Origin of the sequence: Streptomyces changchenzhani, assembly GCF_039766235.1 — a bacterium.
Classification (GTDB): domain Bacteria; phylum Actinomycetota; class Actinomycetes; order Streptomycetales; family Streptomycetaceae; genus Streptomyces.
In genome coordinates this window covers 1-115,343 of the sequence record NZ_JBDHNH010000009.1, presented here as the reverse complement: position 1 = coordinate 115,343, position 115,343 = coordinate 1, and the positions used below count along the sequence as shown (strand labels likewise).

The window sequence follows — 115,343 nt, the reverse complement described above, 5'->3', positions numbered from 1 at the left end:
TCAGCGTCGACCTTGACGGCGATCTGTGCCCGTGCGGATCGCGTGGCTGTGTGGAACGCATCGCCAGCGGCCCCAACATCGCGCGCAGGGCCCTCGACAACGGCTGGCAGCCGGGACCGGACGGCGATGCCACCGCCGCAGCGGTGGCATCGGCCGCCAGGGCCGGAGATCCGGTGGCCGTCGCCTCCTTCGATCGGGCAGCGCAGGCCCTGGCGGCCGGCATCGCCGCCACCGCGACGCTCGTCGAGATCGAGATCGCGGTCATCGGCGGGGGAGTGGCGGGCGCGGGTGATGTGCTCTTCACGCCCCTGCGCCGTGCGTTGCGTGACTACGCCACGCTCTCGTTCGTACGACGGCTGACCGTCGCCCCGGCGCTGACCGGCACCGACGCGGGTCTGGTGGGCGCGGCGGCGGCCGCGACGCTCGGCGGAAGGCCGGGCGAGACAGCCGCAGCCGCCCTCGGCTGAGCGCCGAACGGGACCGCCCGGCGGGGCCGCCGAAGCGAGTCGCCTACCGGGACCGCTTACCGGGACCGCCTACTGGGACCGCCTCCCGTCGCCGCCCTCCGGATGGACCGTATGAGGGGCTCAACCGCACTGTCAGTGCCCGCCGTTAGGCTGGCCGGAACAATCCCCTACCCAGGGCGTTGCTGCTGCTGTGGTGCCCCGCCCGTGATGCAGGCGGGGCACTGCTACGTGGGGATGCCCAGCGGGCCGAGCACTTCCGGGGTTTGCCGGTCGCGCCGACTCGTGCCAGCGTGGGCCGGCATGAGCGGTGATCAGGAGCGGGACGCGGCGCTGTCGCAGGCGGTGCGGCTGCGCGAGCAGGGGCAGACCGAGCGGGCGCGCGAGGAGCTGGTGGCGCTCGCTCAGCGGTATCCGCAGGACACCGAGGTCGCCTATCAGGCCGGGTGGGCGCACGACGTACTCGGCCTGGAGGCCGAGGCCGTCCCGTTCTACGAACGGGCCCTGAGCGGCCCCGGCCTCTCGGAGGAGGACCGCCACGGCGTCTTTCTGGGCCTGGGAAGCACCTACCGGGTGCTCGGCCGCTTCGAGCTGTCGCTGCGGACCCTGCGCGGCGGCCTCGCGGAGTTCCCGCAGGACCCGGCGCTGCAGGCCTTCCTGGCCATGGCGCTGTACAACGCGGGGCAGGGCAGGGAGGCCGTGCAGACCCTGCTCAAGACCCTGACGGCCAGCAGCGCCGACCTTCGCGTGCGGAGCTACCGCAGCGCGATCGACCACTACGCCGAGGACCTCGACGCCATGGAATAGGGCGCGGGTGCACCGGCCCGGACGGGCGTCAGCCCGTCGCGCAGGTCTCCACCCGCCGCGAACGCTGCTCCACGATCACCAGGAACGCGTCCGACTCCAGGTCCATCACCACCTTGGCCGGACAGCCCTCGGCGCGCCGTGCGTGGGCGAATTCCTCCGCCGGCCAACTGCCCCGCGGACCTCCGGCCGGGAACTGCTCCAACACCGTGCGGCTCATGCTGTGCCCCGTTTCCTTACGTGCTTGCGTACGTGCTGGCTTCCGTTGTCGCCGGACTCTGCTCGTGTGCCCCAACGAGACTCCGTGCGCATGCGTCACGGTTCCCCCGTCCCACCAGGGCTCCTTCCTCATATGGTTCGACGCCGCACGGGGGCCGGGACGTTGCCTCAGGTCGGCAACAGCCTCGGCACGGTTGTGTGCCCGAACGGTCGCAGGCACCATGCCGCGACCCCGGGTTTCCGTGGCAGGGTGTTGCGGGCAAGCCACTGGGGGCTACGGAGAAAAGGGGGAACCGTGATCGTCTGGATCAACGGTTGCGTCGACACAAGGCCAGGTCGGCGTCCTACCTGCTTCTATTCGCTCCGAAACCTAGCCCTACTTAGCTTTAGCTAGCCTTGATTGGGAAGATCTTTCTCCCATCCGTCTCCCATGGGGGGACGGATGGGAGACGGATGCGATGGAGTCCCAGATCCGGGACCGTTCGGTCAACCAGGGGCGCCGTGAGCTATCGCCGCCGAGGGGACTCGGGCCCGCCGGGCTACACCCAGGCCAACCGACACTCTCCGCTGGCCTGTGCTGATGAATCCCTCTGGAAGTGATCGTTCCCCACCAGAACAAGATCAGTTCCCAGGCGTCCGCTCATGGCAGTCGGCGTGCGCGGCGCTCAGGTGTTCGCGTCCGCACCTGACGTGTCCTGCGGCGAGAGCACCCGGGCCAAAACTGTCGTCGGCATCCCTGCCGCTCGGCTTCTTTCCTTCTGCCGATCGTGGAAGTGATGTGCAGGAGAGCTCACCTCCGCGAAACACGGGAAGACCAGGATTCAAAAGTCTGACCTGTTCGGGTGACATCCGTACGCGGGACCCATCCCGGCGAGGCTCTGGTGTGTCGGCGGCGGCTGAATCCTGGTTCTGGATCACTTTCAGTGCCGGGGCCACGGAGGGTCACCGAAACCGCGATCATGAACGGCTTGGGGCGCTGAGGAGGACCCGCTTGCGGAGGAGTTCGAAGTTGGCTCGGCCGTACATCTGTCTCTTCAACATTTTGATCTTGTTGTTCTGGCTCTCGACGGCGCCGGAGCTCCACTTCAGAGTGAGGCCGGCGACGACGGCGTCGAGGTCCTGGCCGAGGCCGGTGACGAAAGTGTGCAGGGCAGGCAGGTCGTCGTCCTTAACGCCCGTGATCCATTGGTCCAGGTACTTGCCCTGGCGGTTGTTCATGAGCTCGGCGAACGCGCGGACGTGATGCGCGGTGCGGTCGAGGTCGGGGCAGCGGACCAGGATTGCTTTGAGCTGCTGGGTCTGTTCGTCGGTGAGGCGGTCGGGATGGCGGGTGAGCCAGCTTGTCACGTTTCGCACGGAAGGTGCTTTGCGGGGCGGGTTGTGCGGAAAGCTCTCGCGGAGCTTGGCCACGTACTTCTTCACGACGTTCTCGCCACCGGCGTAGCCGCGCTCGCGGACTTCCTCGAACAGACGGCGGGCGACGGTGCAGCCCTCGGCCCAACGCTGGTGCAGGTAAGGCTTGTAAGGGTCGAGGATGCTGGCTCGGCCGGTCCACCGGCCGACCAGGAGCTCGTCCGGGTCCGCGGCGAAGGCGAAGCGGCGGACGGTATTGCGGGCCAGCCCGAGCTGGCGGGCGATCGCGCGCAGTCCGACGCCCTGGTCAAGGAGCGAGTGGACGTCCGCGTGTCGTTCCCGAACACGGTCAGAGAGTCGGCCCGTTGTCCGCAGCCCTGACGGAGAGGGCGGTTCGAGGTTCGCGTTTTCTATGGCCGCGATGACCTGAGCCGTGGCGGATTGGCGCGGCTCACGCAGCAGCGCGCGATGCTGGACGACTGTCTTCTCGACGGCTTCGGTCAGATTCGACCAGATGTGCCACCGGTCCGCGACGTGGATGGCGCTCGGGGCGCCGAGCCGCCCGGCCTCGGCATACGCCGTGGAGCGGTCACGGCAGATCACTGGTGGCGCCCGAGGCGTTCTCCGGACTCGATGCCAGGGCGGGCGATGCGAGGGATGAGACGCCGTCCGCGGAGCCAGACAAGGTGCTCGGCGGAGTAGTACGCCTTGTCTGCACGGATCTTGACTGGGCGTCTTCGTCGCGGCCCGCGCCGTGAGCGGACGGCGGGTATGCCCAGAATCAAGGGCTTGAACGCCTGGCTGTCGTGGAGGTTCGCCCCCGACACCGCGACGGACAGAGGGATCCCCTGCGCCTCGGACAGCACGTGCAGCTTGCTGCCCTTCTTGCCCCGATCGACCGGATTCGGCCCGGTCAGCGAGCCCCCCTTTTCGCCCGCACCGAGGCGGCGTCGACGATCGCCGAAGTCCAGTCCAGCTCACCGAGGGCACCGAGCTCGTCCAGCACCGCCCGATGCAGTCGACGCCACAGCCCCGCCTCGGTCCATACCGTGAACCGGCGATGAGCCGTCGCCGACGAGACCCCGAACGTCGGAGGCAGATACCGCCAGGCGCAACCGCTGGTCAGCACATACACCACCGCCGCGAACACCGCCCGCTCATCCACCGGAGCCGTACCACCGCCCTGTGGACGGGACTTGAACCTCGGCAACAGCGGAGCCACCAGTTCCCACAACCCGTCCGGGACAAGCCGGCGGGACAGATCAACAGCCACAGCACAGCATCATGCCGCATCAACAACCCGCCACGTGAGACATCCTCTAGCCTCGGGCTTTCGTGACGGGTGATGTCCAGTTGGTGACCGGGACAGCAGAAAGTGCTCCTGACCTGCAACGATAGGACTTACTGAGGGTCCTGTACGTGGCAAGGAAAGAAGCACTTCCCAGGTGAAGAAGAGTATCGGGTCCTATCCGCCTGTCCGTATCCAGGGCGGTGGCCGCTCGGTGGTCTCGCAGGCCGGATCGGTGCTGCTGGTCGAGACGGTCCGCAAGTCCGGGCTTGATCAGGCGATATCGACGGCCATGGCACCGTGGCGCAAGCCTCGGGCCGTGCACGATCCGGGCAAGGTCTTGCTGGATGTCGCGCTCGGAGTCGCTCTGGGCGGGGACTGCCTCGCCGATGTCGCCATGCTGCGGGCGGAGCCCGACGTGTTCGGCCCGGTGGCATCCGACCCCACAGTCTCCCGGCTCATCGACACCCTCGCCGCGGCCGGCCCGAAGTCCCTCACCGCGATCCGGTCGGCGCGGGCCCAAGTACGCTCGCACGTCTGGGAACTGGCCGGGGCACAAGGTCCGGCCGCCGACGGCCAGGTGATCGTGGACATCGACGGCGTGCTGGTCCTTGCGCACTCCGAGAAGCAGGACGCCACCGCGACCTGGAAGAAGACCTTCGGTCATCACCCGCTCGTCGCGTTCGTCGACCACGGCCAGGCCGGTTCCGGCGAGCCGGTGGCCGCGCTGCTTCGGCCCGGCAACGCGGGTTCCAACACCGCGAGCGATCACATCACCACCACGGGTATGGCTCTCGCCCAACTGCCCAAAGCCCTGCGGCGCGGGCGCCGGACGCTGATCCGTACCGACTCCGCCGGTGGCACCCATGCCTTCCTCGACTGGCTCTCCAAGCCGGGCCGGTGGCTGTCGTATTCCGTCGGAATGACCATCACCGACGCCATCCATCAGGCGGTGCTGAAGATCCCGAAGAAGGCGTGGACGCCGGCCTACGACGCGGGCGGCACCGAGCGGCCCGGTGCCTGGGTCGCGGAGATCACCGACATGCCCGACCTGAGCACGTGGCCGAAGGGAATGCGGCTGGTCGTCCGCAAGGAACGGCCACACCCCGGTGCCCAGTTGCGCTTCACCGACCTCGACGGACTGCGGCTGACGTGCTTCGCGACCAACACCAAGGGAGGCCAGCTCGCCGACCTGGAACTGCGTCACCGCAGACGGGCCCGCTGCGAGGACCGCATACGAAACGCCCGCGACACCGGCCTGCGCAACCTGCCCCTCCACGACAGCGCGCAGAACCGGATCTGGCTGGAGATCGTCTCCCTCGCACTTGACCTCCTCGCCTGGATGCCCATGCTCGCCCTGACCGGCGACACCCGCCGCTGGGAACCCAAACGCCTTCGCCTGCGGCTGTTCTCAACCGCCGCACGACTCGTCACCACCGGCCGCCGCCGCTGGCTCCGCCTGCCCGCCCGATGGCCCTGGACCAGCGTCCTCACTCAGGCGATCGACCGGCTCCAGGCCCTGCCGAACCCCGGCTGACCAGCCACTTCAACCACCCCAACAACCCTCACCACCACCCCGGGAAAGTGGAACCCGGCGCCCACCCGACGCGAGAGCCGGGCCCTCAACCTGCCACACCACCGGAAAACCGTCACTCCACAAAAGCAGAGCCCCCGTCAGCAGACCGACGAGGACTCATGAACGATCGAGGCTAAGGCGGTACGGAGACCGGGCGGCATCCATGCTGAGAAGACCGGAAGCGGCCCGATAGAGACCACTACTGAACATAGCAAGTGTCAACTGAACCGCGGTTTTGCTAATCCATTGCTGGCGAACAGCGTTCACTGCTAACGATCATGCGGATCCTAGAGCCGCTCAACCCCGCTGAATAGCTACGTCGAGAGAGGTGTCTAGCTCTCAACTCTCCAGCGTAGGAACCCTGTTGGTCCCGTATCCTGCCGCACGCACTGGTGGAGTGGGTGACGATGCTGGTCGTCACCCGTGAGGGTGACCGACGCTGCACACTCCGGCTCCAAGCGGGCGGTGATCGCTCTCGCGTACCTGTGCCGACACGACCCGCTGGCTCAACTCGCCGCGGGTTTCCGTGTCTCCGTCGGCACCGCCCACGCGTACGTCACCACCGTCGTCGGGCACCTGGCCGACTGTTGAGCGACGTCGGATTTGTGCATGGTGGCGACGTGTTGTTTGTCGACGTGGCGATGTGAATCGACCCCGGCGGCCGTCAGGCCGCCGGGGTCTTCGTGGTCATGGTGTCGGTTTGGTGGTTAGTCTGTCGTCATGATCTCGTTGATCGCGGCGCGGGTGGACGACTCGTCGACGATGCCTTTCTCCTCGGTGAAGGCGGCGATCAGGGCGGCCCAGGCGATGTTGTTCGCAGAGCGGGGCAGGCCGTGGCTGGTGAGGTGGATCAGGTCGATCGCGTCGTCGGAGAAAAGCGGGTCGGAGCGTCCGGCGATGGTCAGGTGGTGCTTGACGTAGCTGGCGGTCTCGGTGCCGGTCATGGCGGGCATCTCGTAGTTGATCGAGATCCGCTGGTCGAGGGCGGCCAGGACGCCGTGTTTCATCCGTTTGCGCAGGGTGGGCTGGCCGATCAGTAGCAGCGCGAACGGGGTGGTGGAGTCCATGTCGTAGTCGGTGAGCATGCGGATGGCGTCCAGCTCGCCGTGGTCCAGGAGATGGGATTCGTCGAGGACGAGCGCGGGAGTACGGCCTCTCTCGTCGAGTTCGGCGGCCAGGACGTCGGCGGCCTGGACGGCGAGGGCGGAGGAGTGGAATTTCGGGGTGCCGCCGAGGCTGGTGACGATGCGGTCGTAGAAGCCGCGCATGCCGACCTCGGGGTTGGGCTGGTAGATCACTTTGAAGCGGGCCGGATCGAGGGAGGCGACGGCGCCCTTCAGGGCGACGGTCTTGCCCGCGCCGACCTCGCCGGTGATCACCCCGATGGCCCGGTTGTTGATGCACCAGGCGACGCGGGCGGCGGCTTCTTTGTGGGCATTGTGCTGGTGGAGCATCGAGGGGGCCAGGTTCCGGCCGAAGGGGATGCGGGTGAACCCGAAGAATCCCTGAACACGTTCGATCACGGAATGCTCCTTGTAACGGTGTCGCGGCAGGCGGTCGTCTCGGCCCGGCGGGCCAGCCGCAGCACGAGGTCGACCGCGCGGAAGGCGGTGCGGACGGCCGCCATCTCGGACGGCCCGCTGGTCTTCGAGGCCCGGCGGCAGCAGCGGTCGGCGAGGGCCAGGGCCCGCTGGGCGAGCTGGCCGGGGGTGAGCATGAACAGGTCGAAGTCGACGTCTGCGTCGAATTCGTGGGCCGCCTTCATGAGCGATCCGGTGAATTGTCCATGAGGGAGGCGTAGTTGATGCCCTTGGCGGTGCGGGCGGTGTGTTCGCCTTCGAGGATCTTCAGGTAGTCGATGCCGGTCCGCGGGGCGGGTTCCTCGGGGGTTGCCTTGGGGTGGGTGTGGCGGCCGATGTGGTGCGGCAGGGCCTTGCCCAGCACCCGGTTGTGAGCGCGTACTTCGAATTCGGTCAGGTCGAACGGGTCGAAGACCAGCTCGACGCGCATGCCGACCAGCATCGGGTCGACCTCGTAGGTGTTGCCGTGCAGGCTGACCGTCCTGGTCTTGGTCACCGTGCGCTTCTCCGACCACAAGAACGCCTCGCGCAGGTCGGCCGGGGAGGGCAGCGGCAGCGGTTTGGGGATCGCGGCGAGCCACCGCTCGATCGGCGGCTGCCCGGTCTCGGAGTGCACCGTGCGGTGATAGACCGTCTCCACCCACGCGGTGAACAGCCGGCTCAGCTCACCCAGCGACTCGATGCGGCCGGCGCCCTCCTCGTCGAGCTCGACGAGGAACTGGTCACGGACCGTGCGGAAGAATCGCTCGATCTTTCCCCGGCCCTGCGGACGTCCGGGCCGCGAGTGCGTCAGCTTGATCGCCAGCGTCGCGCAGGCCCGCAGCAGCCAGGCGTCCACGAACGCGGAGCCGTTGTCGACGTAGACCGACTCGGGGACCCCGCGTGAGGCGAGGGCCGGCCGCAGGGCCGCGGCCAGGCGGACGGTGTCCTCCGCGAACCCGAAGCGGTGCCCCACGATCGCCCGGGAATGGTCGTCGATGAACGCGAACAGGTACGTTTTCCGCCCGCCGATCTTCGGCCCGTGCAGGGCGTCCCCGGTCCACAACTCGTTGCCGCGGACCGCCTCGAACCGCCCGAACACACTGCGCTGACCACTCTCACCCGCGCCGGTCAGCCCGGCGTTCACGAAGTGCCGCTGCAAGGTGCGGTCGGTCGGCGACCAGCCCTGCGTCGTGCGCAGGATCCGCTGGATCTGCGCGGCCGTCCGCGCCGGGTTCTCCTTCTTCAGCGCGGCCGCCAGGTCCAGCACCTCCACCGGTGTGCGCGGGGCGACCTGCCGTGGCTCGGGCACCAGGGCGGCGAAGCCGCCCTCCCGATAGGCCCGCGTCCAGCGGTCGATCGTGCCCCGCGAGAGCTTCACCTGCCGGCCGAACGGGTCGGTGTGCTCGCGCTCGGCGACCTCCCGGGCCCGACGTCCGCGCTGGCGGGTCGTCAGCTTCGACTCGATCAGATCCTGGATCAGGCCGTAGCGGAACAGGCCCACCTGCCGGGCCTTGTCCGCCCGGCGGCGGTCCTCGTCCTCACTCGATGACATGCGGTACTCCACCTCGCCTCTCGATCGGCGTCCGCACCTCTGCGGCCGACAGGATCAAGATTTGCGGGACCTCCCTCCCGGGCCCAGGGGCGGCCCGTGTTGATCAACTCGGTGAAGAAGCACAGGTCAGAAGGGAGCCCGCTATCACCCGGCCGGCGAACTCCCACCGCGACACGGTGTTCACGCCCGCCCACTTCGCCCCGGCCGCCCGATGCGCGGCCACCACCGCGCTCACCGCGTCCGCCAGCGTCGAGGCGGACGCCTCCGGGACCACCGGCTCATCGGCGAGCGCGACCAGCGCAACGGTGAAATGCCGTCGCACGTCCTCCGCCCGGAAGGGGAACCGGCGGACCCAGCCGCGAACGGTGCCCTCCGCCAGCCCCAGCTCCGCCGCGATCGTGCGGTGCCCCATCCCGCGGGCCGCTATCTCCAGTCCCGCTCCGATCACCGAAGCCGCATCCATCCGCCGCGGCAACACCACCTGCGCGAGCAGGACATGCGTGATCCCGCACCCCGAACACCGTGCACGGCGCGGACGCAGGAACAGCCGGGCACCGAGATCACCCCGTACCTCCCGAGGCCGCCCGTGCCCCCACGGCGCCAGGACCGCACCGCACGACGGGCACTCCAACCGGCCCTGCCGCAGCTGCTGTTCCACCCGTACGACATCGGTGTCGACGATGAGCACACCCACCTCCGCCTCGTGCACACGCTGTCGTCGTGCACGAACAGAGATCACCCTGCCCACCAAGATCAACACTCATGTTTACCGCGAGTGTCGCCGGCCCCCGCCTACGTACTCATACAGAGATTCGTCCAACAGCCGACAAGGCGCCGGGCCTGCTGAAGGTCCTGCGCGAGACAGACGCCGACCTATGTTCTCGTGGACGGCACACTCGCCGAGTGCGACCGGGTCGGTGACGGGCGCGCGGACTACTCGACGAAGTGCCAACGGCACGGCGTGAACGTGCAGGTCATCACGGAGCTGGCCGGTCGCACCCTGTGGCTCTCACCCGCCCCGCCCGGCCGAACGCACGACCTGACCGCCGCCCGCACCCACAAGATCATCCAGATCTGCGAGCGTCAGGGAGTCCCCGTCCTCGCCGACATGGCCTACATCGGCGCGGGCGAGTGGGTCACCACTGCCAAACGCCGGCCGCCCCAGGGTGAACCCACCCCGACCGAGCAGACGGCCAACCGGGCCTTGTCCGCGGTGGCTATGTACGTGAGTCTGGGCTCTGGTCCACTTCGTGTGGTCGCGTACGCAGGGTAACTGTTGATCTTTTTGTGATGCGGGCTGAGGTCGCCCGAAAATCGCTGGGCTGGAAGGCGGCGTGGTCGACAGTCCTGTCGTGAGCGAAGTGCTGCCGCTGTTGGATGAGTTGCTGTTCCGCTCGGTCGACGGTGTGTCGGTGGTGTCGGTCGAGGTGACCGACACTGCCGTTGTGGTCGAGGCACGTACGACCGCCAAGCGGGTACCCTGCCCGGGATGCGGGTGCTGGTCAGGGCGGAGACACGGCTCTTATCTGCGGTTTCCTCGTGATCTGCCAGCGGCCGGCAAGCCCGTGGTGGTGTCTCTGCGGGTGCGTCGATTCGTCTGCGCGCAGGAGACCTGCCGGCGCAGGACGTTCGCCGAGCAGGTGCCGGGGCTCACCCGCCGGTTCGGCCGGCAGACCGAGCGACTGCGCTCCGAACTGGTCGCGGTCGCCCTCGCGCTCGCGGGCCGGGTCGGCGCCCGGATGACGGACATTTTCGAGGCGCCGGTCAGCCGGAACACTCTGCTGAGATTGGTCGCCTCGCTGCCGGATCCTGTCGCCGCGACGCCCCGGGTGCTCGGCGTGGATGAATACGCCCAGCGAAAGGGGCGAATCTACGGAACTGTGCTGGTCGACGTCTAGACACGTCGACCGGTGGACCTCTTGCCGAACCGGGAGGCTGACACGCTCGCTGCCTGGCTCGCCGAGCGTCCCGGCGTCGAGATCGTCTGCCGTGACCGTGCTCCCTTCTTCGCCGAAGGCGCCACTCGCGGGGCCCCGCAGGCTCTCCAGGTCGCCGACCGCTGGCACCTCTGGCACAACCTGGGCGAGGCCGCCGAGAAGTGTGTCTACCGGCACCGTGGCTGTCTCCGGCCCACCCCGGCGCGTCCGGACAATCAGCACGAGAAAGCAGTGCCTGCGACACCATCGCCCTGGCCGACGGGCCACCGGTTCGCCGAACGTACGCGCGCCAAACACGCCACCATCCACGCGCTGCTGGCCGCCGGGCACAGCAAGAGGTCCGTTGCCCGACAGCTCGGCATGACCCTCAACACGATCCTGCGCTTTCCCGCGCCACTACCCCAGAGGAGATGTTCACCGGTCAGTGGCAAAGCCGCGCGACCAAGCTCGACGCCTACAAGCCCTACCTCGACCAGCGCTGGCAGGAAGGCTGCACCAATGCCTGGAAGCTGTGGGAGGAGATCAGCGAGCGGGGCTACCCGGACGGTTACGGCAACGTTCGCGACTACGTCAGCCGGAGGTTGCGCGGCAAGCCCCAACCGGTCGGGCCTCGGCCGCCATCGGCTCGCGCCGTCACGCGCTGGATCCTCACACACCCGGACGCCCTGACCGAGAGCGATCGGCTCCACCTCAAAGCCGCACTGGCGAATTGCCGTGAACTGACCACCCTCGCCGAGCACGTGCGCTCCTTCGCCCACATGGTCACCCACCTGCAAGGCGACCAACTGCCGCAGTGGATCGAATCGGCCAGAGCCACGACCGACCTGATCAGTCTCAGCCGGTTCGCCCAATACCTCGAACGCGACCTCGCCGCCGTCACCGCCGGCCTCACACAGCCCTGGAACTCAGGCGTCGTTGAGGGACACGTCAACCGCATCAAGATGCTCAAGCGCCAGATGTTCGGCCGCGCGGGATTCGAACTGCTCCGCAAGCGGGTTCTCATTGCTCCGTGACCGATGTCAGTGGCTGCTGGAATGCTGCCTTCGCCAGCGACACCGATACCAGGAGCAGTGCATGGGAACGTGGGGAACCGGCCCGTTCGACAGCGACCTCGCCGCAGACTTCGTCGATGGACTTGAGGGGATGTCCACCCAACAGGTCATCGATGTGCTCGCGCGAGCATTCCAGCGAGTCACGAACGCCAAGGCACAGGTAGAGAGCGGCGATGGCATTGAAGCAGTTGCTGCCGCAGCTCTCGTCGCCAGCACCGTCCCGGACGCTCAGATCCAGATCGACCCTGATGACGGCCCCAGAGAACCGCTGCCGGACCTTCCGGCCTCGCTCCGTCTGCCAGCCAAGCTCGCACTCCAACGGATACTGCACGATGGATCAGGGGTGGCGGCAGGCTGGGTGGACAGCGACGAGGCCATCCAGTGGCGCTACGAAGTCCAACACGTCATCGAGGCGCTCGAACCACCCGCCGACCACTGCAAGTGACCGCATCACACGAAGTGGACCAGAGCCTGAGTCTGGGAGCCACTTGTCGGTCAGCTCTGGATCCAGTGGTCTGCGGGCGAAGTTGGTGTTGGTGAGTTTCGACTCCAGTGGCGTACGGGCGGTGGGAGGATCGATGCACTCCGCGTGGTGAGGGGCACGCGTGCAGCCGATGTCCAGGATCGAGTTGTACGCGGCGATACCCCGGGACGCCCCGGGTTGAGGGGCTGTCCAACAGGGAGTTGGCGCGGAAGTACAAGGTAGGCCGGAAGACGGTGGCCCACGCTCTGACATCGGTGTGGCCCGAGCCCCGAAAACCGCTTCCGCCCCGTGCCTCGCGGCTCGATCCGTACAAGGTGGAGATCGACCGGATCCTCCGGGAAGATCTCGATGCTCCTCGCAAGCAGCGGCACAGCACCAAGCGGATCGCTGAGCGGATCGTGGCGGAGCACGACGCCTCCGAGATCAGCTATTCGATGTGCTCGGCGGGGTGCGCACCGGGCAGGTCCGCTACGACAACCTGACCTCGGCGGTGGCCCGGGTGCTCGGCTTCACCCGGGCGAGGGTAGAGACCGACCGGTGGACCGCGTTTCGCTCCTGGGCGGGTCTGGACCCCTTCTACTGCCAGCCCGGTCTCCAGGGCGCTCACGAGAAAGGCGGCGTGGAGGGGCAGGTCGTGACGGGCAGCGGACCGACGGATCCATCCCGGCTGACCCCGCAGTCGCGAACGCCGGTGAACGTAGCGCCGGTCACGTTCCGGCTTCCGTTTTCCGTGTCCGTTTCCCGTGACCTCGGGGTGTCTCTCAGCTCGTCCGGGTGCCGCGGTGTGCCTGGATGACCAGGCCCGGTGACCTGCAGAACGGCCTCGCGTTTCTTCTGGGAGTTGCCTTCCAGCTCCTGCATCACGAACATCCCCGCGTGTAGCGTGACCTGGCGCTGACACAGCGGACCTGGTCGACGAGGCGGAGCCTCCCGGTCGATGAAGATGCCCCTGAGGTCGCGCATCCGGTCCTTGGAGGTGTCGCCGATGCGCAGCTCCCGTACCGCCGCCTGGCTCTGCATGAACCGGAAGAGCGGTTCCGCGCCGGCCAAGGCCACGCCGTAGCGCCGTACGAACTCCTGCTTGGCATCCAGGGTGTGCGGCTGGTCCCTGCCCCACTCGATCAGGTCCTGGACCGGCTGCGTCACATCCTCGAAGAGGCTGACGATGATCTCTTCCTTGGTCCTGAAGTTGTCGTAGAGCGCCGTCATGGTGACGTCGAGCCGCTCGGCGATCCCTCTCAGGGACGTCTTCCCGTTGTCCTGCTCGGCGAAGGGTTCGAGCGCGACGTCCTGGATGCGCTGGAGTTGCCGCGACGCTGCTGCTTGGTGCCGTCCATGGTGACGCCCATCCTCGTACTCCTCGCATCGCCGTAGATACTTCAGAAGTGGTGTACGACGACGGCCGTCGAGAGCAGGTCCCGGTGTGCGGTCCAGCGGCCGTCGAAGGCCTCGATGCGATGTCCGTCGACCAGCGGGCCCGGGACCAGAAGCCGTGCCCGGAAGGTCCCGGAAGCTTCCGCGGTGGCTGCTGGGGCGATCTCTATGTCGGCCTCCAGGAAGTCGAGCGACTTTCCGGTCAGGGGAAACCACGCCTTGTAGACGGACTCCTTGGCGCTGAACAACAGCCGGTCCCAGTGGACAGTGGGGTGGCTGCGGGCGAGATTCCGCACTCTGGTCTGCTCAGACGGCAGCGCCACCGCTTCCAGGACACCGTCGGGGAGACGGTCGTGACGTTCAGCGTCGATGCCCAGCGAAGCCAACTCTTCGGCGCGCACCAGCGCCGCCGCGCAGTAGCCCTCGCAGTGCGTCATGCTGCCGACCAGCCCGTCGGGCCAGCGCGGTGCGCCACGCTGGCCGGGCAGAACCGGCTGCGGCGCCGTGCCGAGCTTCTCCATGGCGAGCCGTGCGCAGCCCCGAACGGCGGTGAACTCACGGCGCCGTTTCTCCACGGCCCGCGCTATGACCGCCTCCTCCTCGGGGTAGAGGATGACGCCGTCGCCGAGGGCGTCACTGCCCAGCGCCTCCACGACCGCGACCGACCCCGGGAGCAACTCCTCGAACACGTGCTTGGACCTCCCTCGGAAGAATTTGACGCAGCCTTCCGGGCGGCTGTGCGCGCGGGCCCCATTCTCGGGGGTAGCCCAGCGACACCTCTTCGAAGCGGACGCCTTCGTGGTGGGTGGTCCGCGGAATGTGCAGATGACCGTAGACCATGCATGCGACCCGGAAACGGCGGTGCCAGTCGGCGGTCAGGCGGGTGCCGCACCACATGGCGAACTCCGGGTAGCGCAGGACTCGCGTGGGATGCCGGTCCAGCGGATAGTGGTTCACCAACACCACGGGGAGATCGCCGGGGATCTCCTCCAGCCTGCGTTGGGTCGCAGCCACCCGGGCCCGGCACCACGCCTCGCGGCTGGGATAGGGATCGGGGTGTAGCAGGTACTCGTCGGAGCACACGACCCCGGTGTCGTGCGCGTACGCGAGTCCCTCCTCCTTGGTCGTGCAGCCATCAGGGAGGAACGAGTAGTCGTAGAGCAGGAAGAGCGGTGCGATGGCTGCGGGTCCGTCCGGGCCGGCCCAGACGGGGTAGGGGTCCTCGGGTGTGGTCACACCCATTTCCCGGCACATGGCGACAAGGTGCTCGTACCGTTCCACGCCGCGCAGGGTGATCGTGTCTCTTTGGTGGGTCCACAGCTCGTGGTTGCCGGGTGCCCAGATCACCTTGCGGAAGCGGCCGGCCAGTAGTTCAAGGGTCCAGCGGATGTCGGCGACGGTTTCGGCGACATCACCGGCGACCAGCAGCCAGTCCTCGTCCGACGTGGGCCGAATCTTCTCCACGAGGGCGCGGTTCTCGGCGTAGCCGACATGCAGATCGCTGATGGCGAGCAGGCGTCCACGGCCGTCCGTCGACTCCACCTTCACCCCTTCCGACAGTCGAATGGCACCACGAAACACATTGGCCCACCGTAGGACACCCGACCCTGAGCTGTACCTGGCGGATCACTTCCCGCGGAATGCGCTGCCCGAGCCAGCCGTAGTCCAGGAGCCCATCAGTACAGCGGCGGGCCCAGACCAAGCTCGGTGCTGGGAGATGCCTGTCGAGCTGCGCATGATGCCAAACCTACATGCCGTCTTCATGGGTCTCATGCCTTCGGTCAGGAGCTACCAGATCAGGGGATGTCTTGCGAAGACCGCACTGTCTAGCGTCGTGTAGGTCTGCTCTCGATTTTCGCGGACCAACTGCGGTCTTGACGAACTGCCCATCAAATTTCGGGGGTCTTTGTGTCTTCTCTTCTTCACATCGATGCGAGCATCCGCCATGAGGGTTCCACGTCGCGTCAGCTGACCTCGTACTTCGCGACCCAGTGGCGGCAAAACCACCCTGACGCCGGCTACGTCTACCGCGACCTGGCTGCCCAGCCCATCCCCCACCTCACCCATCCCGTGCGCGAGTACCTTCTGGACCCCAGCCGCGATCACGGTCAGACGGACGAGGAGAAGGCGCTCGTCGACACGGTGGTGTCTGAGGTGCACGACGCCGCCACGATCGTGCTCGGCGTGCCGATGTACAACTACACGATCCCGTCAAACGTCAAGGCCTGGATCGACCTGCTGGTCAGCCCGGCCCACGCGATCCTCCCGGGGGCCGATTCCGGTCCGCTCAGCGGCAAGTCGGTCATCGTTGTGACCGCGCGCGGCGGCTCCTACGCTCCGGGCACCCCGCGCGAGGGCCAGGACTACCAGGAGCCCTACCTGCGGGACATCCTGAAGTCGATCGGTCTCGCGGACAACCTCACGTTTGTGCACGCCGAGTTGACCATGGCCGCGATCGTGCCGGCCATGGCGGAGCTCAAGCCGCTGGGGGAGAAGTCCCTGGCAACTGCCCAGGAGACGCTCGGGAAGCTCGCTGCCTGATGCCTGCACGCCCGCAGATCTCTTAGGAGTTCGCACCCGCTTGCCGCAACCCGCTGGAGACCGCGGGCGGGCGGAAGCGCATCGCCAGTCGGCCGAGGACAAAGGTCTTCCGAGGCGGCCACTTCTTCCTCGCCGACCGTGCAGCCGAGGTCGGGGCAATGTGGTGCGCCGGGACGACACCGCGATGTTCGAGGGGATGGACTCGAAGGCGAAGGATCCCCGTAAGTCCCTGCGGGTGCAGGAGGTCGCGACACCGTAGCCGGGTCCGGGCGAGGCTTTGATCGCCGTGATGGCGAGCGCGATCAACTACAACACCGTGTGGTCGCGGGGGTGGTGCTGCGCATCGGCCCTGGCGTGAACCGGTGGCGCCCCGGGGGCCGGGTCGTGGCGCACTGCCTCTCCGTCGAGCTGGAGAGCTCCGACGGCCACGACGACACAATGCTCGATCCAGAGCAGCGCATCTGGGGCTTCGAGACCAACTTCGGCGCGCAGCTGAAGCAGGGCGACAATGTTCTGATCTGGGGCGCGAGCGGCGGACTTGCCTCGTACGCCACCCAGTTGGCGCTCGCCGGGGGAGCGAACCCGATCTGTGTGGTCTCCTCGCCGCAGAAGGCGGCCGGCTGCCGCTCCATGGGAGCCGAAGCGGTCATCGACCGCAGCGCCGAGGACTACCGGTTCTGGAAGGACGAGACCACCCAGGACCCGCGCGAGCGGAAACGGTTCGGCAAGCGCATCCGCGAGCTGACCGGCGTCGAGGACGTCGACATCCATGCCAACCTCCACCAGGGCAAGGGGGGCATCCTCTGCCTGGCACCTCAGGAGGGCCTCGGCGTACGCGACCACGCACTGCGGGCGAAGCACATCGACGCCATCAACCGCTTCCGCGAACAGAAAGTTTGCGGAACGCCATGACGACAGATCTGCGGCCCGTCACCGGCATCGTCGGCCTCGGCACAGTCGGCGAGGCGTTCCTGCGCTTGGCCCACCAGGCCGGCCGTCGTATCGTGGCCGTCGACACCGACCCTGACGCACTCGTCCGGGTTGGCAACCGCCGAAAGGCACTCACCACGGATGCGGCGGAATCCGTCGTCTTCACACACGAGGTGACCGAACTCACCGACGCCGGCCTGGTGATCGAGGCCGTTCCCGACGACCTGGCCGTGTCCCGCCCGGCCCCGGAGGCGCGGTGGAGCCGGTATCCACCGCGCTGACCTCCCCGGCCGTCGAGAGCGCCACCGACGCGCTGATCAACGGGCTGGGTCTGACCCGGGTCGAGATCGGCGCCGGACCGGCGGCGGATGCCATCGCGCTCGTCATGGCCTACCTGAACCAGTCCGTGGCCTTCCTCGACACCGGCCACTCCACCCGCGGCGACATCGACACGGCGATGCACCTCGGCTGCGGTCTACCTTCGACCGGGACCTACCAGAGCAGGGGATGCCCCGCGAAGGCCGTCCTGTCTAGTGTCATGGAGGTCAGTCCTCGACCTTCGCGGACCATCTGGAGTCTTTCGGCCCCGCTCAGGCTGCGCCAGCCGGTCCAAGACATCGCAAGCTCGGAAGCCGACCATCACACGGTCGAGCTGACTCACCCCTATAGACATACACGCTTGCCGAAGAGCAGTTGTTAGGAGTTCGAGCCGAGGTGCTTCCCGACCTGATCACCCCGCTTCCGGTCATCCTGAGTGAGAACGCGAGCCGGTTCCCGGACAAGATCGCTTTCGAGGACGACCAGTACGCGGTCACCTACAGGGAACTCGACGCACGGACGAGGAGACTGGCCGGTCACCTGGTCGGCCTCGGTGTCCGGCGCGGCGACCGGGTGGCTCTGTGTCTCGGCAACTCGGTGGCGATGGTGGAGAGCTACCTCGCCGTGGTACGGGCTGGCGGCATCGGCGTACCGATCAACCCGCAGGCCGCCCCGGCGGAAATCAAATACCTCCTGGCCGACAGCGCAGCGGCGTTCGCCCTCACCGGCACTGCACACGCAGAAACCTTCCTTCAGTCAATTCCCCGTGCAACCCGCGGGGTGTCCGTCGTCGTGGTCGGCGCCCTCGGCGCCGGTGCCGGGCACATGCTGCCCCCGGGCACCGTACCGTTCGAGGAACTCGCCGCCACCGAGCCCGTCAACGATGCCCCGGACGACCTCGGCCTTGACGAGGTGGCCTGGATGTTCTACACCTCGGGTACCACCGGCCGCCCCAAGGGCGTCCTTTCCACCCAGCGCAACTGCCTCTACTCTGTTGCCTCTTGCTACATTCCCGTGCCCGGCCTCTCCGAGCATGACCGCGTGCTGTGGCCACTGCCGCTCTTCCACAGCCTGTCTCACATTGCCTGCGTCCTGTCCGTCACTGTCTCCGGCGCCACCGCCCGGATCATGGACGGCAGTTCGGCCGACGACATTCTGACTGCCCTACGCGAGGACCGGTCCACCTTCCTGGCCGGCGTCCCCACCACCTACCACCACCTGGTCGGCAGGGCCCGCGGCACCGGCCTCTCTCTGCCCGATCTCAGGGTCGGCCTCGTCGGCGGTGCCGTCACCGGCCCTGGACTGCGCCGCTCCTTCGAGGAGACCTTCGGCATCCCCCTCGTCGACGCCTACGGCAGCACCGAGACCTGCGGGGCCATCACCATCAACCCGCCCGACGGCCACGTGGTCGAGGGCTCCTGTGGCCTTCCCGTGCCCGGTGTCGGAGTCCGGATCGTCGACCCCCGCACCGGGCAGGACGTGCCCGCCGGGCACGAGGGCGAGGTCTGGGTCAGCGGGCCGAACGTCATGGTGGGCTACCACAACAACCCACAGGCCACCGCCGAGGCCCTGCAGAACGGCTGGTTCCACACCGGCGACCTGGCCCGGCGCGACGAAGCCGGCTACTTCACCATCTGCGGCCGTCTCAAGGATGTCATCATCCGCGGCGGTGAGAACATCCACCCCGACGAGATCGAGGCCGCCCTGCGCGTGGCCGAGGGCGTGGCCGACGTCGCAGTCGCGGGCATTCCCCACGACACCCTCGGCGAGGTCCCCGTCGCCTGGGTGGTCCCTGGTCCGGCCGGCGTCGACCTCGCCCGGGTGCTCGACCACTGCCGCACCCAACTCTCCCAGTACAAGCTCCCCGAGCGCATATACGAGGCCCGGACCATCCCCAGGACCGCCTCGGGGAAGGTTGTCCGGCGCCTCCTCGCCGACTTGCCGGCCCGGCTGCGATACGCCGCCGACGGTCACCACGAGGGACTGATGCTGAGGGACTGGAGCAGGGTGGCAGTCTCCCCTGACGCGCCGGAAGAGCTGCGCTGGGCAGTGGTTGGTCGGACCGCCGTCACCGACGGCCTGGTCGCCGCTCTTCGGAAGGCCGGCGTCGCCGACGTACGGCAATACGCTGACCTTTCAACGTCACGCACCACCCCTGACGCGGCCACCGACGTGACGGTCCTCGCAGAGGCAGACGCGGACACATTGACGCCGACCTGCGCTGGAGGGGGCAAGGAGACCGGGTCCCGGCTCGTCGTCCTTACCCGGGGCGCGATGGGCGTCACCGACCGGGACGAGACGCCAGATGGCGCCGAAGTTGCGCTGTGGGCAGCCGCACGCGCTGCACAGGCCGATGGGGGTGACGGCGCGCCGCTGACAATCGTCGACGTCGAAGCCTGCACCCCGGAGTCCGAGTACGCTGCGGCGCTGATCGCCGCCGTCTCCTCGGGCCTGCCCCAGCTCGCCGTACGGGACGGGGAACTGATGCGGCCCAGGCTCGTGCGCCTCCCCGTCGCCGACAGGCCGGATCTTGCCGCGCCGGGGATTGACGGCGTCGTGGTCGTTACAGGTGCCGACACGAAGACTGGCTCGGTCCTCGCCCGCCACCTGGTCACCGAGCACGGAGCACGACACCTCGTGCTCGTCCAGGCAACGAATACCTACGACGAGTGGAGCCAGGACGAGCCACTGCCGGAGGGGGTGGATATCGTCCGCGTCGTGGCCGACGGCTCGGATTCGCTGGAGTTGCATGAGGCGCTGACCAGGACCGGTCCAGTGACCGCGGTCGTCCACACCGCTGATGATCCCGAACTCGCCCGAACGCTGCATGACTTCACCGCCGACGATGATCTCGCCGCGTTCGTCGTGGTGACCGACGCTGCCGCACTGGTGGGCGCGCAGTCCGACGGCCTCGCCTCGACGGTGGTCACCGCCGCCCTCACAGAGGCCGTGGTCCGCAACCGCCGACGGCACGGATTGCCCGGCTCGCTGCTGGCCCTCGGCCGGCCGGACGAGGGCCCCGCCGCCTTCGACGCGCTGATCGAGACCGGATCCCCGGCCCTGCTGGCGCTTTGGCCGAGCACCATCAACCCCGGCGACCGAGTGCAGACGCTACTCGACACTCTGACGGAACAGGAGCCCCGCGCCACCGCCCAGGCCGACGAGGCGATCACCGCCGCCCTACGCGCGCGCCTGGCCGACCTGGACGAGCGGGCCCAGCTTGCCCTGCTCGGCGAGATGATCCGCAAGGAGACTGCCGCCGTCCGCACCCACACGAGCACCGAACCAACCCCGGCGGGCCGGTCCTTCCGCGACCTCGGCCTCGGCTCCCTCGCCGTCGTCGAGCTGCGCAACCGGCTGACCGAACGGACCGGGCTGCGTCTGCCCACAACCGTGACCTTCGACCACCCGACTCCCGAGGTCCTTGCCGCACACCTTCGGGCCAGGATCCTGGGTCTGCACGACACGGCCAGGGAGGCGACGGCTGACAAGGATCGGACCGGGGCCGCCGACCTCGCGGAGCCGATTGCGATCGTGGGTATGGCGTGCCGCCTTCCAGGCGGTGTGGCGAGCCCCCAGGACCTGTGGCAGCTGGTCAGTGAGGGCCGGGACGGTGTGTCCGGCTTCCCGGAGGACCGAGGCTGGGATCTGGACGGCCTGTTTGATGCTGACCCGGAGAAGACCGGCACGTCGTATGTCGATCAGGGCGGCTTCCTACACGAGGCGGGCCTGTTCGACGCCGGGTTCTTCGGGATCTCACCGCGTGAGGCACTTGCCATGGATCCGCAGCAACGGCTGCTGCTGGAGACCTCGTGGGAGGCGCTGGAGCGGGCCGGGATCGACCCATGGACGCTGAAAGGTCGTGACGTCGGGATCTTTTCAGGCCTGATGGGACGAGGGTACGGGCTGTCGGGTGTGGCTCCGGCGGAACTCGAGGGCTTCGGCGAGACGGGCACGGCGTCGAGCGTGGCATCCGGGCGCGTGTCGTACGTGTTCGGTTTCGAGGGCCCCGCGATCACCGTGGACACGGCCTGCTCATCCTCCCTCGTGGCTATGCACCTGGCGGTCCAGTCGCTGCGCCAGGGCGAGTGCGCCATGGCGCTGGCGGGTGGAGCCACGGTGATGGCGAACCCCTCCACGTTCGTGGAGTTCTCACGCCAACGTGCACTGTCCTCGGATGGCCGGTGCAAGTCGTACGCGGATGCCGCGGATGGTACGGGCTGGGCCGAGGGCGTCGGGGTGGTGGTCCTGGAGCGGCTGTCGGAGGCGCGGCGTAACGGGCACCGGGTCCTTGCGGTGATCCGTGGCAGTGCGGTGAATCAGGATGGTGCCTCGAACGGGTTGACTGCGCCGAATGGTCTTGCGCAGCAGCGGGTGATCCGTAAGGCGTTGGCGTCGGCCGGTCTCTCGGCGGTTGAGGTGGACGTGGTGGAGGGGCATGGGACGGGCACGGTGCTCGGTGATCCGATCGAGGCGCAGGCGCTGCTGGCGACGTACGGCCGTGACCGGGAACCCGAGCGCCCGTTGTGGCTGGGTTCGCTGAAGTCGAACATCGGGCATACCCAGGCCGCGGCCGGTGTGGCTGGTGTGATCAAGATGGTGCAGGCGCTGCGGCACGGCGTGATGCCAGCGACGCTGCATTTCAATGCTCCATCGGCGCAGGTGGACTGGTCATCGGGTGCCGTCGAGGTGCTGACCGAGGCTCGTGCGTGGCCAGAAACCGGCCGGCCCCGCCGCGCTGGTGTGTCGTCCTTCGGTCTCAGCGGGACCAACGCGCACCTGATCCTGGAGCAGGCCCCGGAGACGGAGCCCGTCAATGCGGAGCCCGTCGCGTCTGAGTCGACGGTAGACGTCGTCGATGGTGTGGTGCCGTTGGTCGTGTCCGCCGCCTCTACGGCATCCCTGGCGGGGCAGGCGGGGAGGCTGGCCTCCTTTGTGGAGTCGAGTGAGGTGTCACTGCCTCACGTGGCGGGTGCGTTGGTTGCTCAGCGGGCGATGTTGTCTGAGCGTGCGGTGGTGGTGGGTTCGCGTGCTGAGGCGTTGGCGGGGCTTGGTGCGCTGGCGCGGGGTGAGTCTCATCCCGGTGTGGTCACTGGCAGCGTGTCGGCTCTGGGCGGGGCCGGAAAGGTCGTGTCCGTCTTCCCGGGGCAGGGTTCGCAGTGGGTGGGGATGGGTCGTGGGCTCCTGGACTCGTCGCCGGTGTTCGTGGAGCGGATCGGGGAGTGCGCGGCGGCGTTGGAGCCTTGGGTGGACTGGTCGCTGGTGGATGTGCTGCGGGGGGATGCTCCGGCCGATCTCCTGGAGCGCGTGGATGTGCTGCAGCCTGCGAGCTTCGCTGTGATGATCGGCCTTGCCGCCGTCTGGGCGTCGGTGGGTGTGGTGCCGGATGCGGTGGTCGGTCATTCGCAGGGTGAGATCGCTGCCGCGTGCGTGTCGGGCGCGCTGTCCCTGGAGAACGCTGCTCGCATTGTGGCCGTACGTAGTCAGGTCATCGCCGCAAGTCTGGCGGGCCGTGGCGGTATGGCGTCGGTGGCGCTGTCCGAGGCAGAGGCCGTCGAGCGTCTGGAGCGGTGGGCCGGCCGGGTGGAGGTGGCGGCGGTCAACGGTCCCACGTCGGTGGTGATCGCTGGTGATGCCGAGGCTCTCGACGAGGCGCTGGAGGTTCTTGCGGCGGATGGTGTGCGGGTGCGTCGGGTGGCGGTGGATTATGCCTCCCACACCCGGCATGTGGAGGCGATCGAGGAGATCCTGGGTGAGGCCTTCGCCGACATCCGTGCCCAAGCCCCGCTGATTCCTTTCTACTCGACGGTGACGGGTGAGTGGGTAAAGGAGGCGGGTGTCCTGGACGGTGGTTACTGGTACCGGAACCTGCGTGGCCAGGTCCGTTTCGGTCCCGCCATCGCCGACCTCCTGGCCAGCGGCCACACCGTCTTCGTGGAGTCCAGTGCCCATCCGGTTCTGGTCCAGCCGGTCAATGAGATCGTCGACCAGGCGGATGACACGGTCCGGCTGCGTGCTGTCGTCGGCGGCACGCTGCGCCGTGACGAGGGCGGTCTGCACCGGCTGTTCACCTCGATGGCCGAGCTTTTTGTCCGGGGTGTGCCTGTGGACTGGGCGGCAATGCTGCCGGCCGGTGCCGGTCCCGGCGCCACTCAGGTCGATCTCCCGACGTATGCCTTCGATCACCAGCATTACTGGCTGCGTTCGACTCCTGCCGTTGACGCTGTCGCGCTCGGTCAGGCGGGTGCTGATCATCCGCTTATCGGGGCGATCGTCGGCCGGCCGGACTCCGGCGGTTTCATGACCACCTCGCGGTGGTCGGTGGACGCGCACCCCTGGCTGGGCGATCACACCGTCGGTGACGTCGTGGTCGTGCCGAGCGCGGCGTTGGTCGAGGTGGCCATCCGGTTCGGTGACGAGGTGGGCAGTCCGGTGGTCGAGGAGCTGACCGTGGACCGGCCCGTCCTGTTGCCGCTGCGCGGGGGCAGAGCTGTACAGATGATTGTCGGGGAGGCCGACGGGCAGGGGCGGCGGCCGGTCGAGGTGTACTCCCGCCCGGACGACGCCGGCCTGGAGGCGGTGTGGACACGCCACGCGCACGGCACGTTGGTGCCCGGCCCGGTGACCCCGCCCGCTTCCGGCGCCGCGTGGCCTGCCGGCAGCCCCGCCACCGATGTGGCCCTCGACAAGGCGGTCGGCGACGCCGACCGCTACGGCCTGCACCCGGCACTGCTCGACGCAGCGGTCCGAACGGCGTTCCCTGATGAGGACGTGATCGCGACCCGGTGGAGCGGGGTGGCCTTGCTGGCCTCCGGCGCGGCGGCGGTACGGGTACGCGCAGCCCGTGAGACCATGGGGGTGACCCGCTTTGAGCTGGTGGATGCCACCGCAGCGCCGGTGCTGACTGCTGATGCCGTTGTCGCCGAGCCGTTTTCGCCCGAAAGGGCAGAGACCGAGGACGCGTCGGCCCCCGGTGCCCTGTTCGTGGTCGACTGGGTTGAGCTTCCCCTTGCCTCGGGTGAGGTGGCTGAGGGCGCCGGCGCTACGGCGACTGTCGTCGATGCCGAAGACGTTGCTGCCCTCGCGGCGGACGGTCCGTCGGTACCGGGCCTGTTGGTGTACGAGGCCGGGCACGCGCCCGCCGGCCCGCGCGAGGCCGTCGCCGCCGTGTTGGCCGTTGTCCAGGCATGGCTGGCAGCACCGGCCTTGGCGCACACCCGCCTCGTCGTGGTCGTCCCCGATGCCGAGGACGATGTCACCGTAGCGGCCGTGTCGGGCCTGGTGCGTTCGGCACAGTCGGAGCACCCGGACCGCATCGTCCTTGTCGAGAGCGGCCATGCCGAGCACTGCGGCAGTGCGGTGGCCTCAGAGCGCTCGACGGCGGTGAAGGCCGTGCAGCTCGCGGTGGCCACAGGCGAGCCCCGGGTCCGTGTGCGCGGTGGCGTGGCCTTCGTCCCTCGGCTCCGGCGCGCCCCGCTTGCCGAAGGTCCCCGGCGCGAGCTCAACCTTGACGGCACAGTCCTTGTCACTGGCGGCACCGGGACGCTCGGCAGTCTCGTCGCCCGGCACTTGGTGAGCGAACACGGCGTACGGCACCTGCTGCTGGCCAGCCGGAGCGGACCGGATGCCGAAGGAGCTGCGGCGCTGTGTGAGGAACTGACCGACCTCGGCGCGACCGTCACTATCGCCGCGTGCGACACCGCGGACCGGGACGCTGTCGCGGCGCTTCTGGCCGCGGTACCGGATGCACACCCGCTCACCGCGGTCGTTCACACCGCCGGAGTCCTCGACGACGGTGTGGTCACCGCTCTGACCCCGGGGCGTTTCGACACCGTCCTGCGGCCGAAGCTTGATGCGGCACTGCACCTGCACGAGCTGACCCGGGACATCGATCTTGCGGCGTTCGTCCTCTTCTCCTCTGCTGCCGGAGTCCTGGGCAACCCCGGCCAGGGCAACTACGCCGCTGCCAATGCCTCCCTGGACGCCCTCGCCCTGCACCGCCGCCGCTCCGGCCTGCCCGGCGTCTCCCTCGCATGGGGGGTGTGGGACCAGACCGGCACTAGCGGGAACCTGGGCATGGCCAATCAGCGGAGGACGGTCCCGCAGGGCCTGGTGGCACACTCCAGCCAGGAGGGTCTGGAGCTGTTCGACGCGGCGCTGCAGTCAGACGACGCGGTGCTCTTGGCGGCCAGGCCGGACTACGCCGCGCTGCGCGCCCAAGCCGGGTCCGAATCCGTACACGTACTGCTGCGGAGCCTCGTGCGTGCCGGCCGTCGCACCGCTCGGCACGTGGCCCCCCGTTGGGGCGGCCTCGCTGAACAGCTGGCCGCCACGCTCCCGGTCCAGCGAGAGCAGATGCTGCTGGATCTGATCCGGCGCGAGGTCGCTGCGGTCCTGGGCCATTCGACACCCGGCAAGGTCGACGCCGACCGGGCTTTCCAGGAGGTCGGCTTCGACTCGATGTTGGCCGTTGAACTCCGCAACCGACTCACCGGACTCGTAGGGATCCGCCTCCCTGCCACGATCGTCTTCGACCATCCCACACCCCGGAGCCTGATGCGCCATCTGCTCGCGGAACTGTGCCCTGAGGCCGTTGGCGAGTTGGCGGGTCGGGAGGACGAGATCCGGAGGGTGCTGGTCACCACGCCTCTGTCCCGGTTCCAGGAACTCGGCCTCATGGAGCAGCTCCTGCAACTGGTGGCGAGTGCCGGTGGTGAAAGTGCCACAGCGCCGGACACCGCCGAACCGAAGCAGGACGGCAAGCTGCTGATCGAGGAGATGGGCGTTGACGACCTGGTGGAGCGCGCGATGAGAAAAGCCCGGAAGCAGTAGCGGACGCGCGACCGGAACGAATGGAGACAGGGAATGACCAGCTCAGAGGCAAAGCTTGTCGAAGCGCTGCGGGCTTCACTGATCGAGAACGAGCAGCTGGAGAACGAGAACAAGAAGATCCGCGACAGCTTCACTGAACCGATCGCGATCGTGGGCATGGCGTGCCGGTTCCCCGGTGGGGTGTCGTCACCTGAAGAGTTGTGGGAGTTGGTCGCCGAAGGTCGTTCCGCGGTCGGCGCATTCCCCACCGACCGGGGCTGGGATCTTGAGAACCTGTACGACCCGGAACTCGATCGGGCCGGCACGACTTATGTACGGGAAGGCGGGTTCCTGCACGACGTGGGCGAGTTCGACGCCGGTTTCTTCGGCATCTCACAAAGCGAGACGCTGGTCATGGACCCGCAGCAGCGTCTGATGCTGGAGACGTCGTGGGAGGCGATCGAACGGGCGGGCATAGACCCGGCTACTCTGCGTGGCAAGAACGTCGGCGTGTTCGCCGGCGTGGGCGGGCACGATTACGCCACCGGTTTCCACAGCGTCCCCGACGAGCTCGAGGGCTACCTGATGACCGGCGGCTTGGCGAGCGTCCTGTCGGGACGGGTTTCCTACACTCTCGGGTTCGAGGGGCCCGCAGTCACGATCGACACGGCCTGCTCGTCGTCCCTGGTAGCCCTGCACATGGCAGTGCAGTCCCTGCGTTCGGGAGAGTCGTCGTTGGCGCTGGCCGGGGGCTCCAGCGTGATGTGCACTCCTGCTGGCTTGGTGTTGGCCTCGCGTATGCGGAGTCTTGCGACGGACGGCCGGTGCAAGGCGTTTGCGGCATCCGCAGATGGAACGAACTCTTCCGAGGGCGTGGGCGTCCTGCTGTTGGAGCGGGTTTCCGATGCCATCCGTGACGGACATGAGATTCTCGGCGTCGTACGGGCCACTGCGGTGAACCAGGATGGCGCGTCCAACGGACTCACCGCGCCGAACGGGCCCTCGCAGCAGCGGGTGATCCGCCAGGCACTCGCTACCGCTGGTTTGTCGTCCGCCGATGTCGACATCGTCGAGGCGCACGGCACCGGAACCCCCCTGGGCGACCCGATCGAGGCACAGGCCCTGCTCGCCACCTATGGTCAGAGCCGTGACCCCGGACTGCCGCTGTGGCTCGGTTCAGTGAAGTCGAACCTTGGACACGCGGGCCATGCGGCTGGCGTCGCTGGTGTGATCAAGATGGTGATGGCCATGCGGCATGGTGTGCTGCCGCAGACTTTGCACGTGGACGAGCCCACGCCTCAGGTCGACTGGTCTGCTGGAGCGGTTGAGTTGCTAACCGAGGCGCACGAGTGGCCCGAGATCGGCCGTCCTCGTCGTGCGGGGGTCTCCGGCTTCGGCGTCAGCGGCACCAACGCGCACGTCATCCTGGAGCAGGCGCCCGAGCAGACATCCGTGAACCCGTCCGACGAGAAGGCGCGGGTGCTGGGCGACTCGGTTGTGCCACTGGTCCTCTCGGCCCGTGGCGAGGCGGGTCTCGCCGGCCAGGCCCGGCGCCTTAGTTCGTTCCTGAGGCAACGTCAAGAGCTGGACCCGCTTGAAGTCGGCCGGTCGCTGGTGCAGAGCCGGGGTCTTCTCCCCGACCGTGCGATCGTGCTCGCCGAGGACCGGGAAGAGGCGCTGACCGCATTGGACGCCGTGGCCAACGGCGAGTCGGCGACCGGTGTCGTCAAGGGAACGGCCGAGAGCGTAGTAGGCCGGACTGTCTTCGTGTTCCCCGGCCAGGGCGCACAGTGGGCGGGCATGGGAAGGGAACTGCTTGAGTCGTCGCCCGTGTTCGCAACCAGCATGGCCGAGTGCGCCGAGGCGCTTGACCCGCTGACCGGCTGGTCGTTGCTCGATGTGGTGCGGCAGGTGGAGGGCGCCCGGTCCCTTGAAGACATCGACGTCGTGCAGCCGGTGTCGTGGGCGCTGATGCTGTCGCTTGCCGCGCTGTGGGAAGCGTGCGGGGTCGTCCCGGATGCGGTCGTGGGTCATTCCCAGGGCGAGATCGCCGCTGCCTGCTTTGCCGGTGCGCTGTCCCTTCCGGACGCCGCCCGCCTCGTGGTCTACCGGGCCAAGGCCATCCGCGCCGAGTTGTCGGGACGCGGAGGCATGGCGTCCCTCGTTGCCGGTGTCAAGGCCGCCTCCGTGCTGGTCGAGGAGTTTCCGGGCCTGGAGATCGCCGCAGTCAACGGCCCCTCCTCAGTGGTCGTGACCGGTGAACTGCCCGCCCTGGAAGAGCTGCTCGCCCGGTGCAAGGCCGAGGGCATCCACGCCCGCATGATTCACAGGGCCAACGCCGCCGGACACTCCTCACAGATCGATGTGCTGCGCGACTCTTTCCTTGAGGCACTTACAGCGGTCTCCGGCGGGCCTTCGCGCGTGCCGCTGTACTCCACGGTGACCGGGCGACTCCAGGACACCACGGAGCTGGACGCCGAGTACTGGTATCGCAACCTGCGGCAGACCGTGCAGTTCGACCCGGCCATTCGGTCCCTGGCCGGTGATGGACATGGAGTGTTCATCGAGGTCAGCTCGCACCCTGTGCTGGCGTCGAGCGTCCAGGACGTGCTGGAGGAGCTCGAGGCACCCGCTGTCGTCACCGGGTCGCTGCACCGCGACGAGGGCGGCCCACGCAGGTTCCTTGCCTCGCTGGCCCACCTGCACACCCACGGCGTTCAGGTCTCCTGGGGGGCCGTCCTCGGCCGCGGTACGGAGCGGCCCGTAGATCTGCCCACGTACGCCTTTCAGCGCCAGCGCTACTGGTTGGCTCCGGCAGACTCCGGTGGGGACGCACCAGGCCTCGGTCTCGAGGCGGCGGACCATCCCCTGCTTGGCGCGGTCACCGAAATCCCCGGCTCGGACGGCGTGTTGTTCACTTCCCGGCTGTCGCTGCGCACGCACCCCTGGCTCGCCGATCACGCGGCCGCCGGGGTCGTCCTCCTGCCCGGAGCAGCCTTCGTGGAACTCGCGGTCCGCGCCGGCGACGAGATCGGGTGCAGCCTGGTCGGCGAACTGGTGATCGAGCGCCCCCTACTGCTGCCCGAGAGCGGCGGTGTCCAGGTACGGGCTCTGTCCCGTAATCGGTGGTAACGAAGAGTGACGGTTGTCGTTGGCATGGTGTGCGCGATGTCAATGAGCTTGTGGCGGTGGTGTTTTCAGGGTTGTCGGCCCTGGTCATCGAGGGGGTGACGGGCGAGGCTGAGTTCATCCGGGTGTCGGCGCGGACCCGGGACGATCCGGTGCCGTGCCCCGCGTGCGGGACGCGAACAGCACGGGTGCACGGGTTTCATGGGCGGGTGCTCGCGGACGTTCCGGTGGACGGACGGCGGATCGTCGTTTCGGTGCGGGTCCGCCGCCTGGTGTGCCCGGTTCTCGGCTGCCCGCGGCAGACGTTCCGCGAGCAGGTTCCCGGCGTCGTGGAGCGCTACCAGCGCCGCACCAACCGCCTGACCAACCAACTGAACTCGGTGGTCAAGGAGTTAGCGGGCCGGGCGGGCGCCCGCCTGTGCCGCGTTCTGGCCTGCGCGATCTCCCGCTCGACCGCCCTGCGCATGCTCATGTGCCAGGTGGTGACGCCGCTGCGTGTCCCGCGCGTGCTCGGCGTCGACGACTTCGCACTCAAACGCCGGCACCGCTACGCCACCGTGATCATCGACGCCGAGACCGGCGAGCGGATCGACGTCCTGCCCGACCGTACCGCCCAGACCCTGACCGCGTGGCTGCGCGCGCATCCCGGGGCCGAGTACGTCTGCCGCGACGGCTCCGCCACCTACGCCGAAGCGATCCGTCAAGCCCTCCCCGAAGCGGTACAGGTCAGCGACAGATGGCACCTCTGGTCCAACCTGTGCGGCAAGGTCCTGGCCGAAGTCCGCTCCCACGCCGCCTGCTGGGCCACCGCTGTGAACCCCACCCGCCCCGGGGGCGTGCGCGAGCAGACCACCCGCGAGCGCTGGCAGCGGGTCCACCATTTGCTCGACCAGGGCGTCGGCCTCCTCGAATGCGCCCGCCGCCTCGATGTCGCCCTGAACACCGTCAAGCGGTACGCCCGCATGAAGGAGCCCACCGGCGACCGCCGCGCACCCCGCTACAAGCCCACACTCGTCGACCCCTACCGCGACCACCTGCGCCGACGCCGAAGCGACGACCCGGCTGTGCCCGTCACTCACCTCCTGCGCGAGATCAAGGAGCGGGGCTACACCGGCAGCGCCAACCTCCTGGTCCGTTACATCACTCAAGGCCGCGCCGAGGGCGACAAGCCAGTCACCACCCCGCAGCGTTTCGCCCGCCTCCTGCTCACCCGCCCCGAGAACCTGCGCGACAAGGACACCGCACTACTGCGGGAACTGACCAAGGCCTGCCCCGAGATGAGCGAACTCGCCCGCCTCACCGGCGAGTTCGCTCAGCTACTGGCACCTGCGGAAGGCAACGACACCAAGCTCACCAACTGGATCGCCACGCTTCGCGCCGCCGGCCTGCCCCACCTGCACTCCTTCGCGAACGGCCTCGAACTCGACCGTGCCGCCGTCGATGCCGGCCTCACCCGCCCGTACCACAACGGCCGCACCGAGGGCGTCAACACGCGAACCAAGCGGATCATGAGACAGATGCACGGCCGAGCCGGGTTCCCCCTGCTCCGCCACCGCATCCTCCTCCAATGATCACCACACAGCGTTACCACCGATTACGGGACAGAGCCCAGGTACGTGTGTGGGTGGGTGAGCCCGACGAATCTTGCCACCGCACCGTCCAGATTCACTCCCGCTGGGAGGAAGCCGGTCCACGTGGGAGCTGGACCCGTCATGTCTCCGGACGCCTGGTGCCGGAGGAGGGTGGGGCCGATTTCGACCTCACCCAGTGGCCGCCGCCCGGCGCCACCGCCGTCGACCCGGACGTACTCGCCCACGTCTACGACGGCATGGCACAGGCGGGATACGGCCACGGTCCGGCCTTTCAGGGCCTGCGCGGGGCGTGGACGCGCGGCGAGGAGGTGTTCGCCGAGGTCTCACTGCCCGAGGCAGCAGGCAAGGGCGATGACTACGGGCTGCACCCGGCCCTCCTGGACGCGGCCATGCACGCCTGTGTCTTTCGCGCCGATATGGCCGGCGAGAGCCCGAAGCTGGCTCTGCCATTTGTCTGGCGCGATGTCAGACTGCACGCCAGCGGAACCTCCACACTGCGGGTTCACCTCACACCGCTCGCCCCCGACACGATCCGCTTGCGCCTGGCCGACGCCTCCGGCGCACCTGTGGCTGCCGTCGACTCGATGGTCTTGCGACCGGTGGTCCCGGAACTGCTGCGTGTCGGCTCAGGTGCGTCCAAGGAGCAGATGTTCCGTGTGGCCTGGGAGCCCATCTCCGTCAGGAGCGTGCATGACGAGCTGAATGCCGTACCCGTGACAACTGCCGAGGACGTTCGTGCCGTGGCCGGAACGCCCCCCGGCATGTTCCTCCTCGATGTGGCCGGCAACGGACGTACGGACCTCGCCGCCGTCCGGGACCTCACCGGGCGAGTGCTGGAGGTAGTCCAGGCGTGGCTCGCAGAACCCGCCTTCCAGGACACTCCTCTCGTCGCTCTCACACAGGTCGGTGCGGCCGTCCGGGACGGGGACCCGGCTCCCGATCTGGCCGTTGCAGCGGCTGCCGGCTTGCTGCGTTCGGCACAGTCCGAGAACCCGGGCCGCATCATCCTGGTCGACACGGACGGCACGGAGGCGTCAGCCCGGCGCCTTCCCGATGTACTCGCGTCCGGGCAACCTCAGGCGGCACTTCGCAGAGGCGCGGTGGCAGTGCCGAGGCTCGTCAAGGCCGCCCCCGCCGATGCCCATGGCCGTCCACTGAACCCCGAGGGCACGGTCTTGATCACCGGCGGTACCGGTAGGCTGGGTCGCCTGGCGGCCAGGCACCTGGTGTCCAAGCACAAGATCAGAAACCTCATCCTGGTCAGCCGGAGGGGACCGGACGCACCGGGCGCGGCCGAGTTGGAAGCCGAACTCGAGGGGCTCGGGGCGCTCGTCCGAGTCGTAGCGTGCGACGTGTCCGACCGAGACTCCATGGTCGCGCTTCTGGCCTCGGTTCCCAAGGACACCCCCCTTACCGGTGTGATCCACGCAGCCGGAGCGCTGGATGACGGTGTGGTGACGTCCCTGACGCCCGAACAGCTCGACGCGGTGCTCCGTCCGAAGGCCGATGCGGCACACATTCTGGATGAACTCACGCGCGATCTCGACCTCGCGGCCTTCGTCCTGTACTCCTCTCTTTCGGGGATCTTCGGTTCGGCGGGTCAGGGCAACTACGCTGCCGCGAACTCCTACCTCGACGCGCTGGCTGTACGCCGTCATGCTTTCGGATTGCCGGCGACCTCACTGGTGTGGGGATGGTGGGGGCAGGGATCGGACGCGCTGGATCAACTCGCCGAGGTCGAGCTGAAGCGTTTCGACCGCTGGAACAGTGCCGAACTCACGGCGCAAGAGGGCATGGAGCTGTTCGACCTCGCGCTGCTTGACCGTGACGCTGTTCAGGTCCTGACGAAGTTGGAACTCGAGGCGCTATGGGACCAGGCCAACTCCGCATCCGTCCCCCCACTGCTGCGCGGCCTCATCCGCGTCAGTCGGCGGCCTGCCCGTGATGGGGCGACCGGGGCCGACACGCTGGCAGATCGGCTGGCCGAGGCGTCCCCGGACCAGCGAGGAAAGATCTTGGTCGACCTGGTCCAGCGCGAGGTCGCCACGATTCTCGGCTACGTGTCTGCGGACGAAATCGGACCGGACCTTTCCTTCTTCGATATCGGTTTCGACTCTCTGACCGCCATCGAACTCAGGAACCGGCTGTCGGCGCTCACCGGCGTCCGCGTCCCGGCCACCTTCGCCTTCGAGTACCCCACCGCGGAACTGGCCGCCGAGGAGCTGCTGGAACGCCTCGAATCCCGCGTGGGCTCGCCGGAATTTGATGGCACGTCAGGCCGAGGCGACTCCGGCACGTGATCTCAACTTCCCCTAGTGACGTGCGGACGACGGAACCAGCCCACCGTGAACCCGACCGGTGCGCAGCACGGCCAGCGCACCGGTCACCGACCTACCCCCTCCGCCACTCGCCGACGATGAACACCCAAGGAGATAAAGCATGTTCGACAAGGACAAGTATCTGGAGTACCTCGGCTTCTCGGGAACGCCCGACGCAAGCCTGGCGACCCTGCGGAAGATCCATCGCGAGCACCAGATGCGGATCCCTTACGACAGTGGTTACGCCCTGGACCTGAATAGCAGTGGTGACGCCCTCGGCCTGGCCCAGGCGTCTTTCGACCTCGACCCGGCCTTCGAGACGATCGTGCTCAGCGGCCGGGGCGGCATCTGCGTCGAATTGAACTTCATGTTCCATCGGCTCCTCGTCGAGTTGGGCTTCGACGTGCAGGTGCTGGCCGCAGCCACCCTCCTGCCGGGGGGAGTGTGGGGCCCTGACATCGAGCACATGGTCATGCGCGTCACCATCGACGGCGAGGACTGGCTCGCCGACGCCGGGCACGCGGGCATCTCCATCGTGGAGCCGCTGCCGTTCTCCGGAGAGACCGTGGTCCAGGACGGCATCGAGTTCCGGTTGGCCCGTCGGGAGGAGCACTACTTCCTCGAGTACAAGACCCGCGCCAAGGACTGGCGCGACAGTTACCGCTTCCTGCCGGTGACGCGTACCACCGCGGACTGGGCCCGCTGGCGCGACGCCCTGCCGCTGGAGGAGATGGTGACGCACCCGCGGCGCCGCCGACGGGTCATCGACAACGGGCAGGTCACGCTCACCGCGAACCTCTTCCTATCCGTTGAGGACGGCGTGGAGCGGCTTCGTCTCATCCGGGACGAGAACGAGCTCGAAAAGATCGTCAGCACCTACTGGAGCTGAGCGGACGAACCACCACGACCGCTTGAGGAAAGGCCGGAGATGCTCGGGAAAGCTTCAGCTGAAGTGGCCGCCCCGGCGTATCACCGGCTTCCACAGGACAGAGTGAGGCGGAGTGAGAGAACAGATACCGGTCCACATCGGCGAACGTTCCTACGATGTGCTGATCGGCCCTGGGGTGCGTTCCATGCTGGCCGAAGTGATCCAGGGCCTCGGCGCCCGGCGGGTCGCCGTCGTGTCGGCCCGGCCCGCGGAATGGGTGCCTGACACGGGAGTGGAGACCGTGCTGCTGCCCGCCCGGGACGGTGAGCCGGACAAGACCCTCGCCACCGTCGAGGCCCTGTGTGCGGAATTCGTACGCTTCGGCCTCACACGCAACGACGCGGTCGTCTCCTGCGGGGGCGGAACCACCACCGACGTCGTCGGCCTGGCCGCCGCCCTGTACCACCGGGGCGTGCCAGTGGTACATCTGCCGACCACGCTGCTGGCCCAAGTCGACGCGAGTGTCGGCGGCAAGACGGCGGTCAACCTGCCCTCTGGTAAGAACCTGGTGGGCGCCTACTGGCAGCCCGCCGCCGTACTGTGCGACACCGACTACCTGTCCACCCTGCCCCGGCGTGAGATGCTCAACGGCCTGGGTGAGATCGCCCGCTGCCACTTCATCGGTGCCGGTGACCTGCGCGGGCTCGGCCTCGCGGAGCGCATCGCGGCCAGTGTGAGGCTGAAGGCCGGCGTCGTCTCGGCCGACGAGCGGGACACCGGCCTGCGACACATCCTCAACTACGGCCACACCCTGGGCCACGCCCTGGAGCTGGCCGGCGGCTTTGCGCTCCGGCACGGCGAGGCCGTCGCGATCGGCACGATCTTCGCGGGCCTGCTCGCCGGGGCCCTGGACCGGATCGGTCCCGGGCGGGTGGCGGAGCACCGGGAGGTCGTCGAGTTCTACGGCCTGCCCACCGCGCTGCCCGAGGGGATCGAGACGGCCGAGCTGATCCGCCTGATGCGCCGGGACAAGAAGGCGCTCACGGGCCTCGCCTTCGTCCTCGACGGGCCCAGGGGAGCGGAGCTGGTCCAAGACGTGTCCGAACAGGTCGTCACCGAGGTCCTGGAGCGCATGCCACGGCAGCCACTCGGGCAACTCATCGAGCCGGCAGGCTCCCACGGAACGGGAGCCCCGCCGGCATGACGCGCACATCAGAGGCTGCGCACGGCGAGGTCCGGGGCAGGAACACGCGGGAGCCGAGGCTCGCGGACCGCCTCGCCGCGGCCCTGGACAGACCTGCGGCGCAGCAGCCCGAGTGGCCGGACCCGGCCCAGGCCCGGACAGTGGTGGAACTGCTGCGCACCGCGCCCCCGATCGTGGCCGAGTCCGAGACGGCACAGCTCTCCGAGCAGCTCGCGGCGGTCGCCCGCGGCCAGGCATTCCTGCTGCAGAGCGGGGACTGCGCGGAAACCTTCGCCGAGACCACCGAATCGCACCTGCGAGCCAACCTCGGTCTCCTGAAGCGTATGTCGCTGATCCTTGCCGACGCCGCCGGGCTGCCGGTGGTTCCCCTCGCCCGTATGGCCGGACAGTACGCGAAGCCGCGCTCACAGTCCGTCGACGCGGACGGCTTGCCGGTCTACCGGGGTGACGTGGTCAACTCCGCCGAACGCACCCTTGCCGCACGCACTTGTGACCCGGACAGGATGCTGCGCGCCCACGGGCACGCGGCTCGCGCGATGACGCTCGCCCGCCGGGCGTACGCACAGGAGCCGGCGAACCCGCACACCGGCCTCCCCTCGTACCTGCAAGGCACCCCCGGCGGCGGCCCCTTCGTCCGCACCGCCGAAGAGATCGGCCGCGATCAGGGCCCGAGTAGCGAACAGATCTATGTGGGCCACGAGATGCTCTTGCTCGACTACGAATGCGCCCCGCTCCACACCGCCGGGTTCACCACGGGTCCGGAACCACTGCTCGTCAGCCCACTCGCACACTTCCTCTGGATCGGCGAGCGCACGCGAGGCCTCGGCGACGCGCACCTCGCCGTCGCCGAACTGCTCGCCAACCCCATCGGGGTGAAAATCGGCCCGAGCACAACCCCGGAAGAAGCCGTTGAGTACGTCCGCAGGCTCGACCCCTATGCCACGCCCGGGCGGCTGACGCTGATCAGCAGGATGGGCCACTCCCAGGTCCGCGAGGTGCTGCCGCCGATCGTGGAGAAGGTTACCTCCACCGGCCACCAGGTGGTATGGCAGTGCGACCCGATGCACGGCAACTCCCGCACGACGCCGGATGGCCGCAAGACCCGCCACTTCGACGACATCGTCGCGGAGATCAACGGCTTCTTCGACGTCCACCGCTCCCTCGGCACTCACCCCGGCGGCCTCCACTTGGAGGCGACCGGCGAGGACGTCACCGAGTGCCTGGGCGGCGCCCGCGGCCTCGGTGAGGCTGACCTGTCGGCCCGCTACCGTACCGCCTGCGACCCTCGCCTGAATGAGGAACAGTCTATGGAACTGGCTTTCACCGTCGCCGATTTGCTCGCAGAGGCCATCCGGCCGGCTGCCCAGCAGGTCACCTCTGCCGGCCCCTGGAGCCCGCGATGACCAACACCGCCACCCCGCCGCAGGCCCCGATCAGCGGCACCACCCGCTTGTACGCGGTGATCGGCGACCCGGTCGAGCAGGTCCAGTCCCCCGGCCTGCTCAACCCGCTCTTCGCCGAACAGGGCGTCGACGCGGTGCTGGTGCCGGTACAGGTCCACCCTGGCGATCTGGAACGGGTCATACACGGCCTGCAGCGGATCGGTAACCTCGACGGCATCTTCGTCACCGTCCCGCACAAGGCGCACGCCGCCCAGCTCGCCGACCGGCAAAGCCATACCGTCAAGATCGCCGGAACGGCCAACGTGCTGCGCCGCGAGGCCGACGGCAGTTGGCTCGCCGAGAACTTCGACGGTTCCGGTTTCGTGACCGGCCTCGTCCGCGCCGGGCATGAGATACGAGGCAAGCGGGTCGCGCTCGCCGGGGCCGGCGGGGCGGGCAGCGCCATCGCGTCCGCGTTGCTGACGGCCGGCGCGGACCGGATCGCCGTGACCGACCCGGACCAGTCCAAACTGGACACGCTTGTCGGCCGACTCGCCACGTACTGGCCCGGCCGAATCCACGCCGTCGCCGAACTGCCCCTGCATGACAGCGACCTCGCGGTCAACGCGACCCCGCTCGGACTGCGATCCGGCGACCCACTGCCGTTCTCGCCCGAAGCCCTCCCGCCCGCAGCGGTGGTGGGCGACATCATCATGAAGCCCCACGAGACGCCCCTGCTGCGGCAGGCCGCCGCCCTCGGCCACCACGTCCACCACGGCATCCACATGCTGAACGGTCAAGTGGAGTCCTACTGCGAATTCTTCGGCCTGAGAGCACCCAGGATCGGCTGACGCACCGGCTGACGCGCACCCGCCACGATCCCACGTCCAGCCGACCCACACCCCGACAGACGGCTACCAGACCGGGGGATGTGGGGTGGTGAGCGCGGTGCCTACCGTGAAAGTCGCACTCTTGGGTCTGATCCTCGAGGTGGAACCTGCGGTCGGCCGCGTGCCCCGCCCACTTTATGCCGTCCGTCGGCCATCAGCCGAGAAATGTCCGAAGTGGAGATTTGGAGATACATGAACGCGCGACCGGCACCAGAGTTTCCCTCCTGGCCGCAGTACGACGACGGCGAGCGCACCGGCCTGATCCGGGCCCTGGAGCAAGGTCAGTGGTGGCGCATGGGCGGGTCGGAGGTGGACTCCTTCGAGCGTGAGTTCGCCGACTTCCATGGTGCCCCGCATGCTCTGGCCGTCACCAACGGCACCCATGCCCTGGAGCTGGCGCTGCAGTGTCTGGGTGTCGGTCCGGGCACGGAGGTCATCGTGCCGGCCTTCACGTTCATCTCCTCGTCCCAGGCCGCTCAGCGGCTCGGCGCGGTCGCCGTCCCCGTCGACGTCGATCTCCACACGTACAACATCGACGTGGCTGCCGCGGCGTCCGCTGTCACCCCTCGCACCAGGGTGATCATGCCCGTGCACATGGCGGGGCTCATCGCTGACATGGACGCGCTCGACAAGCTTTCCGCGGACACCGGCGTGCCCCTGCTGCAGGACGCTGCCCACGCGCACGGTGCCCGCTGGCAGGGCAAGCGGGTGGGAGAGTTGGGTTCGGTCGCCACGTTCAGCTTCCAGAACGGCAAGCTGATGACCTCCGGCGAGGGTGGTGCACTGCTTTTCCCCGACGAGGAGACGTACGAGGCCGCCTTCCTGCGGCACAGCTGTGGCCGGCCGCGCACCGACCGCCGCTACATGCACCAGACTGCCGGCACCAACATGCGGCTCAACGAATTTTCTGCGTCCGTGCTCCGCGCCCAGCTGAGCCGCCTCGACGCCCAGCTCACGCTGCGCGATCAGCGCTGGACACTGCTGTCCCGGCTGCTCGGCGAGATCGACGGCGTTGTACCCCAGGGGGGCGATGCGCGCGCCGACCGGAACTCTCACTACATGGCCATGTTCCGGATCCCCGGCATCTCCGAGGAGGGCCGCAACACCCTCGTCGACACGCTCGTCGGGGCCGGGCTGCCTGCCTTCGCCGCCTTCCGGGCGATCTACCGCACCGACGCGTTCTGGGAGACGGCCGCGCCCGACACCACCGTCGACAGGCTCGCCGCAAGCTGCCCGAACACGGAGGCGATCAGCACCGACTGCATCTGGCTGCACCACCGGGTGCTGCTCGCCTCCGAGGAAGCCCTCCACACCACGGCCGAGATCATCGCCGACGCGGTGGCCGCACGATGAAGGTCCGCGCTGCCGTCGTCGGGCTCGGCTGGGCAGGCCGCGAGCTGTGGCTCAGACTGCTGAGCGAGCACAAGGACTTCGAGGTGGTCGCCGCCGTCGACCCCGACCCGGCCTCCCGGGCAGCCGCCGTAGCGATGGGCCTGCCCGCCCACACCACCATCGACGCCCTCGCCTCCCGCACGGTCGACATCGCCTTCGTCGCGGTACCCAACCATCTGCACGCCGAGGTAGCGGCCGCCCTGCTCCGCCGCGGGATCTCCGTCTTCCTGGAGAAGCCGGTCTGCCTGACCACCGCCGAGGCCGACGCCCTCACCGCGGCCGAACAGAACGGCGGGATACTGCTCGCCGGCAGCGCCGCCGCCCACCGCAGCGATGTCCAAGAGCTTGCCGGGCTGCTGCCCCAGGTTGGCCGGATCCGCCATGTCACCCTGGCCTGGGTCAGGGCGCGCGGCGTGCCACAGCCCGGCGGCTGGTTCACCCAGCGCAGCAAGTCCGGTGGCGGTGTACTCGTCGACCTCGGCTGGCACCTGCTCGATGTCCTCACCTACCTCCTCGGCCCCGCCCCCGTCACCCAAGTGATCGGTTCGGTCTCCGACGACTTCGTCAGCAGCAGTGCCTGGTCCGCTACCTGGCGCGAGGACCAGCCCACCGACGTCCCGGCCGGCAACGTCGAGGACACCGCCCGAGGCTTCCTGCTCCGCGAGGACGGCATCTCGGTCTCGCTACAAGCCAGCTGGGCTTCGCACGAGGCGCTGGACGCCTCCGTCATCACCATCGAGGGCAGCAATGGAACGGCACGGCTGCACTGCACCTTCGGCTTCAGTCCCAACCGGGCCCCCGAACGGGTGCTGACCCTCACCCGGGAAGGCATCACACAGCAGATCCCGCTGCCCGCCGAGCCGATCGGCACCGAGTACGGACGCCAGCTCGACGGCCTCGCCGGGCTCCTGGCCGACCCAGGCCGACGCGGCGTGGCCGTCGCCCAGGCCCGTAACACCGTCCAGCTGGTCGAAAGCTTCTACGCATCGGCCCGCGCCGCTCGACCTGCGGACCACGCGCCCCAATTCAGCCCCCACAAGGAGGTGTGGACCGCATGACCACAGGGTCAGAACACCACGCGGCAACGACCTCCGAACAGCACTTCCCAGTCTCCAGACAAGCAGTCATCTTCGATCTCGACGGAGTCGTCGTCGACAGCTTCGCGGTGATGGGCGAGGCCTTCTCCCTCGCCTACGCCGAGGTCGTCGGCCGAGGCGAGGCGCCCTTCGAGGAGTACCAGCGCCATCAGGGCCGCTACTTTCCCGACATCATGCGGATCATGGGCCTTCCGCTGGAGATGGAGGAGCCCTTCGTCCGTGAGAGCTACCGGCTCGCCCCCCACGTTCAGGTGTACGACGGTGTTGTCGATGTGCTGAGGATGCTGAACGAGCGCGGCCTCCGGCTAGCCATCGCCACCGGCAAGGCAGGCGAGCGCGCCCGGTCCCTGCTCGACGTCCTCGGCCTGCTTCCGTACTTCGCCCACGTCATCGGCTCCGACGAGGTGCCCCGGCCCAAGCCCGCCCCCGACATCGTCAGACGCGCGCTCGAACTCCTCGACGTTCCCGCAGACCGGGCCATCATGATCGGCGACGCCCCCACCGACCTGGCCAGCGCCCAAGGCGCCGACGTCACCGCCGCAGCCGCACTGTGGGGCTGCCACGACGAGATCGGACTGCTCGCCGCCGACCCTGACATCGTCCTGCAACGGCCCGCCGACCTGCTCGCCCTCTGCCCGGCCGTCCCCGGCCACTGAGACGGAATGACAGCCTCACCGCCGTCGTGGCATCTGGGCATCGACATAGGGGGCACAAAGGTCGCCCTGCGCGCCGAGTCAGCGGACGGCCCTACCGAGGAGCACACGTTCTCCTGGCCGCACCACGAAGACGGACCGGACAGCGACCTTGCCCTGCTGTCGGACGGCATCACCACCCTGGCGGCCCGCACAGGCAATGGTTTCCAGGCCGCCGGGGTCGCCGTCCCCGCCACGGTCGGCCCGGACGAGCGGGTCACCTCCTGGCCCAGCCGACCGTCATGGACCGGCCTCGCCCTGGGCCCCGCGCTACGCGCCCTCGTGCCCGGAGCGGCCGTCGTATGGGCGGACGACGGCGACGTGGCCGCCCTCGCCGAGGCCGCAGCGGCCGACTGCGCCAATCTGCTCTACGTCGGAGTCGGTACCGGCATCGGCGGCGGCCTGGTCCTGGGCGGCCGCCTGTGCCCCGGCCCGGGCCGCGGCTCCTTCGAACTGGGCCATCTGGTCGTCGAGTTGGGCGGCCCCGTGTGTGTCTGCGGCCGCCAGGGCTGCCTCCAGGCGATAGCTTCGGGGCCGGCCACTCTTGCCCGGGCCGGCGAGCTCCACGGCGAGCCGGTCACCTACGAAGAGCTGCGCGAAGCACTCCGTACCGCCCGCCCGTGGGCTACAGCCGCGATCGACGGCACCTGCCGGGCCCTGGCCACTGCCATCATGGGGGTCACCGAACTGCTCCACCCCAGCCTCGCTGTGATCGGAGGCGGATTCGCGGCAGGCATCGACAACCTGGTCGACCGCATAGCAACCCACCTGACATCCCTCTCGCGTCCAGGCCGCCCTGCCCCACCAGTCGCTCCGGCGCGCCTGGGTGGCCTTTCCTCCCTCCAGGGCGCGGTCCACCTTGCCCGAGCCGTCACCGACGGAGCCGTACCGCTGCTGTAGGTTGCCCTGCTCCCGAATCTGCGGAGGCGCCCGCGGCGTCGCAGCCGTCCACGGAGCCGAACCGACTGAACTCTGCCCCAATGGACAGCCGAGGCGCATGGGGGGCTAAAACGACATGGGGGAAAGGTGTATGAATTCATTAAAGATTCAAGGAGTCTGTGCATAAAGTGAAGGATGCGAGGAAGGCGTACTCATCCACCGCAAAGCCCCGATGGCTCACCGATGAGCAGCAACGCATCTGGCGCTCCTATGTCCACGCGACCACGCTCCTCGAGGACCACATGTGCCGCCAACTGCAGCGTACTGTGAATATGCCTCATAGCTATTACATGCTCCTGGTGAACCTCGCAGAGTCCCCTCACCAGCGGCTGCAGATGACGGAGCTGGCGATGCGCGCGAAGATCACCCGGCCCCGGCTCTCGCACGCCGTCGCACGTTTGGAGAAGGACGGCTTGGTACGGCGCGAGGAAGCTCCCTCCGGCAAGCGCGGCACGTTCACGGTGCTCACAGAGGAGGGCCTGGAGGCCCTCAGGCGGGCCGCTCCGGGCTATGCGACAGTCGTGCAGCATGCCCTGTTCGACCGGCTCACCCCCCAGCAGCAGGAGTCCCTCGGCGTGATCATGCAGATCGTCACCGATGGACTCCAGACGGACAAAGCGGGTGCCGACCTTCCCTGGCTACGCTAGAAGTGCTGCGCGGGTGTGTGAACTTGACGGCTGTTCTTGGTTGTTGAGTTATCGCTGGTCGGTGGGGGTCAGGCGGCCAGCGAAGGCGATCTGGAAGGCGTTCAGGGGTGCCTTCCGGCGCATCGTCCTGCGGCGCCGGCCCCTGCCCGTTGGGTCCAGGCTCATCAGCGCCATGTAGACGCACTTCAACCCGGCGGCCTCGCTGGGAGCGGTGTAGACGGGCTTGAGATCCTTGGCGACCTTGTCCCAGTCCTGGCGGGCACAGCCACTAGGGCTTCCTCTGGATGAGACCGGCCACGCCATCAGGAACGTCCGTTCCTTCTCCGCCTACTCGAATCCACCGAGACGGAGGGCGTCCCTTATCTCGCTGAGCTTCGCGGTCGTGGCCGGGGTCCGCTCCTTCGTCTGTCCACCGAGGCGGAGGGCGTCCTCAATCTCGCTGAGCTTCGCGGGGGGCAGGGCGCCTGCCCGCTCGATCAGGTCGTCCCGGGACACGGTGGTCAGCCACGTGCAGGGAGTAAAGCCCGGACGCGGGAACGCGAACCGCAGCACGCCTTCAAAGGGCAGTCCTTCCATGGCGCCTACTGCCACTTCGACGCCCAGGCCGCTCATGTCGACGCCCGCCGGAGCGACGATCTGCATCACCCGGATTCCGGACGCGTCGTCTCCCGACAGCAGTACGACCAGCCGCCGCTCGTCGAACTCGACCCACCAGACTTCGCCACGTTGCACATGTCCTCCTGACACAGGACGGCAGACGGTCGCCGCACGACCCTGACACGCTGTGGAGACGGGTGCGGCCGCCGTTGATCATCGGTGTGTGAAGACAAACGATCACGCGGTGGCGGCAGGTCACAGTGTACCCCTGCCCGCTGGCAGGAGGCGTTTGAGGGCCTGATGAGCCGGATCGCAGGCCGGTTCACGCGGGTCGAACCCCGGCGTCGCGTCCGGCAGTTGGTACTCGGCTTGCTGTCGGACGTGCCGCGCAACAACTGATGGGTTCTGGATGTCGACGAGACCGGCGACGTGAGGAAGGGCGCCGGCACGGGGCGTGCGGCGCCAGTACACCGGCACTGCGGGGGCTTGTCCGTGAATAACTGTCAGAGTTGACCTGCGAGATGGTCGTCAGTGAGACGCTCCTCTGGACCACACTGTCGCTGCGAAGCTTGGCCCGGGCCCTGTCCGCGCAGGGGCACCTCGTCGGCGCCACGACCGTCGGACGTCTGCTGCACGCGATGGGATATAGCCTGCAGGGCACGGCCAAAACCACTCAAGGCGTACGCCATCCGGACCGCGATGCCCAGTTCGCCCACATAAACGCCACCGCCACCGCCTTCCTTGACGACGGTCAGCCGGTGATCAGCGTCGACACCAAGGCCAAGGAGTGGATCGGCAACCGCGACCAGCCCGGCCGTGTCTGGCGCCCCGGCAAGGACCCGATCAAGGTGGACTGTCACTCCCACCCACTCCCACCTCTTCGATGACGACCAACCGGCGGCCCTTCCCTATGGGGTGTACGACCTGGCCAGCTACACCGGCTGGGTCAACGTCGGGACCGGCCATGACACCGCCGAGTTTGCCACCGAATCCATCCGCCGCTGGTGGCGCCGCCGCGGGAGAGTGGACCACTCCGGCGCGGACCGGCTACTGATCACCGCGGACGCCGCCGGCTCGAACAACCCTCGCTACTGGACCGCCATCACTCCGATGCCGTGAGGCGCCGGCGCCTTGGGGTCCGGCGCGTCACGCGCCTCTGCTCCCGGCGCTGCCTGGGCGGCCGACAACTCCGCGAGCACTTGCGCGACGGTCTCCCGCGTGGTCTCCAACCGGCGACAGATCCGCCCGGGCCATCTCCAGCCGGCCTGCCAACTCCGCAGCTTCGGCCACGGTGGGAGTACGACGGCACCGCTCACACGTCAATCAGCGTCTTCCCAGCTCAGCTGCCCCTCGAAAGGATGCGCGCCCTTCGGCATCCGACTCCATGACCGGCTCAACGCACCTCGATCGGGTGAGTCACGAACCACTACCCCCCTGATGGTGCGTCAGTCAAATAGACTCGAAACCCAGGCGCTGACCAGCACAAACGGAGACACGCGACTGGAGTGCCAGGCGGACCCGCAGGTCGTCCACCAGCGCCGCCGCTGCCCCCAGGCCTGAGGCCACCCCATACACGTGGTAGTCCGGACGGATCAATACCGCGTCGGCCCCGTGGCGAGCCAGGAAAGTGCGGTAGACGCCGCCCACGTCGGCCACCGACATGTTCTGCGGCGTCCCGTCCTCGGGGAGCAGCGTCACCACGTGCGTGCCCAGATCCGTGAGGAATGCCGACTGCTCCGCGTTGAGGTCGGCGTCCGCGCCCTCTGCCAGCATCAGAACGAAGCCGCGGCCGACCACATCGTCGAAAAGGCCAGTGCCTCTAAGGCCGCGTATCTGGCACTGGGGGACCACCTCGCCCGCCGGGGATATGGGCGACCCGTCCACTCTCCGGTGAAGGAGCCCCTCTGTGAGGGGCAACGCCGGGTCCGGGACCGCCGGACCGCGGCCGCGGCGGCCCGCCAGGATCGTGGAATCGCGCTCGGCCGCAGCCACGGGGTCCGTCACGCAGATCACCCGGCCCAGCTGGACCGAGGACAGAATCGACTTGTGTACCTGCGCGCGGCGTTCCTCTGTGTAGGTGTCGAGAAGCGACTCCGGGGCGAGGCCGCCCATTACCAGGTCCAGCTTCCACACCAGGTTGACGACGTCGCGGATGCCCGAGCACATGCCCTGCCCGGCGAACGGCGGCATCAGATGGGCCGCGTCCCCGGCCAGCAGTACCCGACCGACCCGCCACTGCTCGGCCCAGCGGGACTGGAAGATGTACGTGGTGCTGCGCAGCAGCGTCGCCGTGTCGGGGGTCACCCCGTAGGGAGCGAGAAGCCGCCAGGCAGTTTCCTCCCGGTTCAGGTCCGCGGCACGCTCGCCGGGCAGCCGCATGAACTCCCAGCGCCGATGCCCCGGACCGCTGCCGACCAGGGTGGTAGGCCTGGCAGGGTCACAGATCTGGACGTTGGTGGGGACGAACTCGCCCGACTCGTGCAGCTGCACATCGCACAGCAGCCACTCGTAGGAAAAGCCGAGATCGGTGACCGGCACATCCAGATGGTCCCGGACGAAGCTGTTGGCACCGTCACAGCCCACCACCCACCTCGCGGTGTACGTCTGGGCTGCGCCGTCCTCGTCCTCGGCCGTCACCACGACCCGGTCGTCTTGCTCCTCGATTCCCACCACCTGGCGGCCCTGTACCACAGTCACTCCGGGCAGCCCGGCTGCCCGCGAGGCTAGCAGTTCCTCGAGGGCGGGCTGGTGCATGGTACTGGCGTCAGGCCACCCGTACGGGCCTTCTGTGCGAAAGACGATGTCGAGGAGGACCTCACCGTCGGCGGAATGCCACTGGTAACCGGTGGCGGGCTCAGTGATCCGGCCGAGGCTCGAGCCCGTCCCGCAGCCGGCGAGCAGCCGTGCCGTCTCGCCGTCGAAGCTGGTCGCCCTGGGCAGGGTGTAGGGGCGTCGGCGCCGTTCCAGGACGATGGTCTGTCGGCCGCGCTGTGCCAGCAGGATCCCGAGAGTGGCCCCGACTGGGCCATTGCCGACGACAATCACGTCCACATCTGTCTCGGGGCTCGCGCTGGCGGGCTGCTTGTGCGGTGACGTCTCGGGCACGAAAAACCCCTCGTCGCAGGGTGGCTGGCGCAGGCACAACTGCCGAAATCGGAACGGCGCAAGACTAACAATCCGTACCGGCGTTCGGGCCGCTCGAGGGCTTGGGACTATCAGATCTGGGGATACGCGGTTCCACCTGCACGAACCTAGACTTCCGATATCCCCTCACCAACCACGAGGAGCTCGTCCGGCATGCATCAAGCAACGGCGCAGTTCGAGAAATGGGTGAGTGTCTCGCACCCCGCGCCGCAGAGCAATGTGCGGCTTGCGTGCCTTCCGTACGCGGGCGGCTCTGCAAGCTTCTTCTTCCCGGTGTCCAAGGCGCTGCACCCATCGGTGGAGGTGTTGGCCCTCCAGTACCCAGGTCGGCAGACCCGGCTCCACGAACCGAGGATCGACAACATCCCCGAGTTCGCGGACCAGATCTTCGCCGCGCTGCGGCACCTGGACGACAAGCCACTGGCCCTGTTCGGCCACAGCATGGGCGCTGTCCTCGCGTACGAGGTGGCGCTGCGCATGCAGGACGCCGGGCTGCCTGCGCCGGTACGGCTGTTCGCGTCAGGTCGGCGGGCGCCGTCCCGCTATCGCGACGAGCGGGTGCATACGGCGAGCGACGCTGAATTCGTGGCCGAGCTCAGGGAGCTCAGAGGAACCAGCGAGATGCTGCTCGGCGACCCGGAGGTGCTGGCGATGATCCTGCCTGCCATCCGCAGCGACTACACCGCCATTGAACGGTACCGGCACGAGCCCGGCCGACGCCTCGACTGCCCGGTGACCGTGCTCACCGGAGACAGCGACCCCCGGGTCTCCCTTGATGAGGCCGAGGCATGGGCCGAGCACACCACCGGGGCGAGTGAAGCGGAGGTCTTCCGGGGCGGCCACTTCTTCCTCGTAGACCGGGTAGCCGAGGTCATCGGCCTGGTGGCCCGGCGGCTGGGGCCGTGCTGAAAGACCTCCGCGACGTCGCGGCACCTGACACGCTTCCCCGCTGCCTCAAGTGCACGCGAGGAACCCCCAACTCACCGAACGCACCGCTCCGAGACCTCGGCAGCGCACGGCGAAAGCACGCACCGAACACCGCGCCGCTCCTTCTCGCCCGGAGGTCACAAGAGAGGCCCCCGGGCCTGCAGACCAACCCGACCCTTAATCGGGAGAGAAGCCGAGATGCCCCTCGCCGCCCCCGCGCCGACCATCGGACACCACGCCCTGCTGGTGTTCTTGCTCCAAGTCGCGTTCCTCCTACTGCTGGCCCTCGTCCTCGGCCGGCTGGCGATGCGCTTCAGTCTGCCCGCGGTCACCGGCGAACTACTTGCGGGCGTCCTCGTCGGCCCATCCTCCTGCAGCCGCTACTGCCCAACTTCTCCGGCTGGCTGCTGCCCCAACAGGCAGCGCAGATGAACCTGCTGGATGCGGTCGGCCAACTGGGCGTGCTGCTGCTGGTTGGCGTCACCGGAGCCGAGATGAACTTCGCCCTGGCCCGTCGGCGCGGCCTCACCGCAGCCAAAGTCAGCGTCGCAGGCCAGCTCCTGCCCTTGGGCCTCGGCATCGCCACCGGCTTCCTGCTGCCGAGGACGTTCGTGCCCGCTAGCGCCGATGCGTCCGTCTTCGCGCTGTTCCTTGGCGTGGCGATGTGTGTGAGCGCCCTTCCGGTGATCGCCAAGACCTTGCTCGACATGAAACTGCTGCACCGCGACATCGGGCAACTGATCCTCTCGGCCGGGGTGGTGGACGACGTGGCGGGCTGGTTTCTGCTGTCCGTCGTCTCAGCGACGGCCACCGTCGGGCTGACCGCCGGTGTCATCGCCACCTCCATCCTCTACCCGGTGGGCGTGGTGCTCTTCGCGGCGGTGATCGGCCGCCCGCTGGTACGGACCGTACTGCGGTGGGCCGACCGCTCCGAGAGCGCCATTCCCACGGTCGCCGCAGCCGTCGCCCTGGTTCTGTTCAGCTCGGCGGCCACCCAGGCGATGGGACTTGAAGCCATCTTTGGCGCCTTCGTCTGCGGCGTGGTGATCGCCACCAGCGGCGTGGTGGACCCGGCGAAGCTGGAACCTCTGCGGACCATGGTCCTCGCCGTCCTTGCACCGATCTTCTTCAGCCACCGCCGGCCTGCGCATGGACCTCACCGCTCTGGCCCGGCCGACCGTCCTGGGCGCGGCCGCCGCGGTGCTGGCTGTGGCCGTCGCCGGGAAGTTCGGCGGCGCGTTCATCGGCGCCCGGCTCAGCAGGCTCAACCGGTGGAAGGCGCTGGCCCTCGGCGCCGGCATGAACTCGCAGGGTGTCATCGAGGTGATCGTGGCCATGACAGGCCTTCGTCTCGGCGTCCTGAACACCGAGACGTACACGATCGTCGTTCTGGTTGCCATCGTGACGTCCCTGATGGCGCCGCCCATCCTGCGGTACGCGATGGCCCACGTCGAGGAGACCGCCGGGACCATGCTCGGAATGGACACCCTGACAGCCGCCCCCGATGGGGCCCCGGACACGGACCGGATGCGGTTCGGACCTTTGAACGGCGAGGTGACACATGAGCACGATGCTCCTACTGAACGGTCCCAACCTCGGCATCCTGGGCCGCCGCGAGCCCGAGATCTACGGCACCGACACCCTGGCCGACATCGAGCAGGCGGTCGCCAACGAGGTGAGCGGGCAGGGCTGGAAGGTCCTATCCCTCCAGCGGGAGTCGGAGGGCGATCTGGTGAGCGCTGTCCACGAGCACGGGCCCGACAGCGTCGGCGCCGTGGTCAACCCTGGCGCCCTGATGATCGCCGGCTGGAGCCTGCGGGACGCACTCGCGAGCTACGAGCACCCGTGGATCGAGGTACACCTTAGCAACGTGTGGGCGCGGGAGCAGTTCCGGCATGAATCGATCATCGCCCCGTTGGCCTCCGGCGTCGTGGTAGGCCTCGGCGCGTTCGGCTACCGCCTGGCGGCCCGAGCCCTACTGCACGTAACCGGCGCGGTCCGATGACCAAGCCGACGCCGGACCGGCGCGCCGCCAGCGCGGACATCGCTGTGCCGTGCCGCGTGGTCTCTTTCGCTCAAGACCTGGTCGCCCCGCCCGTATACGGCCGCGAGCTCGCCTACACGATCCCCGGCGCCACGTTCGAGGTCGTCGACGACGCGCGGCACTCCGGATACCTGGGAGCCCGCGATGAGCGCGCCGCCCCTCGACGCCCTTAGACGGCAGCAGATGGGTCCTGTACGCGGGGTGAGGGCCGAGCCCGACACAGAAAAACCGATCGTTTCACCAGCCTCACATGGCTTGACGAGGAGCCCGATGATGTCACTCTCCGATGCAATACGTGCCGGTGCCGGCCCGCAGGAACTGGCCGCCGCGGAAGTACCGGCGGAGTTCCTCGCCGCGCACCTGCGGATCGAGGACGAGAAGATCTTCGAGGGGATCGAAGGCGACCGCGACGTGCGCAAGACCCTCCACGTGGGCACGGTGCCGATGCCGGAACTCGCGCCCGACGAGGTGCTGATAGCCGTCATGGCCAGCTCCATCAACTACAACACGGTCTGGTCCGCGACCTTCGAACCGTTGTCGACCTTCGGCTTCCTCCAGGCCTACGGGCGCCAGGGCGGCTGGGCGAAGCGGCATGACCAGCCCTTCCATGTCCTCGGCTCGGACGCCGCCGGAGTGATCGTCCGCGTCGGTTCCGGCGTGCGGCGTTGGCGGGTCGGTGACCACGCGCTGGTCAACGCGGCCTGTGTCGAGGACCAGGAGGCGTCCGTCCAGGCCGACGGGATGCTCAGCGAGAACCAGCTCGCCTGGGGCTTCGAGACCAACTACGGCGGCCTCGCCCACTACACCATCGCCCGGGCCAGCCAGTTGATCCCGAAGCCGGCACACCTGACCTGGGAGGAGGCCGCCTCGGTCCCGGCCTGTGCCGGAACCGCGTACCGGATGCTGGTCAGCGACCGCGGCGCACGGATGAAGCAGGGGGACGTGGTCTTGATCTGGGGCGCATCCGGCGGACTGGGAGCCTACGCCGTTCAGTTGGTGAAGAACGGCGGCGGCATCGCTGTCGGAGTCGTCGGCTCCGAGAAGAAGGTGCGAGTGGCGCGCGCCCTCGGCTGTGACCTGGTGATCAACCGTGAGGAGTACGACTTCGGCGGTGACGCCGACGACGAGCCGGCGGTCGCGGTGGCGCAGGGAAAGCGGCTGGGCCGGCTCATCCGTGACGGCGTGGGCGAGGATCCGCACATCGTCTTCGACCACGTGGGCAAATCCACCTTCGGTATCTCGGTGTTCCTCGCGCGGCGCGGAGGCACCGTGGTGACCTGCGGTTCGAGCACCGGCTACCAGCACCGGTTCGACAACCGCTATCTGTGGATGCGGCTCAAGCGCATCATCGGCAGCCACGTGGCGAACCTCCAGGAACAGGTCGACACCGCACGACTGTTCGACCAGGGATCGCTGGTGCCCGCACTGACCTCGCTGTTCCCGCTGGAGGAGGCCGGCGAGGCGACCCGGCTGGTGCAGCTCAACCAGCACATCGGCAAGGTGGGTGTGCTCTGCCTGGCCGACCGTCCGGGCCTGGGTGTGACCGACCCCGAGCGGCGCGCCCGGATCGGCGAGGACCGACTGACCCTGATGCGCGCGTACGCGCACGACAGCGTGCGGGCGGCGTGACCATGGAAATGGAACAGGGGTACGTCACATCCGTGCTGGGGACCGGCTCCTACCTGCCCGAACGGGTGGTGACCAACGAGGAGATCGAGGCCCGGGTACCCGGTGCCTCCGCCGAGTGGATCGCCGACAGAACCGCCATCGTCGAACGGCGGTACGCGGCACCGGACGAGGCAGCGTCCGACCTCGCCGTCCACGCCGCGCGCGCCGCCTTGGACCAGGCCGGACTGGACGCGGACGGCATCGACTTCATCATCGTCGCCACGACGACCGGTGACGCCCCGATCCCCTCCACCGCGTCACTGGTGCAACTGGCGCTCGGCGCCCACCGGGCCGCCTGTTTCGACGTCAACATCGCCTGCACCGGGTTCGTCACCGCGCTGTCCATCGCCCGGGCGTACGTGGCGCTGGACCCGACGACGAAGGTCCTGGTCATCGGCGCCGATGTGTGGACCCGGTTCATCGACTTCGACAACCGGGCGACCAGTGTTCTGTTCGGGGACGGAGCCGGGGCCGCGGTCATCGGCTCCGTCCCGCATGCGCCCGGCGATCCGGAACGCGGCCTGCTCAAAGTCGAGTTGGTGAGCCGGGCCGACGCCCACGAGCTGATCAGCATGCCGGCCGGGGGCAGCCGCCGTCCCGCCTCCGTCGAGACGGTCGCGGACGGTGGCCACCTGCTGAGCATGCAAGGCCGGGGGGTGCGCGACTTCGTCCTGGACAACGTCCCCGGCCTCATCGCCGGGCTGCTCAAGCGCTCCGGCTACGAACCGGCCGACGTGCAGCACTTCGTGCCGCACCAGGCCAATGGCCGGCTGGTGGCGGAACTGGCCGAGATCAGTGGTCTGGAGCGGGCAGACACCCATCTGCCGTTGCGTCACAGCGGCAACCTCGGTTCCGCGTCGGTGCCGGTCGCACTTGACGCGGCCAACCGTTCCGGCGTGCTACGGGACGGCGATCTGGTGCTCCTGGCGGGCTTCGGCGCGGGTATGGCGGCGGGTGCCGCCCTGCTGCGCTGGACCGTGACCGAGGGCGGGACTCGATGAGGACGACGGTGGAACGACTGGGCGTGATCGGTTGCGGGACGATGGGCGCCGGCATTGCCGAGGTGAGCCTGCGCGCCGGGGTGGAGGTGACGGTCCTGGTCTCCGCCCCGCACCGGATCGAGGACGCGGTCGGACGGCTGACGGCCGCGTTCGCCCGCGCGGTGGCCAAGGGCCGGATGACGGTGCCGGAACAGGCGGCGGCCATGGCCCGGTTGCGGGTCACCGCCGATGTCGAGAACCTCGCGGACCGGCAGTTCGTCGTGGAGGCCGTGGCCGAGAGACTCGATGTGAAACGACGGGTGTTCAAGGCGGTGGACGGGGTGCTGGCCGACCCTGCGGCCGTCCTGGCCTCGACGACCTCCAGCCTGCTGGTCGGCGATCTGGCGGAGGCCACCGGTAGAGCCGGGTCCGTGGTGGGAATGCACTTCTTCAATCCCGTACCGCTGATGCCCCTGGTCGAGGTGGTGGTGACGGACCGCACCTCACAACAGTGCGCCGCGTCGGCCGAGTCCTTCGCCAGGGACACCCTCGGCAAGGAGGTGATCCGCGCCGCGGACCGAAGCGGGTTCGTGGTCAACGCCCTGCTCGTGCCGTATCTGATGGCGGCGGGTCAGGATGTACGACCAGGGCATCGCCGACGCTGACGACATCGACCGGGGAATGGTGCTGGGCTGCGGACATCCCATGGGTCCGCTCGCGCTGCTCGATCTGATCGGGATCGACACGATCACCGACGTGGCCCGCTCGATGGCGGAGAACTCCGACGACCTGGTCCCCGAGCTGCCCCCTTTGCTCACCCGGATGGTCCGGGAGGGCAGACTGGGCCGCAAGACGGGCCACGGCTTCCACCGGTACGACGAGTCCTCCGGATCCTGACCCGACGACCGACCCGATCACGGTCCGGCCGGGCACGACCTGACCGACTGCCACTAGCCTCCCTGTTTCGCTTCGGGTGGCTGAGCTGGAGTGATGGCTGTGGAGTGGGGTTTCTGATCATTGGCTGCGTCGAGGCCCGACGCGCGAGTCGGTTTCTCCTGGGTTCCTCGGGTCGTGGGTGTGCAGGGACGGTGCCGAGGTTCAGGTGGCTGGCCGTGGTAGGGCCGCTAGGCGAGCGAATGCGCTGGTCAGCGCGTTTCGCCAGGGCCAGATCGCGGCGATCCGCAGGTGCGTGCGGCGTCCGCCGCGGATGATGCGGGCAGCTGCGTGTAGCAGCCGGTAGCGGAGCTTCTTCGGCTCGGCGGCTGCGAGTTCGCCCTCCAGCAGGAGGCGAGTCCAGGCGAGCAGGTCGAGGGCGGTCAGGGATAGCTCCAGCCACGCTTGGTTGACGTGGAAGTGTCGGGAGGGGGAAGCGGCCCAAGCCGGTGGGTTTGCCGCAGCGGATGCGGTCCTCGACGCGGGCGTGCGCGCGGTGGCGGACTTCCAGGTGCTGCAGTGAGCCTTCGCCTAGTACTCCAGCCGTAGTTCGCTGTTTGACCTGTGGGTTTGGCTGGGCGGCTGGAGTGTAGCGGGCCGGGGCTACGACGGCGAGGGGGACGTCCACGAAACCGTCGATGACGCCCAATCGGAACAGGACAAGCACCGGAACCGGGAGCACGGCGGCTTGAGGCCTCGCGCCGGCGCGACTCCATCGAGAAGGCCGAACTCCGTCGGGAACCAATCACCGAGGAGCAAGCAACCGGGTCCTCCTCCGGCGGATGGATACTCCTTCTCATCATCACCGCCATCGCCTGCGCGACTTGGAGGTTACGACCAACCCGAGCTGAACCCAGGCAGCCGCGAAGCCTCTCGTGGGGAGCCGGGAGCATGTCAGTGAAGCACCGACGTGGCGAGCTCGGGTCTCGCGCTGACCACTGCCCAGGCAGCGGCTGTTGCCTGGGCGGCGACGCTGGATCCCTTGAACCGCAGAAGGAGCAGTCGCAACTCCTTTACGGCAAGCAGACCCTCTCCGGCACGGACGGCTGCCTCGGCCGCGAGCCCTGGAGAGACGTACCGCACCTCGCATGCCTCTCCAACAGCCGAGAAAACACCGAAGACTCAAGGGCGCCACGGTCTACCCGGCCAGCAGACGCCGGGGCGGGCCGTGATCAGCTCTCGATGCGGGGCCAGAGCCGGTCGTAGTGGTCGAACATAGACGTGATTACACCCGGGGCAGCGGCCACGGCCACTCCGAGATCCGCCGGATCAAGGACGCCACCGGTCAGTAACTTGCTCTTCCCCGGCGCCTGCCAGGCGGTCCAGATGAAGCGCCGTCGCACCGACCGCAAAACCGGCAAGGTCGCCATCGCCACCGTCTATGCGGTCACCAGCCGGCATGAGCTGCCCGGTGTGGAGGGTACGTACAGCGAGGTGACGATCGCGATGGAAGAGCGGATCGTTGGGTATCTCCAGGGAGTCTGCGAGAAGGAGGTGGTGGGAGCCGGGCTGTGGACACCCTCCTTTCCCATACCTCTCCCAGACGAACCGGCGAAACCCGCTCCGCCGCTGGTCAGCGGACTTCCCACCCTGGAGTACTAGTGATTGTCGTCTGGATCAACGGTGCGTTCAGTGCGGGCAAAACCAGCGCCGCACGCGAACTGATCGATCTGATCCCGAACAGCACCTTCTACGACCCGGAGCTGATCGGCGCGGGACTGCGGCAACTGCTGCCGCACAAGAGGCTCGCCGAGGTCGACGACTATCAGGATCTGCCGATCTGGCGCCGCCTCGTCGTCGACACCGCAGCCGCCCTGCTGGCCGAGGTGGGCGGCAGTCTGGTGGTGCCGATGACGCTGCTGCGCCAGGAGTACCGCGACGAGATCTTCGGCGCTCTCGCCTCCCGGCGTATCCCGGTGTGCCATGTACTGCTGTCGACAGACGAAACGATCCTGCGCCGACGTATCGCCGCCCGTGAGGAGTCGCCGGACGACCCGGAGACGAGTGGGCGCGTACGGCAGTGGGCGTTCGCGCACATCGAGCCCTACCGGGCGGCCCTGCCCTGGCTCACCGCCGACGCGTACGTCGTCGACGCCGACGAGCTCACCCCCGCCCAGACGGCGTCGCGCATAGCCGACGCGGTACGGACCGGGGCCGTCGGCAACTGCGGGATCGTACAGACCCCCGCGCCGACCGCCGAGACCCTCGCCGCCGGGGTCCTGCTCTTCGACGACGCGGACCGGGTGCTGCTCGTCGACCCCACGTACAAGCCCGGCTGGGAATTCCCCGGCGGTGTGGTGGAGTCGGGCGAGGCGCCCGCGCACGCCGGCATGCGTGAGGTCGCGGAGGAAATAGGCATCGAACTCGACCGGGTACCCGCGCTGTTGGTGGTCGACTGGGAACCGCCGAGGCCACCCGCGTACGGCGGACTGCGGCTGATTTTCGACGGCGGGCGGCTGGACAGCGCACAGGCCGAGCGGCTGCTGCTGCCGGGCGCCGAGCTGCGCGGTTGGCGCTTCGTCACCGAGAAGGAGGCGGCCGGGCTGCTGCCCCCGAACCGTTTCGAGCGGCTGCGCTGGGCGCTGCGGGCCCGCGAGCGGTCAGTCGTGCTCAACCTGGAGGCCGGAGTCCCGGTCGGCTGAGGCACGCAGGAGCGCCGCGGTGTCGTCCGTCAGCGGGTCGCCGTGACCGAAGCACGCGGTGGTGGGGGCGAGCGCCGCCAACCGGCGGAACGAGGCCAGGGCCTGCTCCCGGTCGGTGTTGAACACGCCCAGCATGACCCGGTCCACGGCGGCGACGCAGTCACCGGTGAACAGCACGCCGTACCGCGGCAGATGGACGCCGATGCTCCCGTCCGTATGGCCGGGGGAGTGCACCACCCGCGCGCCGCCGCCGAACGCCAGCACGTCACCGTCCGCCACCTCCCGGTCCACCCGGGTGGGCGGGGCCGGCGGCACGGTCAGCCCGTACGCGTACAACGGGAGCTCCCAGTCGAGCAGTACGGGCTCGGGTACCGGCTGCTCGCCGCGGATCACGGGTGCTTCGAGCCGGTGCGCCACGATCTCGGCGCCGTACCGGTCGGCCAGTTCCTGCGCGGCGCCGACGTGGTCACGATGGCAGTGGGTCAGGACGATCTGGCGCAGACCGGACGGATCGAGGCCCAGGCCGCGTATCGCCTCTTCGATCGGGGCTGCCGCGTTCCTGTCGCCCGCGTCGACGAGGGTCAGTTCGGCGCCGTCGCGCCACAGGTAGGCCTGGCCGATCGGGAAGCGGAACATGTGCAGGCGCTGCGGGACTACTTCAACGAGATCCATGCGGCGAACGTAGGCAAGGGGATCGTCCGCCGCACGGATCTTCGCTGTCGGCGACTTCGCCGTCAGCCGAGTCCGGCCGTGTGCCGGTGTGTACTGGTGTGTACCGGGCCTTTCAGGCCTTCTTGGACTCCGCGTAGTTGACCAGGAACAGCGCCTCGGTGACCGACAGCCGCTCCAGCTCCTCGGGCGAGACGCTCTCGTTCACCGCATGGATCTGCGCCTCCGGCTCGCTCAGGCCGATGAGCAGGATCTCCGCCTCGGGGTAGAGCGCGGAAAGCGTGTTGCACAGCGGGATCGAGCCGCCCATGCCCGATGCCTGCATCTCCTCGCCCGGGTACGCCACGCGCATCGCGTCCGCCATCGAGGTGTACGCCGGGCTGGTGATGTCGGCCTTGAACGGCTGGCCCTGGCCCACCTGCTCCACCGAGACCCGCGCGCCCCACGGCGTGTGCGATTCGAGGTGCGCGGTCAGCAGCTTGGTGGCCTGGGTCGCGTCCTGGCCCGGCGGCACCCGCAGGCTGATCTGCGCGCGCGCACTGGCCTGCAGCGACGGAGTGGCGCCCACCACCGGCGGGCAGTCGATGCCGACGACCGTCACCGCGGGGCGGGCCCAGATGCGGTCGGCGACGCTGCCGTCACTGATCAGCTGTACGCCGTCGAGCACCCTGGCGTCCTTGCGGAACTCCGCCTCGGGGTACTCCAGACCGTCCCAGGAGGCGTCCGCGGTCAGCCCGTCCACGGTCGTCGTGCCGTGCTCGTCGCGCAGCGAGGCCAGCAGCTGGATGAGCGCGGCGAGCGCGTCCGGGGCGGCGCCACCGAACTGGCCCGAGTGCAGGTTGCCTTCGAGGGTGTCGACGCGCACCCGCAGCATGGTCATGCCGCGCAGGGTCGCGGTCACCGTCGGCAGGCCCACCCGGAAGTTGCCGGTGTCGCCGATGACGATGGTGTCCGCCGCCAGCAGCCCGGGGTGCGCCTCGGCGTACCGCTCCAGACCTCCGGTGCCCTGCTCCTCCGAGCCCTCCGCGATCACCTTCACGGAGACCGGGATGCCGCCGTTCGCCTTGAGGGCGCGCAGCGCGAGCAGGTGCATGATGAAGCCGCCCTTGCAGTCCGCCGCGCCGCGCCCGTACCAGCGGCCATTGCGGTCGGTCAGTTCGAACGGCGGGGACAACCAGGCCGACTCGTCGAGCGGCGGCTGCACGTCGTAGTGCGCGTACAGCAGAACGGTCGGCGCGTCCGCGGGGCCGGGCAGGAAACCGTAGACCGACTGGGTGCCGTCGGGGGTGTCCAGAAGCGCGACGTCCTGGAAGCCCTCGGCGCGCAGCGCATCGGCCACCCAGTTCGCGGCGGCCTCGCACTCGCTCTTCGGGAACTGGGCCGGGTCCGCCACCGACTGGAAGGCCACCAGCTCGGTCAGCTCCGTTTTGGCGCGGGGCATCAGTGAGGCGATGGTCTCGGCGATCGGATGGACGGTCATGGGCACGCTCCTCGTGGGTGCGACGTTGAGATACGTGTACGTGTTCGTACGGCGCGGACAGGGGCGATCCTCCCACAGGGAGACCGGTCGGCCCCGAGCCGTAGGATGCGGTCAGCAGTACGGGACACCGGGCGGATCAGGAGCAGAAGCACATCGTGAGCAGCGAGAACGCAGACGCCGGACGTGAGAACGAACAACCGGTGTGGGACGTCGTAGTGGTCGGCGCCGGGCCCGCGGGGGCCTCGGCGGCCTATGCGGCCGGGGTCGCGGGACGGCGCGTACTCCTGTTGGAGAAGGCGTCGCTCCCGCGCTACAAGACATGCGGGGGCGGCATCATCGGGCCGTCGCGCGACGCCCTGCCGCCGGGCTTCGAACTGCCCTTCAGGGACCGCGTGCATGCCGTGACGTTCTCGTTGGACGGGAAGCTGACACGGACACGCCGCTCGAAGCAGATGCTCTTCGGCCTCATCAACCGGCCGGAGTTCGACGCCGGCCTGGTGGCGGAGGCACAGAAGGTCGGCGCCGTCCTGCGCACCGGCGCGACGGTGGTGCGCGTTGAGCAGCACGGCGCTGCCGTGCCGGACCGGCGCACGGTGGCCGTCGTCCTGTCGGACGGCGAGACGGTACTGGCCCGCGCGGTGGTCGGCGCCGACGGCAGCGCCAGCCGGATAGGAGCGCATGTCGGGGTGAAGCTCGACCAGGTGGACCTCGGGCTTGAGGCGGAGATCCCGGTGCCGGCGACGGTCGCCGAGGACTGGGCGGGTCGGGTGCTCATCGACTGGGGCCCGATTCCCGGGAGTTACGGCTGGGTGTTCCCCAAGGGGGAGACGCTGACGGTCGGGGTGATCTCGGAGCGCGGCGAGGGCGCCGAAACCAAGCGGTATCTGGAGGACTTCATCGCCCGGCTCGGGCTCGCCGGCTTCGAGCCCGCGCTGTCCTCCGGACATCTGACGCGGTGCCGCAGCGACGACTCGCCATTGTCGCGCGGCCGGGTGCTGGTGTGCGGGGACGCGGCGGGACTGCTGGAGCCTTGGACGCGCGAGGGGATCTCCTTCGCGCTGCGTTCCGGGCGGCTCGCGGGTGAGTGGGCGGTGCGGATCGCGGAGACGCACGATGCCGTGGACGCCCGCCGCCAGGCGCTGAACTACGCCTTCGCGATCAAGGCGGGGCTCGGCGTGGAGATGGGCGTCGGGCGGCGGATGCGCACGCTCTTCGAGAAGCGGCCGGGAATGCTGCACGCGGCGCTCACCGGATTTCGCCCCGCGTGGAAGGCGTTCGCGGGGATCGCCCGCGGTTCGACCACGATGGCGGAGATGGTGCGTTCGCACCCGATGGCACAGCGTGCGCTGAGCGCGATGGACCGCAGGGCGTCGTCCGACAAGTCATTGCCCGACAAGTCGGCGTCGGACAATTCAGCGTCGGACAAGTCGTCGTCCGGCAAGGAGTGACTGTCAGCCGGTGACAGTGATACGGAAGACGGGGTGGTCGGGGGCGATGCGGCGCAGCTCCTCGGTGGAGGAGTCCGGGCCGACGCCGCCGAAGAAGACCCCGACTTCCGCCTTCCAGCGCTTGAGGTAGGCGCGGAGGATCTCGGGCTTTTCGTCGTCGGTCACCTCGGTGGCGGTGAACACCTCGGCCTTCTTGCCCAGGTGCAGTTCGCCGCCGCCGGCGGCCCGCATGTTGTGCGTCCACTGCACGTGTCCGCGGGGGGCCACGAGGTACATGTCGCTCTCCACGGTCAGTAGATTGACCGGGGTGCGGCGCCACTCGCCGCTCTTGCGGCCGCGGACCGCCAGCACCCGGGAGCCCCAGACGCTTAGTCCGCGGCGGGTGAGCCAGGCGATGGTGCGGTTGAGGACGTTCACTGTGAACCAGCCGGGCTTCTGCACGTGCGTGGACATGGTGTACCCCTAGTTTCGTGAGCACTGCTCTCGCTTGAGAGCAGTGTGCACCAGTTCCGTGATCCAAAGCAAGAGCGCTGCTCTCGTTATTGATCGGTGTTCTCTAACATGTCAGACTGCTCCTATGAGCACCATGCGCGGAGCCAGGGAACGAGCCCGTATCGAAGTCACCGCGGCCATCAAGGAAGAGGCCCGCAGACAGCTCGCCGCCGACGGTGCGTCAAAGCTTTCGCTGCGCGCCGTCGCCCGCGAACTCGGCATGGTCTCCTCGGCGCTCTACCGCTACTTCCCGAGCCGCGACGACCTCCTGACCGCCTTGATCGTCGACGCGTACGACGCCGTGGGCTCTGCCGCCGAGACCGCACTCGCCCAGCAGCCCGCCCGCGCCGCCCACCCTGCACGCTGGGGAGCCGTCTGCCTGGCCACACGCACCTGGGCTCTCGCCCACCCCCACGAATACGCCCTGATCTACGGCTCGCCGGTCCCCGGCTACACAGCGCCTCAGGCGACCGTCGGCCCCGCCTCCCGCGTCGGCCTGGCGCTCATCTCCGTCCTGCGCGACGCCCACCGCACGGACGGTCTGGCCGTCCCGCGCCTCACGGCCGCGCTGCGCCCCGAGGCGGAGCGGCTCGCCGCCGATGTGGCTCCGGACCTCCCCCCGTCGGTCGTCGCCGCCCTGGTCGCCGCCTGGGCCCAGCTCTTCGGTCTGATCTCCTTCGAGGTGTTCGGGCAGTTCAACCGGATCGTGGAGGACCGCGACGCGTTCTTCGCCCACTCCGCAGCAGGCCTCGCCCACGCCGTGGGCCTGATCGGCGGTCGGGCACCAGGCCCCGGCAGCCGGGCCGCCGCCGGCAGCCGGGCCGCCGCCGGCAGCCGGGCCGCCGCCGGCAGCCGGGCCGCCGCCGGCAGCCGGGCCGCCGCCGGCAGCCGGGCCGCCGCCGGTAGCCCGGCCGCCCCCGGTAGTGACGCCGCGTCCTGAACCCACGGCATTTCGGCCCGCTCCGGTACTGCACAGGGAGTACGCGTGATCACCCCGCCGGGCTGACGCCCCGGCCGCCCCGCCCGTCTAGCGTGGCCGGTATGAAAGCGCAGCGTGAATGCGGCCGCGGCGGTCCTCCCCGGGAACGGGGCGGGCCGTCGTCGTGGCGTGCCTGGGCGACCCGGCCGCTGGGCGGCGGGCTGCCCTGGGCCTCCACCATCCTCCTGGCCGTGTTCGTACAGGTGGGGTCGACGTTCGCGGCGCACGGCCAGCTCGGCGAGCGCGAGCCGCTCGACCTCTTCGCGCGGCTGCTGCTGGCCGCGGGCCCGGCGACGCTCCTGGTGCGCCGGCGCTTCCCGGTGTTCGCCGTGTTCGCCACATCGGCGACCGTGATGGTCTACCTGGGCGCCGGATACCCGTACGGGCCGGTCTTCGTCACCGCCGCCGTGGGCTGCTTCAGCGCCCTGGTCGGCGGGCACAGGAATGCGGCCTGGTGGTCGCTCGGGATGCTCTGGCTCGGGCATCTGGTGGTCGCGCATGTGCTCTACCGATGGCTGCCGCCCGCCGGTGGGCAGGCGGAGCCCTGGTCCCAGGAACTGGTGGTCGCCGCCTGGGTGTTGGCTGTCGCGGCCGCCGCGGAGCTTGTGCGGGTACGCCGCGAGCAGTGGGCCCGCGACCGCATCGTGCGTGCGCAGGCCGCGAAGCGCCGCACCGACGAGGAGCGGCTGCGTATCGCCCGTGAGCTGCACGACGTACTCGCCCACAGCATCTCGGTCATCAACGTCCAGGCGGGCGTCGGCCTGGCGCTGCTCGACTCCGACCCGGAGCAGGCGCGTTCCGCCCTGACCACCATCAAGGCCGCCAGCAAGGAGGCGCTCGGCGAGGTGCGGTAGGTGCTCGACACGCTGCGGACGCCCGGCGACGCACCGCGCGCCCCGGCGCCCGGACTCGACCGCCTCGACGAGCTCGTGGAACAGGCCTCGGGCGCGGGCCTCACCGTCGAGATCGAGACCGACGGCGTACCGGCCGCCCTGCCACCTGGCGTCGACCTGGCCGCCTTCCGCATCATCCAGGAGGCCCTGACCAATGTCGTCAGACACTCAGGATCCCGCAGCGCCCGGGTCAGGCTCGGATACACCCTCGGCCGCCTGGACCTGCGGATCGACGACGAAGGGCCGGGCACCGGCGGCGACGCGGGCGGCAGCGGCAACGGACTGGTGGGAATGCGCGAGCGCGCGGCGTCCCTCGGTGGCACGATCGAGGCCGGGCCGCGCCCGGACGGCGGCTTCCGGGTGGAGGTCACCCTGCCCCTCGCAGCCGCGCCGAAGGAGAACTCGTGATCCGCGTACTGCTTGCCGACGACCAGTCGCTGGTGCGGGCGGGCTTCCGTGCCCTGTTGACCGCGCAGCCCGACATCGAGGTCGCCGGTGAGGCGGCGGACGGTGAGGAGGCGGTTCGCCTGGTGCGCGAACTGCGCCCCGACGTCGTACTGATGGACATTCGCATGCCGCTCCTCGACGGCCTCGCCGCCACCCGTGGCATCACCGACACCCCCTCGCTCGACGGTGTGAAGGTCATCATGCTGACCACCTTCGAGCTCGACGAGTACGTCTTCGAGGCGATCCGCTCCGGGGCCTCGGGTTTCCTCGTGAAGGACACCGAACCGGAGGAACTGCTGCGCGCGGTAAGGGCGGTGGTGGACGGGGACGCGCTGCTTTCGCCCGGAGTCACGCGAAGGCTGATCGCGGAGTTCGCGGCCCGCTCCAAGGAGCCGACCCGGGCCGATGCGCTGAACCAGCTCACCGAGCGGGAGCGGGAAGTGATGGCCCTGGTGGGCATCGGGCTCTCCAACGACGAGATCGCCCGCAGGCTCGTCGTCAGTCCGCTCACCGCCAAGACGCACGTCAGCCGAACCATGGTGAAGCTCGGCGCCCGCGACCGGGCCCAACTGGTGGTGCTCGCCTACGAGTCGGGGCTTGTGCGGCCGGGCTGGCTCGGCTGAGTGCCGGGTGCGCCCTTGTAGCGCCACAGCACATGCGCGACCCGCAGGATGTACACGGCTCCGGCCAGCGAGCAACCAGTTATCAGCATGAGCTTGTTCACGGCCGGTGAGGAGACCAGGAGATACACGGGTGCGGTGATCGCGGCGAAGGAGACACCCGCCAGGACGGCCGCGCTCAGCAGTGCGTAAGCAATCTCGACGGTTATCGCGTCACGCTGGGCCCGCGTCCTTGGCGCCATGATGTGAAGTTTCACAGGGTGTCCGGCCGGTGGGCAAGTGAAGCCTGCGCGGCGCACAGGTGCGCGGGTGCGGCGCGCGACGCCCGCCCAGTGCTCATGACCAGGTGATGCCCGACTTCTCGCGCCACAGTGCGGCGAGTGCCGCGTCGCCCGCCGAGGTCAGAGCACCGAGCGGCAGCCGGTTCCAGAGCGTCAGGTAGAGCCGCTCGGCGGGGCCGCTCAACTCGCAGTCCGTCACTGCCTCTTCCGTTGCTTGCCCACCCGCGTCCGCAGGCTTCCGGTGCACGGCCCGAGGCGCCTCCTGGGAGAGCCGTACGGTCCATACGTCGCCCGAATCCGTGGCCCGTACGCGCAGTACAGCGGGCTTCTCGGTACGTACTCGACTGCTGCGGCGGGCGTGGAACGCGCGGAGCAACTCGTCGATGCCGTCCACCGCGAAGCCCGTTGGCAGCGGGGAGAGTTCACCGTCGAGCGCCGACTCGGCGTCCGCGCGGTGGATCGCCGTCTCGTGGGCCTGGCGCCTTGCCCAGAAGGCGAGCGGCGAAGGGGCGGGCAGGAAGGTCCAGCACTCCAGATCCTCGGGCGCGGCGCCCAGCGCGGCGGTCAGCAGCGCGTGTCCCTCCCGGAACCAGCCGAGCAGCGCGTCCCCGTCGAGCTTCGGCTCGCCCTCGCCGGGCCGGTAAGAGGTGTGCCCCTCCAGGACGTACATCGTCGCCCACCGGTGCACCATGCCGGTGTGCCGCAGCAGATCCCGCACCTGCCAGCCGGGACAGGTGGGCACCTCGGCGCCGGGGCCCGCACGCTCCGCGGCGGCGGCCAGCAACTGGCCTTCCCTGCCCAGGCAGTTGATGTGTTCGGCGATGTCCATGCCGGAGATTGTGGCAGCGGAACGGGCGAGTCAGGCGCCCTGGGGACGAGTGGGGCTCGCGGCGCCGCGCAGCAGGCGGACGAACAGGCCGAGCGCGAGCGACTGGATCAGGACCGAGAGCACCAGGGCGACGTACAGGAATCCGGCGGACCCGGCCACGGTCTCCCCGAACATCGAGCCACCGATGAAGAAGGCGAAGATTGTCGGTGCGGCGAGGAGCAGCGGCCACACACCGGCGAGCGAGGCGTCCTCATGGGTGACGAAGAGAGTGTCGATCGCGACGAACACCGCGGTCGCGGCGACCAGGCTCAGGTAGACGAGCGAGGCGCGGTTGCGGAATGTCAGTCGCACGAGGTCGTGCAGGCGTTGCCGGGAGCTCATGGTCTTCTCCTCCTGCGGGTGATTGAGCGGATACCCTCATGGTGCTCCGGGTGCGCCGCTTTCGCCTGAGTACGTCTACTCATTCACGTCGCCATCCGGTTCATCCGCGCTCAGCCGGGTCGGGCGGACGACGCGTTGCGGGCGGAGTACCCCAGCAGGGCGGCAGCGTTGATGGCGGGGATGCGGACCACCCAGCCGGCGAAGAGGAAGCCGTCGAGGGCGAAGAACACGGTCAGCGCGGTACGGAGACGGGACAGGGAGGCTGCGGCACTGGTCGCGCCCTCGTTCCCCGAGGACGCCGTCCGTAGTTTGTTTAGTAGCGGCACAAATGCAGCATAGGGGCCGGGCCCCGATCCGGACAAAACGCGTGGTGAGAGCGGCGAAAACCGGCCGGGGCAAGGGGAGCCGGGCCCGGACGATCTTCCGGAACATGGGAGACTCGCCCCCATGAACGGCAAGGCGAGCACGATCAGGACACGGCTGGAGAGAGGCCGGAGCGCGCTCGGGCCTGCCCTGGAACTGGTGCACACGGGCCGGGCGCCCACCCGTGCCGTTCTCACCGCCGAACTCGGCGTCACCCGGGCCACCGCGGGCGCGGTCGCCGCCGAGCTGGAGGCGCTCGGGCTGATCCAGGTCGACTCCAGGCCGGGGGCCGCGGCCGGTTCACAGGGCCGCCCCTCGCACCGGCTGGCCGTCAACGACTCGGGCCCCGTCGTCCTCGCCGCCCAGATCCACGCCGACGGCTTCCGGGCCGCGCTCGTCGGCCTCGGCGGCCGGATCGTGGCGACCGCACCCGGCTGCGAGGCGGTGTCGGCCGACCCGGCGCAGGTACTCGGATCGGTGGTCGAAGCGGGCGCCGGGCTCCTGCGCGACAGCGGGCTGCGCTGCGTCGGCGCGGGCCTCGCCGTGCCGTCCGCGGTGGCCGAACCGGAGGGCACCGCCCTCAACCCGCTGCACCTCGCGTGGCCCGCGGGCGCCCCGGTCTGCGACATCTTCGCCGAGCAGGTACGCGCGGCGGGCATCGAAGGCCCCGCCTTCACCGGTAACGACGTCAACCTCGCCGCCCTCGCCGAGCATCGCCACGGCGCGGGCCGCGGCGCCCAGCACCTGCTCTGCGTCGCCACCGGACACCGTGGCGTCGGCGGGGCGCTGGTGCTCGACGGCCGCCTGCACACCGGCAGTTCGGGCCTCGCCCTGGAGGTCGGCCACCTCACGGTCAACCCCGAGGGCCGCCCCTGCTACTGCGGCAGTCGCGGCTGCCTCGACGTCGAGGCCGACCCGCTCGCCTTCCTTACCGCCGCGGGCCGTGCCCCGGGTCCCGAGGGCTCGCTGCTTCAGCAGTCCCGCGATCTGCTGCGCGACGAGTACGACGACCCGACGGTACGGGCGGCGGGTGAGGAGATCGTCGACCGTCTCGGCCAGGGGCTGGCCGGCCTCGTCAACATCCTCAACCCGGACCGCATCATCCTCGGCGGCCTGCACCGCGAGCTGCTCGAAGCCGACCCCGAGCGGCTGCGCGCCGTCGTTGCCGACCGCAGCCTGTGGGGGCGCAGTGGCGGCGTACCCATCCTGCCGTGCACCCTCGACCACAACAGCCTGGTCGGGGCGGCGGAGTTGGCCTGGCAGCCGGTGCTCGACGACCCGCTGGCCGCGCTTGCGGGCGCCGGATAGGTCACGTACGTTTCCCTGCCGCACCGGGCGCGCCCGAAACCGAAGGGGACCATGACATGGCCGAGCTCTACCCGCCCATCGAGCCGTACGACGAGGGCATGCTCGATGTCGGTGACGGCAACCTGGTCCACTGGGAGGTCAGCGGCAACCCGGAGGGCAAGCCCGCGGCTTTTGTCCACGGCGGCCCCGGCTCCGGCTGCAAGCCCCGACTGCGCCAGTACTTCGACCCCGAGCGCTACCGGATCGTCCTCTTCGACCAGCGGGGCTGCGGCCGCAGCACACCCCATGCCAGTGACCCCACCACCGACATGAGCCACAACACCACCCACCATCTGATCCGTGACATGGAGCAGTTGAGGGAGCACCTGGGCATCGACCGCTGGCTGCTCTTCGGCGGCTCGTGGGGCTCCACGCTGATCCTCACCTACGCCCAGCGGCACCCGCGGCGGGTGTCGGAGATCGTCATCTGCGGGGTCACGATGAGCCGGCGCTCGGAGATCGACTGGCTCTACCGGGGCGTCGCGAGGTTCTTCCCCGAGGCATGGGACCGGTTCAGGGCGGGCGTTCCGGAGGCCGACCGGGACGGTGACCTCCTCGCGGCCTACGCGCGACTGGTGTCGGACCCTGATCCGCACGTGCGGGCGAAGGCCACCGCCGACTGGTGCGCATGGGAGGACGCGGTGCTCTCCCTCGAACCGCACGGCAGCGCCAACCCTTACGGCGACCGCCCGTCGGCGGACCGCATCTCCCTGGTCCGTATCGCTTCCCACTACTTCTCCCACGGCGCCTGGCTGGACGAGGGCGAGATTCTGCGCGACGCGGACCGGTTGGCCAAGATCCCGGGTGTCCTGCTGCACGGCCGCCACGACCTGAGCAGCCCGCACGGCAGCGCCTGGGAACTCGCCCGCGCCTGGCCCGCCGCGGAGCTCGTGGTGGTCGACGACGCGGGCCACAAGGGCAGCCCGTCCATGCGGGACCTGGAGCTCGGGGTGCTCGACCGGTTCGCCCGGCAGTGAGTACGTTCGTACCCTGACGATGAGTCAGATACGGTCGGCAGCACCGGGTCCGCTGGGAATCGGTGCTGGTCGCGGCTTTCGTTACGGCGGGCGGGGTGGCCCTGGGTGGCCACCCCGGCTGGGTGCTCGTCCAGGCGTCCGAGGGTGCGGGCGACACCGCGTTCGCGTTCGCGGTGCCCCCGGTGCAGCTCACCGTGGCCGCACTGGTCGGGCTCACCACCGGCGCGTCGGCGCGCCGCCGGCCGGCCCGCAGGGCTGCGCGCCTGGACGTACTGCGCGCCATCGCCAACGAGTGACGGTGCGGCGGGGCAAGGTATCTGCGCCCGGTCAGCCCACTACGGCCGACCGGGTGACGGTGCGCCCGTGCAAGGAGGTCGCCCCGTACACCGGGTTCGTGGGCGGTGTCGCGACGAGTTGCGGCGTGGGCAGCGTGAACCACACGATCTTGCCCGCGTCGCCCTGCGGACGTACGCCCCAGCTTTCGCTGACCGCCTCTATCAGCGCGAGACCGCGACCGCAGGTGTCGAACTCCTCGGCGGCGCCGACCGTGGGAAGACGCGGGTCGTGGTCGTGGACCGACACCGTGAGGTGTTCGAGCAACTGCTCGATCTCCACGACACACATCTTGTCCGGCTCCGCGTGCCGGTGGACGTTGGTCAGCAGCTCCGTGACGCCGAGCGCCGCCGGGTCGATCAGAGAATCCAGATGCCAGTAGCGCAATTGCGCCGAGATGATTCTGCGGACCTGGCCGATCCGCGACGGCAGAGCTTGAAGTTCCACCGTGCAGTGCTTGCTTGACTGACTGATCACGGCTGCGACTCCCCGAATGAGGTCCGGAAGAAGACGAAGAACGGATCCAGCAGTGGTTGCCTGCTGATTGGTCCGGCGGCGGAAATCCGAGCGTTACCGCCGGTGCACCCTGAGTGACGTCCAACCAGAGTCACTCAGAGGCTGACTGTCCGCAACTCGCGTCCCGTCAATCCCGCGCCCCCTGAGTGTTCCGGGAGGTCCGTGCGCTGCGGACCGCCTCCAGAAACCGGTAGGCCAGTTCCGCCCCGTCGGGCTTGCGTCCGCCATGGCCCATGGTGAGCCGGTAGCGGGTGCCGTTGACCGTCGCCACCGTGCTGTCGTCCCCGGCGAACCAGGCCTTGCCCGCCTGTACGGAGCCCAGCGGCGCACTGTCGATCTCTCGCCCATTACTCGTGAGCAGGACCAGCCTGCCGTCCTTGACCAGCACCTGGCCGGCCTTGGTGAGTGAGCGGGGCCAACGCTCTATCCGTACGCCCGTAGCGCTGAATTCGGGCTCCGCCATTCCACTTCGCCCCCTTCGCGCATGCATGTTCCTGTTGGGCAGTCTGCCCAAGCCTGGGCGTGCGCACCAGGGGCCCTGGGTGGTCAAATACAAAAGGACGGGCCCGTGCCCCGCTCCCGTCCCTTACGTCCCACAAGTGATTGCTATGGAAGCCCAAAGTAAACGTTTGTGCAGGTGAGAGACCTAAAGTGGCAGGCGGGAGACAGGAGTCCCGCTGGTGGAAGCACCTGCCGCAGGGACGCCACGACGAGGAGTGCCCCGCATGAGCAGCAGCACTGACCAGGCCCGCAGCGGCGTCGCCACGGCGACCATCGATGTCGACCGGAGCGATCCGGCGTACCGGGCCTGGCTCAAAGAAGCGGTCCGCAAGGTCCACGCCGACGCCAATCGCTCCGCGGACACCCATCTGCTGCTCTTCCCGCTGCCCGAGGAGTGGGGGATCGACCTGTACCTCAAGGACGAGTCCACCCACCCGACCGGCAGCCTCAAGCACCGGCTGGCCCGCTCGCTCTTCCTCTACGGCCTGTGCAACGGCTGGATCAGGCCGGGCAAGCCGGTCATCGAGGCGTCCAGCGGCTCGACCGCGGTCTCCGAGGCGTACTTCGCGAAGCTGATCGGAGTGCCGTTCATCGCGGTGATGCCCCGCACGACCAGCCCGGAGAAGTGCCGCCTGATCGAATCCCACGGCGGGCAGTGCCACTTCGTGGACGACCCGCGGAAGATGTACGAGCAGTCGGCCGCTCTCGCCGCCGAGTCCGGCGGGCACTACATGGACCAGTTCACCTACGCGGAGCGGGCCACCGACTGGCGCGGCAACAACAACATCGCCGAATCCATCTACCAGCAGCTGAAGTTGGAGCGCTACCCGGAACCGGCCTGGATCGTCGCGACCGCCGGGACCGGTGGCACCTCGGCGACCATCGCGCGCTATGTCCACTACATGCAGCACGACACCCGCATCTGTGTCCCCGACCCGGAGAACTCCTGTTTCTTCGACGGCTGGACCCGTCACGACACGCTCGCAACCAGCGACTGCAGTTCGCGCATCGAAGGCATCGGCAGGCCCCGGATGGAGCCGAGCTTCGTGCCCGGCGCCATCGACCGGATGATGAAGGTCCCGGACGCGGCCAGCGTCGCGGCCGTGCGCGCGCTGGAGCTGGCCATCGGCCGCAAGGCGGGCGGCTCCACCGGCACCGGTCTGTGGAGCGCGCTGAAGATCATCGCGGAGATGGTCGCCGAGGGACGTACGGGCAGCGTGGTCACCCTGATCTGCGACCCGGGCGACCGCTACCTCGACAAGTACTACTCGGACACCTGGCTGGCGGAGCAGGGCCTGGACATCGCGCCGTACACCGAGGTCATCAACTCGCTGCTGGCCACCGGCGTCTGGCCGGAGCTGCCCCAGGGCGCGGCCGGCACGCCCTAAGGGGTGTCCGACTGCTGCTCGGCGGGCCTGGCGAGGCGCCGGTCCAGGCTGCGCGTCGCGTCGCGGAAGGCGCGGCCCAGGCCCGGCCGGGCCAGCCGCAGCATCACCCGCAGTGGCGCCGGGCCCGCCATCGCGAAGGTCCACTGGACGCGCGTGCCCGCGCCGGACGGGGTGAGGCGCCACTCCTCCAACAGGGCCCGCAGCGCCGGGGCGTTGGTCTCGTCGACGCGGTACGCGTACCGCTCGCCCGGCTCCGCCGCCATGACCGTCTCGCGGAAGCGCGTGCCGCCCTTGAGCCCGACCTCGCGGCCCGCACCGCCGTCCGTGGGCCGGGCGTAGGTCAGCGCGCCGAACCAGCTGGGCCAGGCCGCGACATCCTCGGCGAGCGCCCGGTAGACCGCCTCGGGCGGGGCGGACACCTGGGCGCTGAAAACCAGGCGTACGGGCGCGGAGTCGACGAAATCGAGCTCCACAGGGCGGAGTCGGCGTGTCATGGACCTGCACCCCCAACGGGTTCGGTGATGGACGGGGCCCGCACACCATAACTGGCGGCCCGTCAGATGTCTTCGGTGCCCTGCTCGTCGCGGGCGGCAGATGACTCGCCGTCCTCGTGGGAGGTCCGGGACTCGCCCGCCACCACCAGTCCCGGCAGCAGCTCCTCGATCTGCGCCCGGTCGGGCGCGGACATCCCGCAGTCCGTCACCAGCGTGTCGACCTCGTCCAGCGCCGCGAACGAACTCAGCCCCACCGTGCCCCACTTGGTGTGGTCGGCAACCACGACGACGCGCCGCGCCGCGTGCACCAGCCGGCGGTTGGTCTCCGCCTCCGCCAGGTTCGGGGTGGAGAGCCCCGCCTCGACCGAGATGCCGTGCACACCGAGGAAGAGCACATCGAAGTGGAGCGAACGGATCGCCCGGTCGGCGACCGGCCCCACCAGCGAGTCCGACGGAGTCCGTACGCCGCCGGTGAGCACCACCGTGGCCGCCCCGGGACGCGGCCCGCTCCCGCCGCCCGCGCGCTGAGCGGTGTGGAACACATCGGCGACCCGCACCGAATTGGTCACCACCGTCAGATCGGGCACCTCCAGCAGATGCTGCGCCAGCGCGTACGTCGTCGTTCCACCGGACAGCGCGATCGCGCTGCCGGGCACGGCCATCGCGGCGGCCGCCCGCGCGATGTCTTCCTTGGCACTCAGCTCCAGGCCCGACTTGGCCTCGAATCCGGGCTCGTGCGTGCTCGCCTCGACGACCGGCACCGCACCGCCGTGCACCTTCTCCACCACGCCCTGGCGCGCGAGCGCGTCCAGGTCACGGCGGACCGTCATGTCTGAGACGTTGAGCTTCCTGGTGAGCTCGTTGACCCGGACACCGCCCCGCCGCCTGACCTCGTCGAGGATCAGGGCGCGACGCTGCTCGGCGAGCAGGTTCTGATTCTCGGTCACGGGCGTGCCGGTCCTTTCGTACGGTCGAATGCAGCGGTCGCACACGGGTGGAATCGGGTGCCGCGCGAACCGGAGTCCGTACGGTCTGTGGGCGATTGCTCATCCTCGCACGCGCCCAGGTTCGCCGGACCTCGGGGAGATTCGGCGAGAACCGTTGGACGGCCGCTCCCCCGGCCGTGATCCTGGGAGGCCGCACCCGGCACCGCCCGCGCGCAAGACGATCGTCCCATCGGCAGCACGCCATCACGAGAGCGAGACATCGAGTGCCCCGTGTCACACCGTCCCCCGACGACGACGGCGGGCCCGCGCTCGAACTGCTGGTGCACGGGGTCGGCGGCACCACCCCCCAGGAGATGCTCGGCGATCCGCGGACGGTCCGGGTCACCGGTGACGAGACCGCCGCCATGTACCGCCGCGCCGACGACGTCGAAGCGGACGTCCCTCCGGCGGACCCGGACGACCCCGAGGAGCCCCGCGACCTGCCGGTTCCCGAGGCGTACGTCTGGTGCAACCTCACCTCCGGCAACGGCGCCCGCGCCCTGTGGCTGCTCCTGCTGCCCTTCATGGTCGCCAACCTCGCCCACTGGATGCAGCCCAACACGGCGGGCCTGAAGAAGACCGTGCGTGTGTACGGGGTGCTGGTGCGGCTCGTCGCCCTCAGCCTCACTGTGCTGCTCGTCGCCGCCGCCTGCGAGGTCGCCCTCGACCTGACGGCCTGGCAGTGCGCGGGCTCGCCGGACTGCTCACGCGACAAGTCCTGGCTCGGCTTCGCCTCGGCCGCCCAGGGCGGCTGGTGGGCGCAGCCCGGACGTCGGCTCGCCCTCGCCGCCCTCGCGCCCGCGGCACTCACCGGCCTGCTCTGGTACCTGTCCCACCGCACCTGGAGCGCCTACGAGTCGCAGCGGCCACTGCCGCCCGGCGCGGAGCCCGACCCGGACGAGCCGACCGAACGGCCCGCCCTCGGCCTGCCCGGCTTCTGGTACGGCCGCAGGCTCGTCTCCCGGCTGCGCGCCGCCCACACCGCCGCCGGTTTCCTCACCGTCGCCGCCGCGCTCGCCGGCGCGGGGGCCCGCTACGACCGGCGGGCCTCCGGACCCCTCCTGGAGAGCTTCGGCTGGGCCATCGAGGCATCCCTGGCGGCGGGCGCCGCCGTGGTGGTCTGGGTGGTCTGCCGCCGGGGCCGCAGCGAAACGCGCCTCGACCTGAAGCTCGACGGGGCCGTCGTCACCCTGCTGCCCGGATCGGCGCTCGCCCTGCTGGCCCTGTCGATGCTGTACGCCGCCTGGTCCCGCCCCGGCTGGGAGTCCGGGGGCAGGCTCCCCGGGGACTTCACGTTCGGGGTGATCGCACTCGCCCAGGGCGCGCTGGTCGTCGGCCTCGCCGTGGTCGCGCCCGCCATGTACCGGCGGGCACCCGACGCGCGTACGGCGATGCGCGGCTTCGGCGGACCGGCCGTCGCGATGCTGGCCTGCGCGCTCGGCGGCGTCATGACCGGGGGAGTGGCCCAGCGCGTCGGCGACTGGCTCGACGGGCCTGGCACCCCGGGCGAGGAGGGAGGCAGCATCGAGGGGCCCCCGGTGCTGCTCACCTGGCAGGCGTCGGTCATCCCGCCCCTGCTGGTCGTCCTGTTCGCCCTGGGCGCCGTCCTCGCCGTACGCACCTGGCGCGCCGGGCGGGCGCTGGCCGCGGAGGTCGAGGCCGACTATCCGGGCGAGGACCCGGACCTGGCACGCACCCGGCGGATCGCGCGCATCCGCGCCAGGGCCTCCCTCACCGACTCCGCCCCTTCGATCCTCGGCGTCACCTCCGCCGCGACCCTGGTGCTCGGCGCCGCCGCGCTGGTGGGCGCCTGGACGACCGGGCAGGTGCCGGGCAGGGCCGCGGCGGACGCCCCCGACTTCATGGCATCGCTGGCCCAGACCGCGCAGGCACTCGGCTCCTGGATGATCGGCTTCGGCTTCATACTGTTCTGCACCTGGGGCCGCCGCGCCTACCGGGACCCCGCGGCCCGCCGCACCATCGGCATCCTCTGGGACGTCGGCACATTCTGGCCGCGCGCGGCGCACCCCTTCGCGCCCCCCTGCTACGCCGAGCGCGCCGTCCCCGACCTGACCTGGCGCATGGCCACCTGGACCGACCGCACCGGCGGGCGCCTCGTCATCTCGGGACACTCGCAGGGCAGCGTGCTGTCGGCCGCCGCCGTCTGGCAGCTGCCGCCGCGCACCCGGCGCCGCGTCGCGCTGCTCACCTACGGGTCACCGCTTGAGCGGCTGTACGGGCGCTGGTTCCCGCTGTACTTCGGCCCCGCCTGCCTGGACGGGCTGCGCCAGGAGGTGCACTGCTGGCGCAATCTGTGGCGCCCCACCGACCCGATCGGCGGCCCGGTGCGCGTCACGAGCGCCACGCAGCCCGAAGTGGACCGGGCGGCGCTCAAGGACCCGCTCGCCTACGGCCGCACCCGTGAACAGCCGCTGCCCGCGCCCGTCCTGGGGCACTCCGAGTACCAGGCCGACCCGGCCTTCGACGAGGAGAGGACCGCCCTGCTGGACCGGCTGCCACCGGCCACGCTGCCCCGCCAGCGGCCCGAAGCCGTCCGGCCTCAGGGCAGTTCGGGCAGGTCGTCCGGGTAGAGGAGGGTCAGGTCGTCCTTATTCATCTCGGCGAGCTGGGTGACCCGGCCCGCGTGCCGCTCCACCATCGACTCGAAGGTCTGGCGCGCGGTACGGCCGTTGCCGAAGGCGGGCCCCTTGGGCAGCGCCGTGAAGTACTTCAGCAGCGCCTCGGCCGTGCCGTCGGCGATCCGGTACTCGTGGTCGTCCGCCTGCTGTTCCACGATTCGCAGCAGCTCGTCGGGTACGTAGTCGGAGAAGGTGATGGTCCGTGAGAAACGGGACGCCACACCGGGGTTGGTGGTCAGGAAGCGGGCCATCTCCGCCGTGTACCCGGCGACGATCACGACCACCGCCTCCCGGTGGTCCTCCATCAGCTTCACCAGGGTGTCGATGGCCTCGCGGCCGAAGTCGCGCCCCGAGTCCTCGGGGGACAGCGCGTACGCCTCGTCGATGAACAGCACACCGCCGCGCGCCCGGTCGAAGGCCTCCTGGGTGCGGATGGCCGTCGAGCCGATGTGCTCGCCGACCAGGTCGACCCGGGACACCTCGACGAGATGACCGCGCTCCAGCACTCCGAGCGAGGCCAGGATCTCGCCGTACAGCCGTGCCACGGTCGTCTTGCCGGTGCCGGGGGAGCCGGTGAAGACCAGATGGCGGCGGACCGAGGCGGCCTTGAGGCCCGCCTCCTGGCGACGCCGGCCGACCTCGATCATGTCGGTGAGCGCGCGCACCTCGAGCTTGACGCTCTCCAGGCCCACCAGGGCGTCGAGTTCACCGAGGACGGCCTTGGGCGACCGGGCCGGTTCCGCGGCCGGATCGGGCCCGGTCACACCGTCGACGGGACGCTGGCCCGGGATCGCGCTGAGCAGCCCGGGGGACTGCGTCGCGGTCAGTACGACGGGGGCCTCCTGGGCCGGCGCCCGTACGCCGCTCTCGTCGCTGGTGCAGTCCTCGACCAGCTGCCCGTCCTCGGCGAACTCGTAACCACCGCGCGCACAGCGCTCGGTGCGGCAGCGCGTCAGCGTCGTGCGGCAGCCGTCGATCACATGGAAGCCGTAGCCGCTGCTGCCCGTGACCCGGCAGCTGTCGAAAGTGCCGCGCCCCTCGGCGGAGACGTAGAAGCCCGCCTCGGCGGGCGCGGTGACGGTACAGCGCTCGATGCGCGGATCGGCGCCCTTGGTGACGATGACGCCGGTCTGCGCGCCGTCGATGGTGCAGCCGGAGAGGGTGCCGCCGCTGCCGTGGTCGCGGAACCAGGCGCCCGTCGACACCTCGCGGATCCGGCAGTCGTCGAGCTGCGCGGTCGCGCCGTCGCTCACCGAGACGGCCGTGTTGCGCACCTGGGACAGGTCGCTGTCGACGACATCGGCGCGCGAGCCGCGGTCGAGGACGAAGAGCGCGTCGGGAACGTCGTGCACCCGGCAGGAGTCGAGGACGGCGGTCGCGCCGTCGCTGATCCACACGGCCGGATAGTCGCCCGTACTGTCGTGGATCTCGCACTGGTTGGCGTCCACCCGGGTGCCCGGGTCCCAGACCGACAGACCGTTGCGGCCGAAGCGGCGCACCGTGGAGCGGGTCAGGGTGAGGACCGAGCGCGAGCGCAGATCGATCGCGTTCTCCGGGATGTCATGGATGTCGCAGTCACAGAGCGTCAGCACGGCGTCGGTGTCGAGGGTGATGCCGTCGGCCGAAGTGCGGTGCACGGTGCAGTCGGTGAGATGGGCGGAGCCGCGCGCGGTGATCTGCACGCCGGTGCCGTTGACCTCGTACACCTCGCAGCCGATGGCCTCCAGGCCGCTGCCCTCGCCGGTGACGCTCAGGCCCGCGCCCGAGGTGTGGTGGATCCGGCAGCGCTCCAGGCGCGGGTGCCCGCCGCCACGGACCGAGACGCCCGACTGCCCGGCCGCGACCACCTCGCACTCCTCGAAGACACCGCCCGCACCCTCAAGCACGCCGATGCCGATGCCCGCCGGGTTGTCGATGGTGCAGCGGCGCACGGTGGGCCGGGCGGCGCCGCGTACCTCGATGCCGACCGCGGAGCGGGTCACGATCCGCAGGCCGCTGAGCTCGGGGGTGCCGTCCTCGACGAGCAGGGCTGGCGCGGCCGAGTCCTGCCCTTCGATGTGCAGGTCCTGGACCACGGCCGAGGCGCGGACGGTCAGTGCCACACCGTCGACGGGGGCGATACGGACCGAGCCGACGGTGCCCTCGGGGCCGCGCAGTGTCACGGCGCGCTGGACAACGAGGTTCTCCCGGTACGTCCCGGGAGCGACGGTGAGGATGTCGCCGTCTCCCGCGGCCTCCAGGGCTGCGGCGAGAGAGGCGTATTCGCCTGTGCGGCGCCGCCACCGCGATGTGCCGCTGTGCGTCACCTGGACCGTGCCCTGTGCCATGACGTTGCTGTGCCCCCACCTTGTGCCGACGATCTGGCCGCCCCACCGTAGCGCGAGGAGAGACGGGGAGTTGACCGGTCAGCCGTGCCGGGCCGAGGGGTGCCCGGCGGCTCTCCGCGGTGTCGCGCGGCCCGGCGCCGGGGCCTGCGGAGCCCCTACGACGCTCCTTCCCGCTGCTCCCGGCACGCCCGGGGCAGCGGAGACCCCGTCAGCCCCCCTGCTTCCGCCTTGCAATCGCAGGCACCGGGCACCGCTGCCTTTCCCCCGCAGAATCGCCGGACGTGCCTCGGCCGGCTCAGCTGCCGGCGTCCGTGCGGCCCCAGTCGGGTCCGGCCCTGGCCCAGTCCTGGTCGAGACGGGTGTACCGCCGCTGCATGAGACGCCATACGACCAGGCGCCTGCCCCCTTCGATGAGCGCCACACTCGCCGCTCCCGCGCCGATGCCCGCGACTGCGGCGTGGGTGCCTGCCGTGCTGGTGTCCATCGGGCGGTCGACAACGTGGCCCCGCTCGTCCGTCCACATACGGAACCGGTCGCCCGGCCGCACCCCCTGCCGGGTCGTGGTCACTACGTCGGTGTGCCGGCTGCCGTCGGACGCCGTCCAGTCGGCGACGACCCGCACGCGCGCCGACCGCTCCGAAGGCACCTCGGGGTCCGGGACCGTGATCGGCCCCGGCGCCGTTCGTACGACGACGGCTGTCGTGAGGTGACGCTGCTGGTGCTGGACGCGCACCGATTCCTGAAGCGCCGTGTTGGCCAGCGCCCCGCACACCCAGCCTGTGGCCGGTGCGGCCAGGGCGATCAACAGGACGGCGGCGAGCATCGCCCATGCCTCTATGAGGTCGGTCGTACGGCGCAGCGGATTGCGCCGCCAACGCCAGACTCCCGCTGCTGTGCGCACAGTCCCTCACCCCCTTCCGCGACCGTACGACTTCCCATGGGGACGGGTCCTATTCGACGATCTCCACCGGATCACCGACACGGAGCGTCCCGGTCCCCTCCGGCACCAGGTTCTGGCCGAAGATCAGCCGGTCACCGACGCGCCGGTGACGGGCGAGCGTGCGCAGCGGCTCCTTGCCGCGCTCCGCCGTCCGCTGGTCGGTGGTGGTGACGACACAGCGACCGCACTGTTTGGCGACCCGGAAGGTGATCTCGCCGATCTTGATCCGCTTCCAGTCGTCCTCCGCCCAGGGGGCGGCGCCGTCCAGTACGACGTTCGGCCGGAAACGGTTCATGGGAAGTGGGCCCTCGTCGGAATGGTCACCCTGGGCTATCAGTGAGTTGAGTGCGTCGAGGGAGGCCAGCGTGGCCACCAGGAGCGGGTAGCCGTCGGCGAAGCTCACCGTCTCGCCGGGCCGCGCGAACTGCGGGTCGACGGGGCGGCGGTGCGCCGGCTCGTCGAGATGGACCAGGCGCACCTCTGTGCCCAGGTGGTCGCTGAGCCAGGCGTGTGCCCCCGCGTCCGCCTCGACCACCTCGACCTTGTCCTTCCAGATCTCCACCCCAGTGGTGACCGTGGGCTGCGGTACGCCGACCGTCAGCGTCTCCAGGCCGGGTGCGGACAGCCGGATCCCGCCGTCCGGCAGCGGCTCGGCACGGGCCAGTGCCAGCCGCGGATGCGGACGCTGGGTGACGACCTTGCCGACCGGGTCGACCAGCATCCACCTGCGGTCCCCGCTGAGTCCCCACGGCTCGACCTCCGCCTCGCCCGGCGCGCACCCTGCCAGTGACTTGACCGGATAGACGTGGACCGCATGGAGAACGGGGTTCAGCATGCAGTCATTCTGCCAGCCGGGTCGGACACCTGGTCGAGCCGGTCAGTACCCCCTGCCCTGGTACTGGCGGTTGTACGGGTCGTCGTACGGCGAGGGAGCGGGCGCGGGGCGCGGCGCGGCCGGGCGCATCGCCTCGTACCCGGTGGCGGACCCCGGGCGCTGCTGGGGCTGCTGGGTGCCGGGGTAGCCGCGGGGCGCCGCCTGCTGCGGGATGTAGGGCGCCGGGACGTACTGCGCGGGGGCGGCGTACTGCAGCGGCATGGGCTGCTGCGCGGCCTGCGGGTAGCCGTACGCGGGCTGCTGCTGGTACTGGGACTGGCCGGGACCGAGCGCGGGCATCGCCGCGGGAAGAGCCGGCAGATAGCTGTTGCCGGTGTCGTACGCGGAGGGGACTCGGATGGGCGCGATCTGGGGTGTACCCCGCTCTGCGACGAGGGAGTCGTAGATCGGAGTGTCGGGGAAGGACGGGGCGGAGTAGTAGCCGCCGCCGTAGGTGGAGCGGGGGGAGGTCATGGCACATAAGTTAAGCCGAAGATGTTGTGGTTGGGGAGCCCGATAAGAGGGTTGTTTTGCGTGTTGTGAGTGATGACGGATCCCTAATCCGAGCGAACTTGGGGAAATCGGTCGCCGTGGAGTGTTGGGATCGTGTAAAGAACGCGCTGGCCACGGGTTACCCGCGGCCGGCGCGTGATCTTCAGCAGGTCGTCGGGAACCCCGCCAGCCGCGGGGGAATAGGTTGGCCGTGCGGTATTTTCCAGACACCCGGACTCGTGATGGGGGCGAGCATGTCCATGCTTAAGGGAACCAATGTTCCGGTGCCGGCAGCGGCCGTGCGCGTCGAATTGGGCTGGCGTTCGGCGCCCGGCGTGCCGGACGTCGACGCTTCGGCCCTCCTGCTGGTGTCGGGAAAGGTGCGCTCCGACGCGGACTTCGTCTTTTACAACCAGCCCGTGCACGCCTCGGGTGCGGTCAGGTACGACGGGAAGACACCCGGCGGGGACACCGTGACGGACGTACTGACCGTTGACCTCGCGCGCGTGGAGCCCAACGTCGAGACCGTGGTGGTGGCCGCCTCCGCCGACGGCGGCAACTTCGGTCAGGTGCCGGGCCTCTACGTCCGGGTGCTCGACGCGGCCAACGGCACCGAGATCGCGCGCTTCGATAGCCAGGACGCGAGCGTCGAGACGGCCTTCGTCCTCGGCGAGCTCTACCGGCGCCAGGGCGCCTGGAAGTTCCGTGCGGTGGGACAGGGCTACAGCAGTGGCCTTGAGGGGCTGGCCAGGGACTTCGGCATCAGCGTCGACGAGCCCCAGCAGGCCGCCCCCGCCCCTGCCGCGGCCCCTGCTCCGGCCGCCGTGCGGGCTCCCGCGCCGGTGCAGGCACCGCCGCCGCCCCCCGCCCCGCCAGCCGCGCCTCCCGCCACCGCCCCGGTCCGGCTGACGAAGATCACGCTCACCAAGGAGGCCCCGACCGTCTCCCTGTCCAAGCAGGGCAGCACCACGGGCACGATGCGCGTGAACCTCAACTGGGAGGTGCGCAAGCAGTTCAAGGGGTGGGGCGCCAAGCTCGGCCGGGCCATCGCCATGCACGGCGACCTCGACCTCGACCTGTGCGCCCTGTACGAACTGACCGACGGCCGCAAAGGGGTCGTCCAGGCGCTCGGCAATGCCTTCGGCTCGCTGAACCAGCCGCCGTTCATTCATCTCGACGGAGACGACCGCACGGGCGCCGTGAGCAGCGGCGAGAACCTGACGGTCAGTCTGGACCACAAGGACCAGATCCGCCGCGTCCTGATCTTCGTTGCCGTTTATGAAGGCGCGCGCTCATTCGCGGATCTGCACGCCACGGTCACGCTCACACCACAGCACGGCGCCCCCATCGACTTCTCGCTCGACGAGTGCACCGTGCCTTCGACCGTCGCCGCACTGGCCCTCATCACCAATGAGGGCGGCGATCTGACCGTGCGCCGAGAGGCCCGCTATCTCGTACCCGAGCGCGGAGTCAGCCCGCAGCGCACCATCGACTACGCCTATGGCTGGGGCATGAACTGGACCCCCGGCAGGAAATGACCGCCCGGCGATCAGCGTCCACCGGCCGGTGATCCAGCGGTCGTTGATCGAGTGGTCGCTGATGCGGCCGGTGACGCGGTTGTCCGGCGCGGCAGCCGCTTTGCGGTTCGGCCGCGCGAGCCATTCACCGGCTCAGCGGTCCGGCGCGGTCTCGGGACGGGCGTACGTACGCCCTTTCCAGGCCGCGCCGCGCCCCCGGTAGTGCTGCACGGCCGAATCGACCGTCATCAGCAGATAGAGCACCGCGGTGAACGGCAGCGACAGCGCGAGCCACAGAGGCTGCCGGTAGTGGCGGAGCATCGGCAGGTACGTTCCGGTCATCACCGCCCACGCCAGACCGCCCGCCCAGGAGGCAGCCGCGTCGCCCGACAGCAGACCGGCGCACAGCGCGACCGGCGGCGCGAGATACACCAGCGCGAGCCCCGCGACCGTCCCCGCGAGCAGCAGTGGTCTGTGCCGCAGCTGGGCGTACGCGCTGCGCGACACCATCCGCCACAGATCACTGAGCCGCGGATACGGGCGCACACTGTCCACCCGCTCCGCGAGCCCCAGCCAGATCCGGCCGCCGGCCCGCCGCACCGCCCCGGCCAGCGACACATCGTCGATCACCGCGCCGCGGATCGAGTCCGGCACACGCGCGTGCACCGCGGTTTCGGTCCGCAGCAGTACACAGCCGCCCGCGGCGGCCGTAGTCCTGGCGCCCGCCCGGTTCACCCATCGGAAGGGATAGAGCTGGGCGAAGAAGTACACGAAGGCGGGCACGATCAGTCGCTCCCACACACTGACGACCCGCAGCCGTGCCATCTGGGACACCAGGTCGAGATCGTTCGAGCAGGCGGCGGCGACCAGCTCGCGCAGGCTGTCCGGCTCGTGCGCGATGTCGGCGTCCGTCAGCAGCAGAAACTCCGGCTCCCGGACACGGGCCAGCGCGATGCCGTGCCGCAGCGCCCAGAGCTTGCCGGTCCAGCCCGGCTGCGGTTCGCCGGGAGAGGCCACCGTGAGTGGCAGCCCGCCGTGCCGGACCGCCAGCGTCCGTGCCAGCTCGCCCGTACCGTCCGTGCTCCCGTCGTCGATCAGGAAGACCTCGGCCCGCCCCGGGTAGTCCTGCGCCAGCAGGGACGGCAGGCTCGAAGGCAGCACCTCGGCCTCGTCGCGCGCCGGGACGACGACGGCGACATCCGGCCAGCGGGCCGGGGCCTCGCGCCGGGGCAGCCTTATGTCCGTACGCCAGAAGAAGCCCTGACCCAGCAACAGCCACACCCACGCGACCAGTGATCCCACGGCAATCCAGGCAAGGGCACTCATCCGCCGAAGTCTGCCCCACCCCGACGGTCGCGCAAGGGCGGTCGACTATGGTGACCGGGTGAAGATCGCGCTGATGGACTCGGGAATTGGCCTGCTGCCTACGGCCGCCGCGGTACGCCGACTTCGGCCGGACGCCGCACTCGTGCTGTCCTCCGACCCGGACTCGATGCCCTGGGGACCACGTACCCCCGAGGACATCACCGTGCACGCGCTCGCCGTGGCGAAGGCCGCGGCGGCGCACCACCCCGACGCGCTGATCGTGGCCTGCAACACCGCGTCCGTGCACGCGCTGCCCGCGCTCCGCGCGGAACTGGAGCCGCACATCCCCGTGATCGCCACGGTGCCGGCCATCAAGCCGGCCGCCGCGAGCGGCAGACCCGTCGCCATCTGGGCCACGCCCGCCACCACCGGCAGCCCCTATCAGCGCGGACTCATCCGCGACTTCGCCGGCGGTGTCACCGTCACCGAAGTGCCCTGCCCCGGGCTCGCCGACGCGGTGCAGCACGGCGACGAGCAAGGCATCGACGCGGCCGTCGCCGCCGCCGCCGCTCTCACTCCGAACGATGTAAGGGCCGTCGTCCTGGGCTGCACCCATTACGAACTGGTCGCCGAGCGCATCCGGGCCGCCGTTCAGCAGCAGGACCGCCCGCCCGTGGTACTCCATGGATCCGCCGAAGCCGTGGCAGCCCAGGCGCTGCGCCGTATCGGCGCTCGGCCCGCCCCCGCCGCCACACCGGACCACGGGCTCACCGTGCTGCTCAGCGGCCGTGACAGCCCGCTGCCCCGGCAGGCACTCGGGTACGCGGAAGGCCGGCTGCTGGACGTCGTCAGCACCGTGCGCTGACCGGCGCCCGCCGCAGAGGTACGCGACGTGGCGCTGCCATGAGCGCGGAACGTGAGTAGTCTGCTATGTATGAGGGACCACCCCCACGGCGAGGGGCGCAGCTCCGAGCCCACTCCCCAGACCTGGACCGGCCGCGCGACCAACCGTGGCCAGTGGCTGCTCGCGGCCGCCGGCGCCGGATGTCTGGCGCTCGGCATCGAGCTCGCGGTCGACTCCGCGTGGACCTCCGGCCTCGCCCCCCTGGTGATGTCGGTCGTCGGCTGCCTGGCGGCGGGCCTGCTGATGCTCTACGGCACGCTCGCCTTCGTACATGTGGCGGTCAAGGTCGACCGTGACGCACTCGAAGTGCGCTGCGGCCACATGGGTCTGCCCCGCTGTCGTATCCCGCTCGACCATGTGGTGGGCGCCGAGTTCGCGCCGAGACTCACGCCGCACCAGTGGGGCGGCTGGGGATACCGCTGGCGCCCGGAGAAGGGGACGGCAGTGATCGTCCGCAGGGGCGAGGGCATTGTCCTCAAGCTCGGCGACGGCAGGACCTTCACCGTCACGGTGGACGACGCGGAGGCGGCGGTGCGTGTCATCCACGACCTGCTGAGCCGCGCCATCCCCGGCAGGGCCGCCGGGGCCTGACCCGACGGGCGTGCGGGCCCACGTACCGCATACGTCCTGGTGTGTGCTTATACGTGCCGGCTGTGCGGCAGTGGCTCCGAGGGATCCGGGACCGCGACGTCCGCTTCGTCCTGGCCCAGCGGCCGCGCGGTGGCCAGCCCGGCGAGGAGCCCCGCGCCCGCCGTCACCGGCGTGAAGCTCAGCGCGTTGCCGATGCAGGCCAGGGCGGCCAGCGCGGTGAGCGCCGCCGCGGCCGTCAGCGCTGTCGGAGTGGCGCGGGGCGAGCGCCACAGCCCGTACAGCACCCAGCCGAAAGCGGCCCCGAGGAGAAGGACCCCGGGGATGCCCTGTTCCGCGGCCTGTTGCAGCAGCGCCGAATGGGGCTTGCCGTCGGCGTCCGGGGTCTGCTGCGCGGTCGGGCTCAGCTCACCGAACCGGTCGGGGCCGGCGCCACGCCCCGGGTACTCCTTGGCGAGGCCGATCGCGTCCTGCCACAGCAGCACCCGGTTCACACTCAGCTGGCCCTCCAGGGAGGCGGTCAGCCCGCCGGGCAGCGCGTCCTCGGCGACCGCCCAGGAGCCCGCGGCCACCAGCGCCGTGGCGAGGACCAGCCCGGCGAACGCGGCCGTCCTGCGGCGTATCCGGGCCGCGGCGAGCGAGCAGAGCAGCACACCCAGGGCCGCCGCGAACCCGGCCAGGGAGCCGAGCAGCAGCGCCGTGACGGCGATGAGGAGGGCGAGCAGCCGCAGCGCGAGCCGCAGGGACGACGCCCGCGCCGCCCAGGCCGCACAGCACGCGGCGCCCGAGGCCAGCGCCAGCAGTGCGGCGATCGCGCCCGTATGCCCGGGGGCCGGGACCGCGGTCGCACCCGGGATGCCCCCGCCGGGCCGCGCGGCCACGGCCAGGGCGAGTGCCGCGAAGGCCGCGGCGCACGCGGTGGCGACCGGCACCAGGGAGCCGCAGATCCGGCCGCAGGCGTAACCACCGGCGAGCGCGAGCACGGCGAGCAGGACACCCTCGGGCCTGGCATCCCGGCCCGTCGCGGCGATCAGCGACCAGACGGCGCAGCCGCCGAGCACCACGACACCGGCGGCATCGGTGAGACCACCCCGTTCCACCGTGGTGGACAGCCCGGCCGGTGCAGTCATCCCGTCGACCCCCCGACATGTGACGGGCCCCGCCCACGCCGGCCGATGAGGCCTGGCGGCAGGGACTGGCGCATACCGTAACGGCAGGGACGGGGGTTTGTGTACAGAATGCGCAGAAACGTTGCATCGGCTGTTGGACCGACCTGCCGGGCGCCGGGCGGGTCACCGTAGACTCCGCCGGGTGAGCACCACCACCACCACCGCCGTAGGCGAGCCGGAACGGCTGAATCCGCAATCCGATGCCACCTCGCGCGGGAGAAGAGTGCTGCGGCGGCTCATGGCGCCGTCGGCCGCCGTGGTCTCCGGCCTGCTCCTGTACGCGAGCTTCCCGCCCCGCCCCCTGTGGTGGCTGGTGCTGCCGGGCTTCGCCCTACTCGGCCGGTGCCTGTACGGGCGACGGCCGCGCGCCGCTTTCGGTCTCGGTTTCCTGGCGGGCCTCGGCTTTCTGCTGCCGCTGCTCAGCTGGACCGGCGAGGAGGTCGGCCCGGTGCCGTGGCTGGCCCTCGTCGCCTTCGAGTCCCTCTTTGTCGCCCTGTGCTGCGTCGGGATCGCCCTGGTGACCCGGCTGCCGTTGTGGCCCCTGTGGGGCGCGGCCATGTGGATTCTGGGCGAGGCGGTCCGCGCGCGCGTGCCGTTCGGCGGGTTCCCCTGGGGCAAGATCGCCTTCGGCCAGGCGGACGGCGTCTTCCTGCCGCTCGCGGCGCTCGGCGGCACCCCGGTGCTCGGGTTCGCGGTCGCGCTGTGCGGCTTCGGCCTGTACGAAGCGGTCCGCCAGTTCCGTACGTACCGTGAGAGCGGCGAGGTGCCGCGCCGGGGCGCCGCCGTCGCTGCCCTGGCGGTCCTCCTGCCGGTCACCGCCGCGCTCGCCGCGCGGCCGCTCCTGGACAACACGGCCGAGGACGGCACCGCGACCGTCGCCGCGATCCAGGGCAATGTGCCCAGGCTCGGGCTCGACTTCAACTCGCAGCGCCGCGCCGTCCTCGACAACCACGCAAAGCGCACCGAAGAGCTCGCCGACGACGTCAAGGCCGGCAAGGAGCCGCAGCCCGACTTCGTGCTGTGGCCGGAGAACTCCTCCGACCTCGACCCCTACCGCAACGCCGACGCCCGGGGGGTCATCGACGAGGCCGTGAAGGCGATCGACGCCCCGACCGTGATCGGTGCGGTGCTCACGCCCGACAAGGGCAAGCTCCGCAACACCCTGATCGAGTGGGACCCGCGGCGCGGCCCCGTCGCCACCTACGACAAGCGGCATGTCCAGCCGTTCGGCGAGTACATCCCGATGCGGTCCTTCGTACGGATCTTCAGCTCCGACGTCGACCGGGTGCGCCGTGACTTCGGTCCTGGCAACAAGGTCGGTGTCTTCGACCTGGCGGGCACCAAGGTGGGACTGGCCACCTGTTACGAGGCGGCCTTCGACTGGGCGGTGCGCGACACCGTCACCGGCGGGGCCCAGCTCATCACCGTACCCAGCAACAACGCGACCTTCGGGCGCAGCGAGATGACGTACCAGCAGCTGGCGATGTCACGGGTGCGGGCCGTCGAGCACAGCCGCTCCGTCGTCGTCCCCGTCACCAGCGGGGTCAGCGCCATCATCAGGCCGGACGGCAAGGTCGTGCGGAAGAGCGGGATGTTCACTCCGGCCGCACTGGTCGATGAGGTGCCGCTGCGCTCTTCGCTGACGCCCGCGACCCGGCTCGGAACGATCCCCGAGGGGGCGCTCGCACTGCTCGCGGCAGCCGGTCTCGGATGGGTCGCGGCGCGCGGCCTGCGGGCCCGCCGTACCTCTGGCAGTACGCCGAAGTGATCTCGCCGGGCCATTAGGGTCGAGCCATGGGAACTCCCGACTTCATCCGCGAAATCCGGGCCACCGCAGGTCACCAGCTCCTTCTCCTGCCGGGCGTCAGCGCGATCGTCTTCGACGACGAGGGGCGCGTGCTCCTCGGCAGGCGCTCCGACACCGGCAACTGGTCGATCATCGGCGGGATTCCGGAGCCGGGGGAGGAGCCTGCGGCGACAGCCGTGCGCGAGGTGTACGAGGAGACGGCCGTGGTCTGCGAGCCGGAGCGGGTTGTCCTCGTCCAGGCACTCAAGCCGGTGCGGTATCCCAGCGGCGACCGGTGCCAGTTCATGGACATCACCTTCCGCTGCCGCGCCGTCAGTGGTGAGGCGCGTGTCAACGACGACGAGTCGCTGGAAGTGGGCTGGTTCCCGGTGGACGCGCTTCCGGAGCTCAACGAATTCGCGCTGCTGAGGATCAAGCAGTCGCTCGCAGACGCACCCACATGGTTCGAACCCACCACCCAGCCCTGAAGTATGGGCGGCGGCCACATCGGCCGTCGGGGGACCGCTGCCTAGGGTCGTGACCATGACCGTGCCCACCACACCCCCTCCGCCCGCCGCCGCACTCGACCTGGGCGGCCGAAGAGCGCTCGTCACCGGCGCCGCGGGCGGCATCGGCCGGGCCTGTGTGCTGCGGCTCGCGGCGGCCGGGGCCAAGGTCACCGCCGTGGACCGGGACGCGGAAGGACTCGACGCCCTGGTCGCTCTCGTGGCCCGCGTCGAACGCACCCGGGGTCTCACGGGCACCGTCGAGCCGCTCGCCTTGGACCTGACCGACCTCGATGCGGCGGAGCGGGCGGCGGCGGGCACGGACATCCTGGTCAACAACGCCGGACTCCAACTGGTGCGCCCCATCGAGGACTTCCCGCCGGACGTCTTCCACACCGTCCTCACCGTGATGCTCGAAGCGCCGTTCCGGCTGATCAGGGGCGCGCTGCCGCACATGTACGGGCAGGGGTGGGGACGTATCGTCAACATCTCCTCCGTGCACGGACTGCGCGCCTCCGCGTACAAGTCCGCCTACGTCTGTGCCAAGCACGGACTCGAAGGGCTCTCCAAGACGGCCGCGCTCGAAGGCGCCGAGCACGGTGTCACATCAAACTGCGTCAGCCCCGGCTATGTCCGCACTCCGCTGGTCGAGCGGCAGATCGCCGACCAGGCGATCGCCCATGGACTCCCCGAGGAGCGGGTGCTCGCCGACATCCTGCTGAAGGACTCCGCCGTCAAGCGCCTCGTCGAGCCGGACGAGGTCGCGGAGGCGGTCGCCTATCTGTGCGGCCCGCAGGCATCGTTCATCACCGGGGCGTCGCTTCCCCTCGACGGCGGCTGGACCGCGCACTGAGAACGCGCACGGAGACCGCGTGCAAAGGACGCGTGCAAAGGACGCGTGCAGAGAAGGTGCCATCCGTCTGTTACTTTATGTCGCGAATTGACTACTTGTTGTTATCCAGAGGGAGTGTGTGTGAAGGTCGCCTGCGTCGGCGGCGGGCCCGCCGGCCTGTACTTCTCGATCCTCATGAAGCGGCAGGACCCGTCCCACGACATCACCGTCTACGAGCGCAACCCGGCAGGTTCGACGTACGGCTGGGGAGTGACGTACTGGGGTGGCATGCTCGACAAGCTCGCGGGCAACGACCCCGAGTCCGCGGCGGCCATCAGCGGGAACTCGGTCCGCTGGAGCGGCGGCACCGCGCACATCCGCGAGCACACGACAACGCACCAGGGCGACCAGGGCTTCGGCATCAGCCGTCGCACACTGCTCGCGGTCCTCACCGAGCGGGCCGAATCCCTCGGGGTACGCGTCGAGTTCGGCCACCCGGTGGCCGCCGGGGCGGAGCTGCCCGACGCCGACCTGGTCGTCGCCGGTGACGGCGTCAACAGCGAACTGCGCGAGCGCCACGCCGACCACTTCGGCACCGATGTCGCGGTCGGGCACAACACCTACATCTGGCTCGGCACCAGCAAGGTCTTCGAATCCTTCACGTTCGCCTTCGTGGAGACCGCGCACGGCTGGATCTGGTGCTACGCCTACGGATACAGCGCGGACCACAGCACCTTCATCGTCGAATGCTCCCGGGCGACCCACACCGGCCTGGGACTCGACCTGGCGAGCGCAGCCGACAGCCTGGCCCTGCTGGAGCGGCTCTTCGCCGAACCGCTGGACGGACACCGCCTGATCGGCCGGGCGAGCGCCGACGGCAGCGCGCAGTGGCTGAACTTCCGCACCCTCACCAACCGGACGTGGCACCGCGGCAATCTCGTACTGCTCGGCGATGCCGCGCACACCACGCACTACTCCATCGGCGCGGGCACCACACTCGCCCTGGAGGACGCCATCGCCCTGGCCGACGCGCTGCGCGGGCAACCGGAACTGGGGCCCGCCCTCGCCCACTACGAGCGGGAACGCAGATCCGCCCTGCTCTCCGTCCAGAGCGCGGCCCGCTACAGCGCCCAGTGGTACGAGAACCTCCCCCGCTACCTCCACCTCGCACCGCCGAAGGTGTTCGCACTGCTCGGCCAGCGGCACTCCCCGCTGCTCCCGCACATCCCGCCGCGGCTGTACTACCGGATCGACCGGGCGGTCGAGCGTCTCGAAGCGTTGCGCAGGCTCAAGCGCTGGCTGGGCCCGCGGATCGCGCGGACCCTGCACGCCCGCCCGTGGGCAGCCCGCCGACAGCCGTCGGGCGCGTGTCCGGCGCCCGCGGCCCAAACCCCCGCCGGCCGGTCGACCTGACAGCCCCCGACTGCTTGAGTGTGCCCATGTCCCAGGAACACCCCCGGCCCGGCAGCGAGGCTCCCTACCTGGAGCTCCTCGCTCGCGGCGCCACGCCGGACGCCTACGAGCGGCCCGTACTGCTCGCCCGCGCGGACGGCGCGAGCCCCGAAACGCTCGCCGCGCTGGAAGCCGCGAAGCTCCAGGCGCTGCGGGTGCGCGCGGAGCTGGAGGGGCGCCGGCGCCGCGAGGCCGAGCTGTCCGCGCTCTTCGAGACCGCGCACGACCTGGCGGGGCTGCGGGACCTGGACGCCGTACTCCAGGCGATCGTGCAGCGGGCCCGGTCACTCCTCGGCACCGAGGTCGCGTACCTGAGCCTGAACGACCCGGTGGCGGGTGACACGTATATGCGGGTCACCGAGGGGTCGGTGTCGGCGCGCTTCCAGCAACTGCGGCTGGGCATGGGGGAGGGGCTCGGCGGGCTCGTCGCCCAGAGCGCCCGTCCGTACGCGACCGAGAGCTACTTCGACGACGCCCGATTCCGGCACACCTGGACGATCGACTCCGGTGTACGGGACGAAGGCCTGGTCGCGATCCTCGGTGTGCCGCTGACCCTGGGCAGTCAGGTGATCGGCGTACTGTTCGCCGCCGACCGCCGCGCCCGGGTCTTCGAGCGCGAACAGATAGCCCTGCTCGGCTCGTTCGCCGCGCATGCCGCCGTCGCGATCGACACCGCGAACCTGCTCGCCGAGACGCGCTCGGCGCTCGCCGAGCTGGAGGCGGCCAACGAGATCATCCGGGACCGCAGCGGCGTCATTGAGCGTGCCTCGGAGGTGCACGACCGGCTCACCGAGCTGGTCCTGCGCGGCGGCGGCGTCCATGACGTCGCGAGCGCCGTGTCCGAAGTGCTCGACGGGACGGTCGAGTTCACCGACTCGGAAGAGACCGCCGAGGTGGTGGCGGCGGGCGCCGACGGCCGCGCGGTGCGGCGCGGCGAGGACTGGGTGGTGACCGTATCGGCGGGCGGCGAGAACCTCGGTGCGCTCGTCCTGCACGGCCATCCCGCCCTCGACCCGGTCGACCGGCGCACCCTCGAACGGGCCGCGCTGGTCACCTCGTTGCTGCTGCTGGCCCGGCGTTCGGCGGGCGAGGCCGAGCAACGGGTGCGCGGCGAACTGCTCGACGACCTCCTCGACGCGCCCGACCGCGATCCGCGGCTGCTGCGTGAACGCGCCGCCCGGCTGCGCGCAGATCTCGACGCCCCGCATGTGGTGCTGGCCGCCCGCATCGAGGCGTCCGACCCGGCCAGCGCCGAGCGGGAGAGCGCCGACCGGCAGCGGCTCGGGGCCGCGGCCTCGCACCTGGCCGGGACCCGGCGCGGCCTGGCCGCCGCCCGGGACGGCGGCGCGGTGCTGCTGCTGCCGCTCGGCCCCAAGGACAGCCCGGCGGCCATCGCCCGTCGGGTGGCCGGGCACCTCGGCGACTCCCTGCGCGAGCCGGTCACCGTCGGAGCGGGCGCCCCCGTCGACGCACCCGCGGCGCGCCCCGGCGCGATAGCGGAGGCGTACGGGGAAGCCCGTCGCTGTCTGGACGCGCTGCGGCTGCTTGGTCGTTCGGGGGAGGGCGCCGCCGCGCGGGACTTCGGCTTCCTGGGGCTGCTGCTCGCCGACGGCCGTGACATCACGGGCTTCGTGGACCGCACGATCGGCGAGGTCGTCGCGTACGACCGGCGCCGGGGCACCGACCTGGTGCGCACCCTCGACGCGTACTTCGCGTGCGGCATGAGCCCGGCCCGTACCAAGGACGAACTGCACGTCCACGTCAACACGGTGGCGCAGCGCCTGGAGCGGATCGCCCGTCTCCTTGGCCCGGACTGGCAGACACCCGCCCACGCACTGGAAGTACAACTGGCCCTGCGGCTGCACGGACTGTCGGCGGCGGTGGCACGCTGAACGCCCGGCACGCGGGCGGTCCCCCCGCGTGCCGAGCGGGCCCGCCCTCAGCGCGCAGAGGCGTCGGCCGCGGGCACCGCTTCGGGGGCGCCCGCCTGCTCTCCGTCGATGTCTGCCAGATCCCGGTGGCGGGTCTCCTTCGCACACACCAGTGCCACCACGGTGATCAGCACGGCGGCGATCACATACAGGGCGATGGGTGTGGAACTCCCGTAGTCGGCGAGCAGGGCGGTGGCGATCAGCGGCGCCGGCGCGCCGGCCGCGACCGATGAGAACTGTGCCCCGATCGAGGCACCCGAGTAGCGCATGCGCGTCGCGAACATCTCCGAGAAGAAGGCCGCCTGGGGCGCGTACATCGCGCCGTGGAAGATCAGCCCGACCGTGACGGCGAGCAGCAGACTCCCGAAGCTCCGGCTGTCGATGAGCGCGAAGAACGGGAACATCCAGAGGCCGATACCGATCGCCCCGACCAGATAGACGGGCCTGCGGCCGACCCGGTCAGACAGGGCGCCCCACGCGGGGATCACCGCGAAGTGCACGGCGGAGGCGATCAGGACGGCGTTCAGCGCCGTTTGCTTGCTCAGCTCCGCCGATGTCGTCGCGTAGACGAGGATGAACGCGGTGATCACGTAGTAGCTGATGTTCTCGGCCATTCGGGCGCCCATCGCGATCAGCACATCGCGCCAGTGGTGGCGCAGGACGGCGACCAGCGGCATCTTTTCGGCGGGCGCGGACGTGCTCTTGCGTGCTTCGGCGCGCACCAACGCGGCTTTGAAGACGGGGGATTCATCGACAGAGAGACGAATCCACAAGCCGACGATCACCAGCACCCCGGACAGCAGGAACGGTATGCGCCAGCCCCACGCGAGGAAGGTGGCGTCCGACATCAGCGCGGTCAGCGCCGAGAGCACCCCGGTCGCGAGCAGCTGCCCGGCCGGCGCCCCGGTCTGCGGCCACGACGCCCAGAACCCGCGCCGCTTCGCGTCCCCGTGCTCGGACACCAGCAGCACCGCCCCGCCCCACCCCCGCCGAGTGCGAAGCCCTGGACCAACCGCAGCACGGTGAGCAGGACGGGAGCGGCGGAGCCGATGGTCGCGTGGGTGGGAAGCAGACCGATCGCGAAGGTGGCGCCGCCCATCAGGAGCAGGCTCAGCACCAGCAGCTTCTTGCGGCCGAGCCGATCGCCGTAGTGCCCGAAGACCAGCGCGCCCAAGGGCCGGGCGGCGAAGCCGACCGCGTACGTCAGGAAGGACAACAGGGTGCCGACGAGCGGGTCGGAGCCGGGGAAGAACAGCTTGTTGAAGACCAGCGCGGCAGCGGCTCCGTAGAGGAAGAAGTCGTACCACTCGATGGTGGTGCCGATCAGGCTCGCTGCGACGATGCGGCGGAGATTCGAAGGCGCGGGTGGAGCGGATACCGAGGCAGCCATGGACACCACTTCCGGACAGTAGGCGGGGACGTTTCCGTGTTGCCACACCGTAGGAACACGCAGGTCAGACCCACATGTGGTGGGACACCATACTTCGGAAGGGCACTGTGCGCGGGGCCACCATGACCGACTTCGGCGTGCACGTGGTCGCGGCTGCCGTCCCAGTTGTCCTTACAGCGACGGGAGATGCTCATGTGCCCCACGCGCCAAGCGGGTTAAGCTTGCACCGCTGCCTGGCTTACGGCGCGTTCTGCAACTCCGCTCTGCTCGGGGAGGAGCAGGGGCGCAGGGGAAAGCGCCACAGAGCAACTGACCGATGAATGAGGGCGCCACCCCATGAGGCGGACGACAAATGCCCGATCGGGCACGCTTGCAGTCGGCTGTACGGAGAAGCCCTTGAGGTCTCGGGCCGCTGCGGTGAGAATTCTGCCCAATCCCCGTACGTGCTCCACGTATTGTCCGCCTGTTCCGTACGGGCCATTGCCGCTCTGTTGAGGTTCTGTTGAGGTTTCGGCTGCCGGGAAAGGGGTGTTCATTTCCCGGAGCGCCCTATCGAAACGATTCGCGGGCCCCTATTCTCGACCTCGGGTGGTGTGCCGGTGCTCTTCGCTGGGCCCGACATATTACGACGATGTAAAACCTTGACGAAGGGAGCGACGAGTTGGTAGCGGACAGTGCGGCGGGCATACGTGCCGAAAGGCACGCTTCCCGCACGGAGAGCCTCTGCACCCGCGGGGCGCGCTATGTGACCGGCTCGGACATCACCCGTGTCTCAAGTGCTCTCGCCCTTGAGCCGTGGTACCTGACGGAGACGGCCCCCGCTTCCGCGAGCGACCCGACGGGCATCGTCACGGACGGCGGCCGGCGCCGGGTGAACCTGAGGCTGGCCAATGGCCCGCACGGCTGCGTCTTCCTTCTGCGGACCGTCGGTGCGCTGGGCCACTGCGGGCTCGGAGAACTCGCCCCCGTCTCCTGCCGGGTATTCCCCGCACACCTGGGAGACGGCGCCGCCCCGGCCGCCGAAAAACCCGGGAAAAAGCGGCAGTTAACCGAGGCGGACCTCGATCAGGAGATGCTGGCGGAGGCGAAGCGCGGCTGGACCGCGGACCGCGACCACTGGTTCGAGGTCGTCAAGCGGTGGAACGCACTGACCGCTGAGAAGTCCAAGTCCGACGACGAGCCCGGTATCCGCGATTTCCAGCGCTATCTGCTGGAGACTCACGCCGCCCGCGAGGCCGGCACCGCATGGCCCGGGGAGGCCGCCAAGTGAACGGAAGCGGAGTCAACGTCGCCGGCTGCGCGGGTTGCACGGGGGACTGCTGCCGGAAGTACAAGGTCGGAGTCACCACCGGGGACATGCGCCGGCTCGCGGAGGGGACCGCGCTGCACCCCGAGGAGTTCATCACTCTGCTTGAGGACGATTCGGGCTTCCGCCTTCAGCCCGACGGGCCGACCCTCGACCTGTATCTCGTCCGCAGGAAGGAAACCGGTGGCTGTGGCTTCCTGATGGAGATCGCATCGGGAAAGGCCCGATGCGGTGTCTACGCCCATCGGCCGCTGGTGTGCAGCAACTTTCCGACGACCCTCGAACGCGGTGCGGTGGGAATTCGTCAGGACACCGTCTGTGGACCGGACTCCTGGAACCTCGCCGCGATGGAACTGACCACGTACCGGCGGGATCTGGAGAGCAACCGAGTGGCATGGGCCGATCACCGGCGCCTCGTGCGGAAGTGGAACGCGGCTGTCAAAGCGGACAAGCAGGAGAGAAGTCCTCGCGAACTCTACGATTTCCTGCTCGATCCGACCGGAACCGGCTGATGAGACCGCGGCGGGACGACAGCAGCGAATACGAGTACGTCGAGGCCGAGGCTTCCCTTGCGCCCATCGACAAGCTCCTTGCCGCTTCCGTCGCCAGACGCTTCTACCTCGCCAACCAGTCGAAGGTGGATATCGCCAAGGAATTCGACATCAGCCGGTTCAAGGTCGCCCGCCTCCTCGATGCCGCCGTGGCCCACAACATCGTGCGGATCGACATCACGGTCCCGGCTGAGATCGACGCCGCCCTGTCGCGCGCAGTGACCGAGCGCTTCGGACTGCGGCATGGCATCGTTGTCAATCTGACCCGGAGCGAGGGCGGCGCGTCCGCTCCTTGGGACCCGCGCCAGGTCAGCCGGTGGCTCGGCACGGCGGCGGCGCAACTGATCTCGGAGATCGCCGAGGAGGGGGACGTGCTCGGCCTGGACGGAAGCCGTTCGGTGGAGGCGTTCAGCGAGGCGGTCAGCCGGCTGCCTCCCTGCGAGGTGGTTCAGTTGGCCGGGGTGCACGGGCAGGACTTGGCCAACGACCCCGCGGTCGCCGCGGTTCGCCGTACCGCGGCGTTCGGCGGGGGCCGGGCCTTCCCCCTTTACACCCCGTTCATCCTGCCGGACGCGTCGACGGCCTCCATTCTCAGAAGCCAGCCGGCCACCGCCGAGACGCTGGACCGGTTCGGCCGGGTCACCAAGGCCGTTGTCGGCATCTGCGCGTGGGAGGCGACGCTCTCGCCGGTGTACGACGCCCTGACGGATCAGGAGCGCGAAACGCACCGGGCATCGGGAGCCTGCGCCGAAGTCGTCGGCCATGTCTTCGATCAGGACGGCAAGGTGATTCCCTCGGAGCTCGACACCCGCATGATCGCCATGAGCGCCGCGCAACTCCGCGGCGTTCCGGAGCTGATCGGTGTCTCGGGCGGGGTGCGGAGCGCCGAGGCCATCCGTACCGTTCTCAAGAGCGGTCTCCTCACCGGGGTTGTCACGGACGCGACGACCGCACGCCGTCTCCTCTGGTACGACGGCCCGGACGACACGTCGCGAACCAGGGACGCGTACGCGGTGGAAACGGCGACGTGAGATCGTCCTGCGGCACATGCCGGTTCCCTTTTCCCGCCACCGCCGGGGTGCCTTGCCCGAGTTGCCCTTCGCGCGGACGTGCCGAGGTGGCTCTTCCTCCCAGTTGTTTCAGTCGTTCCGCCGGATTCCGATCGCTGCACAAGACATGGGGCCTCGCGTGACCGACCAGCCACCGATCCACCGAGTGAGGACAGCGATGACCCAGCAGTGCGCCGGGACGGCCGTGACCGAGCGGAATCAGACGGCAGCGGTGTGCAGGGGCGAAGCGGTCAACATGTCCGAACACGGCCGGACATGGGGGACCACCGCGTGAGCCGTTGGTCTCTCCACTTCTCCCGCCGGAGCCGCAGGTCTTCCGGTGCAACCCGCGGCACAACCCGCAGTACCGGCCGCCAGGTCGCCGAGCCGAGCGGCGCCGGACGCCGGGGGGCCGCCGGCGCCCCACCCGTCGAGGACATCGACGGCATTCTGCTGGTGCGCTCGGTCGAGGATGATTCCTTCCCGATGGCCGCACTGGCCGAAGTGGCCCGCGCCCTCAGCGTGGACGAGGACATCGTCACGGTGATGGTCGGATCGACCGACGGGGGAGGCCCCGACGCCGACCTCTGGTCCCGGCTCGGCGCTCTGCTGGACTCCCTTCGCGCGAAGGGCACCGGCCGGGTCCGGCTCGTCCTGTCCGGCGCCGGTGACGACCAGCCGGGCCGCCCCTGTGTGGCCCGCAGGATCGCCGACGCCTGGGAGCTGGAAGTGATCGCTCCCGACGGGGCCGTCCTGATCGCACCCGGGGGCGTGCTCTTCGTCCAGGGGGATTCCGGGTGCGGATGGTGGCGCTTCGCGCCCGGTGAGGCACCCCGGAAGCTGGGCCCGCGTGCCCCGGCACCCGCTTGGCAGGAGGCGATGGGCCGGGTGCCCGTACGCACCGAGGGTGGCTGTGTGGTGGACCAGATACCGGCGGGCGTGGTCATACGTCCGGCCGAGGCCCCCGGGCCGAACCCCGACGACCTGTGCTTCGCGGTGCCCGTCGACCACGGACGTCCCACCGTGCTGGTCGGCGCTCTCCACGCGGAGGACATCGCGGCCGACGAAGTGGCCGCCGTGCTCGCGGCGCTGCCGGTCGCGCAGCGGTCCCGCGTCCGACTCGCCCCGGGAGGCCGCCGCGATCTGCTGCGGCTCGGCCACTCGGTCGCCGACATGCTGGGCAGCGAGTTGGAGGTACTCACGGGCCTGCCGCTGCTCGCCGACCACGCTCCTTTCGGAGCCGGTCCCCGGCCGACCCTGTTGGGCGTCGACGGGAATCCGAGCTGGCAGCCGTTCGTATCGTCTGTGACCTGCAGGCCCGCCGATGCGCAGGGGAGGGTTCCCGCACCCCGGCTGGTGGGGAGCCACCCACCCGCCTGGCTTCCCGGAGGTACGGAACCGGGGACCGTACGGCTGACGGACCGCTGGCAGGCCACCGTGACGCGGGCCGGACTCGCGCTGTGGGAGCGGGACGGCCCCCGCCCTCCGCTCGCGGGGGCGGCCGTGAACCCGGACACCTGCGCCATCGAACTGGGCATACCGGGGGAGCCGTTGGACGGCTCGATGGTGCCCGCGCTGTCTCAGCTCCTGGTCGGCCTCGGGGCCGCGACCCGGGCCAGAACCACGCTGTTGGTGCGCGGCAGGCTCACTTCCGGGGAAGGCGAACTGCGCCGACTGGCGGCCGAACACGGCGTGCCGAGCATCCGCTATGTCACGGCCGGGCGGCCCGGGAGTCCGGGGCACCCATGGCCGGCGGCACGCCGAGGCAGTACGGAGGCGAGCGGGCCCGCAGGTGCGGCCGCGGCGCCGCACCGCGGCATTTCGGCCGTGGCCGGTCCGCTGCCCGCCGCGCCACGATCGCCCCGTGCGGAGGAGGAGCCCGCCGAGGGACACGCGGTCACCGGGTCCGTCAGCGGGTCCGTCACCGCGTCGGGCGAGCACAGGCTTGTTCCGGGGTCGGCCGTAGCTCCCGCACGGCGCCAGGCCTCGGCCGGGCCGTCGGGACACATCGGCACGACCGGGAGCGCCCCGACGGCGCGTGTGGAGTCCGGTGGACCTACGCCGCCCGCGCACCGATCCGCCACAACGTCGTCGTCGTCGGCGACGTCGAGAGTGGGTGTGGATCCGGCGGTCGGCGCGGCGCGGGGCGGTGGGCTCGGTGGCGGCGGCGCAACGGTCACGGGCACGTTGACGTATGCGTCTGGTGCTTCCGCACCTGGTGCAGCCTCGCCTGTTGGTCCTTCCGCTGCGGGTCCGTCACTCGGTGCCCCTGCGCCCGGTGGTTCGGGAGACCGCGTGGCCGAGGCGCCGTCCGGGGGCGCGATCGGCGGCGGAGCGGGCGCGAGCATATCGGCGCACGCCTCCGGTGCTACGTCGCTCGGAGCTCCCTCCTCGCGAGGTGCACGGACGAGTGAAGGGCGTAACCGAGCGTCGGAAGCCGGTACGGTCACGGGCGCGCCGCCGGAGGAAGAGCCCCCTACCGGCGACGAAGCGGTCGCCGCCATGCTGGCGCACCCGACCGTTGAAGGAGCGCCCGATGGTGGGGCGCTCCACGGTGAGGCGCCCGATGCTGGGGCGTTCCACGGTGTGGCGCTCGACGGCTCAGGGGTCGGTGCGTCGCCTGAACGGGCCGGGGACGGTGAGCCGGAGAGGCCCGGTCGGATGGCCCAAGTACCTTCGCCCGAGCGGACGTTGTCCGCACCGGCACCGGCACCCGTACAGGCGCCAGCGCCCGCACCGGCACGCGCACTGGCGACCCGGGCCGCACCTCTTCCGTTCGTGCAGGGCCATGCCATCGGGGCCGCCGAACGTGCGGAGTTCCGCGAGCTGGCCGCGGCCGTCTGGGAGCGGCATGCTGCTGCCGTCTCCCGGGTGCTCACGCGGATGCCCGCGCTGCGCGGCCACGAACTGGAGGCGGCGAGGACCGACCTCATCGCCGCGCACGCCTATCTGACCACTGAGGAAGGGCCGTTGCACCATCGCGAGCTGATTCGCGACATGCACACGGGCGAGGGGCGCCTGCTGCCCTACGCCGGGTGCCTGGCGTCCGCACTGCGGCGACTGCCCTCGTACCGTGGTGTGGCGATGCGCGGTGGGGGCGAGGCCGGGTCCGATCCCGAGGTCGGCACCCTGGTGCAGGACCCGGGACCGGTCAGTGCTCTGGTCCGGCCCTCGGCGCTTCCTGCCGGATCCTCCGTGCGCTATGCGATCTGGTCGGTCACCGGGCGCAAGGTGCGTCAACTGCTCGACCAGCCGGCCGGATCCCCGGACACCCGCGACGAGATCGTCTTCGTGCCGGGGACCGCTTTCCGGGTGCTGGGAGTACGGACAGTGCCCGCCGGTTCCTCGGTGGTGCTGCTGCGTGAGCTGCCCGGAAACGCGTCCGTCTACATGGACGGGGAGCAGGAACTGACCCCGCAGGACCTCAAGGCGCTCACCCACCTCGAAGAGGCGCTCACCAAGGAACTCCCCACCGGCGAGGGCGCGGACTGGCCGGAGCGCTGCTCCGGGCCCGTAGGCCACGCCGGGTAGCCGGGGCACGAACTCCGGGAGCACTCCCGGGCAACGGGGACTGCATCACCGTTCAGATACAAGGCCAAAGGAGAATGATGACAAGTAGTCAGAATCGATCCTCCCCAGGGGGATCGCCACGGGGTTCCTCGACCGGCGGGGGCACGGATCCATCCGCCGCCACGGGCGGGACGCCGGTTCGCAGGGCGGTCGCGCTGGGGTCGGTAGGAGCCGATCCGGGCCAGATACTGGCGCCGGCCGTGCCTCCGTCCGGCGGCGCGGCGCGTGCTGAGGGCGAGGCGGCGACACAGTCGCAGCCCAACGCCTCGTCGACCGGAGCGCCGGCTGCGTCCGCGCAGTCCGGTACCACCACGAGCGTTACGACCGAGGAGGCGGAGGCAAGCGCGACGGCGGGCTCGCGACAGCAGGCGGAGCCGGAAGCGGCCGCCAACGGGCGCACGCGTGCACAGACCGCTTTGGCCGCGGCCCCGGATGCCGCGGTCGCGGCCGGGGTGGGCGGAGCCTCCGGTGAAGGAGCCGGGCGCGGGGACGACGCACCGCCCTCGGGGAACCCGAAGAAGCCGTTCCTCGCGGCCGCGGGCATCGCGGGCGTGGTACTCCTCGCGGTCCCACTGCTGATCTGGGCGACGGACGACTCCGAGAAGAAGGACAAGGTGTCGGTGGTCGCCAAGTCCGACACCATCCTGGAGGACGAGCCCATGGGCGCGCCGCAGGGTGACTACGCGGCAGACAAGCCCAAGGCGGAGCCCAAGCCGAAGGCGAAGCCCAAGGCCCAGGCCAAGCCCGATCTGCCGAATATGGTCAAGGCGGTCCTGCCGCCGTTGCCTTCGGAAGAGAAGGAGTCTGCCCCCAAGGAGGACGGAGAGCCGAAGAAAGAGGCTGCCCGTTCATTGAAGGCGGAGGCTCCCAAGCCTGCGACGAACACCGCGGCATCCGCTGTCCAGCAGCTGGCCACGCAGAGTCCGGGGCGGCACATCTGCTACCGGGCCTTTGTGGCGAACAGCGGCTGGCAGCGTGCGGTGTGCGACGGTGCCACTGCAGGCACGGAGGGGAAGGGGACGACCATCAAGGCCCTCGACATCTCCGTGGCAGGCACCAACGGGACATCCGCCACCGCGTACTTCCACGAGGTCGGCTGGAAGAATCCGTGGAAGAGCGTGACCAACGGCGCCGACCTCTACATCGGCACTGCCAAGAACTCGGCAGTGAGCCTCTCCGGGTTCGCCATCAGCGTGCGTGAAGGCAACATCTGCCAGAACACGCACGTCAGCGAGTCGGGATGGCTGGGTCTGGGCTGTGACACGCCTCAGACCTCCAACAACTACATCTTCGGCGGCGCCGTGGAAAAGAAGCGTACGCTCGAAGCCGTGCGGTTCACCGTGTGACAGCGCCTGCGTTGATCGATGTTGATCGACCGTAACGAGAACGCCCGCCGGATCGACTTCCGGCGGGCGTTCTTGTTCGCGGGGTTGCAGGCTTGTTCGCGGGGTTACAGGGCAGCTTCGTGCCGTGCGGGTGGCAGATCCGCGGGCAGCAGCGTCGTGAGGTCGGCGAGGCTGGGCGACTGAAGCCCGCCCAGCCGCCGGGCCTGGCTGGTCATCATGGCCTCCAGCAGCTGACGGGCGAGCCTGGCGTTACCGAAGAAGCGGTCCCGCGGGATCGCGTCCACGTGGGCGCGCAGGGTCGCCAGAGTGTCGCTGCCGCACTCGTAACCGGACGCGGCGGCGTGCCGGGAGACGATCGTGACCAGCTCGTCCGTGCTGTAGTCCTCGAACTGCACGTACTTGGAGAACCGGGAGGACAGCCCGGGGTTGGAGGCGAGGAAGCGCTCCATCTCCTCGGTGTATCCGGCGACGATGACCACGACCTCGTCGCGGTGGTCCTCCATCAGTTTCAGGAGGGTGTCGACGGCCTCGCGTCCGAAGTCGTTGGAGGATCCTTCGGGGGTGAGGGTGTAGGCCTCGTCGATGAACAGCACGCCTCCCAGCGCGCTGTTGAAGACGTCCTTGGTGCGCTGCGCGGTGTGCCCGATGTACTGGCCCACCAGGTCGGCGCGGGCCACCTCCACCAGGGCGGGGCGGGGCAGTACTCCCAGCGAGTGCAGGAGTTTGGCGTACAGCCGGGCCACGGTGGTCTTTCCGGTGCCGGGCGGCCCGGTGAAGACGAGATGGTTGCTGATCTTCGCGGTGGGCAGCCCCGCCGCGAGCCGGTGCCGGGCGTTCGACAGCAGATTCACCAGATCGGTGACCTCCTGCTTCACCGCCCCGAGGCCCACCATGGCCGTGAGATCGGCCATGGGATCGTCCACGTCGTCGGTGTTCTGCGGCGTTCCGTCGACGGCCGCAGCCTCGGTGTCCCCGACGTCCTGCGGCAGCAGCAGGGTCAGATCGCTCTCGGCCGGGTCCGCCATGGACGCCAGCCGGAACGCCTGCCGGTCCACCATGTCCTCGAAGACCCCGCGCGCTGCCCGGCCGTTGCCGAAGGACGCGTCGCGTTTCATGCCCTCGAAGCGTACGGCCAGGGCCTCCCGGGTCAGCGGACCGAGCTCGAACTGGTGCTGGCTGCACATGCCCTCGGTGATGGTCACCAGCTCGTCCACGGAATAGTTGCCGAACTCGATGGTGCGGGTGAAACGGGAGGCAAGCCCGGGGTTGGCGGACACGAACGAGTCCATCTGCTCGGAGTATCCGGCCGCCACCACGACCACGTCCTCGCGGTGGTCCTCCATCAGTTTCAGGAGGGTGTCGACGGCCTCGCGTCCGAAGTCGTTGGAGGATCCTTCGGGGGTGAGGGTGTACGCCTCGTCGATGAACAGCACGCCTCCCAGCGCGCTGTTGAAGGCCTCGGTGGTCTTGATGGCCGTACCACCGATGATCTGGGCCACCAGATCGGCGCGTGCTACCTCGACCAGATGCCCGCTGCGCAGCACGCCCAGGTCCGCCAGGATGCTCCCGTACAGCCGGGCGACAGTGGTCTTACCGGTGCCGGGCGGCCCGGCGAAGATCAGATGCCGGCTCATCGAGGGAACCGGCATGCCGAGGCGGCGGCGGTGCTCCGCCAGCTGGTTGAGATTGACCAGGGTGGTCACCTGGTGCTTGACGTTCTCCAGGCCGATGAGCGACTCCAGAGCGGCCATGGGGCCCTCCGGCTCGGTCCCCTTCGCGGACTGGCCCGGTGCCCCGGTCCCGCCCGTCGACTCGACGCTCTCGCCCCAGGTGTCCGTGGCGCCGTTGTCCGCGCTGGTCAGGAAGTCGACCGAGAGCCGGTCGCCCGATTGGCTCTGCCGCAGTCCCGCCCCCCGGTTGTCGCGTACCACGCACCGGGTGACGGTGATGGGCTCGGTGCTGTCGATCCGTACGCCGTCGCCTGTGCTGCCGGTGACCTCGCAGGCGGTGAGCGAGGCCCGGCCGCCGCGCGCCACCTGGATGCCGTGGGCCTTCGAGCCGCTCACCCGGACCCGGTCCAGCGCGACCTCGCCGCTGTCCTGGACGCTCACACCCGCGTCGGCGCTGTCCCTGATCTCGCAGTCCCGCAGGGTGCCCCGTCCGCGCTCGCCGATGAGGACGCCGGACCGGGCGGCGGAGCGGATCACGGTGTCGCTGACCTCGGGGTCGGCGTCATCGCCGATGCTCAGCGCGCAGCCGCCCGCCGAGTCGATCTCGCAGTGCTCCAGGCGCCCGCGGCCGCCGTCGCTGATCTCGATGCCGTGGCCGCCCGCCCCGACGACCCTGGCGTGGCGCAGCAGCGGGTTGGCGGACGAGCTGACGGAGATGCCGACCCCGGCCGCGTCCAGCACCTCCAGGCGTTCGAACTCGGCCGTGGAGTCGTCCGCGATCAGCACTGCCCCCGAGGTGTCGGCGCAGTCCCGTACCACCGTGTCCCGCAGCAGCGGGGAACTGCCTTCGACGATCCGGATGGCGGGCTGGGCCGCGGCGTGGAACTCGCAGCCCTCCAGGGTCCCGCGCGAGCGGTCGAGTACGAGCAGTCCGCTCTGCTTGGTGCGCCGGGTGACGCAGCGCCGCAGCAGGGGGTCGGCGCCGCCGGAGATGACGATGGCGCTCTGGGAAATGGAGTCGAACGAGGTCTCCTCGACCTCGGGACGGGAGACGCTGCTCACCAGCAGCCCCACAGCGGTGTGGTGGACGGTGCACCCCACAACCCGGGTCGAGCTGTGGCCCTCCAGTGCGATGGCGGGCTTGTCGGTGCCGGAGATGTCACAACCTTCCACGGTGCCTCTGGCCTCGCCGCTGGCGAGAATGCCGTTGGCCCGCGCGCCGCGTATCTTGCAGCCGCGGACGAGGGGTCTTGCCGTCTCGCCGATGACCACCGCGGAGCTGCCGAAGTTCTCGAACACACAGTCCTCGATGACGCTTTCCGTCTCCGAGGAGTCGACGATCCCGGCGCCGCCGGGGTTGCTGATCCGGCAGCCGCGGGCGGCCAGCGAGCCCTTGCCGCGGACCAGCAACGCCGTCCACCCCGAGCCGGTGACGGAGCATCCGTCGAGGGCGGCCTGGCCGGTCGGTATGTCCACGACCGCCAATTCCTTGTCGCGTCCGCGCAGGGTCAGACCGCTGAGCATGACGGCGTCGGCCATGAGGCTGACGGCCGTGCCGGCGCGCGGGCAGATCTCGACGGCCCCCGGCTCGCCCTCGGCGACGATCGTCACCCGGTTCCTGATGACGAGATTCTCGGCATAGCGCCCGGGGCGCACCCGGATCACCGCCCCGGTGCGTGCCTGGGCCAGTGCCTCACCGATCGTCTGGAAGCTGTCCGTCCGTTCCGGGCAGACCGTGAGTATTTGCCGTGCCACGCGCCTCGAACCTCCTCGTGTTTCTGGGTCTTTGGCTCTGCCCTGTGCGTCTACCTGAGTATGGCACGCGCATATCATACGTATAATGTGAACTATCATGAAATACAGCTATGTTGGCTTCGTCCTGGCTACCGCTGTGATGCTTCCGGTCACCGGTGTGCCCGCCTTCGCCGCGGGGGCCGACGACCGCCCTGGCGCCATGTTGCTGCCTCCGCTGCCCGTGCGCCTCGGCAAGGACAGTCCGTGCACCGAGGCCTCGAAGGAGACGGCCACCGGGGCGGCGTGGTCCCAGGCGGCTCTCGGGCTGTCGCGGGCCCAGCGGATCTCCCGGGGGGCCGGGGTGACCGTCGCGGTGGTCGACACCGGGGTCTTCTCCGGCGCGCCCAGCCTGGCCGGACGGACAACGGCTCTCGACGGAGCCGGTGAGGACTGCGTGGGGCACGGCACCTTCGCGGCCGGTCTCATCGCCGCCGCCCCGGAGAAGGGCAGCGGTATCAGCGGGGTCGCCCCGCAGGCCGAGATCATCGCCCTGCGCGGGACCAACGACCGCGGTGTGCCCTCGTCGCAGCTCGTCGCCCTCGGTATCCGCGAGGCCGCCGACCGGGGCGCGCAGGTCATCTACGTCGGCCAGGCCCTGCGTACCGGCAGGGCGGAGATCACCGCGGCCGTCGCCTACGCCGCGCAGCATGAGGCACTCGTCGTCGCCCCCGCCGCCCCGGACGCACTGCCCCGCGAGGAGCGAGGGCCCAATGGCGAGATGCCGCAGGGGCCGTACTGGCCGGCCGCCGCGCCGGGAGTGCTGTCCGTCGTGGACTTCGGGCCCACCGGCGCTCGGCAGAAGAACGCCCCGCCCGCCCATGAGCCGGATCTGGCGGCGCCCGGCAGCTCCATGGTCAGCGTCGGGCCGAAGGGCTCCGGCCACTACATCGGCTCCGGCGCTTCGCTGGCCGCGGCCGGTGTCGCGGGAGCCGCCGCGCTCGTACGGGCATACCGGCCCGAGATGAGTGCCGCGGAGGTCTCCGAGCAGTTGCTCGCGACCACCTACCCGTCGGACACCCCTCGGCTCGACCCGTACGCCGCGCTGTCCATCGTCCCGGAACAGGGCAAGCGGGTTCCCGCACAGGCTGTCCCCGCGCACCTTCCGGAGCCCGCCGACCTCGGCCCCCGGAACCGGGCCCTGGCAATCGCCGGGGTGGGACTGACGGTGATCCTGCTGATCGGAGGCGCGGCAGCGGTGATCCCCCGTGGCCGCGCCAGGAGTTGGCTGCCGCCCGGCCGGCAGCCGTAGGTCACTGCCCGCGGGCAGTGACCTACGCGCGGACGACCCCGTCGCCCGCGCGGGGCCCGGTGCACGTACTCGTCGTACGGTCGGATTCGCCCGCCCGGACATCGCGCGAGGACTGCCCTCCCCGGCCGGGAGCCGGGTGCAGGGAGGGCCGGGGGAACCGACCGCACACGATGTGCGGGACATCAGCGTTCGTCCTCCAGCAGCGCGGTCTGCACCTGGAGCGTCTTGCGCCGGGCGATGCGCACCGCCCGGCCGGGGATCAGCTCGCGGCCCTTCACGCTGCCGAAGAGGTAGCCCTCGCTCGGCGGGCAGGACAGCAGCAGGCCGGGCGTGTTGACCTCCTGGAGCCTGCGCAGCAGCGACTCGTTGAGGCCGCGCCCGGCTCCGGCGGAGGAGCGGGCCACGATCAGGTGCAGGCCGACCTCGTGCCCGAGCGCCAGATGGTCGAGCAGCGGGGCGAACGGCTGCGCCATGGGACCGCTGCCGATCATGTCGTAGTCGTCGACCAGGATGAACAGCCGTGGCCCCTGCCACCAGTCGCACAGCCTCATGCGTGACGGGGCGATGTCCTCGCCGGGAACCCGCTGCTTGACCGCCCTGGCCGCACCGTCCACGAGATCCTTCAGCATGTCCAGCGACACGGCGGTCCCGAGCCGGTAGGCCTCGGGGACGCTCTCCACCAGCTCCCGCCGGTAGTCCACCGTCATGATGCGGGCCTCGGCGGGTGTGTACCGGTCGGTGATGCCCTTGGCGATCACCCGCAGCATATTGGTCTTGCCGGACTCGCTGTCGCCCACCACGATCATGTGCGGGTTCTCGGAGAAGTCGTGCCACACCGGGGCGAGTTCGTTCTCGTCCAGGCCGATGGCGATCCGCAGTCCGTTGTCGCCCTCCGCCGGGGGAAGGTCACCGACGGGCAGGCTGGTCGGCAGCATCCGCACCCGGGGCGCGGCCGGGCCCGTCCAGTTCTCGCTGATCGCGGAGACGAGACCGGCGACACCGTCGGCGAGGTCGTCGGCGTCCTCGACCCCGTCGACGCGCGGCAGCGCCGACAGATAGTGCAGCTTCTCGGAGGTCAGGCCCCGGCCGGGGCTGCGTGGAATCGCCGCCGCCTTGCGGGAGTCGATCTGGGAGTCCATGGGGTCACCCATCCGCAACTCCATCCGGGTGCCCGTCTGGTCGCGTACGGAGGACGACAGCTCCACCCAGCGGCCCGTGGTGATCACCAGGTGGACGCCGTAGTTGAGGCCGCGGGCGGCGAGCGCGTTGAAGGCGGGTATGTGCCGGTCGAAGTCCTGACGCACGGTGGACCAGCCGTCGATCACCAGGAAGACATCGCCGTGCGGCTCGTCGGGGAACTCGCCGGCCGCGCGCCGCTTGCGGTACGTGGGCATGGAGTCGATGCCCTGCTCCAGGAAGAACCGCTCCCGCTTGCTGAGCAGCGTACTGACCTCGGCGATGACACGTCCCACCCGCTCGGAGTCGACGCGGGCCGCCACCCCGCTCATATGGGGCAGTCCATCGAGGGCGGCGAGGGTGCCGCCGCCGAAGTCCAGGCAGTAGAACTGCACTTCGCGCGGGGTGTGGGTGAGGGCGAGCGCGGTGATGAGGGTCCTCAGCAGGGTGCTCTTGCCGCTCTGCGGGCCGCCGGCGATCGCCACATGGCCACCGGCCCCCGACAGATCCACCGTCAGCAGATCACGGAGCTGGTCGAACGGCCGGTCCACGATGCCCACCGGCACGGCGAGTTTGCCCCGCAGCGGCCAGTCGGCCGTGGTGAGGCCGTACCGCGGATCGGGTGTCAGCGGAGGCAGGATCTGGTCCAGGGTGGACGGCGTCTCCAGCGGCGGCAGCCACACCTGGTGGGCGGGCGGTCCTGAGTGCCGCAGCCGGTCGATCGCCACCGACAGCAGAGTCTCGCCGCTCTCCTCGTCGGCGCCCTCGGCCTCAGGCTCCTCCTCGGCCTCGCCGGTCAGGTCAGGGTCGGCGGGCGCACGCGGCACCACCCACTGCGCCGTCCACGGCACCACCTGACGTGCCACCTGCGCCTGGATGACGTTGCGGCGCCGCTCGTACGGGCCCGAGACGTACGCGGCACGGAAGCGGGTCAGCGCGTCGACACCGCTCTTGAGGAAACCGGCACCCGGCTGAGCGGGCAGTTCATAGGCGTCCGGCACGCCCAGCACACCGCGGCTCTCCATCGCGGAGAAGGTGCGCAGGCCGATGCGGTACGACAGATGGCTCTCCAGCTGGTGCATGCGCCCTTCGTCAAGACGCTGCGACGCGAGCAGCAGATGGACCCCGAGCGAGCGCCCCAACCGGCCGATCATGACGAACAGCTCCATGAAGTCACGGTGCGCGGACAGCAGTTCGCTGAACTCGTCGACCACGACGAACAGGCTGGGCAGCGGTTGCAACGGAACCCCGGAGGCCCGCGCCTTCTCGTACTCCAGGGCGGAGGTGTAGTTACCGGCGGCGCGCAGCAGTTCCTGACGACGTATCAGCTCACCGTGCAGGGCGTCCTGCATACGGGAGACCAGCGCCACCTCGTCGGCGAGGTTGGTGATGACGGCGGAGGTGTGCGGCAGCTCGTCGAGGCCGAGGAAGGTCGCGCCGCCCTTGAAGTCGACGAGGATGAAGTTCAGTGTCTCGGAGGAGTTGGTGAGGGCCAGACTCAGCACCAGGGTGCGCAGCAGCTCGCTCTTGCCGGAGCCGGTGGCCCCGATGAGCATGCCGTGCGGGCCCGTACCACCTTGTGCGGACTCCTTGATGTCCAGCTCCACGGGGCGGCCCTCGCCGCTCACCGCGATGGGCACCCGGAGCCGGGCACTGCCGGTGTACCGCTGCCACAGTGTGGCCGGTTCGTGCCGGTGCAGATCGGGAATGTTCAGCAGCGCGGTCAGCTCGACATCGTTGGAGAACGGCTTGGAGTCGTCGCTGCCCATGCTCATCCGATAGGGCGCGAGCAGCCGGGCGAGCGCCAGCGCTCCCACCGGTCCGAACCGGTCCGGCTTGCCGAGCGGCGTCGACTGCTCCTTGCGGTCGCGGTCGGTGCGTACCAGCGCGACGCTTTCCTCTTCCACCTCCAGGCGCAAGGTGGTACGGCCGGGCTTCCAGGCCAGGGCGCCCGTGAGGTCGAGCACCACCGCGTTGCGGAACCCCTGGCCGTCGAAGCGGTGGCCGGCGGGAAGGGTGCAGCCGTCGATCACGATGACCGTGTACGGCTCCTCACGCCCCGGGGCCGCATCGGGGTCCGCGCCCGGCCGCTCGTGGAACTCGGCACCGAGCAGGTTCTCCAGCTCGTTGAAGGCCGAGGTGACCATACGGACCGGTCCGGCGCCGTCCTCCTCGTACCGGTGGAGAGTGTGCGGGAGCCACTTTGCCCACTCCCACTCGGAACGCCGCTCGTCCGAGACACACAGTGCGATCCACAGGTCGTCGGGGGAGTGGAACACCGCCAACTGCCCGAGCAGGCCGCGCACCAGAGCACGTATCTCGTCCTCGTCACCGCGGAAGAGCACCTTCGACCAGGCACGCAGATAGATGGCGATGGGCTGGTCGCGCACGGTCGAATAGGCCTTGGTGAAGCTGCGCAGGGCATGCGCGGACAGCGGTTCGAGGTCCTCGACGGGCTTGGTCGACAGCGGGGTCAGCTTCATCGCGATGCGCTGGTCACCGACGCCCATCCGGACTTCCGCGAAGTCCTCGTCGGACGCGCGGCGCTCCCACAGCCGGGTGGTGCGCACGAAGGACGACAGGGCGTCGGGGGCGGGGTGGCGCCAGGAGAGGGCCTCCTGCTGATCAACGATGGAGCCCCGCACCTTGCGGCGCGTCTGCCGCAGGTAGCGCAGGTAGTCGCGGCGTTCGCCCTTCATCCGCTGTTTGCGTTCGGAGTTGCGCTTCATGACCTGGCCGATCATCATCGCCGCCGAGGCCACCACCATCATGCCGAGCGCGATATAGATGAATCCGCCGCTGGACCGGGCCATACCGGGCCGCATGAACATCATCATCATGGAGACGGACATCAGCGCCATCGGCAAGTATTGATCCGAAACGGTTGTGATTCTGGGTCGTTGAGCTGTCTGTGAGTGAACTGGTGGGGGATGCGCGGCATTTGTTGACGTCGGCGCAGGAGGCGTTGCGGCTGCGGGCGGCGGCCGCGCTGAGGGCGGGCCGGGACCGTGGGGACGTGGCGGCGGTGTTCGGGGTGTCGTTGAAGGCGGTGGACAAGTGGCGGGCGAAGAGGTGGGCCGGGGGCCGGGAGGCGTTGCTGGCCCGGACGAAGGGCCGCCCAGTGGGGGTGCACCAGATGCTGCCGGAGGCCGGGCAGGCGGCGGTGCGGCAGGCGGTTCTCGATCACCGGCCGTGCGAGGTGGGACTGGTGGGGCAGTTGTGGACGCGGCGGCTGGTGGGTGAGCTGATCGCGAACCTGTGTGAGCGGGGGCGGGGGAGGTGGCGCCGACATTGGTGATGGCTAACTACGGCGCCAAGGCCCGTCAGCGGTCCTGCGGTTGGTGGGGCGGGTGGTGGGGGTGCGAACGGCGATGCGGGTGATGTCGTCGCTACCGGGCCTATTGAGCCGAAACTGATTGGTTGCCTGGTCGTTGGTCGGGTGTGATCGAGGGTGGGGACATGCGGCGGCTGTCGCCTGGGGCGCAGGAGGATCTGCGGCTGCGGGTGGTGGCCGCGTTGGAGTCGGGGCGGGTGGCGACGTACGGCCAGGCCGCGGAGGTGTTCGGTGTTGCCGAGCGGTCGGTGGGCACCTGGTGGCGGGCGTTCAAGTCCGGCGGCAGGCAGGCGTTGCTGGCACCCGAGCGTGAATCCAGGGCGGGCAGGGGCGAGTTGATCGACGACTCCGCTCGCGGTGCGGTGTTGCAGGCGATGCGTGACTACACCCCGGCCGATCTGGGGCAGAGCGGGGTGATGTGGACCCGCGCCTCGGTCCGGGTCTTGATCCGGCTGGTATGCGGGGTCTCGATGACGGAACAGGGGGTGGGCAAGTGGCTGCGCCGGCACGGCTTCACGCCACAGCGTCCCGCACGCCGTTCCTACCGGCAGCAGGACGAACAGGTACGGGCCTGGCTGGAGGACGAGTACCCGGCGATCGCCGCGCGGACCCGGAAGGAGAAGGCCGAGCTGGTCTGGGCCGACCAGTGCGGACTGCGCTCGGACACCGCCCCGCCCGGACGCTCCTGGGCCCCGGCCGGACACACCCCGCTGGTGCGGGTCAACGGCCGCCGCTTCAAGGTCAACATCATGTCGGCGGTCGCCTCACGGGGCGCCCTGTGGTTCACCGTCTTCCCGGAGAAGTTCACCGCGAAGGTGTTCTGTGCCTTCCTCGACCGCCTCGCCACGCAGGCCCGGCGCAAGGTCCACGTCATCGTCGACCGGCACCCCGTACACCGCAGCAAGGCCGTCAAACGGTGGCTCGCGGCGAACACCGACCGGATCGAACTGCACCTCATGCCGGGTTACAGCCCCGAACTCAACCCCGACGAGCTGCTGAACGCCGACCTGAAACACCACGTCCACGCCGCCCGCACCACCTCGACCGACGATCTCGCCCGCGAGACACGACGCTTCCTGCACCGCCGACAGCACCAACCCCACATCGTCTCCGGCTACTTCCACGCCCGGCACGTCCGCTACACGATTCAGTAGGCAACCCACCAGTTTCGGCTCAATATGTCCATATCGCGGAACTGTCCGGCGTAACTTCCGGAAGCGTCGGCGGTTCCTGAAGACTCAGGTCGCCCGACGGCAATTCCGGACCTTTGCGGCGAGCCGGCCTGCGGAACAGGATCACGCTCAACGAATGGCTCCTCGATGATGTCGGAATGTTTCCGTGCCAACGCCGAGGCGGCAGCCGGTCTTTACCGGAATCGGCGGCGATACCCGGTTTCCCGTATGGGCGATGGAGTCGGCGCAGCGAAAGCGAAATGTCTCGCATTGCGGATGAAGTAGGGTCTCGCGCCAAGCCGCAGATTTTCCGAATGGACTCTGCGGAACGCAGTATGGGACGTTGTATTCTTCAGCGGTGTATCGAACGCGGCCGGCCGACAACTCGTCCGGCGCGTAACACGCCCGACGTGTCGTCACCTTCAGTGACCTACCAGCGTGCCGCTTCCCACCTTCCAGCCACCGCGCATCCCGCAGTCCGCCAGAAAGTGTGAACCCGAAGCCCATGACAGAGATTCAGGCGGCAAGCCTGTGCCGCGTCACCGTACGTGCTCCGGCCAGGACCGTCGACCTGGCCGTACCCTCCGATGTCTCCGTTGCCGATCTGCTGCCCACTGTGATCAGTTACGGAGGCGACGATCTGGAGGAATCCGGCCTGGAGCACGGTGGTTGGATACTGCAACGCCTCGGCGGCCCACCGCTCGACCCCGAGAGTACCTTGGACTCCCTCGGCCTGCGCGACGGCGAGGTCCTTGCTCTGCGACCACGTGCCGAGGCGCTCCCGGAGGTGCACCTCGACGACCTGGTGGACGGTATTTCCGACACCATGCGGCAGCGTCCGCACAGTTGGAGTGCGGAAGCCGGCCGTCGTCTGCTGCACGCCATGGCCATCGCCACACTCACCCTGGGCATGGTGTTCCTGGCCCTGCCGGGCTCGCCCGGCTGGCTGCGGGCGCTCGCGGCCTCGGCCGCCGGACTGCTGCTGATAGCCGGGGCGGGCTCCGCCACCCGTGCCGTCGGTGACTCCGGGGCGGGCTTGATGCTCGGCATCATGGCAACCCCCTACTTCGCACTGGCGGGCTGGCTGCTGCCCGGCGGGGAGCTGGGCGGCGCCGACGGTGATGCCGTGCTGGGTGCCCGGCTGTTGGCGGCCTCCGCCGCCGGTGGTGGCGCGGCGGTGCTCGCGCTGGCCGCCGTCGGTATGTATCCGGCCCTGTTCCTCGGGACGGCCTCGGTCGCCGTGGCGGGGGCACTTGGAGCCTCGCTGATCATCCTGGATCTGGCGCCGGAGCATGCGGCCGGCCTGGTCGCCGTCGTGGTGGTGCTGTTCGGCGGCTTCGTGCCCTCGCTGTCGTTCAGGCTCTCCGGGATGCGGATGCCGCCGCTGCCGACCAACGTCCAGCAGCTGCAGGAGGGGATCGACCCGTATCCCGCCTCGGACGTCGAAGCCCGCGCCATGCTGGCGGACGGCTGGATGACCGCCTTCTACACGGTCATCGGCCTGATCTGCCTGCCCTGCCTCGCGATGCTCATGGTCGAGCCTGATCTCTCCCGGGTCCTCACCGTCGTAGCCCTGTCGCTTCTGTTGCTGCTGCACAGCAGGGGACTGGGCAACGTCCTGCAGCGGATCGCGCTGACCACCGCCGGGGCCTGGGGCGTGGCACTGCTGCTGTTCGAGGCGGCACTGGCCTTCGACGCGACGGACCGGCTGACCCTGACGGCAGGCCTGCTGGCTCTGGCGGCCGTGATCACGATTGCCTCATGGACCGTGCCAGGACGCCGCCTGCTGCCGTACTGGGGACGAGCGGCCGAGCTGCTGCACTCGCTCGCCGCCATCAGCATGCTGCCACTGACGCTCTGGTCGATGGGCGTCTACGGCGCTCTCCGCGGCATCAACGGCTGATCCGGGAGACGGACCATGCACAGCAAACGAGACCAAGTACAGGCTCATCTCTTCGTCATGGGGCGACTGGCCTCGGCCATGCTGCGGGCCGAACCCGACGACCCGGAGAGCCCCCTGGGCAGAACCAACCGCGGCGCCGCGATAGGCGTGCTCATCGCCATCCTGGTGTGCGTCGGGGCCTTTGTCTTCGGGCTCATCAAACCGGGCGGGAACGAATCCTGGCGCACCTCGCAGGACCTCGTCGTCGACAAACAGACAGGCGCGCGGTACCTGTACCTGGACGGACGGCTGCGCCCCGTACGCAACTACGCCTCGGCCCAGTTGATAGCCGGCGGCGGCATCGGTGTCACGACGGTGGGTACGTCCTCGCTCGCCGGCACACCGCACGGGGCGCCCATCGGCATCGCGGACGGGCCCGAGGCGCTGCCGGGCCCGGGTGACCTGGACAGCAAGCCATGGCTGGTGTGTTCCGGCGTCCTGCCGAGGACGACGGGCGTCGTCACGGCCACCACGATGCTCGCCATCGGTATGGAGGAGGCCCAGAAGGTGCCCGGCGGACGGCGGCTGGGGGAGGCCGATGGACTGCTGGTCTCCGGGCCGGGCGGCACCACGTATCTCCTGTGGCAGGGCAGCAGGCTGCCCCTGGACGAGCGGGCCAACGCGGCCGAGGCCCTGGGGTACGGGGATGTCACTCCGCGCCCCGTCGCGGCCGCCTTTGTCGACGCCTTCCCGCAGGGCCCCGATCTGGCGCCGGTGGAGGTGCCCGGCCGAGGCAAGAATGGACCCGCGCTGGCGGGCCGGAGTACAAAAATCGGGCAGATCTTCCGCGTCGACGTACCCGGCTCGACGCCCCGGTACCACGTGCTGCAGAAGGAGGGCCTGGCCCCGCTGACGGCCACCGGGGCGGCTCTGCTGCTGGGTGACCCGCAGACCCGCGACAAGGCGTACGGGGGTGCCGCCGCGACTGTGGCGACGCTCCAGGCCGACGCGCTGACCGAGCATCTAGCCCCGCGTTCCGATGGCGGTGCACCGAACTCGGGGAAGATGCCGGAGAAGCCGCCGAAGGCGGTCGAGGTCGCCGGCGGTTCTGTCGCGTGCGCGGACGTCGACACCGCGAAGGACGGTGTGCGGGTGGGCACGTCCGTGTTGCCTGGGGGCGCTCTGCCCGAGGCCGTACAGCCACCGGCCCCCGAGGTCGAACCGGGCTGCCTGAAGGTCGACGCCATCGCTGTACGAGCCGGCGGGGGCGCGCTGGTCAGGGCGTTGAGCGCGGGCGGTAGCCCGCTGGGCGACACCACGTATCTGGTGACCGACGAGGGCGTGAAATACCGGTTGCTGTCCCAGGAAGGTGCGAAGGCGTTGGGATACGAGGGTGTTGAGGCACGGGCGATGCCCTCGCCGATGCTGGCCATGCTGCCCAGCGGCCCGGACCTCAGCCCCGAGGCGGCCTCGTCGGGGGAGGCGCGGGTGACACTGCGGTGTCCGGAGAAATAGCCAGGACATAGGAAAAATCGCCCGGCGGTGAATCCGCAGGTTGGGAATTTTTCCGATGCCTCGCGTTCACTTGGTGTTGAGTGCAGGTGTCCGGCTGTGAAGGCGGGAAGGGATGCAATGCCCGGTCTGTCCGGATGGAATGGCATCGCCGCTCAAGTGAGCAACGCCAATTCGGAGTCTTTGCTCAATCGAGCGTTCGCGGGCGTGAGTTGGGCTGCGGTTTTCACTCGGGGGTCAATTGCCAAACAAGTTGCCGCCTGCTTAGCATCTGGTCACCCCATGTCCCGGTGAACCGAAGTGAGTTCGCAGGAGTCACCTTGTCTGCCCACGGGTGTGATGGGCCCACTGGTCGGTGATTTTCGCCGGAAGGAAGTTCTCTCATGGTCATGCAGCAGTCCGAAGAGCATGCGACCCGCAACGGAATCATGGCGCTGGAGCAGGCGTTCAGCGGCGTCCAGGCGTGCCAGCGGGACGTCCAGACCACCTCGCAGAATCTCGCCGCCAATTACGGTGGCTCCGACGGTGGCAAGTACAAGCAGTTGCTGGAGCAGTGGGACGGGCATGTCGACACCATCCTGATCAGTCTGGACCGGATGGTCGACGAGCTCAACACCACCCTCACGGAGCACGGGAAGGTGCAGGGCTCCACGAACGAGACGATCGACGCCGAGTACTCAAGGTCCACGGCTGTGTTCGACGAGCTCAACGGCACCAGCACTTCCTCCTGACCGTAGCCACTCCGCCGGCGTGCCGGCTCGGCACTGTGCTCAGGAAATCACCGTTCAGCAGCCACGGTCCCGCCCACTGACCGTCACTGCGCCCCCGTAGTCGTGGCGAATCGAGGATTTTCATGGACTTTACCGACGGTTACATTTACGTCGACTACAACCATGCGGAGGGTGCGGCCGAAGACATGGTCGCCCAGTCGCAGGCCGTAATGAGCATCATCGAGAACCTGGAAATGGAGCTGTCCGAGCTCAGGAACAGCTGGATCGGTGACGACCGCGACGTCTACAGCGAGGTCCAGGCGAAGTGGGACGGCGCGGTCACGAACATCAAGACCCTGCTCGCCAACCACTCCGGCCTGCTCTCCGAAATTTCCTCCGGCTACCGATACACGGAGCAGAACCTCTCGCAGAGGTGGGGGGACATCCGGATCGGCAGTCGCTGACCGTAAGAAGCGGTCTCCCCTGTCTTCCCCGTGCGCAATGGCGCCGAGGAGGCAGGGGAGACCGGAGAACGATCGGGCGCCGTCGGCCTCAGTTGTTCCGGAGCCGTTCACACTGCCCGGAATCGCAGAAGCCGACGGCGCCCGACGTTTTACCGCAGCTCTTTCGGGAGTCCTGTGCGCGGGACCACTCCGGTCCCCGACGCTGCACCTAAGGGGAACAACGTGGGCAAAGTCACGGTCCTTGACATCGCATTTCTGAAGCTTTTCATCGAGAACCATATTCAGGATTTCTCGGTCGCGCTGGGGAAGCTCGATGTGGATGACGTCGTCGAGGGTCGGGCGATCTCATACATCGCCGACGGTAAATTTGACAATACAACGATCGACTCCAAGAAGCCGCTCGCCATCGGACCCATGGCCGGTGAGGGAGAAAAGGTCGGCGGGGTTGCGTTGAATACGATCATCCAGAAGTCGGCTGCTGAGCTTTCCCGCATCATCGAGGACCACACCGTTCTGTTCGAGGATCTTGAGCAAGCCCTGTGGGACACCATCGAGTTGCTGAAAAAGGATCAGGGCAAGAACCTGGATTCCATCACCACGGACGATTTCATGGACATCTTCGAGGATGTCGACAGCGATCTCGGGAATTCTGGCAGCGGCGAGGATGAGGACTAGGGCGGCTTGCGGCAGGACCGGTAGTCCCTTTTCCTTACGAGCACGCGGAGCACGGTGATGGCCGACGCAGGGCAGAACAACAACGACAAATGGGCTGTAGCAGTTCATCTGCTCACCGGCTATCAGGTGCCGGATCGAACCAAGGTGTTCGACGACTTGCAGGGGAACGACGACATTCCGCTGATGCATGTTCGGCTGCACAAGGTGGGTGGTCCGCAATACGTATCCGGATTCATCAGTTCGGGCGGTGCGAATACGCACAACACCGACTACACCATTCCGTTCTACGGCCCGGCCAGCGGTAGCGCGACAGGAGAAGTATCCGAGGGGAAGTCGCTAAACAGCTATCGGGCGTACATCACGTTCCTGGGTGTCGGCAAGGGCGTACCGAGCGGCGACGACAACCTTCTGGGCATTGAGAGCACCAGTAAGGTCCTGAAGGACAAGGGGGGCTGGA

General features: G+C 69.6%; 90 protein-coding genes and 17 pseudogenes (1 of these 107 running past the window's edge). 72 read left to right on the top strand and 35 right to left on the bottom strand.

Annotated features, from left to right (window positions below; genetic code table 11):
- Together ABCR94_RS26835 and ABCR94_RS26830 are read left to right on the top strand one after the other, a co-directional pair.
- Positions 1–467: the end of an ROK family protein gene (locus ABCR94_RS26835; protein ID WP_347122604.1), read on the top strand. Its footprint begins 496 nt before the window's first position; the window shows 467 of its 963 coding nt (coding positions 497–963); the start codon falls outside the window, past its left edge; it ends in the stop codon at positions 465–467.
- 300 nt (positions 468–767) lie between these two features.
- On the top strand, positions 768–1,271 hold the full coding sequence (locus tag ABCR94_RS26830; protein ID WP_347122603.1) for a tetratricopeptide repeat protein: 504 nt from the start codon (positions 768–770) through the stop codon (positions 1,269–1,271).
- Positions 1,272–1,299: 28 nt separating this feature from the next.
- Here the strand turns inward: ABCR94_RS26830 and ABCR94_RS26825 are convergent, their stop codons facing one another.
- The 4 genes from ABCR94_RS26825 to ABCR94_RS26815 all read right to left on the bottom strand — a co-directional run bounded on the left by ABCR94_RS26825 (position 1,300) and on the right by ABCR94_RS26815 (position 4,113).
- A complete protein-coding gene (locus tag ABCR94_RS26825) occupies positions 1,300–1,488 on the bottom strand; it encodes a DUF8839 family protein (RefSeq protein WP_347122602.1) in 189 nt (62 codons plus the stop codon).
- A 956-nt stretch (positions 1,489–2,444) separates the two neighbouring features.
- Complete coding sequence (locus tag ABCR94_RS39205) at positions 2,445–2,897, bottom strand: ISL3 family transposase (RefSeq protein ID WP_521978005.1); 453 nt, start codon at positions 2,895–2,897, stop codon at positions 2,445–2,447.
- Positions 2,898–3,439: 542 nt separating this feature from the next.
- Positions 3,440–3,757, bottom strand: coding sequence for a transposase (locus ABCR94_RS39200; RefSeq protein WP_521978003.1), 318 nt, complete (start codon positions 3,755–3,757; stop codon positions 3,440–3,442).
- Positions 3,754–4,113 (bottom strand): transposase, encoded by a 360-nt coding sequence (locus tag ABCR94_RS26815; protein WP_347122600.1) that lies wholly within the window; start codon positions 4,111–4,113, stop codon positions 3,754–3,756. Before ABCR94_RS26815 ends, ABCR94_RS39200 begins: the two co-directional genes overlap by 4 nt.
- 172 nt (positions 4,114–4,285) lie before the next feature.
- Between ABCR94_RS26815 and ABCR94_RS26810 the strand changes: the two genes are divergently transcribed.
- On the top strand, positions 4,286–5,665 hold the full coding sequence (locus ABCR94_RS26810) for an IS1380 family transposase (protein ID WP_347117434.1): 1,380 nt from the start codon (positions 4,286–4,288) through the stop codon (positions 5,663–5,665).
- A gap of 446 nt (positions 5,666–6,111) precedes the next feature.
- A pseudogene (locus ABCR94_RS26805) lies at positions 6,112–6,289 on the top strand (transposase family protein); the annotation flags it as partial.
- A gap of 122 nt (positions 6,290–6,411) precedes the next feature.
- Here the strand turns inward: ABCR94_RS26805 and ABCR94_RS26800 are convergent.
- The 4 genes from ABCR94_RS26800 to ABCR94_RS26785 all read right to left on the bottom strand — a co-directional run bounded on the left by ABCR94_RS26800 (position 6,412) and on the right by ABCR94_RS26785 (position 9,527).
- Positions 6,412–7,227: an ExeA family protein gene (locus ABCR94_RS26800; RefSeq protein ID WP_347122599.1), complete on the bottom strand. Its 816-nt coding sequence runs from the start codon at positions 7,225–7,227 to the stop codon at positions 6,412–6,414.
- The gene (locus tag ABCR94_RS26795; RefSeq protein ID WP_347122598.1) at positions 7,224–7,469 is read right to left on the bottom strand and encodes a hypothetical protein; all 246 of its coding nucleotides are present in this window, start codon (positions 7,467–7,469) and stop codon (positions 7,224–7,226) included. Before ABCR94_RS26795 ends, ABCR94_RS26800 begins: the two co-directional genes overlap by 4 nt.
- Positions 7,466–8,818: a DDE-type integrase/transposase/recombinase gene (locus tag ABCR94_RS26790; RefSeq protein WP_347122597.1), complete on the bottom strand. Its 1,353-nt coding sequence runs from the start codon at positions 8,816–8,818 to the stop codon at positions 7,466–7,468. Before ABCR94_RS26790 ends, ABCR94_RS26795 begins: the two co-directional genes overlap by 4 nt.
- A 103-nt stretch (positions 8,819–8,921) precedes the next feature.
- Positions 8,922–9,527 carry a DUF6431 domain-containing protein gene (locus ABCR94_RS26785; RefSeq protein WP_347122596.1) on the bottom strand — a complete coding sequence of 202 codons (606 nt, stop codon included), beginning with the start codon at positions 9,525–9,527 and terminating at the stop codon, positions 8,922–8,924.
- 174 nt (positions 9,528–9,701) lie between these two features.
- Here ABCR94_RS26785 and ABCR94_RS26780 point away from each other — a divergent pair, with 174 nt between their 5' ends.
- From ABCR94_RS26780 to ABCR94_RS26755, 6 genes and pseudogenes are all read left to right on the top strand, one after another.
- Positions 9,702–10,091, top strand: a complete 390-nt coding sequence (locus ABCR94_RS26780; RefSeq protein ID WP_521977893.1) for a transposase family protein — start codon at positions 9,702–9,704, stop codon at positions 10,089–10,091.
- 79 nt (positions 10,092–10,170) lie between these two features.
- Positions 10,171–10,716, top strand: coding sequence for a transposase family protein (locus tag ABCR94_RS26775; protein WP_347122595.1), 546 nt, complete (start codon positions 10,171–10,173; stop codon positions 10,714–10,716).
- Positions 10,717–10,728: 12 nt separating this feature from the next.
- A pseudogene (locus tag ABCR94_RS26770) lies at positions 10,729–10,875 on the top strand (hypothetical protein); the annotation flags it as partial.
- Positions 10,876–11,165: 290 nt separating this feature from the next.
- Positions 11,166–11,768 (top strand): transposase, encoded by a 603-nt coding sequence (locus ABCR94_RS26765; protein WP_347122594.1) that lies wholly within the window; start codon positions 11,166–11,168, stop codon positions 11,766–11,768.
- Between the two features lie 61 nt (positions 11,769–11,829).
- Positions 11,830–12,252 (top strand): DUF4259 domain-containing protein, encoded by a 423-nt coding sequence (locus ABCR94_RS26760; RefSeq protein ID WP_347122593.1) that lies wholly within the window; start codon positions 11,830–11,832, stop codon positions 12,250–12,252.
- Between the two features lie 272 nt (positions 12,253–12,524).
- Positions 12,525–12,773 carry a hypothetical protein gene (locus tag ABCR94_RS26755; RefSeq protein ID WP_347122592.1) on the top strand — a complete coding sequence of 83 codons (249 nt, stop codon included), beginning with the start codon at positions 12,525–12,527 and terminating at the stop codon, positions 12,771–12,773.
- Between the two features lie 279 nt (positions 12,774–13,052).
- Here the strand turns inward: ABCR94_RS26755 and ABCR94_RS26750 are convergent.
- From ABCR94_RS26750 to ABCR94_RS26740, 3 genes and pseudogenes are all read right to left on the bottom strand, one after another.
- Positions 13,053–13,640 (bottom strand): annotated as a pseudogene (locus tag ABCR94_RS26750) (TetR/AcrR family transcriptional regulator).
- A 30-nt stretch (positions 13,641–13,670) separates the two neighbouring features.
- Entirely contained in the window at positions 13,671–14,354 is a 684-nt protein-coding gene (locus ABCR94_RS26745; RefSeq protein ID WP_347122591.1) for a 4'-phosphopantetheinyl transferase family protein, read from the bottom strand.
- Positions 14,299–15,207, bottom strand: a complete 909-nt coding sequence (locus tag ABCR94_RS26740) for a metallophosphoesterase family protein (protein WP_347122590.1) — start codon at positions 15,205–15,207, stop codon at positions 14,299–14,301. The genes ABCR94_RS26745 and ABCR94_RS26740 overlap by 56 nt, the downstream gene beginning before the upstream one ends.
- 366 nt (positions 15,208–15,573) lie before the next feature.
- Between ABCR94_RS26740 and ABCR94_RS26735 the strand changes: the two genes are divergently transcribed.
- The 17 genes and pseudogenes from ABCR94_RS26735 to ABCR94_RS26655 all read left to right on the top strand — a co-directional run bounded on the left by ABCR94_RS26735 (position 15,574) and on the right by ABCR94_RS26655 (position 42,415).
- On the top strand, positions 15,574–16,206 hold the full coding sequence (locus ABCR94_RS26735; RefSeq protein WP_347122589.1) for an FMN-dependent NADH-azoreductase: 633 nt from the start codon (positions 15,574–15,576) through the stop codon (positions 16,204–16,206).
- Between the two features lie 151 nt (positions 16,207–16,357).
- A pseudogene (locus tag ABCR94_RS26730) lies at positions 16,358–17,118 on the top strand (MDR/zinc-dependent alcohol dehydrogenase-like family protein); the annotation flags it as partial.
- The gene (locus ABCR94_RS26725; protein ID WP_347122588.1) at positions 17,115–17,417 is read left to right on the top strand and encodes a 3-hydroxyacyl-CoA dehydrogenase NAD-binding domain-containing protein; all 303 of its coding nucleotides are present in this window, start codon (positions 17,115–17,117) and stop codon (positions 17,415–17,417) included. The pseudogene ABCR94_RS26730 and the gene ABCR94_RS26725, both read left to right, overlap by 4 nt.
- Entirely contained in the window at positions 17,393–17,836 is a 444-nt protein-coding gene (locus ABCR94_RS26720; RefSeq protein WP_347122587.1) for a hypothetical protein, read from the top strand. Before ABCR94_RS26725 ends, ABCR94_RS26720 begins: the two co-directional genes overlap by 25 nt.
- Positions 17,837–17,850: 14 nt before the next feature.
- The gene (locus ABCR94_RS26715) at positions 17,851–26,286 is read left to right on the top strand and encodes an SDR family NAD(P)-dependent oxidoreductase (RefSeq protein ID WP_347122586.1); all 8,436 of its coding nucleotides are present in this window, start codon (positions 17,851–17,853) and stop codon (positions 26,284–26,286) included.
- A 48-nt stretch (positions 26,287–26,334) separates the two neighbouring features.
- Positions 26,335–29,373, top strand: a pseudogene (locus tag ABCR94_RS26710) (type I polyketide synthase); the annotation flags it as partial.
- Between the two features lie 53 nt (positions 29,374–29,426).
- Positions 29,427–30,965, top strand: coding sequence for an ISL3 family transposase (locus tag ABCR94_RS26705; protein ID WP_521975949.1), 1,539 nt, complete (start codon positions 29,427–29,429; stop codon positions 30,963–30,965).
- A complete protein-coding gene (locus ABCR94_RS26700; protein ID WP_347122584.1) occupies positions 30,962–33,286 on the top strand; it encodes a type I polyketide synthase in 2,325 nt (774 codons plus the stop codon). The genes ABCR94_RS26705 and ABCR94_RS26700 overlap by 4 nt, the downstream gene beginning before the upstream one ends.
- A gap of 139 nt (positions 33,287–33,425) precedes the next feature.
- On the top strand, positions 33,426–34,193 hold the full coding sequence (locus tag ABCR94_RS26695; protein ID WP_347122583.1) for an arylamine N-acetyltransferase family protein: 768 nt from the start codon (positions 33,426–33,428) through the stop codon (positions 34,191–34,193).
- 112 nt (positions 34,194–34,305) lie between these two features.
- Complete coding sequence (locus tag ABCR94_RS26690) at positions 34,306–35,376, top strand: 3-dehydroquinate synthase family protein (protein WP_347122582.1); 1,071 nt, start codon at positions 34,306–34,308, stop codon at positions 35,374–35,376.
- Entirely contained in the window at positions 35,373–36,779 is a 1,407-nt protein-coding gene (locus tag ABCR94_RS26685) for a 3-deoxy-7-phosphoheptulonate synthase (RefSeq protein WP_347122581.1), read from the top strand. The genes ABCR94_RS26690 and ABCR94_RS26685 overlap by 4 nt, the downstream gene beginning before the upstream one ends.
- On the top strand, positions 36,776–37,609 hold the full coding sequence (locus ABCR94_RS26680; protein ID WP_347122580.1) for a shikimate dehydrogenase family protein: 834 nt from the start codon (positions 36,776–36,778) through the stop codon (positions 37,607–37,609). Before ABCR94_RS26685 ends, ABCR94_RS26680 begins: the two co-directional genes overlap by 4 nt.
- Before the next feature lie 231 nt (positions 37,610–37,840).
- Positions 37,841–39,001, top strand: coding sequence for a 3-amino-5-hydroxybenzoate synthase (gene rifK, locus ABCR94_RS26675; protein ID WP_347122579.1), 1,161 nt, complete (start codon positions 37,841–37,843; stop codon positions 38,999–39,001).
- Entirely contained in the window at positions 38,998–40,098 is a 1,101-nt protein-coding gene (locus tag ABCR94_RS26670; protein ID WP_347122578.1) for a Gfo/Idh/MocA family protein, read from the top strand. The genes rifK and ABCR94_RS26670 overlap by 4 nt, the downstream gene beginning before the upstream one ends.
- On the top strand, positions 40,095–40,793 hold the full coding sequence (locus tag ABCR94_RS26665) for an HAD-IA family hydrolase (protein ID WP_347122577.1): 699 nt from the start codon (positions 40,095–40,097) through the stop codon (positions 40,791–40,793). Before ABCR94_RS26670 ends, ABCR94_RS26665 begins: the two co-directional genes overlap by 4 nt.
- A 6-nt stretch (positions 40,794–40,799) precedes the next feature.
- Positions 40,800–41,729 carry an ROK family protein gene (locus ABCR94_RS26660; protein WP_347122576.1) on the top strand — a complete coding sequence of 310 codons (930 nt, stop codon included), beginning with the start codon at positions 40,800–40,802 and terminating at the stop codon, positions 41,727–41,729.
- A gap of 167 nt (positions 41,730–41,896) precedes the next feature.
- Positions 41,897–42,415 carry a MarR family winged helix-turn-helix transcriptional regulator gene (locus ABCR94_RS26655; RefSeq protein WP_347122575.1) on the top strand — a complete coding sequence of 173 codons (519 nt, stop codon included), beginning with the start codon at positions 41,897–41,899 and terminating at the stop codon, positions 42,413–42,415.
- A 48-nt stretch (positions 42,416–42,463) separates the two neighbouring features.
- On the opposite strand, the pseudogene ABCR94_RS26650 reads toward ABCR94_RS26655, so the two are convergent.
- Together ABCR94_RS26650 and ABCR94_RS26645 are read right to left on the bottom strand one after the other, a co-directional pair.
- Positions 42,464–42,697, bottom strand: a pseudogene (locus tag ABCR94_RS26650) (hypothetical protein); the annotation flags it as partial.
- A 45-nt stretch (positions 42,698–42,742) separates the two neighbouring features.
- Entirely contained in the window at positions 42,743–43,147 is a 405-nt protein-coding gene (locus tag ABCR94_RS26645) for a type II toxin-antitoxin system PemK/MazF family toxin (protein WP_347122574.1), read from the bottom strand.
- Between the two features lie 165 nt (positions 43,148–43,312).
- On the opposite strand from ABCR94_RS26645, the pseudogene ABCR94_RS26640 reads away from it, so the two are divergent.
- Both ABCR94_RS26640 and ABCR94_RS26635 read left to right on the top strand, forming a co-directional pair.
- Positions 43,313–43,496, top strand: a pseudogene (locus tag ABCR94_RS26640) (IS701 family transposase); the annotation flags it as partial.
- A gap of 55 nt (positions 43,497–43,551) precedes the next feature.
- A pseudogene (locus tag ABCR94_RS26635) lies at positions 43,552–44,110 on the top strand (ISAzo13 family transposase); the annotation flags it as partial.
- Between the two features lie 351 nt (positions 44,111–44,461).
- On the opposite strand, the gene mhpA reads toward ABCR94_RS26635, so the two are convergent.
- Positions 44,462–46,117 carry a bifunctional 3-(3-hydroxy-phenyl)propionate/3-hydroxycinnamic acid hydroxylase MhpA gene (mhpA, locus tag ABCR94_RS26630; protein WP_347122573.1) on the bottom strand — a complete coding sequence of 552 codons (1,656 nt, stop codon included), beginning with the start codon at positions 46,115–46,117 and terminating at the stop codon, positions 44,462–44,464.
- 192 nt (positions 46,118–46,309) lie between these two features.
- Here mhpA and ABCR94_RS26625 point away from each other — a divergent pair, with 192 nt between their 5' ends.
- The 10 genes and pseudogenes from ABCR94_RS26625 (at position 46,310) to ABCR94_RS26580 (ending at position 52,672) form a co-directional block, all read left to right on the top strand.
- The gene (locus ABCR94_RS26625; RefSeq protein ID WP_347122572.1) at positions 46,310–47,065 is read left to right on the top strand and encodes a thioesterase II family protein; all 756 of its coding nucleotides are present in this window, start codon (positions 46,310–46,312) and stop codon (positions 47,063–47,065) included.
- Between the two features lie 216 nt (positions 47,066–47,281).
- Complete coding sequence (locus ABCR94_RS26620) at positions 47,282–47,515, top strand: hypothetical protein (protein ID WP_347122571.1); 234 nt, start codon at positions 47,282–47,284, stop codon at positions 47,513–47,515.
- Positions 47,512–48,156: pseudogene (locus ABCR94_RS26615) on the top strand (cation:proton antiporter); the annotation flags it as partial. The gene ABCR94_RS26620 and the pseudogene ABCR94_RS26615, both read left to right, overlap by 4 nt.
- Before the next feature lie 76 nt (positions 48,157–48,232).
- A pseudogene (locus ABCR94_RS26610) lies at positions 48,233–48,454 on the top strand (cation:proton antiporter domain-containing protein); the annotation flags it as partial.
- Between the two features lie 190 nt (positions 48,455–48,644).
- Positions 48,645–49,088 carry a type II 3-dehydroquinate dehydratase gene (locus ABCR94_RS26605; protein WP_347122570.1) on the top strand — a complete coding sequence of 148 codons (444 nt, stop codon included), beginning with the start codon at positions 48,645–48,647 and terminating at the stop codon, positions 49,086–49,088.
- Positions 49,085–49,300, top strand: coding sequence for an alpha/beta fold hydrolase (locus tag ABCR94_RS26600; protein ID WP_347122569.1), 216 nt, complete (start codon positions 49,085–49,087; stop codon positions 49,298–49,300). The genes ABCR94_RS26605 and ABCR94_RS26600 overlap by 4 nt, the downstream gene beginning before the upstream one ends.
- 97 nt (positions 49,301–49,397) lie before the next feature.
- Positions 49,398–50,756: a crotonyl-CoA carboxylase/reductase gene (gene ccrA / locus ABCR94_RS26595; RefSeq protein ID WP_347122568.1), complete on the top strand. Its 1,359-nt coding sequence runs from the start codon at positions 49,398–49,400 to the stop codon at positions 50,754–50,756.
- 2 nt (positions 50,757–50,758) lie between these two features.
- Entirely contained in the window at positions 50,759–51,796 is a 1,038-nt protein-coding gene (locus tag ABCR94_RS26590; protein ID WP_347122567.1) for a 3-oxoacyl-ACP synthase III family protein, read from the top strand.
- The gene (locus tag ABCR94_RS26585) at positions 51,793–52,440 is read left to right on the top strand and encodes a 3-hydroxyacyl-CoA dehydrogenase NAD-binding domain-containing protein (protein WP_347122566.1); all 648 of its coding nucleotides are present in this window, start codon (positions 51,793–51,795) and stop codon (positions 52,438–52,440) included. Before ABCR94_RS26590 ends, ABCR94_RS26585 begins: the two co-directional genes overlap by 4 nt.
- Positions 52,412–52,672, top strand: a complete 261-nt coding sequence (locus ABCR94_RS26580) for a 3-hydroxyacyl-CoA dehydrogenase family protein (RefSeq protein ID WP_347122565.1) — start codon at positions 52,412–52,414, stop codon at positions 52,670–52,672. Before ABCR94_RS26585 ends, ABCR94_RS26580 begins: the two co-directional genes overlap by 29 nt.
- Positions 52,673–52,873: 201 nt before the next feature.
- Here ABCR94_RS26580 and ABCR94_RS26575 read toward each other — a convergent pair.
- Positions 52,874–53,240 (bottom strand): annotated as a pseudogene (locus ABCR94_RS26575) (transposase); the annotation flags it as partial.
- A 794-nt stretch (positions 53,241–54,034) separates the two neighbouring features.
- Here ABCR94_RS26575 and ABCR94_RS26570 point away from each other — a divergent pair.
- Positions 54,035–54,310 (top strand): hypothetical protein, encoded by a 276-nt coding sequence (locus ABCR94_RS26570; RefSeq protein ID WP_347122564.1) that lies wholly within the window; start codon positions 54,035–54,037, stop codon positions 54,308–54,310.
- A gap of 2 nt (positions 54,311–54,312) precedes the next feature.
- The gene (locus tag ABCR94_RS26565; protein WP_347123084.1) at positions 54,313–55,350 is read left to right on the top strand and encodes an NUDIX hydrolase; all 1,038 of its coding nucleotides are present in this window, start codon (positions 54,313–54,315) and stop codon (positions 55,348–55,350) included.
- Here ABCR94_RS26565 and ABCR94_RS26560 read toward each other — a convergent pair.
- Positions 55,309–56,022, bottom strand: coding sequence for an MBL fold metallo-hydrolase (locus tag ABCR94_RS26560; RefSeq protein ID WP_347122563.1), 714 nt, complete (start codon positions 56,020–56,022; stop codon positions 55,309–55,311). The genes ABCR94_RS26565 and ABCR94_RS26560 overlap by 42 nt on opposite strands.
- Positions 56,023–56,134: 112 nt before the next feature.
- Positions 56,135–57,499 (bottom strand): dipeptidase, encoded by a 1,365-nt coding sequence (locus ABCR94_RS26555; RefSeq protein WP_347122562.1) that lies wholly within the window; start codon positions 57,497–57,499, stop codon positions 56,135–56,137.
- Between the two features lie 155 nt (positions 57,500–57,654).
- Between ABCR94_RS26555 and ABCR94_RS26550 the strand changes: the two genes are divergently transcribed.
- Positions 57,655–58,947, top strand: coding sequence for a geranylgeranyl reductase family protein (locus ABCR94_RS26550; RefSeq protein WP_347122561.1), 1,293 nt, complete (start codon positions 57,655–57,657; stop codon positions 58,945–58,947).
- A 3-nt stretch (positions 58,948–58,950) separates the two neighbouring features.
- Here ABCR94_RS26550 and ABCR94_RS26545 read toward each other — a convergent pair whose 3' ends face one another.
- Positions 58,951–59,400 carry a nitroreductase family deazaflavin-dependent oxidoreductase gene (locus ABCR94_RS26545; protein ID WP_347122560.1) on the bottom strand — a complete coding sequence of 150 codons (450 nt, stop codon included), beginning with the start codon at positions 59,398–59,400 and terminating at the stop codon, positions 58,951–58,953.
- A 124-nt stretch (positions 59,401–59,524) separates the two neighbouring features.
- Between ABCR94_RS26545 and ABCR94_RS26540 the strand changes: the two are divergent.
- The 3 genes and pseudogenes from ABCR94_RS26540 to ABCR94_RS26530 form a co-directional block, all read left to right on the top strand.
- Positions 59,525–60,220: pseudogene (locus ABCR94_RS26540) on the top strand (TetR/AcrR family transcriptional regulator); the annotation flags it as partial.
- Positions 60,221–60,480: 260 nt separating this feature from the next.
- Positions 60,481–61,719, top strand: a pseudogene (locus ABCR94_RS26535) (sensor histidine kinase).
- Positions 61,716–62,381 carry a response regulator gene (locus ABCR94_RS26530; RefSeq protein ID WP_347122559.1) on the top strand — a complete coding sequence of 222 codons (666 nt, stop codon included), beginning with the start codon at positions 61,716–61,718 and terminating at the stop codon, positions 62,379–62,381. The pseudogene ABCR94_RS26535 and the gene ABCR94_RS26530 overlap by 4 nt, the downstream one beginning before the upstream one ends.
- On the opposite strand, the gene ABCR94_RS26525 is transcribed toward ABCR94_RS26530, so the two are convergent.
- The 4 genes and pseudogenes from ABCR94_RS26525 to ABCR94_RS26510 all read right to left on the bottom strand — a co-directional run.
- Positions 62,342–62,620, bottom strand: coding sequence for a DUF6332 family protein (locus ABCR94_RS26525; RefSeq protein WP_347122558.1), 279 nt, complete (start codon positions 62,618–62,620; stop codon positions 62,342–62,344). The genes ABCR94_RS26530 and ABCR94_RS26525 overlap by 40 nt on opposite strands.
- 94 nt (positions 62,621–62,714) lie before the next feature.
- On the bottom strand, positions 62,715–63,488 hold the full coding sequence (locus ABCR94_RS26520; RefSeq protein ID WP_347122557.1) for a maleylpyruvate isomerase family mycothiol-dependent enzyme: 774 nt from the start codon (positions 63,486–63,488) through the stop codon (positions 62,715–62,717).
- A 30-nt stretch (positions 63,489–63,518) separates the two neighbouring features.
- Positions 63,519–63,869 carry an SCO4225 family membrane protein gene (locus ABCR94_RS26515; protein ID WP_347122556.1) on the bottom strand — a complete coding sequence of 117 codons (351 nt, stop codon included), beginning with the start codon at positions 63,867–63,869 and terminating at the stop codon, positions 63,519–63,521.
- A 140-nt stretch (positions 63,870–64,009) separates the two neighbouring features.
- Positions 64,010–64,195: pseudogene (locus ABCR94_RS26510) on the bottom strand (MFS transporter); the annotation flags it as partial.
- A gap of 121 nt (positions 64,196–64,316) precedes the next feature.
- On the opposite strand from ABCR94_RS26510, the gene ABCR94_RS26505 reads away from it, so the two are divergent.
- The 3 genes and pseudogenes from ABCR94_RS26505 to ABCR94_RS26495 all read left to right on the top strand — a co-directional run.
- Positions 64,317–65,540: an ROK family protein gene (locus ABCR94_RS26505; RefSeq protein ID WP_347122555.1), complete on the top strand. Its 1,224-nt coding sequence runs from the start codon at positions 64,317–64,319 to the stop codon at positions 65,538–65,540.
- 56 nt (positions 65,541–65,596) lie between these two features.
- Positions 65,597–66,556 (top strand): prolyl aminopeptidase, encoded by a 960-nt coding sequence (gene pip, locus ABCR94_RS26500; RefSeq protein ID WP_347122554.1) that lies wholly within the window; start codon positions 65,597–65,599, stop codon positions 66,554–66,556.
- 47 nt (positions 66,557–66,603) lie between these two features.
- A pseudogene (locus ABCR94_RS26495) lies at positions 66,604–66,852 on the top strand (hypothetical protein); the annotation flags it as partial.
- A gap of 31 nt (positions 66,853–66,883) precedes the next feature.
- On the opposite strand, the gene ABCR94_RS26490 reads toward ABCR94_RS26495, so the two are convergent.
- Both ABCR94_RS26490 and ABCR94_RS26485 read right to left on the bottom strand, forming a co-directional pair.
- Positions 66,884–67,366, bottom strand: a complete 483-nt coding sequence (locus ABCR94_RS26490) for an ATP-binding protein (protein ID WP_347122553.1) — start codon at positions 67,364–67,366, stop codon at positions 66,884–66,886.
- Between the two features lie 166 nt (positions 67,367–67,532).
- Positions 67,533–67,868, bottom strand: coding sequence for a hypothetical protein (locus tag ABCR94_RS26485; RefSeq protein ID WP_347122552.1), 336 nt, complete (start codon positions 67,866–67,868; stop codon positions 67,533–67,535).
- 262 nt (positions 67,869–68,130) lie between these two features.
- On the opposite strand from ABCR94_RS26485, the gene ABCR94_RS26480 reads away from it, so the two are divergent.
- Entirely contained in the window at positions 68,131–69,294 is a 1,164-nt protein-coding gene (locus ABCR94_RS26480; RefSeq protein WP_347122551.1) for a PLP-dependent cysteine synthase family protein, read from the top strand.
- On the opposite strand, the gene ABCR94_RS26475 is transcribed toward ABCR94_RS26480, so the two are convergent.
- Both ABCR94_RS26475 and ABCR94_RS26470 read right to left on the bottom strand, forming a co-directional pair.
- Positions 69,291–69,788, bottom strand: coding sequence for an SRPBCC family protein (locus ABCR94_RS26475; protein ID WP_347122550.1), 498 nt, complete (start codon positions 69,786–69,788; stop codon positions 69,291–69,293). The two genes, ABCR94_RS26480 and ABCR94_RS26475, sit on opposite strands and share 4 nt — an antisense overlap.
- Positions 69,789–69,850: 62 nt before the next feature.
- On the bottom strand, positions 69,851–70,735 hold the full coding sequence (locus ABCR94_RS26470) for a DeoR/GlpR family DNA-binding transcription regulator (protein WP_347122549.1): 885 nt from the start codon (positions 70,733–70,735) through the stop codon (positions 69,851–69,853).
- Between the two features lie 242 nt (positions 70,736–70,977).
- Here ABCR94_RS26470 and ABCR94_RS26465 point away from each other — a divergent pair, with 242 nt between their 5' ends.
- Positions 70,978–73,365 (top strand): hypothetical protein, encoded by a 2,388-nt coding sequence (locus tag ABCR94_RS26465; protein ID WP_521978000.1) that lies wholly within the window; start codon positions 70,978–70,980, stop codon positions 73,363–73,365.
- Here ABCR94_RS26465 and ABCR94_RS26460 read toward each other — a convergent pair.
- From ABCR94_RS26460 to ABCR94_RS26445, 4 genes are all read right to left on the bottom strand, one after another.
- Positions 73,335–75,740 (bottom strand): right-handed parallel beta-helix repeat-containing protein, encoded by a 2,406-nt coding sequence (locus ABCR94_RS26460; RefSeq protein WP_347122547.1) that lies wholly within the window; start codon positions 75,738–75,740, stop codon positions 73,335–73,337. The two genes, ABCR94_RS26465 and ABCR94_RS26460, sit on opposite strands and share 31 nt — an antisense overlap.
- A 295-nt stretch (positions 75,741–76,035) precedes the next feature.
- The gene (locus ABCR94_RS26455; protein WP_347122546.1) at positions 76,036–76,641 is read right to left on the bottom strand and encodes an Rv1733c family protein; all 606 of its coding nucleotides are present in this window, start codon (positions 76,639–76,641) and stop codon (positions 76,036–76,038) included.
- A 49-nt stretch (positions 76,642–76,690) separates the two neighbouring features.
- The gene (locus ABCR94_RS26450; RefSeq protein ID WP_347122545.1) at positions 76,691–77,515 is read right to left on the bottom strand and encodes an MOSC domain-containing protein; all 825 of its coding nucleotides are present in this window, start codon (positions 77,513–77,515) and stop codon (positions 76,691–76,693) included.
- 42 nt (positions 77,516–77,557) lie between these two features.
- Positions 77,558–78,028: a DUF6643 family protein gene (locus tag ABCR94_RS26445; RefSeq protein ID WP_347122544.1), complete on the bottom strand. Its 471-nt coding sequence runs from the start codon at positions 78,026–78,028 to the stop codon at positions 77,558–77,560.
- A 260-nt stretch (positions 78,029–78,288) separates the two neighbouring features.
- On the opposite strand from ABCR94_RS26445, the gene ABCR94_RS26440 reads away from it, so the two are divergent.
- Complete coding sequence (locus tag ABCR94_RS26440; protein WP_347122543.1) at positions 78,289–79,584, top strand: TerD family protein; 1,296 nt, start codon at positions 78,289–78,291, stop codon at positions 79,582–79,584.
- 132 nt (positions 79,585–79,716) lie between these two features.
- Here the strand turns inward: ABCR94_RS26440 and ABCR94_RS26435 are convergent, their stop codons facing one another.
- The gene (locus ABCR94_RS26435) at positions 79,717–80,889 is read right to left on the bottom strand and encodes a glycosyltransferase (protein WP_347122542.1); all 1,173 of its coding nucleotides are present in this window, start codon (positions 80,887–80,889) and stop codon (positions 79,717–79,719) included.
- A 58-nt stretch (positions 80,890–80,947) separates the two neighbouring features.
- On the opposite strand from ABCR94_RS26435, the gene ABCR94_RS26430 reads away from it, so the two are divergent.
- Positions 80,948–81,733 (top strand): glutamate racemase, encoded by a 786-nt coding sequence (locus ABCR94_RS26430; protein ID WP_347122541.1) that lies wholly within the window; start codon positions 80,948–80,950, stop codon positions 81,731–81,733.
- Between the two features lie 69 nt (positions 81,734–81,802).
- Positions 81,803–82,363: a hypothetical protein gene (locus tag ABCR94_RS26425; RefSeq protein WP_347122540.1), complete on the top strand. Its 561-nt coding sequence runs from the start codon at positions 81,803–81,805 to the stop codon at positions 82,361–82,363.
- Positions 82,364–82,410: 47 nt separating this feature from the next.
- Here the strand turns inward: ABCR94_RS26425 and ABCR94_RS26420 are convergent, their stop codons facing one another.
- Positions 82,411–83,490, bottom strand: a complete 1,080-nt coding sequence (locus ABCR94_RS26420; protein ID WP_347122539.1) for an O-antigen ligase family protein — start codon at positions 83,488–83,490, stop codon at positions 82,411–82,413.
- Between the two features lie 223 nt (positions 83,491–83,713).
- On the opposite strand from ABCR94_RS26420, the gene lnt reads away from it, so the two are divergent.
- The 5 genes from lnt to ABCR94_RS26395 all read left to right on the top strand — a co-directional run bounded on the left by lnt (position 83,714) and on the right by ABCR94_RS26395 (position 89,997).
- The gene (lnt, locus tag ABCR94_RS26415) at positions 83,714–85,297 is read left to right on the top strand and encodes an apolipoprotein N-acyltransferase (RefSeq protein WP_347123077.1); all 1,584 of its coding nucleotides are present in this window, start codon (positions 83,714–83,716) and stop codon (positions 85,295–85,297) included.
- Positions 85,298–85,323: 26 nt separating this feature from the next.
- Positions 85,324–85,803, top strand: coding sequence for an NUDIX hydrolase (locus tag ABCR94_RS26410; protein ID WP_347122538.1), 480 nt, complete (start codon positions 85,324–85,326; stop codon positions 85,801–85,803).
- A gap of 55 nt (positions 85,804–85,858) precedes the next feature.
- Positions 85,859–86,674, top strand: coding sequence for a 3-hydroxybutyrate dehydrogenase (locus ABCR94_RS26405; protein ID WP_347122537.1), 816 nt, complete (start codon positions 85,859–85,861; stop codon positions 86,672–86,674).
- A gap of 120 nt (positions 86,675–86,794) precedes the next feature.
- Entirely contained in the window at positions 86,795–88,066 is a 1,272-nt protein-coding gene (locus tag ABCR94_RS26400) for an FAD-dependent monooxygenase (RefSeq protein WP_347122536.1), read from the top strand.
- 26 nt (positions 88,067–88,092) lie between these two features.
- Positions 88,093–89,997 carry a helix-turn-helix domain-containing protein gene (locus tag ABCR94_RS26395; RefSeq protein ID WP_347122535.1) on the top strand — a complete coding sequence of 635 codons (1,905 nt, stop codon included), beginning with the start codon at positions 88,093–88,095 and terminating at the stop codon, positions 89,995–89,997.
- Positions 89,998–90,044: 47 nt separating this feature from the next.
- On the opposite strand, the pseudogene ABCR94_RS26390 reads toward ABCR94_RS26395, so the two are convergent.
- A pseudogene (locus tag ABCR94_RS26390) lies at positions 90,045–91,426 on the bottom strand (MFS transporter).
- A gap of 661 nt (positions 91,427–92,087) precedes the next feature.
- Between ABCR94_RS26390 and ABCR94_RS26385 the strand changes: the two are divergent.
- The 5 genes from ABCR94_RS26385 to ABCR94_RS26365 all read left to right on the top strand — a co-directional run bounded on the left by ABCR94_RS26385 (position 92,088) and on the right by ABCR94_RS26365 (position 99,248).
- Entirely contained in the window at positions 92,088–92,696 is a 609-nt protein-coding gene (locus tag ABCR94_RS26385; protein ID WP_347122534.1) for a hypothetical protein, read from the top strand.
- Positions 92,672–93,244 carry a YkgJ family cysteine cluster protein gene (locus ABCR94_RS26380; protein WP_347122533.1) on the top strand — a complete coding sequence of 191 codons (573 nt, stop codon included), beginning with the start codon at positions 92,672–92,674 and terminating at the stop codon, positions 93,242–93,244. Before ABCR94_RS26385 ends, ABCR94_RS26380 begins: the two co-directional genes overlap by 25 nt.
- Positions 93,244–94,314 carry a sugar-binding transcriptional regulator gene (locus tag ABCR94_RS26375; RefSeq protein WP_347122532.1) on the top strand — a complete coding sequence of 357 codons (1,071 nt, stop codon included), beginning with the start codon at positions 93,244–93,246 and terminating at the stop codon, positions 94,312–94,314. The genes ABCR94_RS26380 and ABCR94_RS26375 overlap by 1 nt, the downstream gene beginning before the upstream one ends.
- 309 nt (positions 94,315–94,623) lie before the next feature.
- Positions 94,624–97,863, top strand: coding sequence for a hypothetical protein (locus ABCR94_RS26370; protein WP_347122531.1), 3,240 nt, complete (start codon positions 94,624–94,626; stop codon positions 97,861–97,863).
- 239 nt (positions 97,864–98,102) lie between these two features.
- Positions 98,103–99,248: a hypothetical protein gene (locus tag ABCR94_RS26365; RefSeq protein ID WP_347122530.1), complete on the top strand. Its 1,146-nt coding sequence runs from the start codon at positions 98,103–98,105 to the stop codon at positions 99,246–99,248.
- 104 nt (positions 99,249–99,352) lie between these two features.
- Here ABCR94_RS26365 and ABCR94_RS26360 read toward each other — a convergent pair whose 3' ends face one another.
- Positions 99,353–102,673 (bottom strand): right-handed parallel beta-helix repeat-containing protein, encoded by a 3,321-nt coding sequence (locus tag ABCR94_RS26360; protein WP_347122529.1) that lies wholly within the window; start codon positions 102,671–102,673, stop codon positions 99,353–99,355.
- Positions 102,674–102,770: 97 nt separating this feature from the next.
- On the opposite strand from ABCR94_RS26360, the gene ABCR94_RS26355 reads away from it, so the two are divergent.
- On the top strand, positions 102,771–103,961 hold the full coding sequence (locus ABCR94_RS26355) for a S8 family serine peptidase (RefSeq protein ID WP_347122528.1): 1,191 nt from the start codon (positions 102,771–102,773) through the stop codon (positions 103,959–103,961).
- 182 nt (positions 103,962–104,143) lie between these two features.
- Here the strand turns inward: ABCR94_RS26355 and eccCa are convergent.
- Positions 104,144–108,007, bottom strand: a pseudogene (gene eccCa, locus ABCR94_RS26350) (type VII secretion protein EccCa); the annotation flags it as partial.
- 41 nt (positions 108,008–108,048) lie between these two features.
- On the opposite strand from eccCa, the gene ABCR94_RS26345 reads away from it, so the two are divergent.
- From ABCR94_RS26345 to ABCR94_RS26310, 8 genes are all read left to right on the top strand, one after another.
- A complete protein-coding gene (locus ABCR94_RS26345) occupies positions 108,049–108,435 on the top strand; it encodes a helix-turn-helix domain-containing protein (RefSeq protein ID WP_347122527.1) in 387 nt (128 codons plus the stop codon).
- A gap of 161 nt (positions 108,436–108,596) precedes the next feature.
- Positions 108,597–109,625: an IS630 family transposase gene (locus ABCR94_RS26340; protein WP_347122526.1), complete on the top strand. Its 1,029-nt coding sequence runs from the start codon at positions 108,597–108,599 to the stop codon at positions 109,623–109,625.
- Between the two features lie 523 nt (positions 109,626–110,148).
- The gene (gene eccD, locus ABCR94_RS26335; protein ID WP_347122525.1) at positions 110,149–111,546 is read left to right on the top strand and encodes a type VII secretion integral membrane protein EccD; all 1,398 of its coding nucleotides are present in this window, start codon (positions 110,149–110,151) and stop codon (positions 111,544–111,546) included.
- A gap of 15 nt (positions 111,547–111,561) precedes the next feature.
- On the top strand, positions 111,562–113,040 hold the full coding sequence (eccB, locus tag ABCR94_RS26330; RefSeq protein ID WP_347122524.1) for a type VII secretion protein EccB: 1,479 nt from the start codon (positions 111,562–111,564) through the stop codon (positions 113,038–113,040).
- Between the two features lie 380 nt (positions 113,041–113,420).
- Complete coding sequence (locus tag ABCR94_RS26325) at positions 113,421–113,768, top strand: hypothetical protein (protein ID WP_347122523.1); 348 nt, start codon at positions 113,421–113,423, stop codon at positions 113,766–113,768.
- Between the two features lie 122 nt (positions 113,769–113,890).
- Positions 113,891–114,211, top strand: a complete 321-nt coding sequence (locus ABCR94_RS26320) for a WXG100 family type VII secretion target (protein WP_347122522.1) — start codon at positions 113,891–113,893, stop codon at positions 114,209–114,211.
- Between the two features lie 222 nt (positions 114,212–114,433).
- Complete coding sequence (locus tag ABCR94_RS26315) at positions 114,434–114,886, top strand: type VII secretion system-associated protein (protein ID WP_347122521.1); 453 nt, start codon at positions 114,434–114,436, stop codon at positions 114,884–114,886.
- A 57-nt stretch (positions 114,887–114,943) separates the two neighbouring features.
- On the top strand, positions 114,944–115,343 hold a 400-nt coding region (locus tag ABCR94_RS26310; protein WP_521977868.1), incomplete at its 3' end, for a hypothetical protein.

Bases quoted from the DNA above. Each gene is read 5' to 3' on its own strand.
- ABCR94_RS26830 (WP_347122603.1), top strand. From the start codon at position 768: ATGAGCGGTGATCAGGAGCGGGACGCGGCGCTGTCGCAGGCGGTGCGG.
- ABCR94_RS26825 (WP_347122602.1), bottom strand. From the start codon at position 1,488: ATGAGCCGCACGGTGTTGGAGCAGTTCCCGGCCGGAGGTCCGCGGGGC.
- ABCR94_RS26795 (WP_347122598.1), bottom strand. From the start codon at position 7,469: ATGAAGGCGGCCCACGAATTCGACGCAGACGTCGACTTCGACCTGTTC.
- ABCR94_RS26790 (WP_347122597.1), bottom strand. From the start codon at position 8,818: ATGTCATCGAGTGAGGACGAGGACCGCCGCCGGGCGGACAAGGCCCGG.
- ABCR94_RS26765 (WP_347122594.1), top strand. From the start codon at position 11,166: ATGTTCACCGGTCAGTGGCAAAGCCGCGCGACCAAGCTCGACGCCTAC.
- ABCR94_RS26760 (WP_347122593.1), top strand. From the start codon at position 11,830: ATGGGAACGTGGGGAACCGGCCCGTTCGACAGCGACCTCGCCGCAGAC.
- ABCR94_RS26725 (WP_347122588.1), top strand. From the start codon at position 17,115: ATGACGACAGATCTGCGGCCCGTCACCGGCATCGTCGGCCTCGGCACA.
- ABCR94_RS26700 (WP_347122584.1), top strand. From the start codon at position 30,962: ATGATCACCACACAGCGTTACCACCGATTACGGGACAGAGCCCAGGTA.
- ABCR94_RS26695 (WP_347122583.1), top strand. From the start codon at position 33,426: ATGTTCGACAAGGACAAGTATCTGGAGTACCTCGGCTTCTCGGGAACG.
- ABCR94_RS26685 (WP_347122581.1), top strand. From the start codon at position 35,373: ATGACGCGCACATCAGAGGCTGCGCACGGCGAGGTCCGGGGCAGGAAC.
- ABCR94_RS26680 (WP_347122580.1), top strand. From the start codon at position 36,776: ATGACCAACACCGCCACCCCGCCGCAGGCCCCGATCAGCGGCACCACC.
- rifK (WP_347122579.1), top strand. From the start codon at position 37,841: ATGAACGCGCGACCGGCACCAGAGTTTCCCTCCTGGCCGCAGTACGAC.
- ABCR94_RS26670 (WP_347122578.1), top strand. From the start codon at position 38,998: ATGAAGGTCCGCGCTGCCGTCGTCGGGCTCGGCTGGGCAGGCCGCGAG.
- ABCR94_RS26665 (WP_347122577.1), top strand. From the start codon at position 40,095: ATGACCACAGGGTCAGAACACCACGCGGCAACGACCTCCGAACAGCAC.
- ABCR94_RS26660 (WP_347122576.1), top strand. From the start codon at position 40,800: ATGACAGCCTCACCGCCGTCGTGGCATCTGGGCATCGACATAGGGGGC.
- ABCR94_RS26625 (WP_347122572.1), top strand. From the start codon at position 46,310: ATGCATCAAGCAACGGCGCAGTTCGAGAAATGGGTGAGTGTCTCGCAC.
- ABCR94_RS26620 (WP_347122571.1), top strand. From the start codon at position 47,282: ATGCCCCTCGCCGCCCCCGCGCCGACCATCGGACACCACGCCCTGCTG.
- ABCR94_RS26605 (WP_347122570.1), top strand. From the start codon at position 48,645: ATGAGCACGATGCTCCTACTGAACGGTCCCAACCTCGGCATCCTGGGC.
- ABCR94_RS26600 (WP_347122569.1), top strand. From the start codon at position 49,085: ATGACCAAGCCGACGCCGGACCGGCGCGCCGCCAGCGCGGACATCGCT.
- ccrA (WP_347122568.1), top strand. From the start codon at position 49,398: ATGATGTCACTCTCCGATGCAATACGTGCCGGTGCCGGCCCGCAGGAA.
- ABCR94_RS26590 (WP_347122567.1), top strand. From the start codon at position 50,759: ATGGAAATGGAACAGGGGTACGTCACATCCGTGCTGGGGACCGGCTCC.
- ABCR94_RS26585 (WP_347122566.1), top strand. From the start codon at position 51,793: ATGAGGACGACGGTGGAACGACTGGGCGTGATCGGTTGCGGGACGATG.
- ABCR94_RS26580 (WP_347122565.1), top strand. From the start codon at position 52,412: ATGTACGACCAGGGCATCGCCGACGCTGACGACATCGACCGGGGAATG.
- ABCR94_RS26570 (WP_347122564.1), top strand. From the start codon at position 54,035: ATGAAGCGCCGTCGCACCGACCGCAAAACCGGCAAGGTCGCCATCGCC.
- ABCR94_RS26560 (WP_347122563.1), bottom strand. From the start codon at position 56,022: ATGGATCTCGTTGAAGTAGTCCCGCAGCGCCTGCACATGTTCCGCTTC.
- ABCR94_RS26555 (WP_347122562.1), bottom strand. From the start codon at position 57,499: ATGACCGTCCATCCGATCGCCGAGACCATCGCCTCACTGATGCCCCGC.
- ABCR94_RS26545 (WP_347122560.1), bottom strand. From the start codon at position 59,400: ATGTCCACGCACGTGCAGAAGCCCGGCTGGTTCACAGTGAACGTCCTC.
- ABCR94_RS26525 (WP_347122558.1), bottom strand. From the start codon at position 62,620: ATGGCGCCAAGGACGCGGGCCCAGCGTGACGCGATAACCGTCGAGATT.
- ABCR94_RS26520 (WP_347122557.1), bottom strand. From the start codon at position 63,488: ATGGACATCGCCGAACACATCAACTGCCTGGGCAGGGAAGGCCAGTTG.
- ABCR94_RS26515 (WP_347122556.1), bottom strand. From the start codon at position 63,869: ATGAGCTCCCGGCAACGCCTGCACGACCTCGTGCGACTGACATTCCGC.
- ABCR94_RS26505 (WP_347122555.1), top strand. From the start codon at position 64,317: ATGAACGGCAAGGCGAGCACGATCAGGACACGGCTGGAGAGAGGCCGG.
- pip (WP_347122554.1), top strand. From the start codon at position 65,597: ATGGCCGAGCTCTACCCGCCCATCGAGCCGTACGACGAGGGCATGCTC.
- ABCR94_RS26485 (WP_347122552.1), bottom strand. From the start codon at position 67,868: ATGGCGGAGCCCGAATTCAGCGCTACGGGCGTACGGATAGAGCGTTGG.
- ABCR94_RS26480 (WP_347122551.1), top strand. From the start codon at position 68,131: ATGAGCAGCAGCACTGACCAGGCCCGCAGCGGCGTCGCCACGGCGACC.
- ABCR94_RS26475 (WP_347122550.1), bottom strand. From the start codon at position 69,788: ATGACACGCCGACTCCGCCCTGTGGAGCTCGATTTCGTCGACTCCGCG.
- ABCR94_RS26460 (WP_347122547.1), bottom strand. From the start codon at position 75,740: ATGGCACAGGGCACGGTCCAGGTGACGCACAGCGGCACATCGCGGTGG.
- ABCR94_RS26450 (WP_347122545.1), bottom strand. From the start codon at position 77,515: ATGCTGAACCCCGTTCTCCATGCGGTCCACGTCTATCCGGTCAAGTCA.
- ABCR94_RS26445 (WP_347122544.1), bottom strand. From the start codon at position 78,028: ATGACCTCCCCCCGCTCCACCTACGGCGGCGGCTACTACTCCGCCCCG.
- ABCR94_RS26440 (WP_347122543.1), top strand. From the start codon at position 78,289: ATGGGGGCGAGCATGTCCATGCTTAAGGGAACCAATGTTCCGGTGCCG.
- ABCR94_RS26435 (WP_347122542.1), bottom strand. From the start codon at position 80,889: ATGAGTGCCCTTGCCTGGATTGCCGTGGGATCACTGGTCGCGTGGGTG.
- ABCR94_RS26425 (WP_347122540.1), top strand. From the start codon at position 81,803: ATGAGGGACCACCCCCACGGCGAGGGGCGCAGCTCCGAGCCCACTCCC.
- ABCR94_RS26420 (WP_347122539.1), bottom strand. From the start codon at position 83,490: ATGACTGCACCGGCCGGGCTGTCCACCACGGTGGAACGGGGTGGTCTC.
- ABCR94_RS26410 (WP_347122538.1), top strand. From the start codon at position 85,324: ATGGGAACTCCCGACTTCATCCGCGAAATCCGGGCCACCGCAGGTCAC.
- ABCR94_RS26405 (WP_347122537.1), top strand. From the start codon at position 85,859: ATGACCGTGCCCACCACACCCCCTCCGCCCGCCGCCGCACTCGACCTG.
- ABCR94_RS26395 (WP_347122535.1), top strand. From the start codon at position 88,093: ATGTCCCAGGAACACCCCCGGCCCGGCAGCGAGGCTCCCTACCTGGAG.
- ABCR94_RS26380 (WP_347122533.1), top strand. From the start codon at position 92,672: ATGGCCCGGGGAGGCCGCCAAGTGAACGGAAGCGGAGTCAACGTCGCC.
- ABCR94_RS26375 (WP_347122532.1), top strand. From the start codon at position 93,244: ATGAGACCGCGGCGGGACGACAGCAGCGAATACGAGTACGTCGAGGCC.
- ABCR94_RS26355 (WP_347122528.1), top strand. From the start codon at position 102,771: ATGAAATACAGCTATGTTGGCTTCGTCCTGGCTACCGCTGTGATGCTT.
- ABCR94_RS26340 (WP_347122526.1), top strand. From the start codon at position 108,597: ATGCGGCGGCTGTCGCCTGGGGCGCAGGAGGATCTGCGGCTGCGGGTG.
- eccD (WP_347122525.1), top strand. From the start codon at position 110,149: ATGACAGAGATTCAGGCGGCAAGCCTGTGCCGCGTCACCGTACGTGCT.
- eccB (WP_347122524.1), top strand. From the start codon at position 111,562: ATGCACAGCAAACGAGACCAAGTACAGGCTCATCTCTTCGTCATGGGG.
- ABCR94_RS26325 (WP_347122523.1), top strand. From the start codon at position 113,421: ATGGTCATGCAGCAGTCCGAAGAGCATGCGACCCGCAACGGAATCATG.
- ABCR94_RS26320 (WP_347122522.1), top strand. From the start codon at position 113,891: ATGGACTTTACCGACGGTTACATTTACGTCGACTACAACCATGCGGAG.